Here is a 115343-nt window from a genome sequence, read left to right as displayed (position 1 = left end):
CGAGTCGTCGATGGCGGCCAGCACGTGCTTGCGGGACGAACCCCGGTCGTTCGGGCCCGGCCCCGTCGGGAAGTAGACCTTCGTGGCGAGGACGTAGTCGTCGCGGCGCGCGAAGAGCTTGGAGAGCAGCCGCCCGGTGATCTTCTCGCTCGCGCCGCCCGAGTACATGTCGGCGGTGTCGAAGAACGTCACCCCGGCCTCGACCGCGCGCCGCACGATCGGCTCGGCCGCGTCCTCGCGCAGCATCCATTCCCGGTTCCGGGGGTCGCCGTAACTCATCATGCCCAGGCAGATGCGGGAGATCCGCAGCCCCGACGAGCCCAGTTTCACGTATCGCATTCGATTTCGCCTTCCTTCGGGAGTGTGGCCGTCGCCGCGGCCGGGGAAGCCGCAGGCTCGCGGTGCAGGGCGACCGAGAGCACCACGAACCCGACCCCGGCGGCCTCGGCGAACGAGGGGAACTGCCGGAGCACCGCGATGCCGATCACCGTCGCCGTGGCCGGAAGCAGCGCCACCAGCAGCGCGTACGTGGAGCGGGCCATGCGCGCCATGGCGAGTTGGTCGCACACGTACGGGATCACCGACGAGCAGATCCCCACCCCGATCCCGGCGGCGAGGGTCACCGGGTCGATCACCGCGGGAGCGGCCTGCCAGACGCCCACCGGGGCGACGAACGCGCAGGCGAGGAGCATGGCGGCGGCCAGCCCGTCGATGCCGCCGACGCCGCGCAGACGCCGTGCCGTGCGGTGGGCCAGCACGATGTAGGCGGCGAACAGCACCGCGTTGGCGAAGGCGAACATCAGCCCCACCGGTTCCCCGGCCAGCCGGACGCCGGTCAGCACGTAGACGCCGCCGACGGCCGCCACGAGCGCCACGAGGTTGCGTGCCGTCCGGGCGCCGAGCGCGGCCAGCACGATGACCGGCAGGAACTCGATCGCGGCGACGGTCCCGAGGGGCACGCGGGCGATCGCCAGGTAGAAACAGACGTTCATGGCCGCGAGCACGGCACTCCAGGCGATGATCGTACGACGCCCTTCGGCGTCGAGCCGGGCGGGGATCCGCCAGGGGCGACGCCAGATCGCGAAGACCAGCGCGGCGCTCCAGATCCGCAGCGCCGCCACCCCGAGCGGGGAGAGCCTGGTGAACAAGAGCACGGCGAAGGCCGGCCCGAGGTAGTGGAAGACGGCGCTCCCGAGGAAATAGGTCCATGGAGGCGCCGCGGCGAGAACGGCGCGAGGACCGGTGCGCGGCATGACGCCATCGTCGACCGGCCCGTAATTTAGGAGAATGGCGAATCGAAGGATCAGGCCGGAGCGGGCGTACGAACCCAGGGAAATGGACGCCCTCGACCTTCGCATTCTCGCCGAGCTGCAGATCGACGCCAGAGTGAGCTTCGCCGAGCTGGGGCGCCGGGTCGCCCTGTCGGCCCCCTCGGTGGCCGACCGGGTGCAGCGGCTCGAGGAGGCCGGGGTGATCACCGGCTATCACGCCGAGGTCGACCCGCGGGCCCTGGGCTTTCCGATCACGGTGATGGTGCGCATCCGTCCGGCGATCCGCGAGCTGCAGCGCATCTCCAAGATCGCCAGGGACGTTCCCCAGATCGTCGAGTGCTACAGGATGACCGGCGACGACTGCTTCTACTTCACGATGCACCTGCGGGCGGTCGGCGAACTCGAACCGATCCTCGACCTGTTCACCCCGTACGGCCACACGACCACGTCTCTCATCCACGCCGCGCCCGTGCCCCGCAGGCCCCTGCCCCTGGACTGAGGCTCTCCGCCCGGCCCGCGAACCGGGCCGTCGTCCCGGCGATCCACGCCGGCGTCCTCATAAATTCTTGCTTCAGACTTTCTCGACTCATACGATCTCGGCATGTCACCTCTCGCCAGGCCCGCCCCCTGGACGCGACCACTGCCCGAGGCTCACCCGCCCGTGGGCATGGCCATCTACCACCTGCCCACCGGCACGTACGAGACCCGCGCGGCCCTCGCCTTCCGCGGCGGGTCGTTCCGCGACAAGCGCCACTTCGCCGCGTCCGCGGTCCTGGTGCGGCACCCGGAAGGCGATCTGCTGATCGACGCGGGCTTCGGCGCAGGCGTCGCGGCGCACGTCGCGATGCTCCTCAGGTTCGTGCGCGCCCCCTACCAGGTGGGCCGGACGGTCGGCGAGCAACTCGACGCCGCCGGCTACGACCGCGGCGGCCTGCTGGGCGTGCTGCTGACCCACTCGCACTGGGACCACGCGAGCGGCCTCGACAGCCTGCGGGGCACGCCGGTCTGGATGAACGCGAACGAGCGGCGGTACGCCGCCGAGGACCCGGACGGGAAGGTCTTCCGCCACGTTTCCCCAGGGCACCCGACACACGAGTACGGATTCGACGGCGCGCCCTACCTCGGGTTCCCGTCGAGCCACGACGTGTACGGCGACGGCTCGGTGGTCGTCGTCCTCGCGGGAGGCCACACGGCCGGCTCGGTGATCGTCTTCGTGACCGTGCCGCCCGGCGAGCGGTACGCCTTCATCGGCGACCTGACCTGGCAGATCGACGGCATCCGCCGGCGGGTCGAACGGCCGTGGCTGCTGAGCAGACTCGCCGACGGCGATCCCGGCCGGCTGCGCCAGGACCTGCTCCGCGTGATCGCTCTGGACGGTCTGATGCGGATCGTCCCCGCGCATGACCTCGGCTCCTACGACGGCATCCCCCGGTTGACGCCCGAGGCCGCGGCGCGGTCCCGCTGAGGACGTACGGTTCTCGAATGCGAAGCCTGCCATCGCCGGCGCCAGAGGTCGCCGGCCCGCGCCCCTCCGTCGACTCCGAGATCACCTGGCTGCTGCACCGGGCGGCTCAGCGCATGCGCGGCGCGACCGGTGAGGTGGCCGAGCAGCACGGACTCTCGCTGCGCGACTACATCGTGCTGAGCGCCCTCGACAAGACCCCCGGCCTCACCCAGGGCGAACTCGGCAAATCCCTCGGGCTGGACAAGACCACGTTGATGAGCCAGCTGGACCGGCTCGAGCGCAGGGGCCTCGTCGTGCGCCACAGCGACCCCCGCGACCGCCGCCTGCGCATCCCCGTGATCACTGACGACGGCGAGGCCGTGCGCGCGAAGGTGGCCGGCGCCTGCGCCGCCGTCGAGGCCTCGGTCCTGAACGGCTTCGGCCAGGACCAGGTGCAGGCCCTGCGCCGCATGCTCTTCGCGGTCATCGGCGACGCCGAGGACCGGGGATCGTGCCTATGACGCACCGGCGCCAGACCACGTGCGCGCCGCGGCGTGCGGCATCGACCGCCGGTCGTGCCGGATTCCGCCGGAGCGTGCCGCCGCGTCAATAAGGTCGGCATTCAGGAATCCGGTCGTATTGGTGACGACGATTTGTAGTGCTATGAATATATGTCGCCTATGCGGCGGTCTGGCAGGATCCCTGCGATTCTGTGCCGGCCACGGCGTTGAATGTGCGATTTCACCGCGAGCGGCACGCCTGCCGGCCAGGTGGCCGGCTGTCGTGCAGGTGGAAGCGGCCTCCGTCGTTCCGGAACGCCCTCTGGAGGCCGTCCCCGGCCGCCTTTCCGGCCGTTGTTCCCGTCATGGCCGGTGATCTCGGATGGGTCGCCGGTAACGGTTCCGTGTCCGTGCGAGGGTGGCGTCAGCAGGGGGAGTCTCCTACGGTTGATGGCGTCCGCGAAGACCGCGTTGAAAGGGTCATCTCGCGACCTCGAACCGTGCCAAGACATCGGTTCGGCGTATATCTGCTCTGACATCCATGGAGCCGCACTTCAGCTCATCGGCGGAAGGTCTCCACCACATGTCGCAGGTCTGGTTGATCACAGGGAGTTCTCGCGGCCTCGGCCGCGAACTCGCCGAGGCCGTGCTCGTCGCCGGCCACCGTCTCGTGGCCACCGCGCGCAGGCCCGAAGTCCTCGACGATCTCGTCCTCCGGCACGGCGACCGGGTCCGCGCGGTCGCGCTGGACGTCACCGACGCCGCGGCCGCTCGCGCGGCCGTCCGGACCGCGGTCGAGGAGTTCGGCTCCCTCGACGTGGTCGTGAACAACGCCGGGTACGGCGCCATCTCGGCCATCGAGGAGACCTCGGACGAGGACCTGCGCACGCAGATCGAGACGAACCTCTTCGGCGTCGTCAACGTCACCAAGGCCGCTCTGCCGGTGCTCAGGGGGCAGCGCTCCGGCCACGTCATCCAGATCGCGTCCGTCAGCGGCCGCGTCGCGGTCATGCCGGGCATCGGCGCCTACCAGATGGCGAAGTTCGCCGTCGCGGGCTTCTCCGAGTGCCTCAGCATGGAGATGAGACCCTTCGGGGTCAAGGTGACGATCGTCGAGCCCGGCGCGATGCGCACCGACTGGGTGGCCGCCTCCGCCAGGGCGGCACAGGCGACCGAGAACTACGACCAGACCGTCGGCGAGGCCGCTCGTCTCTTCGCCGCTTACAGCGGCAACGAGCTGGTGGACCCGGCCCGCGTGGCCAGGGCCGTCGTCGACCTCGCCTGCACCGATGAACCTCCCTTGCGTCTGCTGCTCGGTTCGGACGCGGTCGAGATCGCCGGGAACGCCGCCAAGGCTCGCGCGACCGAGGACGAGAAATGGTCGGATGTGAGCAGGTCCGTCGACTTCCGGCCGGCACCCTGAGAACCGACCAGGACGACACCGCCACCTGACCGGCGACCGGCGCGCGCCGCCGGCGGCCACTCGGGCGGCCAGGGGCGATGGCGGCCACTCCCGGTGTTCCTCGCGGTTCCTCGCGATTCCTCGCGGTTCCTCACGGGGAGGCCGTGGCCCCGTCCGCCGGAGTGAGAGGCGGTGAGACGTGGGGAACGGCGGAGCCGGGATCGACGCCCGCGAAGGCCAGTCCGATGACGAAACCGGCGGTCTCTTCGAGTTGGCGAGCCCGCTCCAGGGAACCGAGCACGGCCGGAACCCCGCCGACCTGGCGCACCAGCTCGCCGACCACGCGCAGGGCCGCCGGGTCGTCGCCGCACATCGCCACCGTCACCGGGGTGGTGTCCCCACCGGGACTCCCGGCCCACCGGCCGGCGGGGAACAGGTGGAAGGCCTTGACGACGTGCGCTCCCGGCGCCAGCGCGGAGATCCGCTGCGCCGCCGATTCGCCGCTCCCGGTCAGCAGCACGCCGACGCCGTGCTCGACGGCGTTCGTGGGATCGATCAGCGGCATCCCGTCCAGGCTCCCGTCGGCGGCGCCGGCGCTCCGCAGCATGTCCTCGACCCCGTCCCAGGACACCGCCAGCAGCACCGCGTCCCGTCCGGTCACCGCCTCGCGCGGCGTGACCGCTCGCGCTCCCCGGCCCAGCCCGTCGGCGAGCTTTCGCGCCTTCGCCTGCGATCGCCCGCCGATCACCACCTCGTGACCCGCGCCCACCCATCCCGTGCCCAGCCCTTCGGCCAGGTTTCCCGTCCCCAATATGCCGATTCGCATCGTCGCTCCCTCTCGGTCATCGCCGGTCGTTCGACGCCCACGGTAGGGAAGGCGTCGCGCACCGATCGGTGCGCGACGGGAGTGTGATGATGGGAGGCGAGATGAGCGAGCGCGATGACCACTGCTACGAGCAGGTCGCCGACTGCCGGCTGCGCGCGGCCACCGACCTGTTCGCCCACACCTGGGATCCGGTCGTGCTGGCGGCCCTGCACCCGGGCCCCCGGCGGCGCCGCGAGTTGCGCGCGTCGATCGGCGGCATCAGCGACAAGGCTCTGACCGAGGCGCTGCACCGCCTGCTCGACAACGGCCTGATCAGTCGCCAGGCGTACGCCGAGGCCCCGCCTCGCGTCGAGTACGGACTGACCGGTCTGGGACAGAGCTTCGCCGACGGCCCGATGAGAGCGCTCGGACGGTGGATCGCCGAACACGGCGACGAACTCCTCGACGCACAGGAGAGCGCGGCGCGGACGCTGCGGCCGCACGGATGAGCACGACCGGCGGCGCGCGTCGCCGGCGGGGGAGGAACGCGGGGCGGCGCGCGAGTGGGAGGAGCGCCGGGCGGCGCGCGAGTAGGGTGCCGGTGACACCGTTGCGTTGGGCGAGTCGACCGGAGCCACGTGATGACCTCGGAGCTTGAAGATCCGGCGCCGACCCGGCCCGCCGCCGGGACGGGTGTCCCTTCCGTCCGGACATCACTCGCGGGAATGTGCGTGGTCGCCCTTGGGGCGTGTGCGGTCCTGCCGATCCGCCCGGAGGCGCCGGCGCGTACGGCGATCGCCGGCGCCGCGGCGGTCATGCTGATCGTCGGCGCCGTCGCTCTGCGGTCGGCCGCGGCGATCCGCACGGCGGTGTTCATCGGCCCCCTCCTCGGCTGCTTCGCGGCGGGGATCCTCTCCGGCTGGCCACCTGCGATCACCACGGTCCTGGTGTGCGCGCTCCCCTTGGGGTGCCTGCTGCTGTGCGGCCGCAGCGCAGCGCTGCGCCCGGCGACTCCCTGGCTGACACGGGGATCGCTGACGCCCGAGGCGCCATGGCTGGGGCTGGCCACCGTCGTGGTCAGCGGAGCGGCACTCACGGGCTGGGCGCTCGTCGTGCGGCCCGAGCCGGCTGAATACCTGCGTGAGCTGCAACGACTCCCACTCTGGCTGGCCATCGCGGGCATCGTGGCGTTCGCTCTCGTCAATCCGGTGTGGGAGGAGATGCTCTTCCGGGGGGTGCTGCTGACCGAACTCGCCTCGGTCTGGGGCGCCAAGACCGCCGTCGCACTGCAAGCCGTGCTCTTCGGAGCCGCGCACTTCGCCGGCTTTCCGTCCGGCGTCGCCGGCATGATCATGGCGGGCGCCTGGGGGTTCGCCCTGGGCGTCATGCGCCTGCGCAGTGGCGGCATTCTGATCCCCTATCTGGTTCACGTGACCGCCAACGCCGTCATCGGGACGGTCGCGGTGATGGTCCTGCGCTGAACCCGGCGAAACCCGCCCCCTCGAGATGCCCCGGCGGGCCCGGCTTCACCTGTCGCATTCTGTCGGTGTCGAGGAAAGGCCGGCCGGGATGACTCACCATTGGTGACGCCTCGGCTTTCGCCGGCGACGTGCGGGCCGTGGGTTTTTCGGAGCCGCCCGTCCGCCACACCGAGCGCGGCGGCGCGCGGTTCGGCGGCGGGGTCCGCCGCGATGGCCGCCGGGAGCTGTGGTACTGGCGCCTGCGCGAGCGAACCGGCGCCCAGGGGGCGAGGCTCGCCGACGCGGTGGGCTGGAACCTCGGCCAGGAGGACGCGTCATTCAGCAGCGGCGGCTATGACGCCACCGTCGGCGTGGCCGGCGCCCTCGGGAGATCGTCCGACACCGCGGTGCGCTTCGCCGGGACGTCGGGTTCGAGTTCCCACGCCTGGTTGCCGACGGCGGCGATCAGCGGTCGGGGCGCGTTCCTGACCGTCGAGGCGTGGTTCAAGACGACCGGCAAGGGGGTCGTGCTCGGCCACAGCGACACCACGGACTCGACCCCGTCGGAGTTCACGCCCGTGGTGTACGTGGGCGCCGACGGTAAGCTGCGCGGCCAGTACTGGAACGGGTCGGTCAACCCGATCACCTCCGCCGCGGCGGTCAACAACGGGCAGTGGCACCACGCGGCCCTCACGGGCGATGGCACCAGCCAGACGCTGTACCTGGACGGTCAGCCGATCGGCACCCGTAACGGGACCATCGACCACCGGGAACAGTTCTACACGCGTCTCGGCTCCGGCTTCGCCTCCAGCAGCTGGCCGTCGTCGGTCGCGGGCACGCAGTTGTTCCCCTTCAAGGGCGACCTCGACGAGGTGGCGATCTACGGTCGTTCTCTGCCCGCGGCCGAGATCCGGGAGCACTACCTGGCGGGTACGGCGGGGCCGCAGCTGACCAAGGCCACCCTGCCGTCGGGCCGGGTGGCGGCGCAGAACGTCTACGCCGCCGACGGCGGGCGCCTGCAGAACCACACCGACGTCAACGGCGGCCTGTGGAAGATCGGCGCGTTGCAGTACGGCCAGGATCCTGAGGGCGATCCGCAGGCCACGGTCGTCGTCACCGACCCGCACAACGGCACGCTGACCTCGGTGCACGACGCGCTCCGCGGGCTCAGGACCATCAGCGAGCGGGACCAGCTCACGTACAAGACGACATACGAGTACGACACCGGCGGCTATCCCGCGAAGTTCACCGACCGTAACGCCAACACGGTGCAACTCACGCACGACGAGCGCGGCAACCAGCTCAGCGTCACGCGATGCCGGGAGGCCGGCGACTGCCAGACCTCCTATGCCGCCTATCACCTCAACGGCTCGGACGACTTCGACCCGCGCAACGACCAGATGGTCGTCTACCGGGACGCGCGGTCGGCGAGCAGCACCAGCGACACCTACGCCACCAAGATCGAGTACACCCCGTTCGTGGAGCAGGCCAACCACACCGGCGACCACGGACTTCCCCGCCGGCCGCGCGACGAACGCCGCCGACCGGGTGAAGACGATGGCCGACCCGGTGACGGCGACCACGCTCACCTACGGATACGACGACGCCGACCGGCTCACCGGCATCGACTACGGCTCCGGCAGAGCCAAGCGGACCTACGCCTACGACCCGATGGACCGCCTCACCGGCGACACCCTCAAGACTTCGGCGGGCGCGGCCATCGGCTCCATCACCTACGGCTACGACCGCGACGACAACCTGACGGCCAAGACCACCGCCGGAACCGCCGGAGCGGGCGTCAACACCTACGACCACAGCAACCGGCTCACCTCCTGGACCGCCCCCGGCGGCGCCGTCACCGACTACGCCTGGGACGACTCCGGCAACCGCGTCCGGGCCGGCTCCAAGACCTACGCCTACGACGAGCGCAACCGCCTGACCTCCGGCGACGGCGCCACCTACGCCTACACCGCGCGCGGCACCACCGCGAGCGAGACCAAGGGCGGCGTCTCCAAGACGCTCGCCTTCGACGCCTAGTATTTGGAAAGAACATGACGGAAGCAGAGGCGAGAGAGCTCCTCATCAACGACGACGTGTGGGGCATCAAGCTGGCCGCCGCGTACATGAAGGAGCTCAAGGAGCAACTCAACATCGGCGACTCAAGTGCCTTCATAGCTTATGCAACCGGCCCTGAGACCTGGAAGAACCTGCAATCCATCGGATGGTACCCCGCAGCTTGCTCCAGGTATCCGAAGGCGTACGAGAGAAGAGATCTGGAAAGGCGATACGCTCTTCTGGGTCGCAAGTACTGGCAGTATGTGGAGCAATACTTTGACTAGAGAAGTGGCGACGCGTTCGCGTAGAGGATTATGGCTCTCGCTCGGCGCCGTCCTGGTCGCCCTGCTCATCGTCCTGGTCCTGATCCTGATGTTGGGGGAAGGAGCCCCGGTGACGGTTGACGACTCCGTCCGTCAGCGGCTCGCCGGCCAGGTGAAGATCGTGGCGGTGGTGAAGGAGTTGTCCAACACCGGCAACCCCCTTTACGAGTCCCAGTACGTCGTCCTCCGGCCTGGAAGCGCGAATGTAGCGGAAGCCATCGACGCGCAGGCCTCCTATATCCGTTCGCTGGGCTGGGATGACGGTTCTCGAGCCTCCGGCGTGCAGACGGCTCTGTTCTCGACCGGCGACAGGACCAACGCGTACCTCCGGCCCCTCGACTCCTTTCTGCAGCAATATGGCGGCGGAGCCGAGATATTCCCCGAACAGCGTGCGGCGCTGAAAGTGGAGTCCACGGTCAAAGACCCGACGGGACTGGTGTTGATGGTCTTGACCCCCTTCGAGTAGTCGTTCGTCGTCGATTGAATGGAAGATCGACCCCATGCGAGTCGGCCCCCGATTCGTTGGACGAACTTCGGCCAGTACGAACAGGATGGCCACGGTGGCCCCGGCGTTGGTTCCGGCGTGTTCGTAATGCGTCTCGCTCACTTTCATCATGGCAGCCCTGGGGTGGCCGCTGAAAACCACGCTGCTGGCTCCGAAGGCGTATAGCTTGTTCAATGGTGCCAACGACTACGGGGATGATCTCTCGACGAGGTACGGGTGGGACCTCTACGGCCGCGAGTCCAGGGGAGGCCCGGCGCAGGAGATGTACTTCAGGCCCGTCCTGCAGGACATCAACGGGTACCTCTTCGACCTGTTCATCGTCAACGACGTCACACAACTGAAGGACGTGAAATGAGGAGACGAGGGCGCCGGCGAGTCGGATCACCACTGCGCGTCCGGGCCGCGCTTCTCGTCGCCGCGTTCCTCGCCGCCGCGTGCGGCCCGGCCGGCTCTCAGACGGTGGCCATGGACTCGCGCGGCGTCGCCGGCGAGCGTTCCGTCCCCGTCGAGCGGCTCCTCGTCGATCAGAAGGACGTTCCGGCGGCGATCATCGATGGCTACGCATTGGCGATCAGGAAGCCGGACGTCTCGCAGCCGCCGTTTCCTCAGGAGTGGTACGGAATGGAGGGCTATGGGCAGCGGACGTGGAGTGATCAGCGTCAGTGGTTGCTCAGTCAGCGGGCCTACCGTTTCATGACCCCGTCCGATGCCGGCAAGGAGTACCAGGCGTCACCATACGGAAGGACATTCCATCTGGCCGATGGAATGGAGGTGACGACGATCCCGTTCTCCGGGGCCGGTCAGGGCGCCGACGAGGCGGTGGTCTTCTGCGCTGGACGCCAGAAGGCCGCCCGGCCCGTCGAGCAGTGCCCGCAGTGGGGATTTCGAGGACGATATGGCCGCTACATCGTCGACCTGGCCTTCAGGGCGGACACGGACATGGGCCATCCCCAGCTGAAGGCGGCCGATTTCACGGAGCTGGTGAGGGCGGTCGACGCTCATGCGCGCGAGGTCCTTCACGGCTGAGACCGGCATCGCCCGGCCTCCCGCCGACGAGGCGCCGACGAGGCGCCGACGCGTGAGGAGCGTAAGATCACCGGGCTCACTCTTGTCACGGGGGATGGTGCGCAATAAGAGTGCTGGTGAGGTGGGCACGTTTGGCAAGTCCTTACCATGTGGACGGCCCGTGACTGGTCTAATGTGCCCGCAACAAGCCACAACGGCAGTTACGGTACGACGCCGCGGAGGTCCGCCTGCGGGGTGGCCACCGACCGCCCGGCCCGGTCAGTGAAGGGGCTCTCATGGCCTTCGGTTGGAGAATGCACGGGGACGGGCGCGGCCTGACCCCAGGTGAGGTGGTCAAGCCGGACGAGCGGCTGAGCTGGCCCCGCATGGTGGGGTTCGGCGCTCAGCACGTCATCGCCATGTTCGGCGCGACGTTCGTCTTCCCTTTGATCATGGGTCTGAACGCCAACGTTGCGATCATGATGTCGGGTGTCGCGACGATCCTGTTCCTGCTGATCGTGCAGGGCAAGATCCCCAGCTATCTGGGCACGTCGGCCTCGTTCGTCGGCGGAGTGGTGGCGATCCGCGCGGCGGGAGGCGACAGCGGCACGGTCACCGGCGCCATCCTGGTCGCCGGCGTCGTGCTGGCGCTGTGCGGCGTGGCCGTCCACTACCTCGGCGTGGGCGCCATCAACCGCATCTTCCCGCCGGTGGTGACCGGCGCGGTCGTCATGCTCATCGGGTTCGGCCTGGCCTACGTGGTCGCCGACGTCTACTGGCCGCAGGACCCGTGGATCGCCCTGATCACCATGATCGTCACAGGCGTGATCCTCGTGGCGTTCAAGGGGTTCGCCGGCCGCATCGGCATCCTGCTCGGCCTGGTCGCCGGATTCGTGCTCTCCTGGGTCGCCGACAAGGTGTTCGGGAACATCACGGCCTTCAACGCGGGCGCCGGCAAGGTCGACACCCACCCGCGCGTGAGCTTCCAGGGGGTCCAGGACGCCACGTGGTTCGGGTGGCCCGATCTGCACGCGCCGAGCTTCACCGTCTCGGCCATCGTGCTGGTGCTGCCGGCGGTGATCGCGCTGATCGCCGAGAACATCGGGCACGTCAAGGCCGTCGGCGAGATGACCGGCACGGACGTCGACCCGTACATGGGCCGCGCGGTCTTCGCCGACGGCGTCGGCACCGCGCTGGCCAGCGCCGTCGGCGGCTCGCCCACCACCACCTACGCCGAGAACATCGGCGTCATGGCGGCGACCCGCGTCTACTCCACGGCCGCCTACTACATCGCCGCCGTCGTGGCGATCCTGTTCGGGTTCATGCCGAAGTTCGGCGCGCTGGTGGCGGCGACGCCGGGCGGCGTGCTGGGTGGCATCACCGTCATCCTGTACGGCATGATCGGCCTGCTGGGCGCGAAGATCTGGATCGAGAACCGCGTGGACTTCGCCGACCCGGTGAACATGGTGCCGATCGGAGCGGGCATCATCCTGGCGATCGGCCCGGTGGCACACCAGATCACCGGCACCTTCTCGCTGGCCGGCATCGCGCTCGGCACGATCGTGGTGCTCGGCGGGTACCACCTGCTGCGTGCCATCTCCTGGCGGCGGCGGCCCGGCTCCGGCGAGGCCGCGGCCGTGGCCGAAGGGAGCGAGACCAGAGCGTGAAGCCTCCGGCGTTCGACTACCATGCCCCCCGCGACCTCGGCGAGGCCCTCGCCGTCCTCGCCGAGACGCGGGAGCATGGCAAGGTGCTGGCGGGCGGGCAGAGCCTGATACCGCTGCTGAACATGCGGCTGGCCTCGCCGTCGCACCTGGTCGACATCAACCGCGTCGCCGAGCTGGACACCATCGCGGTGCGCGGCGGCGGCGTGCGCGTCGGCGCGCTGGCGAGGCACGCCGCCGTCGAGCGCTCGCAGGCCGCCGCGCGGGCTCAGCCGCTGCTGCGGGCCGCGCTCAGGCAGGTGGCGCACCCGGTGATCCGCAACCGCGGCACCGTCGTCGGCAGCCTGGTCCACGCCGACCCCTCCGCCGAACTGCCCGCCGTGCTGGCCGTTCTCGAGGGGACGGTGCGGCTGGCGCGGCAGGGGGGCGGCGTGCGCGACGTGCCGGCGGCACATTTCTTCATCGGTCCTCTGGAGTCGGCCGTCCAGCCCGGCGAGCTGGCCGTCTCGGCGTTCTTCCCCTCGCTGCCGTCCCGCGCGGGCGGCGCCTTCTGCGAGGTGGCGCGCAGGCACGGTGACTACGCCGTCGCCGGGGCCGCCGCCGTGGTCGTCCTGGACGAGGACCTGCGCATCTCCTCGGCCCGGGTGGCGTGCGTGAGCATCGGCCCGGTGCCGGTGCTGCTGGACGTGTCGGAGGTGTGCGCCCGCCGCCCCGCCGCCTCGGCCGACTGGGCCGCCGTCGCGGCGGCCGTGCGCGACCGCGTCGATCCCGAAGGGGACATCCACGCGACCGCCGGCTACCGGCGGCAGCTGACCGGCGTACTGGCAGAGAGGGCGTTGCGCGTCGCCGCCCAGCAGGCCGCGGGCCAGGAGACGGGGGAGTTCGCCCATGAGTGAGGCGCTGCACGAGATCGCGCTGACGGTCAACGGGGTGGTGCGCCGGACGGCGGTGCCGGCCCGGCGGCTGCTGTCGGACTGCCTGCGCCAGAACCTCGGCCTGACCGGCACCCACGTCGGCTGCGAGCACGGGGTCTGCGGGTGCTGCACGGTGCTGATGGACGGCGAGCCCGTGCGCTCGTGCCTGACGTTCGCCGTGACGGCGGCCGGGCACGAGATCACCACCGTGGAGGGGCTGGCCGGCCCGGACGGGTCGCTGTCGCCGGTGCAGCGGGCGTTCTCGGAATGCCACGCGCTGCAGTGCGGCTTCTGCACCCCCGGGTTCCTGTGCACGGTCACCGCGCTGCTGCGCGAGACGCCCGCGCCGACCGACGAACAGGTGGTCGAGGGCATCTCGGGCAACCTGTGCCGGTGCACCGGCTACCAGAACATCGTCAAGGCGGTCCACCGCGCGGCCGAGCTCATCGCCGACGAGGACGGGACGCCGGCTCCTGCGGGTGGTGAGGCGTGACGACCAGGCTTTTCGGCGAGCGGGTCCAGCGCAGGGAGGACCTGCGGCTGATCACCGGGCAGGGCCGCTACCTGGACGACCTCGGGCGCGACGCGCTCGCCGCCGCGTTCGTCCGTTCGCCGCACGCGCACGCCCTCATCCGCGACATCGACGTGTCGGCCGCGCTGGACGTGGACGGCCTGGTCGCCATCTACACCTGGGAGGACCTGCCCGAGCGGGTCCGTGACCCGCTGCCGCTGCTGATCCCGCACCCGGCGCTGACCCACGGCCGCACGGCCTACCCGCTGGCCAGGGACGTCGTCCGCCACGTCGGCGAGCCGGTCGTCATGGTCGTGGCGCGCGACCGCTACATCGCCGAGGACGCCGCCGCGCTCATCGAGGTCGACTACGAGTTCCGCAAGCCGGTCGTCGGCATCGAGGAGGCCGCCCACGGCGTCCACCTGGTGCACGAGGACGTCCCCGGCAACGTCGGCGCGCACCTGGTCCAGGAGGTGCCGTCCCCCGCCGGCCAGAGCGCGCGCGAGGCCGTCGAGGCGGCGCCGCACACGCTGTCGTTCCGCCTGGACTTCGAGCGCAGCGCCTCCATGCCGCTGGAGGGGCGCGGGGTGTACGCCCGGTGGGACGCCGACGACCGGTCGCTGCGGGTCTACAGCTCGACGCAGACCTCCACCAGCGTGCGCATGGCGATCGCGGCCAAGCTCGGCCTGCCGCTGCCGTCGGTCGAGGTGATCGCCCCGGACGTGGGCGGCGGGTTCGGCGTCAAGATCGTTCACCCCTGGCCGGAGGAGGTCCTCGTCCCCTGGGCGGCGATGCTGCTCGGCCGGGAGGTCAAGTGGGCCGAGGACCGCCGCGAGCACTTCATCTCCTCGGCCCACGAGCGCGGGCAGGTGCAGCACGTGCGGGTCGGCTTCGACGACGAGGGCCACGTCCTCGGCCTGGACGTGACCATCCTGCACGACCACGGCGCCTACACCCCGTACGGCATCATCGTGCCGATCATCACCTCCACCCAGCTGCTCGGCCCGTACCGCATCGGCGCCTACCGCGTCGAGTTCTCCTCCATCTACACCAACACCGTGCAGGTCACCCCGTACCGGGGCGCGGGACGCCCGCAGGGGGTGTTCTGCATGGAGCGCACCATGGACCGCATCGCGGCCCATCTCGGCCTGGACCGGGCGGCGGTGCGCGCCGCCAACTTCATCCAGCCCGGCGAGTTCCCCTACGACCAGGGCCTGATCTTCCAGGACGGCCGCCCGCTGATCTACGACAGCGGCGACTACCCCGAGTCGCTGCGGATGCTCAAGGAGCTGATCGGCTGGGACGGCTTCCCTGCCATGAAGGCCGAGGCGGCGGCGCGGGGCCGGCGGCTCGGCATCGGGCTGGGCTGCTACGTCGAGGGCACCGGCGTGGGCCCGTACGAGGGCGGCCACGTGCAGGTGACCTCCGACGGGCGGGTGCACGTCTCCACCGGCCTCACCTCCCAAGGGCAGGGGCACGAGACGGTGTTCGCGCAGATCGCGGCCACCGAGCTGGGCGTGCCGCTCTCGAGCGTCTCGGTGGTCACCGGAGACACCCGGCGTTTCGGCTACGCCGTCGGCACGTTCGCCTCGCGGGCCGCCGTGATGAGCGGCAACGCGATCGCCCTGGCCTGCCGCAAGGTCCGCGACAAGGCCCTGCGCATCGCCGCCGAGGCGCTGGAGGCCGACCCGCGCGACCTGGAGATCGAGGACGGGGTCGTGCGCGTCGTCGGCAACCCGGAGGCCTCGCTGCCGCTGGCGACGGTGGCGGTGCTGTCCAACCCCCTGCGGTACGCCTTCGACGAGGAGGCCGCGCGGGCGACGCAGTTCTCCGGCGCGGCCCCGATGGACCGGCCGCCGGTCCAGGAGGGCGAGGAGCCGGGCCTGGAAGGGCGCGACTACTACTCGCCGGTCCGCTCGACCTTCGCCTCCGGCATGCACGCCGCCATCGTCGAGACCGATCCCGACACCGCCGAGATCCGCATCCTGCGCTACGCCGTCGTGCACGACTGCGGCAGGCTGATCAACCCCATGATCGTCGAGGGGCAGATCCACGGTGGCGTGGCACAGGGGGTCGGCGGGGCGCTGTACGAGCGCATGGTCTACGACGGCCACGGTCAGCTGCTCAACGCCTCCTTCATGGACTTCCTGATGCCCTACGCGACGGAGGTGCCGGCCATCGAGACCGCCCATCTGGAGACGCCCTCGCCGCTCAACCCGCTCGGCATCAAGGGCGCGGGGGAGGCGGGGGTGATCCCGGTGTCCGCGGTGATCGCCTCGGCGATCGAGGACGCCGAGGGCCTCTCGATCGACCGGATGCCGATCTCGCCGTCGGAGTTGTACGAACTGCGCCGCGCCGCAACCGGCTGAGCCCCGCGCAGCCGGTTGCGGCGCGGCGCCTCAGGCCGCGACGCGCCTGCGGAAGACCCAGTAGGTCCACGCCTGGTAGGCCAGCACGAACGGCAGGGCGACCAGCCCGATCCAGGTCAGCATGCTCAGCGTGTACGGGGCGGAGGCCGCCTCGGCCACGGTCAGGCCGGGCAGCGGCGCCCGCCACAACGTCCCGAACAGCGCCGCGGTGGCCAGCACGATCGAGGCCGCGGTCGCGGTGAACGCCCAGCCCTCGCGGCGGCGCCAGACCAGCGCGACGGCGGAGGCCAGGGCGGCCATCGCGGCCAGGGCCGCGAGCCACAGCAGCGGACGCGCGGTCCAGCCGGCGCCGCCCGCCCCGGACGACGGGATCGCCGGGAGCGCGACGACGGCGACGGGCAGCGCGACCGCCGCGGCGGCCAGCGCCGCGCGGCGGGCCCGCGCCCGCAGCGGCCCGCTCGTCTTCAGCGCGACGAACACCGCGCCGTGCACGATGGCCAGGGTCAGCGACAGCGCGCCGCCGAGCATGGTCGCCACCGCCGTGCCGTACAGCAGGTGGCCGAAGATCGCGCCCCACAGGAACGCGGTCAGCACGCTGCCGGCCACGATGCCCGCGTCGCACAGGGCACGCTCCCGGGCGGTCACCTTGCCGCGCCACTCCAGGGCCACCCCGCGCACGATCAGCCCGGCCAGCACCATGACCAGCGGCAGGTAGAAGCCGCTGAGCAGGCCGGCGTACCAGGCGGGGAAGGCCGCGAACATGGCGCCGACGGCGGTGATCAGCCACACCTCGTTGCCGTCCCACACCGGGCCGATCGTCTGGAGCATCTGCTTGCGCTCGGCCTCGCCGCGGCCAAGGACCGGCAGCAGCGCGCCGACGCCGAAGTCGAAGCCCTCCAGCACGAAGTAGCCGGTCCACAGGAAGGCGATGACCAGGAACCAGAAGGTGGTGAGTTCCATCGGGATCTCCTAGTACATGAGGGTCGGCGTGAGGTGGGCGGCGTCGGCGTCGGCGTCACCGGGCAGGCCCGGGGACGGGGACGCGGGGACGGGGTCGGGCCCGGCCTTGACGTGCCGCACGAGCAGCCGCACCTCGGCGACCGCGAGCGCGCCGTACAGGAGCGTGAAGACGGTCAGGGAGATGGCCACCTCGCCGAGGGAGACGCCGGGGGACACACTGGCCGCGGTGAGCAGCTCGCCCTGGACGGTCCACGGCTGCCGGCCGATCTCGCTGAGCAGCCAGCCGGCGATCACCGCGAGGATCGGCAGCGGGAGCGCGAACAGGCAGGCGCGGGCGAACCAGGCGGGAGCCGGGCGGCGGCGCCGGGTCAGCCAGAGGCCGAGCAGTGACAGGCCCACCGCCGAGAGCCCGAAGCCGATCATGACGCGGAACGACCAGTACACGACGGGGATGTTCGGACGGTAGTCGGCCGGCCCGAACTCGGCCTGGTAGCGCCGCTGGATGTCCTCCACGCCCTCGATGCGGGCGCCGGGGTCGTGCGCGGCCAGCAGGCTCAGCAGGTTCGGCACCTCGACGCCGGGAACCAGGGAGTACGGCGCTCCTGTGGTGTCGTGCCGCAGCCCTTCTGCGGAGGCCAGCTTCATGGGCTGCTGCTCGCGCATGTACTGCGCGGACAGGTCGCCGGTGCCGGCGACGACCACTCCGGCGATGGCGGTCATGACAAGGGCGGCGCGCAGGCTGCCGCGCCACATGGCGGCGTCGCCGGGGACGCGGGCGGCCGCCCGGCCGCGCGTCTGCCGGGCGAGGGGGACGGCGGCGTCCTCGCCGAGGCCGGCGGCGGCGTTCCCGCCGAGGGGGGCGGTGGTGTTCTCGCCGGCGGCCGGGCGCCGCTCACGGGTGATCCGGTAGCCGCTCACCGCGATGACGAAGCCGCCGGCGACGACGAACGAGGCCGCGACCACGTGAGGCACCTGGGCCAGCGCCGTCGGGTTGGTCAGGACGGCCCACAGGTCGGTCATGCGCGCCCGGCCGCCGACCACCTGGTAGCCCACCGGGTGCTTCATCCAGGCGTTCGCGGCGAGGATGAAGTACGCCGAGATGTTGGACCCGATCGCGGCGGCCCAGATGCACGCCAGGTGCACCCGCTTGGGCAGCCTCTCCCAGCCGAAGATCCACAGTCCGAGGAACGTCGACTCCAGGAAGAAGGCGAGCAGCGCCTCCAGGGCGAGCGGCGCGCCGAACACGTCGCCGACGAAGGTGGAGTACTCGCTCCAGTTCATCCCGAACTGGAACTCCTGCACGATGCCGGTGACCACGCCCATAGCGAAGTTGATCAGGAACAGCTTGCCGAAGAACCTGGTCAGCCGGAGGTGGTGCTCCTTGCCCGTGCGATGCCAGGCGGTCTGCAATCCGGCGACGAAGATCCCGAGGCCGATCGTCAGGGGTACGAACAGAAAGTGGTAGACGGTGGTGACCCCGAACTGCCACCGAGCCAGATCCAATGCGTCCATGCGCCCCTCACCGGGTCCTCAGCTCTACGCCTTGTAGTTCTACTTTCAGTAGTACTACAGCTTGTAGAGTAAATGTGGTGCGGAGGTCATGCCGTCCTGTGCGATCTTCGTCACACCCCCGCCGCCCGCCCTCGATCCCCCGGGCGAGGAGTCAATGGTGGGCCACCGCGCCCGCCCGGGGCGTCACCCCACCGGCTGATCCGCCCGTACACCGCTCGAGGGAGCGGGAAGGCGGACCCCGGCCTCCCTGAGGTAGGCGGGAAGGTTCCCCAGCTCGAAGCCCCGCCGCTCGATCTTGTCGAGCAGGACGCGGAAATCCCTGGCCAGATGGGCGCGGAAGTGCAACAGCAGGATGTCGCCGGGGTGCAGCCGCTTGTCCGGCGCCTGGTAGGAGATCTTCCCGCCCGGCTGCACGGTCGCCGTCCACAGCAGTACGGCCCGCAGGCCGCACGCCTTGGCGACCCGCAGCGTGGTGCCGGTGTAGTTGCCGAACGGCGGCCGGAACAGCACGGGCCCGCGCCCGACCTCCCGGGCGACGACCTTGGCCGAGCCGCAGATCTCCTCCCGCTGCGCCGCGCTTCCGAGGTTCCACAGATTCGGGTGGGTGAGAGTGTGGGCCTCGATCGGCACGCCCAGATCGCGCAACTCGCGGAAATACGACCACTTGCCCGCGCCGACGTACCGTCCGCCCGCCGCCCCCGGATCGGGCACGCCCCTGGCCTCCACCGCGTCGCGCGTCGCGAACACCGTGATGGGAACGGCGCGCTCCCTGACCAGCCGCACGAACCCCGGGTCCTGCTCCCAGCCGTCGTCGATGGTCAGGAAGACGACCTTGCGCGCGGTCGGGATCGAGCTGACCACCGGCACCGCCTCGCCCGCCCGCGCCCGGACGCGGCCGACCTCGCCCGGCCGTGGCGACGCCCCCACCGGCCCCGCCGTGACAGGTTCCGCCGACGGCCCGGGTGTGGCCGGCGCCGGAGGCGTGGCGAGATCGCCCGGCGAGGACGCGGTGAGACCTCCGGGTGAAGCCGAGGGCGCCGCGGGCGACGGGAGCCCCGCAGCGGGGGAGACCACGGGCGGCGAGGGAAGCGCCGGGTCCGAGCCGGAGGCGGTGCCGCCGGCCGAGCAGATCACCAGAAGTCCCAGCCCCGCCGCCGCGCGCGACGCCTTCCGTCCCCAGATCATGACGGGCAATCTTGCCATCACGGTGGTCCCTTGCCGAAAGCGCGCGATACGCCCGGCCGTCGCCGTCACCCTGCCGCAAGCTCTCTGCAAGGTGGCGGGCGGAGAGTTGGGGCAGCGAAAGGGATCGGCCGCTCCGCGGGCCGCCCTCGGCGCGGGAAGCCATCGGGAACGGCCGGTGGCCGCACGCGGCTCCGGGCGGGACACCGCAGGAACGCGGCCGGCGATCGCGCGGCGGCAAGGCACGGGTGGGGGCCCGGGCACGGATCTCCGGCTCTGAGACGGCCGGCGTCAGTTGGGAGGAGCGCCATGACCGGCCCCGCACCCAGACGGCCCTGCGTGATCCGCAACGTGGGCCAATGGCCACGGCGCGGCCTGCTCGGCGGCCTCACGGCGGAGGCCAGGGACGAACTGCTGGCGCTGGGGAGGCCCTGGCAGTACGCGGCGGGGACGGCGCTGGTCACCCAGGGAGAATGGTCCGACGAAGCGATCCTCCTCCTGGACGGCTGCGTCAAACTCACCATCACTCCCCCCGCCCCCGGCCCAGCCCCCGCCCCCGGCCTCGGCCCAGCCACCGGCACCCGCCCCACAGGCACCACTGGCACCCTCAGCACCGGCCGCAACGGCACTGGCCCCGGCCCTGCCATTGGTTCCGGCCCGGCTGCCGGCGCCGGTGTGCCGGCGCTGGCCGGCATCCGCGTCGGGGGCGACCTCGTGGGTGAGGTCGCGGTACTGGCCGGGCAGCGTCAGGAGGCCACCGCCACCGCGGCGGACGCCTGCCTGGCACGGCTCATCCCGCCGCGGGAACTGGCGCGGCTGGCCGTGCGGTTCCCGGATTTCGCCCGCGCCCTGTACGGCGCGGCCGCCGGGCACAATGCGTCCGCCCGCTGGTACCCGGCCGGCGCGGACACGGCGATGGGCCGCCTGGTCCGCGTCCTCGTCGAGCTGGGGCGGTCCTACGGGGAGCCGGTTCCCGAAGGCGTCATGATCGGCGTCTCGCTGACCCGGCCGGAGCTGGCTGGGCTCGTGGACGCGCCCGAGCCGGCGGTGTACCGGGCGCTCACCGTGCTGCGCAGGACGGGCGTCCTCGGCACCGGCTACCGGCGCATCGTCGTCCACGACATCCGCGGGCTGCGCGCCTTCGTCGCGTCGGGCGACGTCCCGCCCGGCGACGAGCGGGCCCATGAGTACCCCGTTGAACACCTGCTGAACCAGGGGCGCGATCCTCTGCACACCGAGGACGCCCCGGCGGGGCCCCCGCGCGGTCCGCTCGTCGGTGGCGGCCTGGTGGGGGAGAGACGCGGCCCGGCGGGCGCAGGGGGCGGTCCGGTGGGGAATGGGCGCGGTCCGGTGGTCGCTGGGGGCGGTCCCGTGGGGGAGGGGCATGGTCCGGTGGTCGCTGGGGGCGGTCCGGAGGGGGAGGGGCGTGGTCTGGCGGACAGGGAGGGTCCGGTGGATGACGGGCGCGGCCCGGGGGATGACGGGGCACGGAGATGATCAGAGTGGGGATGCGGCGGTGATCGGGGCGCCGCCGGTTCACGGGCACGACCGGATGGGAGGGAGAACACTGGTGAACGATCTGGGGGGAGAGGTACGCCGGCTGTGCGTCGCCGTCGCGATAGAGGCGGAGACGGGCGGGCGGCGAGCCGGCGCGCGGCACAGGGAGATGCGGCGCCGGCTCGCCGAGGTGATCGAGGAGGCCGCCGGAGAGGCAGGACTCGACCGCCTGTATGTCGTCGAGTCCGGCGGGCCGGCGCCGTCGCACGTGGAGTCCGAGGTCTCCGGTCCGGTGCGGCCCGGTACCGGCACGGGGGCGGGTCCCGGGCTGCTCCTGATCCTGCCGCCGGGTGTGAACGAGGCACGGGTGATCGCCGGACTGGTCGGTGAGCTGCGCGTCGCCCTGCGGCGGCGCAATCAGCGGCCGGGCAAGGACGCCCCTTCGCGGCTGCGGCTGCGGCTGCGCGCGGCGTTCCATCAGGGGCCGACCCGGATCGTGGACGGCGGGTTCGCCGGCAGGGCGGTGACCACGGTGTGCGCCATGCGCGACGGCGACGAGCTGCGTGCGGCGCTGCGGGAACGCCCGGGCGCCGACCTGGCCGTCGCGATCTCGGCGCCGCTGTTCGAGGAGGTCGTCGAGCACGCCCATCGCGATCTGGTGCGGGACATGTTCCACCCCGTGACGCCCCGGTCGGCGGACGTCGCGACGCGGGTCTGGATCAGCGCGCCGGACGCCGTCCAGAAGTCCTGCGTCGCACGACGCGCGAAGATGCCCCTGACCGCCGGCTGACCCGGGGCACCCCCTCAAGTCGTCCGGACGGGGCACTGCCCGGACGGAGCACCGTCCGGACGGGGCACTGTCCGGACGGCGTGCCGTCCGGCGGCGCGTCCGCCGTCCGGAGGCCGGCGCGTCGCTCGGCGGTGGCGCGCCGTTCGGTGGCGGATGCCGGGTCGTCGGGGCCGGGGATGCGCCGTCGCTTGGACAGGCCGGGTATCGGGAGGTCTGGGGAGAGCCTTCCCGGTACCCGGCCGCTGTGGAGACCGCCGATGCGCTGCCGCCCGGCCTCTCGTGGAGATGCCGCCAAGCGCGGCGGAACGCGCCAAGCATGACGAACACGCCGAGCGCGACCAACGTGCCGAGCGCGATGAATACGACGAACCTCTGAATCGCGACGATCTCGCGATGTCGCTCCCGAGACTGCCGCCGGCGCGGTGTTACCGTGACCTTGACGTGGGACGAGTGCTGAGGGCGGCGGCGAAACATGACGACTCCCGGCGGGCCTTGCGGGCAGATGTCGCCCTTATGCGTGCCCGTGGCCCGTCCCTAGTCTCTCGGCATCGGAGGTGTCCATGAAGGTCGTCGGCAGTGCCGTCGTCGGGGTCGACCGCAACCGCGTGTGGGCCGCGCTGCAAGATCCGGCCGTCCTGGTCCGCACGATCCCGGGCTGCGAGCGGCTGGAGGCCACGGGCGCCGACACCTACCGCATGACGGTCAGCGCGGGCGTCGCCTCCATCAAGGGCGTCTACCAAGGAGAGGTCGCCCTGTCCGACCCTTTGGAGCCCGAGCGGTTCACCCTGCGCGCACGCGGCGCCGGCGCGCCCGGCACGGTCGACGCGACCGTGCTCATCCGGCTCAGCGAGGTCGACGGCGGGTCGACCCGGGTCGACTACGACGCCGAGGCGGTCGTCGGCGGGATGATCGGCGGCGTCGGCCAGCGGATGCTGGGCTCGGTCGCCAAGAGGACGGCCGGCGAGTTCTTCAGCGCCGTCGAGCAGCACCTCCAGGTCGCCGCCCACGCGGGGCCGAGCATGGCCGGAGTGGCGGGAGTGGCGGGCGTGGCGGTCGCCGCAGGGCAGAACGGCGGTCAGGTGGAGCCCATGCCATCGGCGTCCTCCGCCGCGGCCCCGCTTCCGGCAGTGCCGGGCGGGGCAGCCGGGGATGCCGTGCCCGTCGAGGGACGGCCGGTCGCCGTCGCCGGCCAGGTGTTCGAGCGCCCGCGCGCCGACGCGGGGCAGGCGGACGGACGCTCCCGCACCGGCACGCCGGTCTGGCCGGTGCTGACGGCGTTCGGCATGGGCGCGGGCATCGCGCTCGGCAGTGCGGTCATCGGCTGGTTGCTCGGCCGCGGCGGCCGAGGGCGCTGATCCGGCTTTCCGTACGTCTTCCCAGGTCAGACGGCATATCCTTGTTTCGTCATATTCCGGGAACGTTACAGCATCTCGCGGAAGAGGATCTCCAGGCGTAACGTGGTGATATGCGAGAGTTCCGTGCAGAGGACGCTCGATCGGAGGCCCGGCGGCTCATCCACGACCTGCTGGGTGAGCGGCATCCTGCGGCCGTGTCGCTGCTGGACGACGCCGCGACCGTGCTCGGCGGCGAGCGCACGGCCCGCTGCGCGGAGCTGGCGCAGGGAGCCGCGCTGACCAGGCGCTCCTCAGAGCTCGCGGCGATCGCCGGCCTGCTCGTCGGCACCAGGATGCTCGGCGCGGGCTGGTGGACCTCCGGCCGCGAAGGCAAGATCCCCGCGCCGGACGAGGTGCTGGCCGCGAACACGGCCATCGAGCCGTGGACCGACCTCACCGTCCTTGAGATGCTCGCCGCGTGGATCGCCGACGACGGCGCCGACGTCGCCTGGGGTCCCGCGATCGCGTCCGTGGACCTCAACTCATGGCAGGCGGAGGACCGCATAGAGCTGCCCGCGGACGCCGTCCCAGGCGGCCGCCTGGTCGTGGCCTTCGACGCCGGAGGGCGGCTGGACGCCGTGGTGGTCGAGCGGCCGGACGGCGAGATCGGGTCCAACCTCGACTTCGCCTCGCTGCGCTACTCGCGTGCCGCCGAGGCCCAGTGGAGCTGGGGCGTGGCCGCCGGGCTCGGCCCGCATCCCCTGCCCGGCGAGGATCCCGACCCCTACGCCGACACCGTCGACCAGCAGGCGGCCGAGTACCTCCGCCAGTGGGCGCTGCGCCACGGCGCCACCGGCGAGCAGGTCGGGTCGCGGTGGCAGGCCAAGGGCGACGTCATCTCCGCCGTCGAACGCGTCGACTGGATGTGGCGCAGCGGCGAGTGGTTCGCCTGGTGGCGGGCGACGTCGGCGCTGCTGGGCGGCGACCCGGTGCAACTCGCCTCCCGCATGGACGACATCGCCTCCGCCCCCTGATCCGCCTCCGCCCCCTGATCCGCCTCCGCCCCCTGATCCGCCTTCGCCCGCTGATCCGCCTCGGCCTCTGTCCTTGACCCGTTTCCGCCTTGACGGTCGCTCGGTCAGCCGGAGACGTCCGGGGTGGCCCAGCTGTCGCGGAAGGCGTAGCGGGCCGGTGCGCTCGCGTACCGCAGGAACGCGGTGGCGCCGGTGCCGGCGACGCCGACGGGGGTGGTCGTGTGGTGCGTACGGCACCCCTCGTAGATCATCTTCCCGTTCGTGAGCGACGTGCCGGCGCCGTTGACCTGGTGGAAACCGGCCAGCGTGCAGTCCTGGTAGCGGACGATCGGGATCCGGTTCGAGGTGGGGGTGTACAGGTGGAAGTTGTAGGGGGCGCCGTCCGACCCCGACACCGACGCGATGTCGGAGCAGGAGGTGAACGTCACCGACCCGAGGCCCCAGGCGCACTCGATGATCTTCTGGTTGGCGCCCTTCTTCGGCTCGAACCGGACGCCGTTGACGTTCAGCCTCGACGCGGTCGCGTCACCGTTGCCGGACGGCATGTAGAAGTACCGCGCGTCCGCCGTGCTGGTCATCGACCACGAGCCGCCGAAGACGTTGATCGAACCGCCCCGGTCGAAGCGGAAGAAGTTGCCCGCTTGGAGCGCGAAGTTGCACGAGAGCATGAAGTAGTTGAGGAACTGGTTCTGCTGGCTGTTTCCTGACGGGTTCGTGATTCCGCAGTGCAGGAAGGCGTCGGTGTACTTCGACACCGTGTCGGTCGAGCACATGATGAAGTGGTGCTCGCTGTTGTTGTTGGCCTGGGAGTCGCCGTCGACGCCGATGACCCGGTCCCAGGTTCCCCGCCACTCGACGTTGCGGTAGACGAAGTACTGGTTCTGCCCGGCCCCGTACTGCGGGTACACCGAGGCGCCGTCGACCTGGTCCACCGACCAGTAGTACGCGAAGCGGTTGGCGCCGTTGGTCGAGCGGAAGCTCATGTCCTCGAAGTAGGTGTACCGCAGGCGCACGGCCGCGGTGATGAGATTGTTCTCGCGCGGGTCGGCGCTGGCGGCGAAGTCGGTGACGAAGTCGATGTTGGTCACCCGCGGGCCGGCGCCGCGGAAGCGCAGGCCGAAGATCTGGTCGGCCGAGCCGGAGGCCGGCGACCACATCAGGGTGTCCTTCTTGGTCACCTTGTAGTTGCCCGGCGGGAAGAAGACGTCCTTCTTGACGATGCCGGACGAGCGGCCGGAGATGGCGGCCGCCACCGCGGCGCGGATCGCGTCGGAGTCGTCGGTGACGCCGTCGCCCTTGGCGCCGTAGTCCTTGACGTCCACGGTGAAGACCGACGGGTCGGTGTTGGCGGACGCCGGCTGCGCCGCCAGGAGCTCGAAGGCTCCCGCGCCCGTCGCGGCCAGGCCGCCCGCCGCGCCGAGGGCGAACGCCCTGCGGCTCACCATGCTGGGCCGGCCGTCATGGCTGTCATGTGCAGACATGCTGTGGTGCTCATTTCGGCTCTTGATCATCGGGGGGATGATCAAGGTACCGCAGTCGTCCGGCGGCGCGCGAGAGTTTTCGATCAAGCACTGGAGGCGGCGAGCGGGGCGGAACGCGACTCGCCGAGGTCGCCGCTGCGATAGTGGCGGCGGCACAGCACGCGATAGTGCACCTGCGCGCCGTCGGTGTCGGCGATCATGACCTGCTCCCCGGTGCGGGCCATGACCCCGTCCACCACGCGGGCGTTCAGCCTGCCCTGGCGCCCGCACCAGCACAGCACCTCCACCTGCAGCCGCGACACCTCGTCCGCGAGTTCGAACAGGCGCTGGGCGGCGGGGAACATCTGCGAGCGGAAGTCCGAGGCCAGGCCGAAGGCGTAGACGTCCACGCCGTGCCCGTCCACCAGGTCGGCGAGCTGCTCGATCTGCGCCACTGTGTAGAAGCACGCCTCGTCGCAGATGAGGTAGTCGACCTGGGCGTGCGCCAGAACCAGCTCGACCAGGTCGAGGCCGTCGACGACCTCGACCGCCTCGAGGCCGAGCCCGATGCGGCTGGTGACGCGCGGGCCGCCCGAGCGGTCGTGCTTGGTCAGCACCAGCCCGCGCCTGCCCTGGCGGCCGTGGTTGTAGTTCATCTGCAACGCCAGCGTGGACTTGCCGCAGTCCATCGGGCCGTGGAAGAACCTCAGCACGGCGTCGCGGTGAGGGGGCGCGGGGACAGCGGACAAGGCGGACGTTTCACTCACGGGGCGTCAGCATACAGTTCCCTCGCACGGCAGGGGCCAAGGTCAACGGCCCGTACGGTTCCCTCGCGCCGCAGGGGCAAGGTCAACGGCCCGTGCGGGAGTCACGCGGAGGGCGCCGCGTGACGGAGGAGCGAGAGACCCGGCAGGGACACGTTGCCGATCGGCTGTCCGTCGCCGCGCAGGCCATCCCGGCCGTCGAAGCGCAGGACGCCGTCGGTCACGCCCACGTAGACGCCGTCGCCCTCTGGCGTCACCACGACGCCGCGCGCCGGCGAGGGCAGGCGCCACGAGCCCCGCACCACGAGCGAGTGCGGATCGACGGCCCGCAAGGACGGCCCGGCGGCGAGGTAGAGCAGGCCGCTCTGCGTCACGGACGACGAGGCGGCCGCGTTTCCGGCGGCGGGCGAGGTGCCGATCGACGCGGTGGCAAGGATGGTCAGGGACTCGGTGCTCGCCCGCGCGAGCGTCCCCCGGCCGTCCTCGTACACGTACACGGAGCCGCCGGTGGCGGCGATCGTGTGCGCCGCCGCCGGGGCCCTGCCGAACGGCTCCGGCAGGTCCAGGCAGTAGGCCCACCGCTGGTTCAGCTCCAGCACGTGCACGAACGCGTGCACCCCGGTCTTGCGCCCGGCCACCAGGTCGCGGGTGTGCAGGTGGCCGGGCTGGTGGGTGTAGAGGGTGTAGAGCTGCTGGCGGGCGGGGCCGAGCACGGAGGCGCGTCCGTCGCCGCGCATGGTCTCCTCCGCGCCTTCGGGAACCGGCTTCTTCTCCCGGGTGGACAGGGGCCAGAGAGCCTTCTGCTCCAGGTCGTAGATCTTGACCTTGTAGCTCTCCGGCGCGGTCGCCGGCAGGTACTGCAGGACGAACAGGCCGTCGCCGACGCCGGTGAGGGCGTCCGGCTGGAAGTTGCCGGCCAGGCGCACGGTCCGCGGCGAGGCCCGCCCGTCCGGCGCGACGACGACCACGGTCGTGCTGGTGCGCCCCGGCCCGCCGTAGGGGGAGGCCGGGGGAGGGGCGGCCAGGGCCACCACGTTCTCCACAGAGGACACCGCACGCGGGATCACGCCCGGTGGAACGATGGCACGGGCCTTCACCTCGCCGGTCAGGGCGTCCAGCGTCAGCAGCTCGCCCGACGGCGAGATGGTGTACAGCCGCTCCCAGCCCGCCGAGGGCAGCGGCCGGTCGGCGGTGAACAGCGTGGTCCCGGTCCCGGCGTCGACGGCGGCCAGGCGCGCCGAGACGTCGGCGTAGACGATGTGCCTCGCCGGCGCGGGCGTGGCCGGGGCCGCCGGTCCGGGAGCGGAACGGGGGGAGGCGGGTGTGCGGGCCGGGCCGTCCGTGCAGGACGTGAGCAGGCCCGCGCCGGCGAGGCCGCCGGCGAACCTGAGGAAGTGGCGTCGTTCCATGCCCTGCATACCGCCGTGGCCGCCCCCGGGTTCCGCAATGGGTTCCGCGACAGGTTCCGCGCCGGGCGCCGCGGGCGGAAGGTGCCGACGGATGTCCGATTTCTTGGCGGATCTCGCTGGTTCCGGAGCAAGGAGCGGTTCAGTAGACACTGAAGGCATGCGCAGTGTCCGTATCGGCGTCGACACCGGGGGCACGTTCACCGACGTGGTCATGGTGGACGAGCAGACCGGTGAGATCTCCACGACCAAGACCCCGTCGACGCCGGGCGACCCGGCGGACGGGTTCATGAACGGCGTGCACAAGATCCTCGCCGGCCGCGGCCTGGCCGACGTCGCCGGCATCGTGCACGGCACGACCGTGGCGACCAACCAGCTGCTGGAGGACCGCCCCGTCGACCTCGGCTTCGTCACCACCGAGGGCTTCGAGTTCATCCTGGAGATCGCCCGGCAGAGCGTCCCGGACGGGTACGGCAACTCCTACTTCTGGGTCAAGCCGCCGCGCATCGTGCCGGTGCACCGCGTCAAGACCGTCGCCGGACGCCTGGACCACCTCGGCCAGGAGGTGCGGCCGTTCGACGAGGCACAGGCCGCCGAGGTGGCACGGTGGTTCCGCGACCAGGGGATCACCGCCGTCGGGGTGTGCTTCCTGCACTCCTACGCCAACCCGGCGCACGAGCGGGCCATGCGGGCCGTGCTGGAGCGCGAGCACCCCGGCGCGGTCGTGTCCCTGTCGAGCGACGTCCTGCGCGAGTACCGCGAGTACGAGCGCTCGGTGACGACCCTGGTCGACGCCGCCGTCAAGCCCATCATGCGCCGCTACATCGCGGGCCTGTCCGCGCGCCTCGGCATGCCGTTCTCGGTGATGAAGAGCAACGGCGGGGTGCTGTCGGCGGCCGAGGTGGTCGACCAGCCGATCACCACGGTGCTGTCCGGCCCCGCCGCGGGCGCGCTCGGCGCCGCGCTCATCGCCGGCACCGCCGGCCGCGGGTCGGCCATCACGCTCGACGGCGGCGGCACCTCGACCGACGTCGCCGTCGTCGTGGACGGCGAGCCGTCGCTGACCACCGAGGGCTCCGTCGGCCGGTACCCGTGCAAGATCCCGATGATCGACATCGTGACCGTCGGCGCGGGCGGCGGCTCCATCGCCTGGATCTCCCCGGAGGGCACGCTGAAGGTCGGGCCGAGGTCCGCCGGAGCCGACCCCGGCCCGATCTGCTACGGCAAGGGCGGCACCGAGGTGACCGTCACCGACGCCCACGTCCACCTCGGCCGCGTGCCACCCCACCTGCTCGGCGGCGAGATCCCGCTGGACGCCGCCGCGGCCGGCGCCGCCATCGAGACCCTGGCCGGCAAGCTCGGCCTGTCCCCGGAGCGCACCGCCACCGGCATCCTGGAGATCAGCGCCTTCAACCAGTCGAACGCCATCAGGCAGATCACGGTCAAGCGCGGCCTGGACGTGCGCGACTTCCCGATGGTCGCCTTCGGCGGCTCCGGGCCGCTGCTGGTGTGCCGCCTCATCGACATCCTGTCCCTGCCGGCCGTCATCGTGCCCGCCAACCCCGGCAACGTCTCGGCGTTCGGCCTGCTCACGGTGGACGTCAAGAACGACTACGTGCGCACCCACGTGACCCGCGAGCTGTCGCTCGCGACGGCGGCGGGCATCTTCGGCGACCTGGAGGAGCAGGCCGCCGTCGCTCTGCGCCGCGAGGGCTTCCCCGACGGGCGGCACGTCTACGCGCGCAGCGCCGACCTGCGCTACTACGGGCAGGCGTACGAGGTGCGGGTGCCCGCGCCGTCCGGCCCGCTGGACGAGGCGTGGCGGGCTGAGGTGCTCGACCGGTTCCACCAGGCCCACCACCGGCTCTACGGGTACGGCTACCGCGACGATCCCCGGCACGCCGTCGAGTGGGTCAACCTGCGCGTCTCCGGTATCGGCCCCATCACCCGCCCCGCCCTGCCCGAACTGCCCGAACCGCCCGAGCGGCCCGGGCCGGTGGGCGGGGCGCCGCCGCCCTCCGAGCGGCGCAGGGTCTACTTCGAGGAGGACCCGGCCTCGCCCGCGGGCGAGTGGTGGACGGCGCCGGTCCACCAGCGGGGCGACCTGCGCCGCGGCGACGTCGTCACCGGCCCCGCGGTGATCGAGGAGTACGGCTCCACGCTGCCGCTGCACCCCGGCTTCACCGCCGAGGTCGACGCCCACGGAAACCTCGTCGTGAAGGGAGCGGGCGCATGACGGCCGCGGACCCGGTGCTGGTCGAGATCGTCGAGGGCACGCTCGCCTCCGTCGAGATGGAGGTCGAGACGGCCATCGCCCGCACGGCCCGCTCGCCGATGATCCGCGACGCGCACGACTTCCGCGCGGGCATCCACGACGCGCGGTTGCGCAAGCTGACCGGCCGCTCCTACTCGGCGCTCGTCCAGCCCATCGTGCGCGACTTCCCGATGGCCGAGATGAACCCCGGGGACGTGTTCTTCCACAACGACGTCTACCTGTCCGAAGGCGGCATCGGTCATCTTCCGGACCTTTGCGTCACCGTCCCCGTCTTCCACGACGGCGAGGTGGTGGCGTTCGTGCAGGCGTTCGGCCACCACGACGACATCGGCGGAGCCGTCCCCGGGTCGATGCCGTCCCACGCGCGCAGCGCCTTCGAGGAGGGGCTGATGGTGCCGCCGATCAAACTGTGGGACCGCGGCGTGCCCAACCGGGCCGCCCTGACCATCATGACCCGCAACTCCCGCATGCCCGACTCCCTGGCCGGCGACCTGGACGCCGAGTGCTCGGCCTGCCTGATGGGGGCGCGCCGCCTCGCCGAGCTGTTCGCCCGGTACGGCAGGGCCGCCGTCGAGGCGTGCTTCGACGCGATCATCGCCAAGACCACCGAGACCTTCCGCCGCGAGCTGCTGGCCAAGATCCCCGAAGGCGTCCACGTCTGGGAGGACTACGCCGAGCACGACGGCGTGGACGAGCCGCGCCTGCACACCCAGCGCATCACGCTGACCGTCGACCACGCGGCGGAGAAGCCGCTGGTCATCGACTTCACCGGCACCTCGCCGCAGGCCAAGGGCCCGATCAACCACGCCGGCGACTACGCCGGCGGGGTCTTCCTGAAGAAGTGGCTGGCCCCCATCCTGCGCAACCTCGCCGACACCCCCGAGCGCATGGCCGAGCTGGACGTGAACGAGGGCGTCGTGCCGCTGATCGAGATGAGGTTCCCCGGCAAGGGCACGCTGCTCACGCCGGTCTTCCCCGCGCCCACCAACGCCCGCACGTTCGTCATCCTGCGCCTGCTCGGCGTGCTCGCGGGCGTGCTGGCCAAGGCCACCGGCGGGCGCATGCCCGCCGACCAGGAGACCATCCGCTACACCGGTGTGTACGGGGAGGACGACGAGGGCCGGCCGTACCTGATGCGCGAGGTGCTCGGCGGCGGGTCGGGCGGGCGCTGGTACGCCGACGGCGAGGACACCATCCACGTCGTCCCCGACTCGCGCAACATCCCCGTCGAGTTCGCCGAGGCGCGCTGGCCGTTCCGCGTCGAGCGGCTCGGACTGGCCCGCGACTCCGGCGGGCCCGGCCTGTACCGGGGCGGCCTCGGGTACGACAAGCACGTCCGGATGCTGCGCGACGCCTCCTTCATGTCCATCGCCGACCGGTCCATCCTGGCCTGCTGGGGCGTCAACGGCGGCAGGGCCGGGCGCCCGTTCCTCGTCACCGTGGGCGGCAAGGAGATGGAGGGGCTCGTGGACGACTTCCCGGTCAAGGCCGGCGAGATCGTCAGGGTCCGCACCACCGGGGGCGGCGGCTGGGGCTCGCCCTACGACCGCGACGCCGAACTGGTGGCCGCCGACGTCCGCGACGGCAAGGTCTCGCCCGAGGGCGCGCGCGACGACTACGGTGTCATCCTGCACGGCCCGGCGGACGATCCGGTGGTGGACGCCGCCGCCACCGGAGAACTGCGCGCCGGGCTGCGCGCGGCCCCTCCGGCGCCCTTCTTCGACCGCGGCCCCGGCTACCCCGGCCTGTCCGGTGGCAAGCCGCACGCCGACGTCGACCTCCTCGACGGCACCGCGTGAGGGAGCGGCGGCCCTACGGCTGACGACGTCCGGACGGCCGTCCGCGAAGTGCCCGCCGTGCCCCGGCATTGGGGTCGCCGCATCCGGCGAATCGCCTCGGCGTGGAGACCCGGCCCTTGTCCGTATCGTCCCGCCCGGGATGCGGCCGGCCGGGTCCCGTGGCGATGTACGTTTCATGAGGCCGGTGGCGGGCCTCGCCGGAAGGCTTTCGCATCGTCCATGGTCAGGACGGAAGAAAGTGGCGATAGCGGCCTCCTGTCGCCTCCCGGGACCTGAGTCGCGGTAGCGGGCCTGGTTGTGACGGCGGCCGAGCCGATACCGTCCGGTCGGGCGCATCAGCGTGGAACCTGTTCGGTCGGCGTCGTACTTCGGTCGTCCGGGCCGAAATGCGACCGGGTCGGGCGTGTTGCGAGCGCGGACGCGCTCCGGACACCGCCGAAGCCTGTCTCTGGAGCCCGACATGTCAGGAAATCGCTGGGCAAACCGTGTGTTGCTCGCTCTGTCCCTGCCACTGCTCGCCCCCGTCATCGCACTCACCCCACCGGCCGCCGCGACGACATCCCCGTCCGTCCCGGCCTCGTCCGTCGCGAACAGTGGCGCGCCGGCACCGAAGGCCGCCAATGTGCCGCTGGAAGAGATCAACGTGACCACCACCCAGGTCGCCTTCGGGTTGCGGCGTCCCGTCGCCATCGCCGCCCCCGACGACGGGACGAACCGGCTGTTCATCGTCGAGAAGCGCGGCACCGTGCGCGTGTACCACCCGGACACCGGTCTCGCGCAGAACCCGATCATCGACATCACGGCGTCGGTGGACGAATCCGGCAACGAGCGGGGACTGCTCGCCATCGCCCTCGCGCCCGACTTCGCCCGCAGCCACGTTCTGTACCTGGCGTACACCGCGCTGCCGGACGGTGCGGTGACCCTGGCCCGATACCGGCTGGACGAGGCGCGCCTGGAGCCGCTGCTCTCCCAGGCGCACGCCGAGTACGACAACCACAACGGCGGCCAGCTGATCTTCGGCACGGACGGCTACCTGTACTGGAGCATCGGCGACGGCGGCGGCGCCGGAGATCCCTTCGACACCGGGCAGCGGCTGGACACCCTGCTGGGCAAGATCCTGCGCGTCGACGTGAGCCGGAAATGCGGCTCCCTGGCCTACTGCATCCCTTCGGACAACCCGTTCGTCGGCCGCGCGGGCGCGCGCGGGGAGATCTGGATGTACGGCGGGCGCAACCCCTGGCGCTTCTCCATCGACCGCGCGGACGGCTCGATGTGGATCGGCGACGTCGGCCAGGGCAGGTGGGAGGAGATCGACCACGTCAAGGCCGGGCGGCAGGCCGGCGCGAACCTCGGCTGGTCCTGCTACGAAGGACTCGAGGTGTTCGACCAGGCCCAGTGCCGGTCCGGAGTCGAGTACACCAAGCCGGTCTTCACCTACTCGCCGTACACCGGCGGCTGCGCCGTCGTCGGCGGACTGGTGTACCGCGGTGAGCAGTACGCCGACCTGGTCGGTGGCACCTACATCGCCACCGACTACTGCTCCTCCGCCGCGTGGGCGCTGCGCGAGGACGGCCGGGGCGGCTACCTCAAAGCCGAGATCGGCGAGATGCCCACGCAGGTCACCGCGTTCGGCGCCACCCCGAAGGGCGAGTTCTACGTCGTCAACGACCTGCCCGGCGGGCTGCACCGGGTGTCGTTCGAACGGGCCGCGCCGACCTGCCGGATCAAGCTGACCACGCGGGCCTGGGGCACCGGCATGACCGTCGACCTCACCATCACCAACACCGGCACCGCGCCGATCGACGGCTGGAGACTGGTGTTCCCCCTGGCGCTCGGCCAGACCGTCATCTCGGACTGGAACACCGACCTCACCCAGGGCAGCAACGTCGTCACCGCGACGAACGCCGCGTACAACGGCACCATCGCCCCCGGCCGCAGCGTCACCATGGGCTACCTGGCCAGCCACACGGGCGACGCCTCCCCGCCGAGCCGCTTCACCCTCAACCGAGACACCTGCGCCATAGACACCTGACCCGCACCGCCGGCCCGACACCACCGGGCCGGCGCGACGGAATTCGATCCCACGGCCCCTTCGTCCCGAACTACCGGCACAACCGTGGTGACGACCTTGTCGCGCAGCTCAGAGGCCAGATGCTGGCCGCTCTTGCGCGGTGAGGTAAGACGGCGTTGCTGCACTCCCGTGCTGTACAGCACGGGAGTGTGACGAGGTGGATCTCCGATTACCCTGGCGGGAGATGAGGAGACGCGCGTGAACCCGGCAGAGTGGGCCTTGCTCCGATCGCGGCTCGTGCTCGGGCAGGCCTTGCAAGGGACTGTCCTTCCGATCCCATGGCCGGCCGGAGTGACCGGGATCTTCGTGGACCTCGGCCTCCCCGTGATCGGCTTCGTGGACGTTCTCCTCCTACCAGATGACCCCGACTGCTGGCCGACCACAGGAACGGTCACAGACTTCGAGATCTGGTGGATCGATGAACGACCCCAGATCCGCCTCAAGCCCGTCGACGCCGCCTACCTGCGCGACGACTATGACGCCTGGGCCACAAAGATTCCGCGGCGACGCGTGACGCCCGCTTTAGTCTCCAATCTCCCCCTGGCGGAGGAGGCCGTTCGGGCCTGGAAATCGGGGTGGTAGCCAGCTGGCGTCGTCTCTCCTTGGTCGTTGGGGCCGTGCTCTAGTCGGACGCCGGGAGCCGCGCCTGCGGGCCTTTCACTGTTGCTTCGAGCACGCGGATCAGATTCGTCACCGTCCCCTTGCGGCTCTCGCGGGCAACCACCCAGCCCTCCATGGCGGTAAGGAGGCCCGATGCTCGCTCAAAGCCACGACACGGAAGAGATCGTCGAAAGGGTCGCCGCGCTCGACGTCGGCAAGGCCACCTTGGTGTGCTGCGCTCGCGTCCCCCGACGACAAGAAACCAACCAGGCGGCTGCAGGAGGTGCAGACCTACACCACGATGACGCGCTCGCTGCTGGCGATGAGCGATCGGTTGCGTTGCCTGGGCGTCACCCGGGTGGTGATGGAGGCCACCTCCGACTACTGGAAACCGGTGTTCTATCTGCTGGAGGCCGCCGGGTTCGAGGTGTGGCTGGTCAACGCCCGCGACGTCAAGCACCTGCCCGGCCGTCCCAAGACTGACAAGCTGGACGCGGTCTGGCTGGCCAAGGTCGCCGAGCGTCAAATGCTACGTCCCAGCTTCGTACCGCCCCCGGCGATCCGGCTGCTACGCGACCTGACCCGCTACCGGGTGGACCTGGTCCAAGCCCGCACCGCCGAGAAACAAGGGGTGGAAAAGCTACTGGAGGACGCGATCAAGCTGGGCGTGGTGGCCTCCGACATCTTCGGCGTCTCCGGCCGGGCGATGATGGCCGCCCAGATCCGCGGGGAACGCAGCCCCAAGACGCTGGCGTAACTGGCCCGCTCCAGCCTGCGCGGCAAGATCGCCGCACTGGAGGAGGCCTTCACCGGCCGGTTTTCCGACCATCACGCGTTCCTGCTGACCACCATGCTGGCCCGGATCGACGGCATCACCGCCGACATCGCCGCCCTGGATCAGCAGATCACCCGGCAGGTCGCCCCGTTCGCCGCAACCGTCGAGCGCCTGGATGAGATTCCCGGCATCGGCCTGACCGCCGCTCACACGATCACCGCCGAGATCGGCCTGGATATGAGCCGCTTCCCTACAGCCGCGCACCTGATCTCCTGGGCGCGGTTCGCCCCCCACGGTCAAGAAGTCCGCCGGCAAGCGCATGGGAAAACGCCACCGGGCACGGCAATCGCTACCTGGCCCGCACCCTCGGCGAAGCCGCGGTCGTTGTCGGCCGCACCGACACCTTCCTGGGTGAGCGCTACCGGCGGATCGTCCGACGCAAAGGCAAGAAGCCGATCGGCTGCGACCTGCTCGCCTGGTTCCGCATGCCGTGCTTGGACGGCGAACTGGCCGCTGAGAACCCTCCAGCTTGCGGTACGCACTGCTGCATACCAGTGCCCGCCTGGTCCGCGGCCAGCGTCGACGCACCATCAAGATCCCAGAAACCTGGCTCTGGGCCCGTCAGCTTCAACGCGCAATCTCAACAGTGCCGGCTCTGCCCGCGCCCGTCTGACCTCATCCCCCTGCCCGACGTCCCAACCAGCCAGCAACGTGACCGGCCCGTGGAACCGGCACCACCGGCGTGACCACCGCCCCGGCACCCTGCCCCGAAACCCCATCGAACACCGGACAACAACCTCTGCCGTCACGCCGGGCGAAGCCACCCAAACACACGAATCATCGGGGGTGAGATTTCTCACATTGCCACAATATTCGGTGCAATGTTCTGATCAGTTGATCGTTACACCCCCTACTGATCAGGAGTTCAGTGAACCTGTCAAAAAGATTCGCCCCCCCACAGCGAGGCGGGCGCTTACGTCCGCAGATAGCGCTTCTCACGGTGCCGATGATGGCGACCTCGCTGTTGGTTGGCGCAGTTTCATCCCCTGCTTCTGCTACCCCCTCCTCGTCGCCCAATTCCCCCATTACCGCCGAGGCAACGAACCCGGTGGAGTTGGCAAAACAGGAGGCCAAGAAGCAGAGTAAACGTGTCGAGATCACGTCCTACCGCTCAGAGTTCTCCACCATGTTCGCCAATCCGGACGGCAAGACCCTGCGCATGGAGATGTCGACCTCACCGGTGCGAGTCAAGCGGGACGACGCCTGGGAGCCTATCGACACGACGTTGGTTGTTCAAAACGACGTGGTCAAGCCGCGGGTAGCAAAGTCGGACCTGGTCCTGTCCCATGGCGGGAAGCCCGACGTGCTGACAGCGAGCGCGGGTCCGGCTGACCCTGCCGCGAAGGATGACAAGGTTCAGGTCTTCGCCCCGCGAAATCTCCCCACCCCACGTTTGTCGGGCAACCGGGCGGAATTCGCTTCCGTATACGGCAACGGTTTGGACCTGGTCATCACTGCCACGCCGACCGGGTTTCGGCAGCAGATCGTCATTCGGCAACGTCCAACGAAGCCGCTGAGGCTGCGCGTCCCGGTCGATCTGCCCGAAGGATTCGCCTTCGAAAATGCCTCGGACAGAACTGTTCTAGTCAAGGACATCGGTAAGGGCAAGCGGGAGCAGATCCTCGACCTTTCCACCACGATGATGTTGGACGCGGTGGCCGCTGATGGTAGCGGCGGACCGGATGAGGGCAAGGTAGGCAGGGCCACCACGAGCCTGGAGAGGACCGCAGACGGCTCCACCTTAGTGTTGTCCCCAAATGCAGTCTTCCTGGCTGATCCGACGGTCACCTATCCGGTCACGGTGGCCGCCGCTGCCTCCGACTGGTGGGAACCTTCGCCGAACAACACCATCGACACCTTCGTCAACAACGATGCCTACCCCGACAGCCGCGATAACCAGCTCTTGGACCGGATCCTGGTCGGCAAGTCCAACGACGGCGCAGTCCGCTGGCGCAGCTATATTAAATTCCAGGACATTCCCGCGGACTCTCTGCTGCGTGGCGGCAGGGTCCAGAACGCGGATCTGGTGTTGTGGAACCACCTGTCCAACGCGTGCGGGACTAGCGTCGGATCCGGCATCACCGCTCGCCAGATCACCAGCAGCTGGACCCCTGGATCGCTGACCTGGACTAACCAGCCATCGGTAACCTCGACTGGTGCGAACACCGAATACGGCGCCTATACTCCTACCACCGCCTGCACGAGCGAATGGGCCAAGAAAGAGTGGGACCTGGTCCACTCGGTCAACACCATCGTCCAAGCCTGGGCCAATGGCCAGTCCAATTACGGCTTCCAACTCGCCGCCGGCAACGAGTCCGACCTCACCAACTGGCGTCGCTATCGGACTACCGAATACACCATCTGCAACAACGGCACGGCCTGCGAGGGACACGTTCACCAGCCCTTGCTTTTCGTTGACTTCGAGCCAGCGGCGGAGCCGATACAGGCCTTGTACGTGCGACCGCGCAGCAGTTCCGCCCCCACCTCCGATGAGGTTCTAGCTCACCTCGACGACTCAGTGGACTTCGAGCCGGCCGACCCTGTCGCGGTTACCCCTGCGCAGCTCGAGGTTGATGCCGCAGCATCGACGGACGTCGTCGGTTCCTTACTCAAGGACGCGGCCCTACCTGATGGCATGACGCCAGAAGAGGTTGGGCGGTGGAGCAACCCAAACATCGGCGAGGACCCGATGCAGCCCCCAACGCCGAAGTCAGCCGTGGCTCACTGGCTGTTCGATGAGGCATCCGGCGCTACGGCCGCTGATTCAAGGGTGAGCGACAACCAGGTGGCGCTGAAGACGGGTACGAGGTGGGTCCCGGGTAGAACCGGCACGGCACTATCGAACACTCCCGCCACCTCTCAGTCACCGAGCAGTGGGGCCGCTGAAGCGAGGCGGGCCGCCGCGTTGAAGGCGGTAAAACACGGCAAGCGAGTGGAGGTGCCTGGGGAGACATCGCCGACCAGCATCACATTTGCCATGCCGGACGGCCGCACGTTCACCACAGAGGTGACCGCAGGCCTAGTGCGAACCAGGCGCGGAAGCTCGTGGGTCCCCATCGATACCTCCCTCGTCGAGCAGGGCGGGGCGATCAAGCCGAAGGCGATCGACTCAGAGGTTGACGTGGAATTTTCCACCGGAGGCACGGACGCATTCGCGAGAATGACTGCCGACGGGCGGCGGTACGCGCTGCGCTGGCCGACGGCGCTTGCCAGGCCCACCGTCAAGGGCAGTGTTGCCACGTATACCAATGCCGCTGGGGCCGGAGCCGACCTTGTGGTGACGGCACTACCGAGCGGGTTCCGGCACGACGTGGTGTTGCGTGAACGACCTGCCAAGCCGCTGGAGATCCACATTGGAGTAGAGGAGGGTGATCTCACCCTGTCGAAGGGCAAGGGAGGGCGACTACTCCTAAGAGGAAAGGATAAAAAGCTCCTCGCTTCGGTGCCGCAGCCGATGATGTGGGACGCCGCCGCGAAGGGCCGTCCCCTTCCTGCTGCCAAGCATGCGAAGATTTCCACTGAGGTAGTGACTAAGGACGGCCATACCGAATTGGTGCTGAAGCCGGACCACGACTTCTTGTCTGATCCGGCGACGAAGTACCCGGTGCGGGTGGATCCAACGATTACGCTGCCGACCAACGGTGATGTGGACGTCTACTCAGACAACGACGCGAGTTGGCCTGCCGACCCGACCGGTGAGTACCTTATGGCTGGGCGGATGGTGGACGCGGTGTACCGGACGCATCTTCGATTCGACACTGCGGGGCTGTCCGGTCAGACGGTGACCGATGCAAAGTTGTCACTGCTGAACTTCGACGCGCCGGTCTGTGGCAGTCTGGTGGGCGCAGGAATTCAGGTGCGCCGACTAACCGGAGCCTGGGATGTCAACAACCTGCACTGGGGCAACAAGCCAGCATCCACCACCGAGGACGCGCAAATCAACCGGGCAGCGATCAACCCGGACTGCGCGAATTGGCCGGGGCCGATGCTGTGGAACGTCACGGGCATCGCCCAGGACTGGGCGGCGGGTGCGGTCAATCATGGCTTGGTGTTGATGCACCCGAACGAATCGAATACCGCTGACAACTGGCGGATGTTCACCTCCGCGGAGACCCTCGAGTTCAACACGCCGCCGACGTTGACCGTGACCACCACCGGGCCATCCTCAGTACCGGCGGTCGCCGATTTGAGCATCACTCCGGCGCAGGACGTCAATGGCACGATCACCGCCACGTCGCTGACCCCGCAGTTGGCGGCCACGGTGTCCGACACCGCCGGTGGCTCCCTGACCGGCCAGTTCGAGGTTGAGCACGACCCGACCGCGACCGGGCAGGGCACCGGCCAGATCTGGGCGGGCGCCTCCGCCGCGGTGCCGTCTGGAGGGCAGTCCGTTGTCACTGTCCCTGTTGGCAAGCTGACTGACGGATGGAAGGTACGCTGGCGCGTCAGAGCTGCAAATGCCGCCGCGGCGACCACGTCGAACTGGTCGGGATGGCAACTGGCCACCCTCGACGTGCCCAATTCGCCCTCCGGGCCATCCGTGAGCGGTCTACAGGTTATTCCCTCGACTCTGGTCGACGATAAGACCACCACGTTCAGCGTTACCCCTGAACTGCAGGCGCAGGTGCACGACCCGACTGGCGGCATGCTAAGGGCTGACTTCGAGATCGAGCACGAGCCGGCCGCACCAGAGGGCCAAGGTAGTGGGCAGATCTGGATCGGCAGCGCCGAAAATGTGATGGCTGGAGCGCGGGCTACGGTGACGGTCCCGGCTGGGAAGCTGGCCGACGGATGGCTAGTACGCTGGCGTGCCCGGGCTACTTCGGCCACTGCGACCTCGCCATGGTCGGACTGGCAACTTCTAATGGTCGATTCAGCGAATGCGGGTTATGAACCACTCGCGACTGCGGCCACGCCGATCATTCGCACAGACGAAAGTTTCGCGATCGCCGGCTGGGTTCGCCTCGACGACCGGACCGGACCCTATGCGGTCGCCGATCAGAAGGGCACCAACGCTGCGCCCTTCCACCTTGGTGTCGATCCGGTTCACGGGCTAGTATTCACCATGAAGGAATCGGACTCTGCGACCAGCTCCGAAGAAGGTGTCGTCTCCGAGACAACCCCTCCAGTGGGCGAGTGGTTTCACCTGGCCGGTTCTTATGACGAGCCTTCCAGATCCCTGTCCCTATACCTCAACGGAAATCTGGTAAAAACGCAGGCGATCAGCTTCCATCCCTGGCATGCAGATGGCCCGTTCACCATAGGTACAGCCATTAAGGGCGGCATCGACGACCTTTGGGTTTACCCTCGAACGCTCTCTGCGGCCGAGGTGGGTGAGCTTAACGCGCACCCGGGACAGACGGAGAGCCCAATCGCTGCGCTCAGCAACTCACGCTCGCCTCTCACCTCCCGTGATTCCAGAGAGGCGAAGGGCGCCACTCCCTTGGCAACGGACCCTTTGCCGTGGCCTACAGGGAAGGCACAACCGGTTCGGTACACCACCTGGCAGGATTGCGACGCCGACGTGGCCAGAGCGGGCTCGGTGAAGTTCACCAGCTTCCGCAGCCGGTTTTCCGGATGCTATTCCGGGCAACTGGTCGCAGTGAACGCGGAAAAGGTAAACAATGTCCTGACGGTAAAGGGAACGGTCACTGGTGATATTACTCTTCTGATAGATGTCGACCAGAGTAAGCGCGCTGTGGTGATTCAGGCTAAATTAGATAACGTTAAGGGTGGCGGAACGCTTACGACCACCTCGGTGGGGCTCAAACTCAAGACGAAGGGCTATCCGGACAGTACGCACTGCCAGCCGAAACAGACCTCGCCATTCGGTCCGAACCTCCGGGAGAAATCCCAGGCATCCTGGAATTCCAGCCCGGTGGAGAACTGGGGAATGAGCTCGAGTGCAGTCGGCGCAGAGGGTAAGGACCTGAAATCGACCTGCCGCTTCTCCCTCCTTGTCAAGGTGACGCCAATCGGAAGTAAGACGAAGTACGTCAACCTCTGGACGAAGGCAGGGGTCAGCGATAAGGAGTTCCAGGTCCGTTGCGATTCTGCGGCGTACGTCTATACAGCTGCAGGCGGTTGCGTGTTTACCTATCGTAAGCCCTATATGGAGATGAAACGGAACGACGTCAACGACAAGGGTGAGACATGGGAAGAGCAGTATGATCACATCAAGAAGGCTCTAACAGACCCGAACACTCCCCCCACCTATCCGGCTCTCGGCGGGCCCTCTTATCCCGATTCTGCCGGTCGAAAGAAGGACATGCCCGGAGGGTCTCCGCAGAGACCGATTCACCGCGTCGTAAGTAGCCCCGTCTACGACTTCAATGCAGCGCAACGAGAAAAGTCCGAGGCGGTGTGCCGCAAGGAGATCAAAAAGACGTGGATCAGCAATGTGCTGTTGTATCCGCAACTGGCCGAGAACTGTGACGAGTACCCCTTCGCTTCGACAGAAGAGGGGTCTCTTGGGGCTAATCCCGACTTCAACTTCTCGGTCCTACTGATCAAAGCAACTCATAACCAGGCTCACGGCCACGTCCTGGGCGCCTGGTACGGAAACAATCGCATTCTCAAGGGCGATGCCTTCTGGATCAAGCTATCCTAGGGTGACCTGAGGGGTGTGGGGCGGTTACGTCCCGCACCCCTCGTTCCCATCGAAGATCGAGATGAACCAGGAGTGTTAAGAGTGGAAATTACGTACGCCGACGTGGACTGGCTTGCCCATGGGTGGGAGTTGGGCGACGTATGGTGCCTGACCTTTGTGCGAGGCATCGAGGAAGCGGAGGCGTTGCGGCGGTTGGGTGCGCGTGAGGAAAGTATCCGGCTGCTGAGTTACAGAGAGCTAACGGACGAGGGGTTGTTCCCTCACACGGTTCTAGCTGGGCGCCTTGACGCTTGGGTCGTGATCATCGAACGGAACGGTAGCGCAGCGATGCAGCTCAATGTCTTGCAAGCGCTGTCGGCAGGAACGGAGCTCGTATGCGTGTTCCGGCACGACTACGCGAACGACCTGTTCGTATATGCCATAGATGGGGAGATCTTGACTTCCTTTGATCCCAGGAAACCCGGATGGCGAGATGGCAGTGATCCCGATCGCCTCCTGGACACGATGAGGGAAGTCGGCATCGATCCCGCACACGTCCCGGGGAATTACGTCCAGCACGACGACGAGAACGAGGAGTTCAACATCAGGCGCCCGGCAGTGGACGGAGCGCTAATGCTTGCCGCCCGGCTGACTGGCGTCGTGTTGTCCCAGAGCGTGCTGAACGGACCGCTGTTGGGTGGTGTGGTCGGCCCTATGCGCTGATTATATGAGCTTTTCGGGTACAGCATGGAGAAAGAAGGTTGGGCAGCTAACCGCCGTGTGAGGATGAGAATCTTCCTCACATGACCATCACCCTCGTTTGTATGCACGGATGAGCCGGCGGAGTCGATATGCGTCGGCGGTGCCAGACAAGGTAGCTGGCGCCTCGGTGCTGACGGTGAGACTGTACGGCGTGATACCTCCTCGCCCTCCTCAATCGGCAGAAGACGACCGGCGCGGTGTGATCACGTAAGGCGCGTTGTTGTACCCGCTGCTGTACACAGCACCCGGCCGACGACCAGCCTAAGTTATTCGGTGGCAGGCGGATCCGGAGCGCAGGGCCGCCAGGGCTGAGCATCGGAAGCGGTGCGGCGTGCGCCCCTAGATGATTATTCAGTCCATGGGATGGCCTGCGGACATGGGGCGAGGGCGTTCAAGATCAGTTTGTGACGACCGACTTGAACACCCTCGCAACGGCACTCTATGTGAAGATCGACGACGCGGTGAAGGCTTCGCCGGACCTCGCGCCTTGGCGTCCGAAGGTCGGCATCTCTCCTACGCTGAGTGATGCCGAGCTGGTCACGTTGACGGTGATGTCGGCGTTGCTGGGCTTCGCCTCCGAACGCCGATGGATGCGTTACGCCCATGCTGAGCTGAGAGGGATGTTCCCGTATCTGCCCGGCCAATCCGGTTACGGCAAGCGGCTGCGCAAGTCATACGGCCTGGTCTTGAACATGATCCGGATTCTCGCGGCGGACACCTCGCTGTGGAACGACGATGTGTGGGTCATCGACTCCACGCCGGTGGAGTGCGGCCGTTCACGGGAGACGGCCCGGCGCAGTGCCCTGGCCGGGTGGGCCGAGTACGGCTACTGCGCCAGTCACTCACGGTATTTCTGGGGGTTGCGGCTCCACCTGTTGTGCGCCCTGGGCGGGCTGCCGGTCGCGTTCGCGCTGACCGGCGTCAAGGCCGGCGAACGCGACACCTTGCTGGGAATGCTCGACCACGCCCCCCGGAGTTGATGGCCGGCCATCCCGATCAGACTCTCATCGGTGACCGCAACTACTACGGCCGCGCGTTCGAGCAGGGCCTCACTGAACGTGATCTGACCTTGTTGCGCCCGGCGCGCAAGGGGGAACCCGAACGCGCCGGGGCGCATCTGTTCAAACCACTGCGGCAGACCATCGAGTCGATCAACCAGACGTTCAAGGGGCAACTCGACCTGGAACGACGCGGCGGCCGTACCCTCGCCGGAGTCGTCATCCGGATCCTTTCACGGATCCTCGCACTGACCGCAGCGATCTGGCACAACGACAAGACCGGCCAGCCCATCAAGCGCTCCCTGACCGCCTACGATCACTGACAGCGAACACTCGGCCACATAGTTCAGCGTTGAACGCGACAAATCGATTGCAGCACGATAGAACAGTATCCGAGCCCCCTGGTTGTGACGGATGGATTGTGGTGATCAATCCGCCTACCAGGGGTTTCTCTATGTCGTCAGGTGAACGCCGTGCCTGCGATCATGCTGTGACCAGCAGGCGGCCCTCAGAGGATGAAAAAGGGTCAATGCACGTCTACACGGAAGCCACATCGGAGGCGACGCGGAAGGCGCTCAAGCGGCTTGGCAAGACGCTCGACTGTTCGTCAGCAGCCATTGCTGTACTTCGCTGCTGTACGGGGGTCAAAAAGGCCACTTGCGGTGATCGCAAGTGGCCTTTGAGCTGGATCGGGGGGACCAATTGAACCCACGGCCTCTTTATTTCGAACTGGGCGCGGTCGGTCGAGGGACGGCTTGCTCTGGGGGGAGGTCAGCGGGGGCAGGGGTTTTTGTAGGGGAGGCTGGGGAGGTGGCGGCTCCATTCGGCGGGGGTGAGGGTGCGGCCGGCCCGCGCGCACACCGCGGCGGCGGTCGCCTCGGCGCCGGTGGGCAGCCGGTAGAGGGTGCCGCTCTGGTCGGCGACCGTCAGGGCCGAGCCGTCGGGGTCGAACGCCAGGCCCATGACCGCGTCGCCGAACAGCTCGACAGGGGGGCCGATCCGGCGTTTGGCGCGCACGTCCCACAACTGGACGGTGCCCCACTCGCCGGCCGTGGCCAGCAGGTCGCCGGCGGGAGAGAAGGCCATGGCGGCGATGGGCTGGGTCACCCCGTGGAGCACCGGCGGGACCGGGGCCGCCGCGCGGGTGTCCCACAGCGAGACGCGTCCCTCGCCTCCGGTCACGGCGAGCAGCCCGCCCGCCTGGACGATTCCCGGGCTGCCCGCCCGGCCGCCTCCCGAGCCGCTCACCTGGCTGCTTTTCGGACCGCCCCCCGGCCCGCTTCCCGGGCCGCTTTCCGGGCCGCTCGCCTGGCCGCTTTCCGGGTCGGCCCCCGGCCCGCTTCCCGGGCCGCTCGCCTGGCCGCTTTCCGGGTCGGCCCCCGGACCGCTTCCCGGTCCGATCTCCGGGCCGCTTTCCGGGTCGGCCCCTGGGCCGCTTCCCGGTCCGATCTCCGGGCCGCTTTCCGGGTCGGCCCCTGGGCCGCTTTCCGGGTCGGCCTCCGGGCGGGCCCCAGGGTTGCTTCCTGGGGCGAGTGCCGGGCCGAGGGCGATCACGTCGCCGTAGGAGGAGCTGTTGAAGGCCGGGCCGACCTGCTTGCCGGAGGCGGCGTCGAGGAAGCGGCCCGCGGTCGTGGCGATCGTCCGGCCGTCGGGCGCGAACGCGATCAGGCCCGGGTCGGCGGCGGGCCGCAGCGTCCTGATCAGCCGCCCGGTCCGGGCGTCCCATTCGAGCAGGCGCACCTCCGGCGGCCCGATCGCGCGGGTCAGGGTCGCCGCGACGGTCGCGCCGTCCGGCGTGAACGCCATGCCGCCCACGTCGAACCCGGCGGGGACCTGGTACTCCCACATCCGGCGCAGCGAGCCGGTGTCCCACAGGCGCAGCCTGCGGCCGGTGACGGTCACCATGGTCAGGCCCCGGGCGTCGAACACGGCCGGCACCCCGGAGTCGGCCGTGCCGGGAAGTGACCCGGCGAAGCGGCCGCGTCGCACGTCCCACAGCCGGATCGGGGTGGAGTCGGTCCGCTCGGCCGACATCCATCGGGCGTCCGGACTCAGCCCGACCTTGAACACGTTCTTCCCGACGCCGGTCGCGGCGAGGCGGGGACGCGTGTCCAGACTGACCACCGCGTCGTCCAGCAGGTAGCGCACCGTGCGCCCGTCGGCGTCGAAGCGCGCGTCCGTCACCTCGCCGGCCGCGCGATAGGCGAAGACCTGCCGCTGGTCGGCGACCCGCCACACGGTGAGGCTCCGGCCGGCGAAGCCGAGCAGCGACCGGCCGTCGGCGCTGAACCGCAGGCCGATGCCGCCGCCGGAGGCGAGCACGCCGCCGCCCTCGGGCCAGGGCCAGTCCTCGTCGTCGTGGAGGGGGAGCGCCGTGCCCGTGCCCGCGGCGACCAGCCGGATCGTCCGCCCGGCGCACGCCAGCGTCCCGCCGTCCGGGCTGAAGGCCGCCACGCCGGCGTCCTTCGGGCAGGCGGCGCGGAAGCGCGGGTCCTCGCCGCCGCCGGGAAGCCGGTACGCCCTGAGCCCGCCTTCCACGCGGGTCAGCGCCGCGAGGCCACCCGTGGCGGACACGACGGGAGCCGCGCCCGTCCAGCGGTGGCGGCCGTAGGTGCGGCCCGTCGTGAAGTTCCAGACGTAGGGCTCGTTGTCGTCGTCCACGACGGCGAGAGTGGACTCGTCGTCCCCGAACCGCGACCGCGTCCACACCGACTCGCCCGGCACCCGCAGCCGCCCGCGCCGCAGGCCGGTCCGCAGGTCCCACACGGTGAGCTCGCCGTTCGTGGAGACCGCGGCCAGCCGCCCGCTCGGGCTCAGGGCGGCGTCCCGCACCTCCGTCCGCGGCGTGGCCGGCATGCTCAGGCGCTTGGCCAGGCGCCGCTCCCGCACGTCGTACAGGCGGATCTCGCTCCGGGACGCGCTGACGAGCAGCCGCCCGTCCCGGCTCAGCGCCCGGTAGGCGACCTCCCGCACGGGCGGCTCGGTGAAGACCGAGGTCTCCGGCTGGTAGAGGGAGGACATGAGGCTGGAGCGCGCCTCCACGCCGCCGGACAGCCGCCACGCGGCGAGGCTCAGCAGCATCGCGGTGACCGGTTCGGTCGTGCGCAGGCCGCCCGCGAGGAAGGCCAGCTCGCGGCCCTCGGCCCGGTCGCGCTGCGCGGTGATCTCGTCGCGCTGGTCGGCGATCCGGCCGCCCTGGTAGGCCGCCAGGCCGCCGCCCGCCAGCGACACGGCGAGCAGGGCGGCGAGTACCACGGTGAGCAGGCGGCGGCGGCGCGCGCGGCGCCGGGTCAGCGCGGCCGACGCGGCAAGGAAGTCCCGTTCCAGCGGGTTGAGGGTGAGGTGCCGGCGTCCGGTGGCGGCCCATGTCACGGCGGCGTCGAGGCGGCTGCCCTGCAGCACGTCACCGTCGCGGCGGCCGTGCTCGTCCCACTGCCGGGCCTGCGCGCGCATGCCGGCGTGGACGGGGAGGCCGTCGCGTTCGTCGGCCACCCAGGCGCGCAGCCTCGGCCAGGCGCCCAGCAGCGCCGGGCGGGCGAGCCGCACTTCGCCGCCCTGGCGGGACAGCAGGTAGGAGAACACCCGCAGCACTTCTTCGGCTCCGGAGGGGAGTTCCTCCTCGGGAACAGGACGGCCGGTCGGCTCCCCGTCCGGGCCGATCGCGACCATGCGCAGGAAGACCGCGGGCGCCAGCTCGCGCCCGGCGGGCGAGAGCATGCCGTAGGCGTCCTCGGCCAGCGTCCCGAGGGCGGGGTCGCCGGCCACGGCCGGGCCCACCCGTGCCGCCGCCGCGCTGCCCCGCTCCAGCAGCCGGGACGTGCCGGCGCCCTCTCCGCCGCTGAGCAGGGCCAGCAGCAGGTCCACGGCGGTGGGACGGTCCCGCGGATCCTTGCGCAGGGCCGCGGCGACCAGCGGCCGCAAAGACAGCGGCAGGACGTCCAGATCGGGGTCCACCGACAGCACCCGGTGCATCACCCCGCCGAGGCTCTCGGCGTTGAACGGATCCTCCCCGGTGGCGGCGAACAGCATGACGCCGCCCCAGGCGAACACGTCCGCGGGCGGCCCAGCGCGCTCCCCGGTGAACAGTTCCGGCGCCATGTACGTCGGCGTGCCCGTCACCAGGCCGGTGGACGTCAGCGACATCTCCAGCGTCCGTGCTATGCCGAAGTCGATGACCCGCGGCCCGTCCGGGCCGAGCAGCACGTTGTCCGGTTTCAGGTCGCGGTGCACCACCCCCGCCTCGTGGACGGCCGCCAGCGCCGTGGCGATCGCCGTGCCGAGCCGGTGCAGGTCGTCGCCCGCGAACGCGCGCCCCTCCCGCACCGCGCGCCGCAGGTTCGGTCCCTCCACGTACTCGCTCACGATGAACGGCCGGTCGCCGCCGAGCTCGGCGGCGATGACGCGGGCGGTGCAGAAGGAGGCGACGCGGCGCGCCGCCGCCGCCTCCTTGCCGAACCGGTTCCTCTGCTCGGGGTCGCTCGCCGCGCCGCCGTGCACCACCTTGATCGCGACGCGGCGTCCCTCGCCGTCGTAGGCCTCGTAGACCACGCCCTGGCCACCGGCTCCCAGCCGCCCCGCCAGCCAGTACCCGCCCAGGCGCTCAGGATCGTCCGGGCTGAGCCTTCCCGACATGCGCGCCCCCTGTCTCGGTGTCGTGCCGTCGGCACGACACGACATTAGATGCGCGTCAGGGGCGCGGAGTTCGCCGGCGGCGCGGCTTCTCGGAGGCGGCCGGGTAGATCACGACGGCCCATCGCGCGCCGCCTCCCTGCGCCTGGCGCCTGGCGCCCGGATCGGGACGGGACGTGGAGGCCGGGCCATGGCCGGTGACCGCCTAGGGCCCGGCGGAAGGGGCGAGGTGGTGGTCGATCTGCTGGAGGAGGCGGTCGGGCGGGGCGCAGGCGTCGCAGTTCCACACGCGCACCGTCCCGTCGTCGTGTGTGGTGAGCATGCGCCGCCCGTCGCGCGCGAACGAGACGCTCTCGACGCTCGCGCCGAAGCCCGCGAAGGTCAGCGGCTGGCCGGCGGCGTCGGCGCGCCACACGCGCACCGTGGCGTCGTGCCCGGCCGAGGCCACCCAGCGGCCGTCGGCGCTGAAGGCCACGTACCAGACCATGCCCTGGTGGGCGCGGTGGACCAGCGGCGCGCCCCGCCCGTCCACCGGCCAGACGCGGACGGTGCCGTCGCTGCCGGCGCTGGCCACCCGCCGGCCGTCCGGGCTGAACGCCACCGCCCAGACCAGCCCCTGGTGGCCGCGCAGGACCACCGGCGGGGCGACGCCGCCCGTGTCCCACACACGCACTGTGCCGTCCGCCCCGCCTGTGGCGATGTGGAGCCCGTCGGGGGAGAAGGCCGCGAACCTGATCTGGTCCTCGTCCGCCTTGCGGACCAGGGCGGTGCCGGAGCCGTCGGCGGGCCAGACGCGCAGCGTGCCGTCGATGCCCGCGGTGGCGACGCGGCGCATGTCCGGGCTGAAGGACGCCGTCCAGACGACGCCGCTGTGCCCGCGCAGGACCACCGGGGGCTTCGTCCCGTTCAGATCCCATATGCGCACGGTGCCGTCCCGTCCGGCGCTCGCCACGTGACGGCCGTCGGGAGCGGCGGTGACGCCGAGCACCTCGCCGCGGTGGCCGCGCAGCAGCCGCCGCCGCCCGGTGTCCAGGTCCCAGACGCTGACGACGCCGTCCATCCCGCCGCTGACGATCCGCCGCTCGCCGGGCAGGAAGCCGGCCGACCACACCGCGTCGCGGTGGCCGCGCAAGAGGGTGGAGCCGTCGCGCACGGACCACAGGCGCACGGTGCCGTCCTCGCCGGCGGTGACCAGCCGCGACCCGTCCGGGCTGAACGCCGCGCTCCACACCACCCGCTGGTGGCCGCGCAGCACCAGCGGGTGCCCGGCCCCGGTCGGGCTCCACACCCGCACGGTGGAGTCGTCGCTGGTGGTCGCGAGCCAGTGCCCGTCCCGGCTGAAGTCCAGGCCCTCGACGGTCCCGTCGTGGCCGCGCAGCACGACCGGGTCGCCGTGCCCGCCGGCCGGCCAGACGCGCGCGGTGCCGTCGACGCCGGCGCCGGCGCTGGCCACCCTGGTCCCGTCCGGGCTGAACCGCACGGTCTTGACCGCGCCGTCGTGGCCGCGCAGCACCGCCGCGGTCTTTCCCGTGCGAAGGTCCCACAGGCGCACGGTGCCGTCGTGGCCGCCGCTGGCGAGCCGGCGCCCGTCGGGGCTGAAGGCCACGCCGACCACCGGCCCGTCGTGCCCGCGCAGGACCTTCGGCCGGCCCTTCCCGCCGGCGTCCCTGACGCGCACGGTGCCGTCGTCGCCGGTGCTGGCGAGGCGCCGTCCGTCCGGGCTGAAGGCCACGTTCCACACCGTTCCCCGATGGCCGGTGAGCACCAGCGGCGCGGCGCCGCCGTCCAGCGACCACACCCGCACGGCGCCGTCCGTGCCCGCCGTGGCGAGCCGGCGTCCGTCCGGGCTGAACGCCGGGCTGTACACGGCGCCCTGGTGCCCGATGAGCACGAGCGGAGCTCCGGACGGCAGGCCGGTCGCGTCCCGCGCCCAGACCCGCACGGTGCCGTCCGAGGCGCTCGCCGCCACCCGCGTCCCGTCCGCGCTCCAGGCCACCCCCAGCTGCCTGCCGGTGAGGCCCGGCATCGACGCGAGCATCCGGTGGTCGATCAGCGCCTGCCGCAGCGCGGTCTCGGCCTCGCCGGTGGGCCGGACGGCGTACGCCTGCCGCGCCTGCCGCAGCGCGCGCTCGGGGTCGAACTGCGACTGGCTCCGCGACTCGGCCGCGAGCTGGCGCGACACCGCGACGTCGCGCTGGTCGCGGATCTCCCCGGCCTGCACGAGCGCCATGGCCGCGAGCACGCTCACCGCGATCACCGCGCAGGTCAGGCCGCCCAGCGCGAGGACGACCCGCCGCCGTACCGCTCCGCGCTCCCTGGACTGCTGCACCCGGCCCGCCGCGAGGAAGTCGCGCTCCAGGTCGTTGAGCCCTTCCAGCGGATGGCCCTCCCAGTGCGCCAGCCGCGCTCCCCGGTACAGGAAGGCGGCGTCGCGCCCGTGCTGTTCCCACTCGGCGGCCGCCTCGGTCAGCTTGCGGTGGGCGCGCAGCAGCTCGCGGTCCTCCGCCAGCCAGGAGCGCAGCCGGGGCCAGGTGCGGATCAGAGCCTCGTGGGCGATGGTCACGCTGTCCTGGTCGGCGGTCACCAGCCGCCCCTCGATCAGCCTGTCCAGGACGGCCGTCACCGCGGCGCTGTCCGGACCGCTCACCAGCTCCGCGCGGCGCGCCCGCCGCCGGGTGTCCTCGGTGCCGTCGCCCGGCGCGATCAGGCGCAGCACCACCCGCCGCACCAGGTGCCGCCGCTCCTCGGGCAGCTCGCCGTAGAGCCGCTCGGCCGTCATGGCGATCGCGCCACGCACGCCTCCCGCCGCCCGGTATCCGGCCACGGTGAGCGAGGCGCCGCGCCGGCGCTGCCAGGTCTCCAGCAGCGTGTGCGAGATCAGGGGCAGCGCGCCGGACTGCTCGCCCGCCTCGGTGACCATGATGTCGACCAGCTCGGGGGCCACCTTGCACCCCACCCGCTCCGCGGGCCCCGAGATGGCCAGCCGCAGGTCCTCCTCGTCCATCGGGCCGACCAGCACCTGACGGTCCCGCAGGGCGGCGACCAGGTCGGCGTGGCCGGCGCAGTGGGCGTAGAAGTCGGCCCGCACGCCCAGCACCACCCGCACCCTCGGCTCGCCGCCCATGGCGACGAGCAGCGAGACGAACTCCGCGCGCTCCCGCTCGTCCCGGCACAGGGTGAAGACCTCTTCGAACTGGTCGACCACCACCAGCAGCCGCGCGCCGCCCGGCCGGTCGCAGAGCACCCGCGCGACGGCGAGGCGGACGGCGGCGGGGGTCGCGCTCTCGGCCGCGAGGCGAAGGCGCAGCGCCTCCAGCGGGTGCTCGCCCGGCGTCAGGACGACGACCGGCCAGTGCTCGCCGCCGGCCACCGCCCCCGCCGCGACGGCCGGCAGCAGGCCCGCGCGCAGCACCGACGACTTGCCGGCCCCCGAGGCGCCGAAGACGGCCAGCAGCGGTGCTGCGCCGAGCCTGGCGCACAGGTCGGCCACCAGCCGTTCGCGGCCGAAGAACAGGTCGGCGTGCTCGGGGCCGAACGTCGCGAGGCCGCGGTAGGGGGCGTCGCCGGCGGGCCCGGCGGGCTCGTCGCCGTCCTGCCGGGCCAGCTCGTCGGCGAGCTTGCGCCAGCGGTCCTCCCACTCGCGGACGTCGCCGCCGCACGCCCGCACGTACGCGAGGGTGACGGGCAGGCTCGGCAGGACGGTGCCGCCCGCCGCCTCGGACAGGGCGGTCACCGAGAAGTTGGCCTCGGCGGACAGCCGCCGGTAGCTCGGCCGGCCCGCGGCCTCCCGTAATCGCCGCAGGCCGAAGGCGAAGGCGTGGAGGAGGTCTTTGTCCGGATCCAGCTCACGTTCCGGGCGTCCCATACCAGCTCTCCCCGTGGACGTTGTTTGTCCAGTGGGACAAACCCTCGCTGGACAACCCATTGGCGACTATACCCATAGCCATGCCGCCTGCTGCGAGTAATCGCATGCAGTGCTGGATTCCACACGAACCGGAATGGAGGGCGAGAAGACCATCATGCGAATGAGGGGAATTGTCGCTTTCATGTCCGGTTTCACCGTGGTGTTCGCGGCTTGTTCCGCCGGGGCCGGCGAGGTCGCCGCCGGCCGTCACTCGTGCCGCGCCCGCGACACGGCCTGCCCTCCGCCTCGGGCCGGGCCAAGATGCGCGATCCCGAGGAGACACCAACGGCACCGGCCACGCCCACAGCCGGGCGCGGCATGACATGTTCCACTCCAGCTCACGGCGCGAGGGCGGGATCCGTCCCCGGCGACTCTCGCGCAAGGGGCCCGTGTGCCGGACGCCGTGCCACCGCAGGGCACGGCGGTGGAACAAGGTGCCGCGGCGGCCGCACCTAGAGCGGGACATCCACCGAAAGCAACCCCTCCAGGTGCCGCACCGCGGGCAATCCCCTCCTGCCCGTCGGTGTGAGCCGACGGACGGAAAGGCGCGGCGCGCCCGCCTCACCCCCGGACGGAACCGGGGCTTCCCACGGGGCGGTCCACCGGTCGTTTCCGTCCGGCTTCATATGGTCTCGCCTTCGGTCTCAACCCCCCCAAGAACCGGGGGCGAGACCATATGAGGATCTCCTTCGGGATATCGCGATCTCCGGTGCAAAAAGACGGCACAGGAGCGGCAACGACGACGAATACTCCGCGGAACCGCGACCGCGCGGCGAAGACGCCCTGACGGCGCGCCCGCCGGGGCGGACACCCGCGAACAGGCATGTCCGCTCGGACACCGGGCTCACGCGCTGCCAAGATGGCTGGTCATGAGGACGCTCTATCCACCGCTCGAGCCCTACGACTCGGGCATGCTCGACGTCGGCCATGGCGATCACGTCTACTGGGAGGTCTGCGGCAACCCCGCCGGCAAGCCCGTGGTCATGGTGCACGGAGGGCCGGGCGGCGGCTGCACTCCCGTCCACCGCCGCCAGTTCGACCCCGAGGCCTACCGCATCGTGCTGTTCGACCAGCGCAACTGCGGGCGCAGCGTGCCGCACGCCAGCGACCCGGCCGTCTCGCTGAAGCACAACACGACATGGAACCTGGTCGCCGACATGGAGCGCCTGCGCGAGCACCTCGGCATCGACCGCTGGCAGGTCTTCGGCGGATCGTGGGGGAGCGCGCTGTCGCTCGCGTACGCCCAGACCCACCCCGGAAGGGTCACCGAGCTCGTCCTGCGCGGCATCTTCACGCTCCGCCGCCTGGAACTGCGGTGGTTCTACCAGGAAGGCGCGTCACTGGTCTATCCCGACCTGTGGGAGGCCTACGTCGCGCCGATCCCCGAGGACGAGCGCACCGACCTCATCGCCGCCTTCCACGCCCGCCTGAACGACCTCGACCCGGCGGTCCGGGTGCCCGCGGCCCGGGCGTGGAGCGTCTGGGAAGGCTCCACGATCACCCTGCGTCCCGACCCTGCGATCATCACCGCGCACTCCGACGACGACTACGCCGTCGCGTTCTCGCGCATCGAATGCCACTACTTCGTCAACAACGGCTTCTTCTACGACGACCAGCAGCTGCTGCGGGACGTCGACAAGATCAGGCACATTCCGTGCGTCATCGTCCAGGGCCGGTACGACATGTGCACCCCCGCCAGGACCGCCTGGGACCTGCACCGTGCCTGGCCCGAGGCCGAGTTCCACATGGTCGGCGACGCCGGCCACGCCTACTCCGAGCCCGGCATCCTCGACCGCCTCATCACCGCCACCGACGGCTTCGCCCGCCGCCCTCACTGACCGGGACGCGGGCGGGACCGCGAACGCGCCGTCCGGCCCCGCCCGCTCCCAGGTCGCCCGAAGATCTTCCGAAGCTGTTCCGAAGCGTTTTCGAAGCGGCCCGCGCCACCCTTGCCGGGAAGGTTCCGCCACCCGAACACCGGAGGATTCCAATGACGCATGGGCAGACGACCGGCAAGCGGAGCTCCGAGACGCAGATCCTGCGGGACGCGCTGACGCTCCCCATCCGCATGAGCATCGTCTGGAGCGCCCCCCGCAGCTCGGACGAGCTGATCTTCGTGAGCACCGAGCCGGCCTGATCCGAGGGCTCGCGCCTCCGGAGCCCCAAGGCCCCGGGGCGCGGGTCTCCCCCCACGACCTCCTTACCGTCCCGGGGCGCCTCGACGGCGCCAGGCCGCACCCCCGGCGTCGGCGCGCGGCCCCTTGTGAAGACTCCGCAGCGTTTTCGAAGAGCCTCGCGGCGCCCTCGGACGGGAAGGTCTCAGCACCCGAAGGTCTCTCCGCCATGACGTCCTTCTCGTTCCGCGCCTGCTTCGACGGCGTCGTGCCCCCGACGGCCGCCGACCCCTCGGTGCTCGGCACGCCGCCCTTCCGGGCGGTCTCGTACTGCGAGCCGTTCCGCGCGGCCTCCGGCTTCGGGTGGTACCTGTACCCGCCGGTGGACTGCTACATCAAGTGGGACGGCACCGCCTTCCACTGGCTCATGGAGAGCGCCGGCGACTGGATGCCGCTGACCAACGTCGCCGCGCGGACGCTGATCCGGCTGCTCGGCGGCGAACCCGCCGACGACGCCTTCCTCGGGCTTCCCGTCTTCGCCACCCCTCCCGAACCCGGCCTGCTGCAGATCTGGACGGGCCTTGTCGCGGTCACCCCGCCGGAGTGGAGCCTGCTGGTGCGCGGCGTGCCCAACATGCCGGGCAGCATCACCTACGAGGTCCAGGACGGCATGCTCGAGACCGGCTGGTGGCACGGCCCCCTGATGGGCAACCTGCGCTTCCGGCGCTCCGACGAGGTCGTCCAGCTGTCGCGCAGGATGCCGCTGTTCGCGGTGCAGCCGGTGCCCCGCGAGGCGTACCAGAGCAAGCTGCTCCGCCGTACGGAGTTCGTGCCCGCGAACGCCGAGAGCCGCGCGCGGACCGCCGAGATGATCTCGGACGCCTTCTCGGTCCGCAGCGACGAGAGCCCGGGCGGCTACCGGCGGGAGGTGTCACGCCGGCGCCGCGCATGATCCGGAACTCCCCAGTAGCCTTGGCGCAGCCGAAGGAGGGGACTCACCGGGTGCGTTTCCGTTATCAGCTGCTGGGTCCGGTCACTGTGGCCGGCGGGGACGGGCCGGCGCGCCTCGGCGGTCCCAAACAGCGGGCGGTGCTGGCCGCCCTGTTGCTGGGCGCGAACCGCGTGGTGTCCGAGGAACAGCTGTTCGACCGGGTGTGGGGCGAGGCCGCCCCGGCCAGCGTCCGCGGGCAGCTCCACGTCCACATATCCGACCTGCGCAAGATCATCGGCCGCGACGCGATCGACCGGCGCCGCCCCGGCTACCTCCTCGAGGTGCGCCCGGGCGAGCTCGACCTGGACGCCTTCAACGGCGCCGTCGCGCAGGCCCACGCCGAACTGGCCGCGGGCACGGCCGACTCCGCCGCGCACCGCCTGCGCGCCGCGCTCGCCATGTGGCAGGGGCCCGCGCTCGGCGGCGTGACCGAGCCGCTCCTGGCCCTGGAGGGCCCGGCCCTCCAAGAGCGGCGGCTCAGCGCGCTGGAGGACTACTTCCACGCCCAGCTCGAAGCCGGGTGGCACATCCACGCCGTCGGCGAACTGCGCAGGGCCGCCGAGGAGAACCCGTTCCGTGAACGGCTCCAGTCGCTGCTGATGCTGGCGCTGCACCGGTGCGGCCGCACCCCCGAGGCCCTTGAGCTGTACGCGGGCGCCCGCGACCGGCTCGCGTCCGAGCTCGGCATCGAGCCGGGCTCGCTGCTCCGTGAGACCCACCTGCGGCTGCTGCGCCACCGCCACCGCGAGGACGACGCCGGCCCGCCGGGCTCCGTCGGCGCCGCCATCACGCCCAGGCAACTGCCGGCCGACGTCACCTCCTTCGTCGGCCGGGCCGACCAGCTCGCCCGCCTGGACGCGCTGCTGCCCCCCGCCGGCGCGCCGTCCTTCGCCGCGCAGTCCTCCACCGCGCCTTCCTCTGCCGTGCCGTCCTCGACCGTGCCTTCCTCTGCCGTGCCGCCCGCCGGAGCGCCGTCCTTCGCCGCGGTCGCCACGATCGGCGGCGGCGCCGGGGTGGGGAAGACCTCCCTCGCCGTCCACTGGGGCCACCGCGTCCGCGACCGCTTCCCCGACGGGCAGCTCTACGTGAACCTGCGCGGCTTCGACCCCGACGGCTCGATGATGAGCCCGGCCGAGGCGGTCTGCGGGTTCCTGGAGGCGTTCGGGGTGTCCGGGCAGCGCATACCGGCCGGAGAGGCCGCGCAGTTCAGCCTGTACCGCAGCCTGCTCGCCGGCAAGCGCGTGCTCATCCTGCTGGACAACGCGCGCGACGCCGACCAGGTACGGCCGCTGCTGCCCGGCGACCCCGCCTGCCTCACGGTGGTCACCAGCCGCGACCAGATGGCCGGGCTGGTCGCCGTCGAGGGCGCGCGGCCGATCAGCCTCGACCTGCTGTCCGCCGCCGAGTCCCGCGAACTGATGGCCCGCCGCCTCGGCGCCGGCCGGGTCGCCGCCGAGGCCCGGGCGGTGGACCAGATCGGCGCCCTGTGCGCGCGGCTGCCGCTCGCCCTCGCCATCGTCGCCGCCCGCGCCGCCACCAACCCCGGCTTCCCGCTCACCGCCCTGGCCGAGGAGCTTCGGGAGGCCCACGGCGATCTGGACGCGTTCGACGGCGGCGACCCCGCGAGCAACGTGCGGGCGGCGTTCTCCTGGTCGTACCACACCCTCAGCCCGGACGCGGCCCGGCTGTTCCGGCTGCTCGGCCTGCACCCCGGCCGGTACGTCACGGCGAGCGTCACCGCGAGCCTGGCCGGCCTGCCGGCGCGGCGCACCCGCCTGCTGCTGGCCGAGCTGACCCGCGCGCAACTCGTCACCGAGTACAGCCCCGGGCGGTACACCCTTCACGACCTGCTCCGCACCTACGCCGCCGAACTGGCCCACACCAACGACTCCGAGGCCGACCGGCGCGCCGCCACGCACCGCATGCTCGACCACTACCTGCACACGGCCCAGTCGGCGGGCCGCCGCTTCTCCTCCCAGCCGCCCATCACGCTGAATCCCACCCTGGACGGCGTAGTCCCCGAAACCCTCACAGAACAGCAGGCCGTCGACTGGTTCGCCGCCGAGTACCCCGTCATCCTCGCGGCCATCGACCAGGCCGTCGACGCCGGGTTCCACACGCACGCCTGGCGGCTCGTCTGCGCCCTCACCACCACCTTCTTCCACCAGCGCGGCGGCTGGCTCAACGAGGCGATGACGACCTACTACAGGGTGCTGGACGCCGCCGAGCGCCGTGGCGACCAGACCGGCCAGGCCCACAGCCACCGGGGCCTGGCACTCCTCCACGCCGGGCTCGGGCACATCGACCAGGCCGACACCCACCTGCGGCGGGCTCTGGACCTCTTCGAGCGGCTCGGCGACCTCGCCTACGAGGCCGACGCGAACCAGGGCCTCACCTGGGTGAGCGACCTGAAGGGCCGGTACGACCAGGTGCTCTTCCACGCCGAGCGGGCCCTCGCGCTGTTCACCGCCGCCGGCCACCGTCCCGGTGAGGTCGTCGCGCTCAACAACGTCGGCTGGGCCCACGCCCGCCTCGGCGACCACGAGCGTGCCCTGACCTACTGCCAGAAAGCCCTCGAACTGTGCGAGGAGTTCCCCGACCAGATCGGCGAGGCCACCATCTGGGACAGCCTCGGCTACGCCCACCACCACCTCGGCCACCACGAGGAGGCCATCGCCCGCTACCAGCAGGCCCTCGAGCTGTACCGGCGGACGGGCAGCCTGTACTTCGAGACCCGCACCCTCAGCCGGCTCGGCGACACCTACCAGGCCATCGGCGACCAGGACGCCGCCCACCGCGCCTGGCGCCTCGGCCTGCACATCCTCGACGAGCTCCGCCACCCCGACGCCGCCCTCATCCGCGCCAAGCTCGCCGGCCCGACCCTGTGAGCGCACGGTCCTGATGTCCGCCTCCGCGGTGACGGCTGTCGCCGACATGTCGGACGCGACGGTCACCTTGCCCATGCGCCGTAGGGGCCACCCGAGCATGATCTCTCCTGCGCGACGATATATAGGTGCATTGCGAGACAGTTTCAAGGTGAGATTATATCGGGTGGCAGTAGAGTGTGCGCATGCTCCAAGATCTGCTCGAGCGCTTCCTGACCGGTGACGGCGGCCCCGCCGCCGGCCAGGTGGGGCTCGGCATGCTGCTGGCCGAGGTGCACAACCGGAGCCGGGAGCGGCTGAACCAGGCGCTGCGCCCGCTGGGCCTCAACGTCCGCGGATTCGCCGTACTGATCGCGCTGCCGATGTACGGCCCGGTCAGCCAGCGGGAGCTGATGGACCGCACGGGCATGGACAAATCCGCGATGGTCCGGCTCATCGACGAACTGGAGGAAGGCGGGCTGGTCTCCCGCCGGCGGGCGCCGCAGGACCGGCGCGCGTACTGCATCGTCCTGACACCTCATGGCGAGCGAACTCTGGCGGAGGCGCGGCAGGCCGCTGAACAGGTGGGGGAGCACATCTTCGGCTGGCTCGCCGAGCCCGAGCGCCGACACCTCGTCGATCTGCTGCGCGGCGTGGCCGAACGCGCCGCCCCGCTCCAGCCCGAGGCTTCCACGGCAGACGAATCCCACTGATCCCACCCCCGTACAGGCCCTGCAGGTCCCTTCGGTCCGTTCAGTCCGTTCGGTCCTACGGCCGGCTCGCCCGGGACGAGGGGCACTTCGGGCCGCTCACCTCCACAAGGGCGCGGAAGGCGAACCAGACGACGCACCGCGGTCGTTCCTCGGTGAACCCCCACTGGTCGGCGAGCGTCCGGAGCAGGCGGATGCCCCGTCCCGACTCGGCGAGCTCGCCGAGCTCGCCGAGCTCGCCGAGCTCGCCGGCGGCGGCGTGCCGGCACACGCACGGCGAGGTCGCCGCGCCCTCGTCGACCACCTCGATCTGCAGGCCGTCGCCGTCCTCGACCAGCAGCACGACTCCGACCGCCGCCGACCGGGTGTGCAGCACCGCGTTGGTGACCGTCTCCGACAGCAGGAGCAGGGCGTCGTCCAGCCGCGGGTGACCGTCGAGCAGCTTCGCCGCCCACCGCCTGGCCTCCGGCACGGAAGCCTCGGTGGAGGGGAACGCCGCCCTCTCGAGCAGCCGGACAACGGGCGAGCCGGCGTCATCGCGCATGTGTATCGGTGTCCTTAAGGGAGGAAGGTTCGCATCGCGCCCCCGGCGTCCGGCGGCACACCGCGCAGAGCGGCTCGCACTGGCCCGCTCAGCGCGTCCGGTTGCCGAACCGGCGCGCGCACTGTCCAGCGAACGGACCGATGCGCCGACCCGGCCAGCACCGCCGGGGAACTACGGGCCGCCACTCTGGCGCCCGGGTAAAAGCCAAGACCTCCGGCTTGGCCGTCGGCAGCCCGCCGGCACCCCGTTCGCGGGCTCACTCCTGTCGGCCGGGCGTCACGGATGTGTCGTCCGCGCCCGTCGGCGCCCGTCCGCGACGCCACCTGGCCAGGAGACGCGGCGCGGGTCGCCCGCGCGGCAGGATCACGGCCACGACCATGGCCGCGGCGAGTGCGAGCACCACCACCGTCACCACCTGGCCCGGGAGCGTCCGCACCTCGACGGCGTCCGGGGCGCGCTCAAGACCGTGCACCGCGCGGGCGAGCCACCACAGCGACGCCGACGTCAGGCAGACCGACAGCAACACCCAGCAGCCGACGAAACGATCAGGTTCGCTCGCGACCAGCAGGAGGAGCAGAAAGGACACCATCAGCAGGGACAGAGCCGTCTCGGCGGCCGGGGTCACGCTCGCACCGGCGGACGAGCCGGCCAGATCCCACAGCGACAGGTACCTGAACACGTCCTCGCCATTCTCGCGACCGTGCCGGAGACGCACCCAGGGGAGCGTGCTCCCGATGACGAGCAGCAAGGACACCGTCCCGCCCCGCGCCGCGTGCCCGAGCCTGCGGCCGATCTCGGCGGACCAGGGAGATGCCGGCCGCCGTTCTCCGGCGGGCACCGCCGCCCGCCGGACGGCGTCACGCTCGTCGGCGGAGTCGAGCAGGGCGAGCAGGCCCAGTCCCAGTACGAGGGCGAGCGTCTCGGCGAGGGCGGCCGCCACGCCGGGCGCGGCGCTGAACGAGGCCGGGATGCCCGCCGGGCGGCCGCGGCCCTCGGCGAGCGCCTGGTGCAGCCACATGATGTTCAAGAAGCTCAGGACGGCCGCGAGCAGCGCGCCGAGCACCATGGGGCGCGCCGGGTGCAGCGCGGTGAGCAGGGTGAGGGAGACGGCGAGCAGCAGCATGCCGAGCGCGCTGACGCCGTGCTCGCTCACCGCGCGGACGCCGGAGTCCGGCAGCTCCCACAGCGACAGCACCGCGCCCGCGGACCAGGGGGACGACTGGCGCAGCCACGGCAGGGCGCTCGTGATCAGCAGACCGAGAGACAGGCCGACGCACCACACCGTGTACCGGATGCGCTGGACGGCCGCGAAGGGCTCGAGGGGAGCCGGAGAGCTGGACATATAAGTCAGATGTCGCCTTCAGATCGGTAGCGGAACGCACCACGAACCCCCAGGCCCCCGCCCCGCGACGCCGCACCGACAACGACTCCCGCCGTCCTCCGGCACCCCGGCACCCATCCGAGCAACGACGCTCTCCCAGCCGAGCGCGATGCTCGTCCCGGTACGACGTCCGGCCAGCCGAACGCGGCATTCGTCACCCGGCAGAGGAGAGACGTTGCCGTCCACGGATGACCGAATGACCTGCGGTCGGGTGGGGGCCCATGGCGGTTCGCGGTGCGTTTTCGCCCGGGACGCTACGGCCCCGGTCCGGCCCGCGAGTCCGCCCGCTCGTGTCGACGACGGGCTTCGTACCGCCGCCGATGTGTCGTGCCGGTGTCCTGTCTCCACAACCCAGAAAAGTGGCTGTCCTCGACCTCGGTCATGACCTAGCGTGTCAAAGACATTACTTTCCGTGAAAGATTCGATCCTCTGAGGCGGTGTTCCCATGCCTGGCCGGCAGACGTTGCTGAAGGTGTTGTTGTCGAGGCGTCATCAGGAGACGCATCGGGCGTTCTGTCTGGAGTACGACAAGGTGGCACGGGGCATCGACCGGCGTCTGATCGGGTCTTCGCCGAGCAGGGAGGCGTTCGGCCGCTGGCTGAAGGGTCACCTGAAGACCAAGCCGCATGCCGATCACTGCCGAGTCCTGGAACGGATGTTCCCCGGCCACACCGTTGCGGAACTGCTCGCGCCGTACGACCCTGAGGGTAAAGGCACCGGCGACGCCCCGGCGCGCCCCGACCCCCGGGAGGCGGCCACGAACCGGCGAGAAGTCTTCCACCTCGGCGCCACCACCATGGCCCTCGGCCTAACCGACCCCCTCTGGCGCGGCCCCGACCTCCTCGAACAGGTTCTCGATGCCACCTCCGTAGGAGAGGACCGCATCGTATTCCTAGAAGCCGAGGCCGATCGACTGGGGCAGCGCATCGAAAAGGTGATGCCTGTCACGCTTCTAGCGGAAACCTTGATGCATCTGACCAGCGTGCGCGAATTGCTGGGCCGAAGGCAGCCGATCGAAGCGCAACGACGTCTTGCGCGAGTCGGAGCTCGGCTCTCGATCGTCGTCGGAGAAGTTCTGTTCAATCTCAACCATTTCCCTCTGGCTCGCCGCTGGTACGCAGCGGCTGGGAGGGCGGCCGATGAGGCCGGTGACAGGTACATTTCCGATCTCGCCCTGGCCAGCACCACGTTGATCCCGACCTACTCCGGGAACCCTCGAGATGCGTTGGCCCTGGTGAGCCCCCGTCTCGAGCAGGCCACCGGAGCAACTCCCGCGATCGCGTGGATGTGGGGCTTCGCCGCTCTGGCGCACGCGTCTCTCGGAGACCGTGCCGCCTTTGAGCGGGCGATAAACCGGAGCCGGAACGCGCTGGACCGATGCCCATCTGACCTGGTGCGACCGGGAATTCTTTCCTTCCAGCCTGAGCGACAAGCCTTCTACGAGGCGCGCGGCTGGGCAGATCTGGGCAACGTCGATGGCACTGCGAGTGCGACAGATCGGGCACTCGCAGCTTACGATCCGACTGTCTCAAGTGATCCGGCGCTGGTGCGCTTCGCGCATGCGACCGCGCTCGCGAAATCCGGTGAGGTTGAGGAAGCGTGTCGCCTTGCCACCCTTGCGCTCCGGGATCCCAATACCCTACCGATCATCAGCATCGTGGTGCGCGCTTATGAGTTCGATGCCCTGCTGGGTGCCCTCGGCTCGACAACCGCTGACTGGCGAGAAGCACTGGCCGACGTCCACCCTCCCGACCCCTCCACGCTTACCTACCCTGGACACAGCAGGGCATAGACAGGCAATGATCAAGGGTCAGGCGACGCAGCGGACAACTATCCCCAACCGCTCATGCTTCCGGCCGCTGTGCGCGACACCCTGCTAGGAGTTGTGCGCAGCTCTTCCTCAAGTTCGGCGAGGACGTGCTGTGCAGCCGTCTTGATCCGAGCCCGCCGGCCATTCAACTCTTCACCGAACGCGCGTGCTGTCGGCCCCACCCACACGGCTTGACCACCGAAGGTGGCACACGCGGGGTCGAGGACTCTCTCCAGCACCTGGACGTGCGCCCGCACGACGTCCAGCGCCGCCTCCAGGTCCCGATGCCGGGGATTCGGAACCAAATCGTCGTCGATGGGCAACGTCTGACTCCTACCGCGATGAAAGTCTGAATGAGGAAGTGGATACTAGGTGGCACAGCGGCTCTGACTGAGATTATGTGGGATCCGTCTGGATCACGGCCAGCCCTGGAGGCGAAGATGATGCAACAGTCCAGTCCTCTGGATTTTCACCGGAAGGTTGTGGCCATCGCTTTGCTCGCCATGCTGATACTAACCGGATGCACACCCGACAAAGGCCCGAGTGTCTCTAAAGCGGGCCAAACACTGAAAAGCGACATCCTTCGGTTGCTAGAAGAGAGAAATGCGGAAAATGTCGCCATAACGGACCCTGGGGGCAAGGATATCCCCTGCGGCGAAGGTAAGGCTAAGCGGACCTTTGCGGCGACAGGAAGAGATCTTCCAAAGCGTAAGCCCGATGCGCTTGTTGATGCTTTGTTGGGGGCAGTTAAGAGGGTTGGGGCGTATGAGATTGTTTCGACAGGCGATCCCGGCCAGCCTATTCGTGTGGAGAATAAGGCGGCGCATACTATTCTAATCCTTGATGCGCCGGGAGACGGTCAGTATGCTGTTAGTGGTGAGACGGGATGTCTCGATGCTCGATAGCTAGTTATCAAATACGTGTGCTCGATCTCTTGCGTAGTCTTTGCGGCCATCGAAGCGGTCAGCCAGAAAGCGAGTCGTTTCGCCTAGAGAGTTTTTGTCTTTGCCCATATCGTTCTCAAGAAACCATCGATCTAGGGAGTCAAGTCCATCATTCCCCAGCTTAAGGATGTCGGCGAACGGGCGTAGATTGCCGGCGTCGTCGGCGATGGGAACAGCATTCGGATGCGCATTTTGGTAGTCTGTGGGAGATACCTCGGGCTTGAGGCCAGCGCTTATCAGTGATTGAGCAATTGCGTGTTGACGGCCTAGAGTTTCGCGCTCGTCGGCCGTGCGGACTTTTTCGAGCTCTTTCTCGTCTGATCTAACATAGGTGTCGTATCCAGACCAGGCTGTGCTGATGGCTGTCCACGTCTTTGGAACTCGTTCGAGCACCCCGCCCAGACCTGCGATGCCGAATACCGTTCCAATCAGCATGCTTTCGTTATTCCTGTACTCCTCCGCTGCGTCGTCTATGGCTTTTCCGAGCTTCTCGCGGGCTGCTAGCTGTAGGCCGCGGAGATTTCCGAGGACGGCGAAGGTATCGTCTAGGCGGGTTGAGTCTCTGGTTATCGTCATGTCTGATACTGCGTCGCCGATTAGTCGAGTGGTAAGGATGTCCATGCCGGCTTGGAATGGCGCCTGGTTGTGTAGATTATTGGCGAAGGTCTTGATGAACTTGTAGGTGTCTTCAGGGCTTAGTTGGAAGCTGGGCTTCAGGCCTGGGATTTGAGATTCCACTGCGCCGAAGGCGCTAGGGAGTACGTGATTGGCGTCACCGAGATCGGCTCCTTCGGCGATTTCGGTGATATAGGAGCCGGCCATCTGGGAGAGGTAAACTCTTGTGGGTTCGGCGAGATTGAAGGCGGATGCGGTGGTGATGACGGTGAAGGCGAAACGGGCTGCTGCGTCGCTGTGGTGGCCGTCTTGTTCGTCGTAGACGCCTGAGGCTGCGGCCAAGAGGCGGCCGAAGGAATCGGCTGAAGTGTCATGCGCGCTGGCTCGATCGTTAAGATTCTTCAGAAAGGCTGCCAGGTCGGGGCGTTGGTCTTCCGGGTGTGACCGCAGCGATGGCGCCAGACTCGCGAAGGGATCTTTGGGTAGTGGACTGTCACTGGTGGCTACACTGATCGCCAGGCGAGCCGCGCCGGGGTCCTTGGCGAGCGCTTGGAGGTAAGGGGCCAGCACCTTGCCCCTGCTCTTGTCACCGGGGACGAAGATTTGGGTGACGACGACTTCGGCGAGCCACTCGGTCGGGAATCGGCCGGCGGATAGCAGTTCTCCGATCGCTCGCTGTTCGTCGTAGTTGGAGGCTTTCTTTTTCATGCCGTTGCTGATGGCAGCGAAACCGGCGACCGCAGCGCCGCCCGCGGTGACGGCCGTCCCGAGGGCCTGGCTGACAGTGTCGACCGCTGCCTGGTCGCTCTCCTGCAGGTTGCGTCGCAGCAGTTCGGGGAGCCGTAAGGTGCGATTCAGGCCAAGACCGGCGAAGAAGGCGGCGGTGAACTGCGGGTCGTGAACGTTGGCTTCAAGGACGTTTACGATCTTCTGGTACTTCTCGTCCAGTCCCGGATCGAACAAGACGTCGGGGTTGATCGCCTTGTACTCGGCAGCCAGGTCTGTGCCGAGCCGCTGCGCTTCGGCTGCCGGGAGCGCATTCGTCTCCTTGTAGGGCACCAGCCCGCGGCCCGCGCCTGGGGACCAGTCTGGGAGTTTTGCGGTGTTCTTGGCTATCTGTACTCGACGGCGGAGGTCGGGGAGGTGGTGGTCTATCCAGTGCTCTACCTCGGTGATGGGGGCGAGGGAAGTTGCTGGGATGCCGTTGGTGGTGAAGATGCGGCGGATGGCTTCGGTGTGCTCGCCGATGGTGCCTCGGGCGTGGTCGATCTCGGTGATGAAACCGTCCATGAGGTTCGGGTCGATGCCTGTGAAATCGGGTGACAGGGGTCCGGTCCCGGGTGGCACGGATCCTGGTTCCTGTGTCACGGTCTCGGCCCTCCGACGTTCCGGCAACCCCCGGTCACCAAAAGTAACGCAGCGGCAGGTCGTGGAGGAGTGATCGGTGGGAAGTGGTCTACGAGCGCGGGCCTGAGAATGGCTGGTTCGACGGCACGGGCGTCACCTGTATGTACTGCCTCGACGGGTAGGGCACGGGCATGGCGTTTGGCTGTACCGCCTTGGTGGGTTGGGTGTGGGTGTGGGGCGGTTCGAGCGTTGGGGGGTTCAGTGGGGGAGTTGGTGGAGGGGGAGGTCGGGGAGGTTGCGGTCGCTGAGGTCGGCGAGGCGTCCCGCTTCGCGGCCGGTGTGGTAGCCGGCGGCGTCGAGTGTGGTGGCGCGGGCGCGTCTCAGGCCGGGGAAGCGGCGCTGGAACTCGGCCTGGACGAGTGCTGAGCGGTCGAGGAGCACGAGTTCTGCGCCGGTGCCCTTCACCTGGTCGGCTATTTCGGCGACTCGGGCCAGGAGTTTGGCCGAGACGCCCGCGCCGAAGCCGACGTAGAAGGCGCGGCGGAAGTCGGACGTCGCACGGGCGCGCCGGTCCTTGCCGGCGACGGCTTCCAGTTCACGCGCGGTGAAGCGCCGCAGTGCGGGTCTGACCTGGTTCTCCATCTGCAGGGTGATGGAGGGGAGCAGCACGCGCAGGCTGTCGAGCACGGGTTCGGGGCCGACGACGGTCATGGTGACGTGGCGTGCGCCGCGGATGCCGCGTCCTCGCACGCCGGTCCAGTGCTGTGCACCCTTGCAGCCGAGGGCGTCGCAGATCAGGTGGAGCGCCCAACAGCGTTCCCGGGCGTGGCCGCCGCGGTTGGAGACCTCGAACTGGATGCCGTCGATCTTCTCGGAGCGTCCGGTGGCGCCTCGCCGCACGGCGCTGGCGTCGAGCCCGTGCCGCAGCATGAGGGAGGCCGCGTGGGCGGAGGCGAGCGCCGCCTCCTCTTCGCCGGTGTTGGGGTGTTCCGCGAGGTCCAGCAGCCGCCGGACCCGTTCCATGATCTTCGCCTTGGACGTCGCGTCGGTGGCCGTCAGCGGGGTGCCTCCCTTCGAACGCGCGTTTCGTGCGCCTCGTCCGGCGGCGCGACGCCTGCGACGGTGCGGCGGGGCACCAACCTAACGCACGTCGTGAGACCGGAACGGGGGGACCCGCGCGGCGACCGGCCGGCCGATCGGTTCCCTGGTTGAGCGTCAAATCGGCAGCTCGCGGGTGCTATGTCCGACCAATGTGGAGTTGGTCATGCGAGGTTGGCCGGCCGGTCGCGGTTGTACCCCGCAATCGTCATCCCTTGTCCTGTTTTTCCGGCTTGCGAGCGCTATGCGTGATTGGCGGGGGATGTCGAGGGTAGCCGTTCGGTGGAAACGGCGATCGATAGACGGTGGTGAAAACGATGGCTTCCATGATGGACCGCATCAGGGATTATCTGCGCAGCCCGAAGGGGCAGGAGCACGTCGAGAAGGTCAAGACGATGGCGAAGGATCCGCGGCATCAGCGCAAGATTCGTGATTACGTGGACCGGTGGCGCGCTCGCAGGACCCACCACTGAACACTGCTCGCGCTGTGTCACCTGGGTGAACGCGGCATGACCGGCCGGGGAAGGCCCCTCCCGGCCGGCGTGCGGCGGGGATGCAAGCCCGTCAGGCGGGAGGCCCACGCACCCGCCGACGACATCCGGCCCACCCGCAAGGCAGGGATCGAGCACCCTGGCGGGGGAGCCGGGGAGCATGGCAGAGGGTACGGGGAGCGGGCGGCCACGGTCCGATGATCGGGCGCCCACGGTCCGGTGATCGGGCGCCCACGGTCCGGTGATCGGGCGGCCACGGTCCGGTGATATGGACCGCGGGGTAAATAGGGTCGGTTCGGGGCGCCGCCCGGGTGTCGGGATGCCGGTGTCACCTGGCAGGCTTGCCTGTGGATCGGAACCCGTTCTCCCCAGATCCCCGTGGAGGCTGACCTTGCAGGGACCGCTCAGTGACATCGTGGTCCTCGACCTGTCCCGGGCGCTCGCCGGGCCGCACGGAGCGCAGATGCTCGGTGACCTCGGCGCCTTGGTGATCAAAGTGGAGCATCCCGACGGCGGCGACGAGTCGCGCGGCTGGGGGCCGCCCTTCGTCGGGCCCTCGGGGGACATCTCAACGTATTTCCTGGCGGCCAACCGGAACAAACGGTCTATCACTCTCGACCTCAAGTCCGAGGAAGGCGCCGCCCTGCTCACCCGGCTCGTGCGGCAGAGCGACGTCCTGATCGAGAACTTCCGCACGGGCGTGCTGGACCGGCTCGGCTTCCCCGTGGAGCGCCTGCACGAGCTGAATCCCCGCCTGGTCGTCCTGTCGATCACCGGTTTCGGCCATGACGGCCCCGAAGGCGGCAGGCCCGGGTACGACCAGATCGCCCAGGGGGAGGCGGGCTTGATGAGCCTCACCGGGCCCTCGCCCGACGAGCCGTACCGCGTGGGCTCCTCGATCGCCGACCTGCTCGCCGGCATCCACGGCGCGTACGGCGTGCTGGCGGCGCTGTACGAGAGACAGCGCACCGGCAAGGGGAAGGTGGTGCGCACCTCGCTGCTGGCGTCGGTGGTCGGCGTTCACTCCTACCACGGGACGGCGTGGACGGTCGGCGGCAAGGTGCCGCTGGCCGGTGGCAACCATCACGCCTCGATCGCGCCGTACGGGGCGTTCCGCTGCGCCGACGGCATGATCCAGATCGCCGTCGCGAACGACGTCCAGTGGCGCAGGTTCGCCCCGATCGTCGGCATCGACCCGCAGAACCCGAAGTACGTGGTCAACAGGGAACGTTTCGCTCACCGCGACGAGTTGATCGCCGACATGGAGAAGGGCCTGGGCGTCCGCGACCGGGCCCACTGGCTCGCCGCGCTGGCGGAGGCCGGCATCCCGGCCGGGGCGATCCGCACCCTCGACGAGGTCTACGCGTGGGAGCAGACGCGCTCGCAGGAGATGGTCGTCACCGTCGACCATCCGGTGCTCGGCGCCATCGAGCTGCCGGGGTCGCCCTTGCGGTTCGACGGCGCGCCCGAGGCCGAGCACCTGGCGCCTCCCGCCCTCGGCCAGGACAACGACGTCGTCCTCGACTGGCTGGCGAAGCGGGAAGCGTGACCGGCCCCGTGAGCAGAGGGAAAGGCGCGAGCGCCCCGCCGTGCGCGCTCGAGGGCGGGGAGGGTCGGGCAAGGGCCCTCAGGTCCGGACGGTCCGGACGGTCCCGACGGTCTGGACGAGTCGCACAGGTCGGACGGCGCGGCGCGGGTGGGCGGCGATGAGCGCCGCCGCCCGGCCGGACGCGTACACGCTGATCCGCACCGTTCTGGACCCTGGGTCGTGGAAGTCGTGGGACGAGCCGACCGTGGATCCCGCGGCCCCCGGCTCGCCGTACGCCGAGGAACTGGCGGCGGCGCGGTCGAGGACGCCCTACGACGAGTCGGTGGTGACCGGTGAGGGGCTGCTGGGCGGCCGCCGGGTGGCGGTCATGGCCTGCGAGTTCTCCTTCCTGGCCGGCTCGATCGGGGTGGCCGCCGCCGAGCGGCTGGTGCGCGCCGTGGAGCGGGCGACGGCGGAAGGGCTGCCGCTGCTGGCCGCGCCCGCGTCGGGCGGCACCCGCATGCAGGAGGGCGCGCTCGCCTTCGTCCAGATGATCAAGATCAGCGCCGCCGTATCGGCCCACCGCGCCGCCGGCCTGCCGTACATCGTGTACCTGCGCCACCCCACCACCGGCGGGGTGTTCGCCTCGTGGGGGTCGCTCGGGCACGTCACCGCGGCCGAGCCGGGCGCGCTGATCGGGTTCCTCGGGCCCAGGATCTTCGAGTCCCTGCACGGCTACCCGTTCCCCGAGGGCGTGCAGGTCGCCGAGAACCTCTTCAAGCACGGCCTCGTCGACGCCGTGGTGTCCGCCGACAAGGCCCGCGAGGTGGCGATCCGCGCGCTCGCGGTCCTCTGCGCGCCGATGGACCTCAAGAACGCGGCGGCGGGCGGACTGGAGAGCGCCGGCCGTCCGTCGCACGACGATGCCGCGGAGACGGGGGAAACCGGGAAAACCCGAGAAACCGAGGCAGGGGAGACCGAGACGAGGGAGGCCCGGGAGACCGAGACGGGTGAGGCCGGGGAGACCGAGACGAGGGAGGCCGCGAAGGGCGGGGAAGGGCTCGCCTGGCGCCTGGAGCCGGAGGAGCGGGCCGCCGAGGTCGGCGCCTGGGAGGCGATCAGCCGCTCACGGCGCGACGACCGGCCGGGCGTCAAGGCGCTGCTCAAGCTCGGCGCCTCGGACGTGACCCCGCTGAACGGCACCGGCGCGGGAGAGAACGATCCCGGCCTGCTGCTCGCCCTGGCCAGGTTCGGCCGGGCGCCCGCCGTCGTGCTCGGCCAGGACCGCAGGCAGAGCGCCGGCCGTCACCTCGGCCCCGCCGGGCTGCGGGTGGCCCGCCGGGGCATGCACCTGGCCGCCGAACTCGGCCTGCCGCTCGTCACGGTGATCGACACGGCCGGGGCGGCGCTGTCCAGGACGGCCGAGGAGGGCGGGCTGGCCGCGGAGATCGCCCGCGCGCTCGCCACCCTGGTGACGCTGGACGCGCCGACCGTGTGCCTGATCCTCGGCGAGGGCGCGGGCGGCGCCGCCCTGGCCCTGCTGCCGGCCGACCGGGTGCTGTGCGCCCAGCACGGCTGGCTGTCGCCGCTGTCGCCCGAGGGCGCGTCGGCGATCCTGTACCGGACCATCGACTTCGCGCCCGAGATCGCCAAGGCGCAAGGCGTGCAGGCCCGGGACCTGCGGCGGGACGGCATCGTCGACCGTGTCATCCCCGAGTTCCCTGACGCCGCCTACGAGCCGCAGGCCTTCTGCGAGCGGGTCGCCGCCACGATCGAGCACGAGATTCTCGCCCTGATGGAGCGCCCGCCCGAGGACCGCCTGACGACCCGCCTGGCCCGCTACCGCCACCTCGGCACTCCGCACTGAGCTCCCGCCCGCACCGGATCGGCCGCCGGTCGTTCATCGGCGTGCCCGGCCGGCGGCCGGTCGCCTTCGTGCTCGGACCACCGCCGGCCGCCGTTCACCGTGCGGGCGTGGACAGGGGGACGCCGGTCCACTGGGGCGGATGGGGAGGCTCCTTCACCCGCCAGATCTCCTTGCCGCCGGCGTCGAAGCCGACGATCGTGTACCCCTTGACGTAGAGGTCGCGCTCGGACCCGCAGGGGGCCGAGAACAGGGCGAGACCGCGTTTCCAGGGGTCGTGCCTCGTGGCGGTCCGGATGGTCTTCGTACCCGCGATCAGCTCGACCCTCGCCGTCCTCGCGCTCGCGATGCCGAACCAGCGGCCGGACATCAGGTACCAGGTGAAGATCCTCGCCTCGGCGGCGGCCGTCTCGCCGGGGGTCATGATCTCCGTCGCGGCGACCATGGCTCCGCCTCGCAGCCAGGCGGCCGTCCCGTCCGCGTACATGCGCGCGGTGAGCCCTCCGGGCAGGTCGAGGGCGGGTTTCAGGAGCTTGGCGTTCGTCGGGAAGCGCAGGTCCTCAGGAAGCGTCTTCCGGCCGAGGACCTTGCCCTCGGTGTCGCCGAACTCGAAGGCGCGCACCCGTGCCCGCGCCGGGTAGGTCACCGCCCACACCGCCGCGGGGGCGCCCTTCGGCCGGTAGATCACGCCAGGCAGCCGCGTGCCGTCCGCGGCGACGGCCGACACCTTCCCCACCTGGGAGCGGGCGACGCCATAGGAGATGATCGTCTCCCCGCGTGACCAGTCCTCCTCCGTGCCGCCGACGTGCCAGGCGTACTCGCCCGAGTGGCGGGGATCGGCGTCTATGGGGCAGTTCGCCAACGTCCCGCCGCGCAGGCCGTCCTGCGTGGCCCAGCAGAGGACGACGTACGTGGGCGGGTTGGGCGGCGCCGGCTGGTCGAGGCCCCGTTCCTGCGGCCTCCTGCTGAACCAGAGACGCATGCGCCGGCCGTCGGCCGGGTTGGCCAGCGTCACCGTGTCCCCGATGGGAGGACTTTCCCGAGTCTGGCGCTCGAAGGCGTCCTCGCGATCGTCGGACGGGACCGCGGTGGCGGTCGCGTGGGTGGTGGGGGTGCGGTCGGACCCGGTGCCCGAGAGCACCGTCGGCACGCCCGCGGCCAGCGCGGCCACCGACAGCGAAGCGGCCGCCAGGGCCGCGAACCTGCGGCGCCGGGCCGTGCCGAGGCGCCGCTGGACGCCGATCCACGCGTGCGGGCTGGTCCGGTAGGTCGAGGCGCGGGCGCGCAGGGCCTCGCGGAGGTCGTCGTCAATCATCGCTGCTCTCCTGGAGTGCACGACCGAGGGCCGCGATGGCGCGGCTGGTGTGGCTCTTCACGGAGCCGGGGGACACGCCCATGGCGTCGGCGATCTCGCGCTCGGACAGGTCGAGCCAGTAGCGCAGGACCAGGGCCTCGCGCTGGCGGCGCGGCAGCCGGTCCACGGCGGCCAGCAGGTCCCGATGCCGTTCGGCGACCAGGTACGCCTCCTCGCCGCCGCCTTGGGCGGGCGGAGGCTCGGACCTCCGCAGGCGTACCAGCCGGAGATGGCGTAACCGGTTGCGGGTCAGGTTGCAGACGATCGCCCGGAGGTACGGCAGCGCCGCCGTCTCATCGCGCAGGCGCGCCAGCCGCGGGTGCAGCCGCGCGAACGCCTCCTGAGCGATGTCCTCGGGGTCGTCCGCGCCGAGCAGGCCCGCCAGCCGCACCATCGCCGGATAGTGCGCGGCGAAGATCTCGGCGAACGACGGCCGGCCCGCCGACAGGAGGGAGGTTTCGGTCACACCCCAGAGACACTCAGGCCCTGCGTCGGTTGACACGGGATGGGCACGCGTTCGACGCGGATGGAGTGGACCTCCTCGTGCGGGACGACGACCTCGTAGGCCCCGTGGTCGACCATCCAGTAGCCGAGCGTCTCGGCCTTCAGGCCGCTGTGCCCGGTGTAGGCGATGTGCAGGCCGTCGTCGTCCTCGTCCAGGACCACGCACGGCTCGCCGCCGAACGCGCCGATCGTGCGCAGCAGGACCAGCCACTGGAGGTCTTCGCGGCGGACCTGCCGCCGCCAGTAGCCGCCCACCCGCTGGAAGCCCTCGCGGGGCTCCTCGCTGAACAGGATCACGTCGTCGGGGCCGGGGCCGAGTGCCGCGGCGTACGTCTGGTCGTGCTGGTGGGCGATGAAGCCGAGGCCGACGGGTTCGATGTCGCTCATGCGGCCGGCTGCCAGGTCAGGCCGTCGTAGTCGGCGAAGCGCCGCTCGCCGCGGGTGGACAGGTGGCGGATCTCGGCTCCGGCGGGGATGGGCATCGGCGGGGTGTGGAACTGGGGCACCACGTGCTGGCGGGAGGTGGTGAACCCGTTGCCCGCGAAGGGGGGCGAATCGTTCCAATCTCCGCCCATGTGGGGGCCGTAAGGGACGACGTAGGAGTCGGTGTCGCGCACCTGCCATCGCAGTATGTACAGCTCGGGGACCGAGGGCGTGAGCTCGGACCCCTCGAAGACCAGGTCGAGGGCGGACACGAGCTGCTCGGGGCTGGTCAGCCGCGAGCAGTCTTGGACGCGGTAGACGTAGCCGGAGATGATCGTGCGCTGGCCCGCGAGGTAGGGCACCAGCAGCCGAGGGGGGATGACCTTTTGCATCTGAGTGCTTGGTGCCGGCTCGCTCACATCCCGCATTTTACGATCTGCCGACCTCGGCGTTCGGCAGGGAGCGATAAATATCTGGACGCCGGTGGGAAAGGCAGGGCAGCGTGGCGCGCACCCGCTCGGTCTCGGCCGGGTCGATCTCGACGACCTGGACCGCGCCATGGGGCCCCAGATCGGCACGGACCACGCCCAACGGGTCGACGAGCATGCTGCGGCCCACGCCGAAGCCGTCCCTGGCGTCCGGGTCGGGGGCCTGGCCGACGGCGATCGTCCACGTGGTGTTCTCGATGGCGCGTGCCCTGACCAGGGTGGCCCAGTGCTCCTCCTTCATCGGGCCCGACCCCCAGGCGGCGATCACGGCGAAGGTGTCGGCGCCCTGGTCGACCAGGGCGCGCGCCAGCTCGGGGAAACGCACGTCGTAGCAGGTGATCAGGCCGAGGCGCAGGCCTTCGAGCTCCACGACCACCGGCGTGCCGCCGGGGGCGACGAGGTCGGACTCGCGGGCGCCGAAGGAGTCGAACAGGTGGATCTTGCGGTACGCGGCCCGCAGGCGGCCGCGCCGGTCGAGGGCGATGGCAGTGTTGTACACCCGGGAGCCCTCGGCCCGGTCACCGTCGGCGGGTTCGAAGGTGCCGAGGACGACGGCGATCTCGTGGGCCCGCGCGGCGTCGGCCACGGCGGTCACGAACGGGCCGTCGAGCGGCTCGGCGGACTCGGCGATGCCCTTGCCGAAGCGGGTCAGCGTCGCCTCGGGGAACACGGCGAGCGTCGCGCCGCGCGAGGCGGCGCGGCCGAGGGCGTCGCGCACGCGTTCGAGGTTGGTCTTGGGGTCGGCGGAGACCGGGATCTGGCACAGGGCGATGCGGGTCACCGCACCAGCCTAGAGGCCGGGACCCCCGGCTGCCGAGGCTCGCGGGCGGCGGTTGGGCACCGGTTCCCACCAGGTGACGCACCGCCAGGCCCATTCCAGCGGGCCGTACCTGTACCGGGCCGTCCACCAGCGGGCGAAGGCGGCCAGCGCGACGATCGCGGCCAAGGCGACGGCGAGCACACCGGCGCGGCTGCCGTCCCTGACGAGCAGCGGCAGGGCCGCGAGGGTGACCAGTGTGCCGGTGACGTACGCGGTGAGGGCGATGCGGCCGAGCGGTTCGAGCACGGCCATGAGCCGGGGCGCGCGGTCCAGCACCAGCAGCAGGCCGGTGCAGTACGCCGTGGCCGCGGCCAGGCCGGCCAGCGGGTACACGCTCACCGTGAAGGGGAAGCGGAAGGTCTCCTGGTGCGCCCACAGGTATGTCCAGGCCCCGGTGAGCGCCACGGCGAGCGGGGCGCTCACGAGGAAGGCCGCCCGCAGCGCGCGGGTCCCGGGGGCGTACTCGATCACGGCCATGCCGAGCAGGAACAGCCCGGGGATCAGCCAGACGCCCCCGGCGTGGAACAGGACCGCCCACAGCGAGGCGGCGATCCCCGCGGCCAGCACCGCCCACCGGCGCAAATACGAGGCCGGCAGCAGGACCAGGGCGCCGGTGAGGGCGTAGGGGACCAGCACCTCGCCGGGGCTGAGCAGCCGGTGCAGCAGCCCGAGCGCGGCGAGGGCCGCGAGCCTGCGCAGCAGCACGAGCCGGGGGTGGGCCGTGCGGCGGGCCGCGGAGCGCAGGAACAGGACGAAACCGATGCCGAACAGGAACGAGAAGATCGGGAAGAAGCGGCTCTGCAGGAGGTTCTCGGCCAGCCAGTCGGTGGGCGTGGTGGTGTGCCGGTGGACGGCGTCGGAGGTGTGCTGCCAGGTGTTGACGATCGTGATGCCGCAGACGGCGAAGCCGCGCACCGCGTCCAGTTCCCGGATCCGGGTCGGGGCCGGTTCGCGACGTTCTTCGTAACTGCGGACAAACCTGGCAACCACCCCAAAAGGCTAACGCGGTGGGATCGTAGATGTCACCCTGGGCCGGATGGCTGCCTCTTATAACACTTATTCGGACGCATGCGTACGCTACGGATCTACGTTGTAAAGGCGTCCGAACGGAGAGTCAGGGGCCGAGGGGGCGAACAGCGTCGACAGCCGCGATCGGCCGGGAATGCCGATGTTCATTCGACGTCGTGGAAGACGAATGTGAATCAGGGGTGACGGAAATCCGGGGACCTGTCCTCTTCCGCTGCGCCATCGAGAAGTCCGTCCTCGTCGAAGCGCGATATGACACCCGATTTCGGCCACCTGCCACCACGTTCGATCCCACACGTGCGGCTGTATTTCCGGCAGCCCTCGCCCTGGTCACGCGATGTCGCGAGCAGGTCATTCCCGTGGCGACCCGCCCAGGGGCATGAGCACGCAAGGCTCACGTGCCGGGATGTCGTCAATGCTCCGCGTCAGGACAGGGCGAGGACGCAGAACTCGTGGCCCTCCGGGTCGGTCAGGCACGTCCATGGGACGTCACCCTGGCCGAGGTCCAGGTCGTTGGCGCCGAGGGCCCGCAGCCGGGCCACCTCCGCGGCTTTGTCGTCGCCGGGGTACGGCAGCAGGTCAAGATGGACGCGGTCCGGCACGGTCTTCACGCCGGGCGTGCGGAGGAACTCGAGATACGGGCCGGCGCCCTTGGCGGAGCGCAGCACCGCATGATCGTCGGTCACCTCGAGCAGGGTCCAGTCCATCGCCTCACCCCAGAACCGGGCCATGGCCCGAGGATCCTCGCAGTCGACCACCACGGCGGCCAGCGGCCCGGTGTCCCGGTAGACCTCCCGAGGCTCCAGCACGCAGAACTCGTTGCCCTCCGGGTCGGCCAGGACCGTCCACGGCACGTCGCCCTGGCCCACGTCGACGGGCGTCGCGCCGAGACCCTCAAGCCGTGCGACCAGCTCCGCCTGATGGGCCGCAGAAGTGGTGGCGAGATCGAGGTGCGTGCGGTTCTTCGTCGTCGTCTTGGGTTCCGGGACGGTGACGACGTCGACGCAGACGGTCACCGGGTCCGGCCAGGCGAAGTCGCCGGCGGGGCCGACGTAGGTGGTCACGCCGAGTCTCTCGCTGAGAACACTCCAGCCGAGCGCCTCCGCCCAGAACCGGCCGACCGCCGAGGCGTCAACGGCCTTGATGTTCACCTGCACGGGGCGCAACGTCATGCCGGCGATCTTATGCGCCGCTTCGCGAACTCGCTGGGCCGGAAGGCGGTCCCCCTGGACAGGGCGCGCGCGCCTGAACACTGGTGGGCCGGCGGCGAGGCGGCTGGATAGGCTTGCCCGCGTGAACGAACCACTGGTCGCCCGCATGCGAGAGTTCGGCACGACGATCTTCTCCGAGATGACGGCGCTCGCCGTGCGCACGGGGTCGATCAACCTGGGACAGGGCTTCCCCGACACCGACGGGCCCGCCGCCATGCTCGAAAGCGCCGTCGCGGCGATCAGGGCCGGCGTGAACCAGTACCCGCCCGGGCCCGGCCTGCCCGAGTTGCGGCAGGCCGTCGCCGAGCACCACAAGCAGCACTACGGCCTGCTGTACGAGCCGGACGGCGAGATCTTGGTCACCGTGGGCGCGACCGAGGCGCTGGCGGCGTCGATCCTCGCACTGTGCGAGGCCGGCGACGAGGTGATCCTGTTCGAGCCGTACTACGACTCCTACGCCGCCGCCGTCGCGCTCGCCGGGGCGGTGCGCCGTCCGGTGGCCCTGCGCCCGGTGGAGGGCCGGTTCACCTTCGACCCCGGCGAGCTTCGCGCGGCCGTGGGCCCGCGCACCAGGGCGATCCTGGTCAACTCCCCGCACAATCCCACCGGCACCGTGTTCACTCGCGACGAGCTGTCGCTGATCGCCGCCCTCTGCCAGGAACACGACCTCCTCGCGATCACCGACGAGGTGTACGAGCACCTGACCTTCGACGGCGTGGAGCACGTCCCGATGGCGACGCTGCCGGGAATGCGCGAGCGCACCGTCATGATCTCCTCGGCGGGCAAGACCTTCTCGGTCACCGGATGGAAGACCGGCTGGGTGTGCGCCCCCGCCCCGCTGGTCTCGGCCGTCCAGTCGGTCAAGCAGTTCGTCACCTTCACCTCGGGCGGCCCGTGGCAGATCGCGGTCGCGCACGCCCTGCGCGAAGAGCTCGACTGGGTCGCCGGGCTGCGCGACTCGCTCGCGGTCAAGCGCGACCGGCTCATGACGGGGTTGTCGGCGGCCGGGTTCGGCGTCTACCGGCCGGCGGGCACGTACTTCGTGCAGACCGACATCCGGCCGCTCGGCTTCACCGACGGCGCCGAGCTCGCCCGGCGGCTGCCCGAGCTGGCCGGCGTCGTGGCCGTCCCGACCCAGGTGTTCTACGACCGCACGGCGCTGGGCAGGCACTTCCTCCGATTCGCCTTCTGCAAGAAGGACGAGATCATCGACGAGGCCGTCGCGCGGCTGGCCCGCCTGCGACCGTCCTGAAAAGAACGACCTGACAACTTGCTGTAAATGGACATACACTCACCGTGTCCGACCATCGTCCTGATACCGGATGCCTACCGTGGAGGTATGGCCATGACGCTTCGCCTCAGTGACGAGCAGACCGAGGCCCTGCGCCGGCGCGCCGAGAAGGAAGGACGCAGCGTCCAGCAGGTGGTGCAGGCGGCCGTCGACGAGTACATCGCCCGGCACGACGCCGACGAGGAGGTCCGGCGCCTCGGCGTCATGGCGGTGGACCGCTGGCGCCCCGTCCTCGGCCGGCTGGGCGAGTGATCGGGGCGGGCGCGTGACCCGCTATTTGACCATCGAACAGGTGGTGGGGCTCGCGGGCGCGACGCTCGGCGCCCCGCCCCGGCTGCGTGACGCCGGACTCCTCGACTCGGCCGTGCACCGTCCGCAAGCGTCCATGTTCGGTCACGAGGCCTACCCCCACGTGCTGGTCAAGGCGGCGGCCCTGCTGCACTCCCTGGTGATCCACCGCCCCTTCGAGCGCGGTGGCAAGCAGATCGCCTGGGTCTGCACGGTGGTCTTCCTCGCCTGCAACGGCATCGAGGTCGACGCCGTCGACGACTCGGTCGACGGCCTCGTCACCTCCATCGCCTCGGGCGAACTCGCCGAGGTCGACGAGATCGCCCAGGTGCTCTGGGGTTTCGTCGCCCCGATATAGGCGGTGCGCAGGAGGCGAAGCGCCGGGCCGGGGGCCGTGGTTCGGCGAGCGGGGGTCAGGGCCGTGGATCCGCGGCGGACGGGACGGGCCGTGCGCGGGCGCCGCGGGTCAGCCTGACCAGCGCGAAGGCCAGCACGGGGGTCAGCATCCACAGCAGGGGCACCACCCCGGCCATGACCCAGGCGAGGACCGCCGTGAGCGCCCAGAAGGCCCCGAGGCCCCAGTAGACGATCGCGTGGACGCGCAGGCGCGCCGGGTCGGCGGCCGGCGTGTACAGCCGCTGCTTGACCACCAGCGTCATGAGTGTCGCCAGGCACAGCATGAGGATCGCCTCGGTGCCCGCGAACATGCTGATGGCGATCGGCTCGCCGGCGGCCTCGCCGAAGATGCCGGTGGGATAGGGCAGGAAGGCGGCGAACAGCAACAGCGGCAGGTGCACCGCGACGACCTGTCGCGACACCCGGTCGATCTGGTCGAACAGCGTGTGGTGCGCCCGCCAGGCCGCCCAGAGCATCGCGAAGGCGATCACGAAGGCCGTGAAGGCTCCCCCTTGCTCGCCGATGAAGGCGGCAAGGTGCTCGAGGTCGTGCTCGTCGGGCCGCTTGATGTCGATGACCAGCAGCGTGATGGCGATGGCGAAGACGGCGTCGGTGAACATGCCGACGCGCTCATGGGAGTAGCCGGGCGGGGGTGCGGCGGCGGGGGGCGGCGCGGAGGGCACGGTCGATCTCCGTTCGAGTGGGGGGAGATCAGCATCCCAGGTCGGCCGCCCTCCGTGCGCGCCAGGTCAGCCCCCGCGGCGACCGGTGATCTTGCTGAGCGCGTAGCCCAGGTTGACCGCGGCGATGAGCGCGAAGACGAGAAGCAGCGGAACGGTGGATCCCGGCTGGCGGACCACGAGCGCCGTCAGGGGGATCGACATCGCCAGCGATCCCAGGCCGAGGGACATCTGCGCCCAGTCGGGCCCATGACGCCGGGCCGGGGACTGGGCGAGCCTCGCGTCGATCACCGCGTTGACGCGGTCGACGAGCGACTCGGCGACTTCCAGTTCGTATTGCGAGCCGAGCTCGCGGCGGGCGGCCATGGCCGCGGCGACTTCGTCTCGCTCTAATCTCTCGGATTCCACGCCATGATTCTGCCCTGTATGCCCCACTCGTGGTGATGTTCGCGGACGGCGGTGTGCGCCTGTTCGGCGAGAAGGTCGGCGCGCCCCACGGCGTCGGCCGTACCCGGATGCGGGTCACCGGGATTCGGTCCGCAGGACAGTCGAAATCAGCGTATGTATCCGAAGAAACCGCTGTTCGTGGGCAAACATCGCCAATGAGAAGAAGTGGGGCCCTGGATAGCTTCAGGCTGTGGGTGAACGCGTACTGATCGCTCTCGGCGGCAACGCGATGACCGCGCCGGACGGAAGCGCCTCCCCGCTCGACCAGCGCCGGGCCGTCGAGCGAGCCATGACGCACGTCGCCGCGCTCATCTCCCAAGGCCACCAGGTCGTCCTGACGCACGGCAACGGCCCCCAGGTCGGCAACCTCCTGCTGAAGAACCAGCTCGCCGCCGAGGTCGTGCCCCCCGTGCCGCTCGACTGGTGCGGCGCCCAGACCCAGGCCACGGTCGGCGTTCTGATCCTCAACGCCCTCGGCGACCGGGCGGCCGTCGTGGTGACCCGGACCCTGGTGGACCTCGCCGACCCGGCGTTCGCCGACCCGGTCAAGCCGATCGGCAGGTACTTCTCCGAGGCCGAGGCGCGCAGGTTCGAGCAGCTCGGGCAGACCTGGCGCGCGTTCCCCGGCAAGGGGTTCCGGCGCGTCGTGGCCTCCCCCGAGCCGCTGGAGATCCTCGACGCGCCCGCCGCGATCGCCCTGATGGAGGCCGGGTACACCGTCGTCGCGGCCGGAGGCGGCGGGGTTCCCGTCGCCCGCCGGGCCGACGGCTCGCTCACGGGCGTCGAGGCCGTGATCGACAAAGACGCGGCGGCCGTGGTCCTCGCGGACGCCGTACGGGCGACGGTGCTCGTCGTCGCGACCGACGTGCCCGCCGCCGTCGCCGGGTACGGCACCGGCCAGGCCCGTCCGATCGGCCGGACCACCGTCGCCGAACTGCGCGAGCTGCAGGCGGCCGGGCACTTCGCGAGCGGGAGCATGGGACCCAAGGTGCAGGCCGCGCTGCGGTTCGCCGAGGGCGGCGGCCGGGCCGTGATCACCTCGCTGGAGCACCTCGGCGACGCGATCGGCGGCGGCGCGGGCACGGTGGTCGGCCGGTGAACGAGGCCGGTTGACCCGGTGCGCCCCCCGCGACATGCCCCGGCGGGAACGGCGCGTGGCGCTCCACGCGCCGGGCACGGCCGATGGGCACGATGAACCGACGTAGCGGAAACGACCGAAGGGTAGGAGATATGCCGGATCCGATCGAGGTGCGCAAGGTCACCATCGAGAGCGTCACCGATGCCTCCGGGCTCGGGAAACTCATCGACGACGGGGTGATCGAGGCCGACCGGGTTCTCGCCGTGATCGGCAAGACCGAGGGAAACGGCGGCGTCAACGACTACACCCGCATCCTCGCCGACCGCGCGTTCCGCGAGGTGCTGGTCGCCAAGGGCACGCGGACGCCCGAAGAGGTCGCGCAGGTGCCCCTGGTGTGGTCCGGCGGCACCGACGGCGTGCTCAGCCCGCACGCCACGATCTTCGCGTCACTGGACCCGTCCCAGGTGGAGCCGTCGGACGAGCCGCGCGTCTCCGTCGGGGTGGCGATGAGCGAGGTCATCCTCCCCGAGGACATCGGCCGCCCGGCGATGGTGGAGAAGGTCGCCGCCGGCGTGCGCGAGGCCATGAAGATCGCGGGCATCGAGGATCCGGCCGACGTCCACTACGTGCAGACCAAGACCCCGCTGCTCACCCTCGCCACGATCACCGAGGCCAAGTCGCGCGGCCAGGAGGTCGTCATCGAGGACACCGGGCCCTCCATGGACATCTCCAACTCCACCACCGCCCTCGGCATCGCCGTCGCCCTCGGTGAGATCGAGACGCCCGCCGCCGGCCAGATCCACAAGGACCTCTCGCTGTACTCCAGCGTCGCCTCCTGCTCCTCCGGCGTCGAACTCGACCGCGCGCAGATCGTCGTGGTCGGCAACGTGCGCGGCATCGGCGGCCGCTACCGCATCGGGCACAGCGTCATGAAGGACGCCCTGGACGCCGACGGCATCTGGGAGGCCATCCGCGACAGCGGCATCGACCTTCCCGCCCGCCCGCACCCGAGCGACCTCGGAGACCGGCTCGTCAACGTGTTCATGAAGTGCGAGGCCGACCCCAGCGGGCGGGTGCGCGGGCGCAGGAACATCATGCTCGACGACTCCGACGTGCACTGGCACCGGCAGATCAAGGCCACGGTCGGCGGGGTGGCGGCGAGCGTCACCGGCGACCCGGCCGTCTTCGTGTCCGTCGCCGCCGTCCACCAGGGCCCCTCGGGCGGCGGCCCCGTAGCGGCCATCGCCGACCTCGGCTGAGGTGAGCGCCTCCCGGTGAGGGGGGACTCGTCGTCCGACCGGCCCACGCCGCCTCGACGGAGGCGGCGGTGGGTAGGCTCGTTGGTCGTGCCGAGCATTCCGCAGCCCCTGGTCCCCGACGACGACGGCGGCGCCGACGCGTCCGTGGCGGCGGCGCTGTCCGCCTTCGCCGCCGGCACGGCCGACGCGTCCGTCGTGGCGTCGGCGCTGAGCACCGCGCGCCTGCTGGTGCCCGTGGTGGCGCTGCTGACCGAGGCGGAGGTCGGCGAAAACGGGCTCAAGCATGAGAAAGAGAGCGAGATGGCGCTGCCGGTGCTGGTCGGCGCCGACGGCAGGAAGGCCGTCCCCGCCTTCACCGGCGTCGAGTCGCTCAAGCTGTGGCGCGCCGACGCGCGCCCCATCCAGGCGGTGACCCCCCAGGTCTGCCGGGCCGCGCTCGGCGAGGGCGCCGCCGCGGTCATGGTCGACGTGGCCGGGCCGGTGCCGTTCGCCGTCCAGGGCGGCATGCTCCACGCCCTGGCGTCCATCGGCCGGGTGCGGGCCCAGGACGACGGCCTCGGCGCGCTGCTGCGCGAGCTGTCCGAACACGCCGAGGTGACGGTCGCCCGCGTCCCCGAGCGCAAACGCGGCCTCCTCACCCGCCTGCGCCGCCCCTGGGGATGACCGGCGCCTGAGCGCGCGGGCGCACTAGGGTCGGCGGGTGAGCCTCATCGTCGCCGGAGCCGCGCTCGCGGGCCTGCTCGCCGGAGCCTATGTCCGCGCGCTGGCCGGCGGCTTCCACCCCGACCCCGACGGCTCGGCCGATGCGACCGAGCACTCGGCCGAAGACGCCAGGAGCTCGAGTGAGGGCGCCAGGGGTTCAGATGGGAGCGCCGCAGGCCTGGGCGGGGCTGCCGAGGGCTCGGGGGAGAGGGCCGGCGGGGCGCGGGAGGACGCGGGGGCGCTGCGGCGGGTGTACCGGGCCGAGGCCCGGGAGGCGTTCCGCCGGGTGTCGCGAGCCGTGCCCCTGCCCGCGTGGCCGCCGTCGATCGAGGTGCTGGTCGCGGCCGTGTCCGGGCTGGTGGCGTGGAAGCTCGCGGGGACGGGCCTGCTCGCGGCCTGGCTGTACATGGCCTTGACCGGGTGCGCGCTCGCGGTGATCGACTGGCGGACCCGGCGGCTGCCCGACGCCTTGACCCTGCCTTCGTACCCGATCGTCGCAGCACTGCTGATCCCCACGGGAAGGGCGGCGGACGCGCTGCTCGGCGGCCTGGCCCTGGCGGGCGCGTACGCGGTCCTGTGGTTCGCCCGTCCCACGGGGCTCGGGCTCGGCGACGTGAAGCTCGCCGGCCTGGTGGGGATGCTGACCGGCGCTCTCGGCTGGGACGCCTGGCTCGTCGGCGCGCTCGCCGGGCAGTTCCTCGGAGCCCTGTACGCCGTCTGCCTGCTCGCCGCGCGCCGCGGCACGCTCAAGAGCGAGTTCCCTTTGGGCCCCTTCATCCTTCTCGGCACCTTCACGGCCCTCCTGAGCTGGCCCCCCTCGTGACGAAGGGCGCCGCCGGCGGGCACCGGTGGTTCCGGGAATCGTTCCACGACCACCGTTCCGAATCTGGTGGCCGATGCCTGGTCTGTCGTCGTGGTGTTCGGGCTCGGGCGTGGTCCGCTGCGGTACACCGAGCTGCGCCGCCGGATCGGCGGGATCAGCAACAAGATGCCGACCCAGACGCTGCGCAAGCTGGAGCGCGGCAACCTGGTGGAGCGGCGGACCCTGCCTACCGCGCCCGCGGGTGTGGAGTACCGGCTGACCGCCCTGGGCGAGAGCCTCCTTGGGCCGGTGTCGGTGCTCGCCCGGTGGGCCGAGGAACACGCCGCCGAACTCGCGGACGCCGACGGCGGTTGACCTCCGCAGGGAACCAGATGGTTCCCTGCGGACCTTTAGCGTTGCCGCCATGAGGATCGGAAACAGTGATCTGGAGGTGTCACCGCTGTGCCTGGGCGGCAATCCCTTCGGCTGGACGGCGGACGAGGAGACCTCGTTCGCCGTGCTGGATGCCTTCGCCCAGGCGGGTGGCAACTTCTTCGACACCGCGGACAGGTACACCTTCCACGTGCCCGGCAACAGCGGTGGTGAGTCCGAGACGATCATCGGCCGCTGGCTGAAGACCCGCGGCGACCGAGACCAGATGGTGATCGCCACGAAGGTGGGTGCGCTCCCTGGGCTGGACAACTTGAGGCCGGAGACGATCCGGCAGGCCGCCGAGGACTCACTGCGGCGGCTTGGGCTTGATCACATCGACCTGTACTACGCGCATGTGGACGACCCCGGCACCCCGCTGGCCGAGACCCTCGGGGCGTTCGACGAGCTGGTCCGGTCCGGCAAGGTACGGCACATCGCGGCGTCCAACTACACAGCGGCGCGGCTGTCGGCGGCACTGGAGACCTCGGACCGGGAAGGGCTCGCCGCGTACGTCGCCTTGCAGGCCGAATACAACCTGGTACAGCGCGAGAACTACGAACGGGATCTCGCGCCTGCCGTCACCCGGACCGGACTGGTCTGCCTGCCCTACGTCGCGCTGGCACGTGGTTTCCTCACCGGCAAGTACCGCCCCGACGGCCCCAGGGTGGACAGCCCCCGCGCCGATCAGGCCCGCGCCCACCTGGACGGCAAAGGCCCGGCCGTACTGGCCACCCTGGAAGAGGTCGCCGCGGCGCATCACACCACGATGGCCGCGGTCGCGCTGGCCTGGCTCGCCGTCCAGCCCACCGTTGCCACCCCCCTTGCCGGAGCCCGCAACCCGGCCCAGCTCGCCGACCTGCTGCCGTACCTGACCCTGCGGCTCGCCGACGACGAGATCGCCCTGCTGGACCAGGTCAGCGCCTGGACACAGTGAGAACTCAGGAAGAGGCTCTCCTTGGGCTCGGTGTGGGGTCTGGGTGGTCGGTTGGTTGCGTGGGGCGGGCGCGGGGTGGGCTGGGTGGGGGGGATCGGGGTGGGGATGGTGGGGTGAGGCAGTGGGTGGTGCATGGAAGACTTGTCACCATGTTGCGATGGTTGACCGCAGGTGAGTCCCACGGCCCCGAACTCGTCGCGATCCTGGAGGGAATGCCCGCCGGGGTGGCGGTCACGACCGCCGACGTCGAGCAGGCTCTGGCGAGGCGCCGGCTGGGGTACGGCCGCGGGGCGCGCATGAAGTTCGAGCAGGACGAGGTGACCATCGTCGGGGGCGTGCGCCACGGCCGCACGCAGGGCAGCCCCGTGGCGATCAGGGTCGGCAACACCGAGTGGCCCAAGTGGGAGACGGTGATGGCGGCCGACCCGGTCGACGCCGACCTGCTGGCGGCCCAGGCCCGCAACGCGCCGCTGTCGCGCCCCCGCCCCGGCCACGCCGACCTTTCCGGCATGCAGAAGTACGGGTTCGACGACGCCCGCCCCATCCTCGACCGGGCCAGCGCCCGCGAGACGGCGGCCCGCGTCGCCCTCGGCCAGGTCGCGCGCAACTTCCTCAAACAGGCGCTCGGCGTCGACGTCCTCAGCCACGTGGTGGCCATCGGCACGGCCGAGGCGCCGGCCGGGGTCATCCCCGGGCCCGGCGACCTGGCGGCCGTCGACGAGCATCCGGCGCGCTGCCTCGACGCCGCCGCGGGCGAGGCGATGATCGCCGAGATCGACACGGCCAAGAGGGAGGGCGACACCCTCGGCGGCGTCGTCGAGGTGGTCGTCTACGGGCTCCCGCCGGGCCTCGGCAGCTACGTCCACTGGGACCGCCGCCTGGACTCGCGTCTGGCGGCGGCGCTCATGGGCATCCAGGCGATCAAGGGTGTGGCGGTCGGCGACGGCTTCGAGACCGCGCGCCGCCGGGGCTCGCAGGCTCACGACGAGATCGAGAACACCCCCGAGGGGGTGCGCCGCGTCACCAACCGGGCCGGCGGCGTCGAGGGCGGCATGACCAACGGCGAGCCGCTGCGGGTGCGCGCCGCGATGAAGCCGATCTCCACGGTGCCCCGCGCGCTGTCCACGGTGGACGTGCTCACCGGCGAGCCCGCCAAGGCCATCAACCAGCGGTCCGACGTGTGCGCGGTCCCCGCCGCCGGTATCGTCGCTGAGGCGATGGTCGCGCTGGTGCTCGCCGACGCGGCCGTCGAGAAGTTCGGCGGCGACTCCGTGGAGGAGGTCGCCCGCAACCTTTCCGGCTACCTGTCGTCGATGGTGATCAAGTGACCTCTCCCAGAGTTGTGCTGATCGGCCCGCCCGGGTCGGGCAAGTCCACCATCGGCCGCCTGCTGGCCGGTCGCCTGGGCACGGGCTTCCGCGACACCGACGAGGACGTGGAGGCCGTGGCGGGCAAGCCGGTCTCCGACGTCTTCGTCGACGACGGCGAAGAGCGGTTCCGCGAGCTGGAGGCCGAGGCCGTCCGCCTGGCGCTGGCCGAGCACGACGGGGTGCTGTCGCTCGGCGGCGGCGCCGTCCTGCGCGAGGCGACCCAGGAGCTTCTGGCCGGTCACACGGTCGTCTACCTCCAGGTCGGCCTGGCCGACGCCGTGCAGCGCGTCGGCCTCGCCCAGGCGCGCCCGCTGCTGGTGCTCAACCCGCGCAGCCGGCTCAAGCGGCTGATGGAGGAGCGCCGGCCCGTCTACGAGCGGCTCGCCTCGCTCATCGTCGCCACCGACGGCCGCGCGCCGGAGGAGATCGCCGACGAGATCGTCAAGGGGCTGCCGGCATGACGAGCACCCGCATCACGGTCAAGGGCGAGCACCCCTACGACGTCGTCGTCGGCGCGGGCGTGCTCGCCGAACTGCCCGGCCTGGTGGGCGAGGGCGCCCGCACGGTCGCGGTGGTGCACCCGGCCGGCCTGCCCGAGATCGCCCGGCCCGTCTGCGGCGCCCTGTCGTCCGCCGGATACTCGGTCGTGGCGCTGCCCGTCCCCGACGGCGAGCATGCCAAGTCGGTGGAGGTCGCCGCCGAACTGTGGTCGGCGTTCGGCCGGCACGGCGTGACCCGCTCGGACGTCGTCGTCGGCGTCGGCGGGGGAGCGACCACCGACCTGGCCGGGTTCGTGGCGGCCACCTGGCTTCGCGGTGTCAAGGTCGTGCAGGTGCCGACCACGCTGCTCGGCATGGTGGACGCCGCGGTGGGCGGCAAGACCGGCATCAACACCCCCGAGGGGAAGAACCTCGTCGGCTCCTTCCACCCGCCGGCCGGGGTGCTGTGCGATCTGGCCACCCTGGTGTCGGTGCCCCGGGACGACTACGTCGCCGGCCTGGCCGAGATCATCAAGGGCGGCTTCATCGCCGACCCGGCGATCCTGACCCTGATCGAGGACGACCCCGAGGGCGCGCGGGCGCCCGACGGCCGGCACACCCGCGAGCTGATCGAGCGCAAGGTCCAGATCAAGGCCGACGTCGTCGGGGCCGACCTCCGCGAGTCGGGGGTGCGCGAGATCCTCAACTACGGCCACACGCTCGCCCACGCCATCGAGCGCGTCGAGGACTACCACATGCGCCACGGCGAGGCGGTGGCCATCGGCATGGTGTACGCCGCCGAGCTGTCGCGGCTGGCCGGCCACGCGGGGGCCGGCCTGGTCGAGCGCACCCGGTCGATCCTCACCTCGGTGGGGTTGCCGACGGCCTACCGCTCCGAGGTGTGGTCCCAGTTGCGCGACCACATGCGCGTCGACAAGAAGAACCGCGGCGCCCGCCAGCGGTTCGTCATCCTGGACGACGTCGCCGAGGTCGTCCGCCTGGAGGACCCGCCGGAGGAACTGCTCGAGGCCGCCTACCGCGAGATCGCGCGATGACGGCGGGCACGGGCGAGGCGCCCGGAGCGCCCTGCCGCCGCGGCGGCGTTCCTGTGAACCCGCGGGCGGTGAGGGTGAGAGACCGTTGAGCGGCGCAGGTGGGGAACCGCGGGCGGCGAGAGTGAGAGATCGATGGGCGGCGCAGGTGGCGAGCCTGCGGGCGGCGAGGGTGAGATGAGAACGGTCTACGTGTTCAACGGTCCCAACCTGTCGCGCCTCGGCACGCGCGAGCCCGACGTCTACGGGGCCGACACCTTCGACGACCTGGCCGCGCTGTGCCGCCAGACCGGCAGGGAGCTCGGGCTGACGGTGGACGTCCGGCAGACCGACGACGAGGCCGAGCTGGTGTCGTGGATCCACGAGGCCGCCGACGGGGCGATCCCCGTGGTGCTGAACCCCGCCGCCTTCACCCACTACTCCTACGCCCTGCGCGACGCGATCGCCCAGCGCACCGCGCCGCTGATCGAGGTGCACATCTCCAACCCCGCGTCCCGTGAGGAGTTCCGCCACACCTCGGTGGTCGCCAGCGTGGCCACGGGCACGATCGCCGGCTTCGGGCTGCGCTCGTACGAACTGGCGCTGCGCGCGATCGCGGAGGACGGCCAGTGAAGACGTACGAGTCGTATGTCGCGATCGGCGACAGCTTCACCGAAGGGCTCAACGACCCCGGCCCCGACGGGCACTTCCGGGGATGGGCCGACCGGGTGGCCGAGCGGCTCGCCGCGCTGCAGCCCGGCTTCCGGTACGCCAACCTCGCGGTGCGGGGCAGGCTGCTGGACCAGATCGTGGAGCAGCAGGTGCCGGCGGCCATCGAGCTCAAGCCCGACCTGGTCAGCCTCTGCGCCGGCGGCAACGACCTGCTGCGGCCGGGCGCCGACCCCGACAGCATGGCCAAGACCTTCGCGCGGGCCGTGCGCGACCTGCGCGGCGCCGGCGCCGACGTCGTGCTGTTCACCGGCGTGGACCCCCGCGACACGCCCTTGATGCGCCAGGTCCGCGGCCGGTGCGCCGTGTTCTACCTGCACATCAGGTCCATCGCCGACCTGTACGGCTGCCATGTGATCGACCAGTGGTCGATGCAGTCGCTGCGCGACTGGCGGGCGTGGAGCGAGGACCGCCTGCACATGAACGCCGAAGGCCACCGGTTCGTCGCCGCGAAGGTGTGCGAGGTTCTCGGCGTGCCGTCGGAGGACGACTGGCGCCACACCTGGCCGCCCCGTGAGCGGGTGGACCGCAAGGCCAAGCTCCGCGAGGACCGCCTGTGGGTGCGCGAGCACCTGCTCCCCTGGGTGGGCCGCCGCCTCCGCGGCACCTCCTCGGGCGACACGGTCACCCCCAAACGCCCCGGCCTCGAACCGTACGCCTGACGGCCGGACGGCACGCCTGCCGTCCGGTCCGCCCACGCGCCGCCGGGCGCCGTGATCAGGACACCGGTGCCGCCGGCCTCCTTCCCGCCACCGCGGCGCCCCTTGGTGGGGCTGCCCCTCGCCTTCCGCTGCCGGCCCCGGCAGGAGTGTCCGCGTGGCGGTGGTGGACACCGATCGGCGGATCGGAGGTTATGAAGGGGCGGCGGTGAGGCGGCGCAGGGCGGCGCGCACCTTCTGAGGGTCGGTGGTGGTCCAGAACGGCGGAAGCGAGTCGCGCAGGAAGCCGGCGTAGCGGGCGGTCGCCAGCCTGGGGTCCAGGACGGCGACCACGCCCTTGTCGTCCTGGCCGCGCAGCAGCCGCCCCGTTCCCTGGGCCAGCAGCAGTGCGGCGTGGGTGGCCGCGACGGTCATGAACCCGTTGCCGCCCCGCGCGGCGACGTGCCGCTGCCGGGCGGAGGCCAGCGGGTCGTCCGGCCGGGGGAACGGGATGCGGTCGATGATCACCAGGCTGAGCGAGGGACCGGGCACGTCGACTCCCTGCCACAGCGACAGGGTGCCGAACAGGCAGGTGGCGGGGTCCTCGGCGAACTGCTTGACCAGCAGTGAGGTGGAGTCGTCGCCCTGGCACAGCAGGGGCGTGCCGAGCCGTTCGCGCAGCGCCTCGGTGGCGGCCTTGGCGGCCCGCATGGAGGAGAACAGCCCGAGCGTGCGCCCGCCCGCGGCCTCGATCAGCTCGGCGATCTCGTCGAGGTACTCCTTGGGCAGGCCGTCGCGGCCGGGCTGGGGCAGGTGCTTGGCGATGTAGAGGATGCCGCTGCGGGCGTGGTCGAACGGGGAGCCGACGTCCAGCCCGGTCCACGCCTTGCGCTTGCGCTCCGCCCCCTGATCGGCCTCCGTCCGCAGCCCGTCCGCGACGCGGCGGTCGCCGTCGTCCTGCCCAGGGTCGCGTCCGGCCCCCTGGCGCTCAGCGGGCCGCGGGGCAGTCGCGTCCTGCCCAGAGGGCCGGTCGGCGCTCTGGCCGGTCGTCTCGTCGCTGCCGGGGGTGGTCTCGCCCGCGGGGGCGTGCGGGCGGGCGGGGCCGAGGCCCCACTGGCGGGCCATGCCTTCGAAGGTGCCGCCGAGGGCCAGCGTGGCGCTGGTGAGGATGACGGTGCGGTCGGCGAACAGCTTGTCGCGGAGCATCCCGCCGACGCTGAGCGGCGCGACCTTCAGCATGGCGGGACGGCGGTCGGTGGCGCCCTCCAGCCAGACGACCTCGGCCCGGTCGACCTCGGAGTCGCCGCCGAAGGCCTCAAGGATGCGCACGGCCGTGTCGTGGATCTCGTCCAGCGCGTGGAACGCCGCCTTGCGCTGCCCGGCGGCCTCGGGATCGTCCTTGTCGCGGCCGCCGCCCCAGCCGTCGCCGCCGCGCGACCCCATCGCGGTGAGGCAGACGAAGGCGGCGTCTCGCAGGACCGACAGCGTCACGCCGAGGACCTGCGGCAGCTGGTCGAGGCGCCCGGGCGGCGCGGCGGCGAGCAGCGCCTTGAGATCTTCACCCGCCTCCTGGAGGCGGTCGGCGACCCCCTGCTCGATGAGCCGCCCGACGCGGCGCACGGCGGAGGCGACGGTGGCCTCGGACAGCTCGTCGGTGACGACGCTCGTGACCCGGTCGACGAGCTCGTGCGCCTCGTCGACCACGACGACGTCGTGCTCGGGCAGGACGGCGAACTCCTCCATGGCGTCGATGGCGAGCAGAGCGTGGTTGGTGACCACGACGTCGACCTGGCCCGCCCGTTCTCTCGCCTGCTCGGCGAAGCACTCGGCGCCGCTCGGGCAGCGCTGGGCGCCGAGGCATTCCTTGGCGCTGACCGAGAACTGCCGCCACGCCTGCTCGTTGACGCCCGGGACGAGCTCGTCGCGGTCGCCGGTCTCGGTCTCCTCGGCCCACTCTTGGATGCGCTGGACCATGCGGCCGGTGGCGCCGACCTCGCGGGGGTCGAAGAGCTGGTCGCCCTCCTCCTCGGGCCAGGCCGCCGTCACCTTGTAACGGCAGAGATAGTTTCTTCTTCCCTTGAGGATCGCGAACTGTGGCTCATGGGGAAGATGGTCGGCGAGCGAGGTGGCCAGCCGGGGCAGATCGCGGTCCACGAGCTGGCGCTGGAGGGCGATGGTGGCGGTGGAGATGACGACCGAGCTGTCGGATTCGATGGCGTGCCTGATCGCGGGAACCAGATAGGCGAGGGACTTGCCGGTGCCGGTGCCCGCCTGCACGGCGACGTGCTCGTCGTTGTCGATGGCGTGCCGTACGGCCCGGGCCATGGCGACCTGGCCCGGCCTCTCGGCGCCCCCCACGCCCGTGACCGCGGCCCGCAGGAGATCCTCCACGGGCGGCAGGTCGTCGTCCTCCTCGAACTCCTCCTCGAAGTCGTCCCCGTCGAAGGACTCGTCCTGCGAGCCCTCGTCCGCGGAGACGTCGAGGTCATGGGGGTCGTCCGCGCCGGGGCCCTCTTCGCCGGAGCCCGCCGCGGCGCCCCGCTCGCGGTCGGTGACGTGGCCGGCTTCGTGAACGCGGCCGGTGACGTCTTCGGGGACGCCGTCGATGGCGCTGAGGGAGTCGTCGAGCACGGCATGCAACGCTACCGGCCTCGCGGGGGTCACCGTGCCGGGAGCGCCCATCGGCGCGCGGTGCGTTCCGGGTGCATCTCGGCATTCCGGAACCCCGGCGGCGGAGGGCGTGGCAGACTGGCGAAGCCGGGTCCGCGGGGGTCAAGGACGATCCGCCGTTCGCCTGCCCGCTCACGGGGCCATTGCGCGAGATGTTACCGACGGGGTCTGCGATGACGGCGACATGTACGGTTCGGTAGGGTTTATCGAGGTTGAGTGGACGAATAAAGGCTGGTCATAGCACGATGTCTGCCATGTCGGAAGTTGTCCCACTGCCGTCGTTCGGTGAGGTGTTCTTCGACGCCCGTGGCCAGGAGCGCGTTCTCCGGGTCACCTGGCACGAAGGCACACTCGTCCTCAGCCTCTGGCGAGGGGAGATGTGCACCGCCAGTTTCCGTATGCCGATGGAGGACGTGGGCCGTCTCCTCGACACCCTCGACGTGGGGTACGCGGAGGCGGGCGGCGAGTACGCCGAAGGCGAGGAGGACTACGGCGACGAGGCAGAGCACGCCGAATATCCGGAATATCCGGGCACCGGGCAGTACGCCCGGCCGACCGGCGTGCCCGAGGACGGCTACCCCGCCGAGGAGGGGTACGCCGACGACCACGCCTACCCCGACGAGCACGGCTACGGCGAGGCCCAGCCCTATCCGGACGAGCACCCCGACCACGCTCACGGCGCCGGGTACCCGCGTGAGGACACCGCGGCCCTCCCGCTGGGGGCGCACGGCCCCAAGGACGTGCTCGTGGCACGCGGCACGGCGCCCGTCCCCGACAAGCTGGTCGCACCGCGCCCACGCCGCGGCGGGGACGACGCGCGCGGCGCCGGCCGATCTCCGCGTCCGGTCCCGAGGGCCGCGCGGCAGGAAGAGTACGCCGAGCAAGGGGCCCAGGTGGACTACCCCACCCAGGGGCTCGACCGCCCAGATCAGGGCCCCCAGGCCGACTACGCGGCCCAAGGCTCGCAAGGCGACTACGCGGCCCCGGGTTCACAGGGTGACCACCCCGGTCAGGGCCCGCAGGGCGACTATCCGGCACGTCCCGATTACCCCTCGCGACCCGATTACCCCGTTCAGCCCGATTATCCGGTCCAGCCCGACTACGCGGCGCAGCCTGGGTACACGCCGCAGCCTGAGTACGCGGCGCAGCCCGACTACGCGCCGCAGCCCGACTACGCGCCGCAGGGCGAGTACACCGCTCCGGCGGACTACGCCGCGTCCCCCGACCACCCCGCCCGCTCCGGCCGTGCGCCGCGGGGCGAGCGTCCGGGCCGCGGGAGCGCCTACCCCGCGCACCCGCAGCCGCCGCTCGGCGCGATCTCGTCCCAGATCCCGTCTCAGGCGCCTCAGCAGGGCTACCCGCCGCCCGGCCACCTTGCTTCGGCGACCGGGCCGAGCACGGGCCCGCAGCAGGTTCCGCCCGCCGGAGGGGACTACGGCGCCCACCCCGACTACACGCCTCCCGCCGGCTTCCCGACCTACCAGGACGACTACGCGCCGCCCGCGGGCGACGCCCCGCGCGCGGACTACGGTGCGCCCGGCGAGTACGGCCTGACCGGTGAGTACGGCGCGCGGCCCGGCTACGCCGCCGATGCCGGGCCGGGCGCCCGCGGCGACCTCGGCCACCGTGGCGGCGCGGAGGAGTACGGGGCCGGCACCCAGTACGGCGTCGCCGCCGAGTACGGAGGCGCGGCGGGGTACGGGCCCGCCGCCGAGTACGGGGCCAAGCCCGAATACGGGGCCGTCCCTGGGTACGGCGCCGGTCCTGAGTACGGTGCCAACCCGGAGTTCGGCGCCGGTCCTGAGTCCGTTCCCGAGTACGGCGCCAACCCCGAGTACGGCTCCCCGCCCGACTACGCCAAGCCCGAATACGGCTCCGCCCCCGACTACGGGGTCACCTCCGACTACGGACGCCCGCCCGGCTACGCCACCCCGCCGCTCGACTACTCGGCCACGCCCGGCTACGGGTCCGCGGCGGAGTACCCGCCGCCCGCGGAGTACGGAGGGTCCCGCTACGGAGCCGGCGACGTGGACGCCGTGCCGAGGGAGAACCTCATCGTCAACGACTCCCTGCCGTTCGGGCAGGCGCCCGCCGGACGGCCGGACGGGCCGTACCGGCCCGCGGGGGAGGCCCCCGGCTACGGCGAGGTCCCGCCGGCGGCCGTCGATCCGTCCGACCCGCTGGGCCTCGGGGCCATGGGGCAGCGCCCGGCCGACTCCACCGACCCCGAGCTGCCTCGCCCGTACGTGAACGAGAACATGTACGCCACGGGTGAGCGAGTCCGGCCCGACGGGCGGCCGCACGCCGACGAGACGGGTCGTCCCTATCCGCCCGGGAGCGGTCGCGACTGGTAGCGCCTCCGGTATGCCGCTCGGCATATCCTTGTGATCAATGAACATCACGACCGCGCTCCAGCTTGTGCTCCTCCCGGCCGGCGCGTTGGTGGTCGCGGCGATCGCGCGGTGGCGGGGCTGGTCCACCCCCTTGCTGCTGGTGCTCGCCGGGCTGCTCGCGGGCCTGGTCGCGTCCCGCTTCCAGGGCGTGCCCGAATACCGTCTCGACCCCGACATCGTGCTGCTGGTCTTCCTGCCGCCGCTGCTGTACTCGGCCGCGCTGGACAGCTCCTACCTGCGCCTGCGCGCCGTCCGGCGGCCCGTCGGGCTGCTGTCGGTGGGCCTGGTGCTCTTCACCGCGATCGTGGTGGGCCTGCTGGCGCACGCCATGATCCCCGGGCTGCCTCTGGCGGCGGCGTTCGCGCTCGGCGCCATCGTGGCCCCGCCGGACGCCGTGGCGGCCGTCGCGGTGGCCCGCAGGCTCGGCCTGCCCCGCAAGATCATCACCATTCTCGTCGGCGAGAGCCTGTTCAACGACGCCACCGCGCTCACGGCCTATCGCGTGGCGGTCGCCGCCGCCGTCGGCGTTGGCGCCGGCCCGTTCGAGGCCCTCGGCCAGTTCGCCTACGCGGCCGGCTGCGGGCTGGCCATCGGGCTGGTTCTCGCGTTCTGCGTCGCCCGCCTCTTCGACCTCCTGCGCGACCCGCTGATCACCAACACGGTCTCGCTGCTGGTGCCGTTCGCGGCCTACCTCGGCGCCGAGGCGGTGCACGCTTCGGGGGTGCTGTCGGTCGTGGTGGTCGGCGTCCTGCTCGGCCACCGCATGAACCGCACCAGCTACGGCACGCGGCTGGTCTCGCACTCGATGTGGAAGGTGCTCGACTTCGTCCTTGAGATCGTGGTCTTCCTGCTCATCGGGCTGCAGCTTCCGCTCATCCTGCAGGGGCTGCGCGGGCAGAATCCCTGGCACATCGCGGGGTACGCGGCCGCGGTCCTCGCCGCGGTGGTGCTCACCCGCGTCGTGTGGGTCATCCCCACCACCTATCTGCCGCGCGTCCTGTTCCGCAAGATCCGCGAGCGGGAGCCGCGGCCGCGCGCCTCGTCGGTGGCGGTGATCGGCTGGGCGGGCATGCGGGGGGTGGTGTCGCTGGCCGCGGCCTTCGCCCTGCCGTCCGAGTTCCCGGCCCGCGACCTGGTGCTGTTCCTGACGTTCGTCGTCGTCATCGGCACCCTGCTGGTTCAGGGCCTGTCGTTCCCGATGCTGATCAGAAGGCTCGGCGTCTCCAGCGATCAGGAGGTCTACCAGGACAACCTGTCGGAGGCGGCGGCCCAGCAGGCGGCGGCCGGCGCGGCGCTGGCCCGGCTGGACGAGCTGACCAAGGACGGCGTCCTCGAGACCCACGCCGAGGTGGTCGACCGCCTGCGCGTCCAGGCCGAGCGCCGCGCGATGGGCGCCTGGGAGCGACTGGGCGGCGGCGTCGGCCCTGAGGGCGAGGAGACGCCGAGCGCCATCTACCGCAGGCTGCGCCGCGAGATGCTGGAGGCCGAGAGGTCGGTGCTGGTGCGCCTGCGCGACGAGCGCCGCATCGACGACGAGGTGCTGCGCCGGGTCACCATGGAACTCGACTACGAGGAGGCGTCCCTGTCGCGAGGATGACGCGGCCGAGCGGCGCCGCCCGCCGGCGCCGCCCGCCGGCGCCGGTCACCGGGGCCGGGAGCCGGTCATCGGGCCCCAGGGCGGCCGGTCATCGGGCCAGGCGGGACATGCTCACCGTCTCGTGGACGAAGCACCACAGCCACTCTTCGCCGTCCTGGAACGAGCGCATCACCGGATGGCCGGTCTGCTGGAAGTGCCGGGTCGCGTGGCGGCCCGGCGAGGAGTCGCAGCAGCCGATGTGCCCGCACTCGACGCATTTGCGCAGGTGGACGTAGCGCCTGCCCTCGGCGAGGCACTCTTCACACCCCTCGGGAGTGCGCGGCGCGGCCTCCGCCTCGATCTTCATGTCTTCGCAGTCACCCATGTGCTTCCCCCATGGACCCGATGTTAGTGCAGGCCGGCGGGCGTGGGCCGTGGGCGGCGCCACCTGCCGATGCGCACCGCGACGCCGGGGGAGGCGTGCAGGAGCGGTTCGTGGCCGGGGGCGGGAAGGCCCGCCGCCCGCACGAGATCCTCGTCCAGGCGGGTCAGAGCGGCATGGTGCAGCGGCCAGGGCGGGTGCTCGACCTCCGCGTGGACCAGCCGGCCGGCGACGACGGTGAACAGCCGGTAGCGATCGGTCAGGAAGCTCGTCCGCTCGTCCCGCTCGTCCGGCGTCAGCGGCGGTCCCAGTTCGACGTCCGCGTCGCCCCGGGCGCCGGCGGGCCCCGGCATACGGCGCTCGCAGCGGTAGGCGTACCGCCCGCCGTCCACGCGGACCGACATGCGCGACCAGTAGTAGGGGAGCCGGTACCCGGCGCGGGCGGCGATCACGGCGGGCAGGCGCTCGGCGTCCAGCGAGAAGAACCACAGTCCGCTGCGCCCGCCGGCGTCGCGGACGTAGGTGCGGACGTTGGTCTCGGGGAAGCGCGACAGCCATGGCAGCGCCGGCACGCCCGGGGGCCGCACCCCCTCCATCAGGAAGGGCACCAGGCCGACGTAGGCCGCGTCGTCGAAGGTCTCCACGGTGAGGCCCGGCGGCAGCAGGCGCTGCACCTCACCGGGCGGGTAGCGCCAATGGATGAAGGTCAGCGCCGTCCACCGCTGGTACATCACCGGCACGGCGACCCTCGGTGACCACGATGTCCGCATAGCCCCCTTCTACCCGGAGAACCGGCCCCATGTGCGGCCGGCGATCGTGTGCTCGAGCGATCGACGGCGGTGGTCTGGTCGCCGTCCGTGCTTCCGGGCGGGAGCCGCGAGGCGGAAAAGCGCGCGCGCCGGGCTCCGAGGAGTTGGATAGGGTCCGAATCATGCGACTCTTCCCCCTCGCCGCAGCGGCCGCGACCGGATTCATATTGATCACCACGGGGTGCAGCACCGTCGACAAGGCGCAGGCGTGCATCGAGGCCAACCAGGTCATCGCCGAGACCGGTGCGAAGATCACCGGCTTGGCCAACGACCCGAAGGCGATGGACAAGGCCCTGGAGGACGGGGCCGCGAAGTTGCAGGACGTGGCGGACAAGGCCGGCAACACCACCTTGAACCAGGCGCTGGGCGACCTCGCCGACACCTTCAAGGACCTCAACGTCAAGGACGCCAACGACGCGGTGGACAGCGCCCAGAAGGTGGCGACGGACACGGCGGCGACCCTGAAGGAGATCGCTCAGGAGTGCACCTGACGAGCGGGAAAACCCGAGATCTCTAGGGGAAATGGAGCTGAATTAGCCTTTCCTCATGCCTGCTGAGGGAGAGGACCCGGACCCCCGGTTCACGCTCGCCAACGAGCGGACGTTTCTCACCTGGCTCAGCACGTCGCTCGCGCTGAGCGCCGGAGGCGTGGCCATGGCGGTCGTGCCGCGCGAGATCTTCGTGCCATGGATCCGCACGGCGCTCGCCGTCGTGCTGGTCCTGCTGTCGGCCCTCGCGGCGCTCCTGGCCTATCCCCGGTGGCGGCACGTGCAGCGGGCGCTCCGGCTGAAGGCTCCGCTCCCGCCGCTCGCCCTCGCCCCGGTGTTCGGCTACGGCGTCGCGGCGGTGGCCGTCCTGGCGCTGGTCCTCATCCTCATCGCCGGATGACCCGGTGACCGGCCCGCAGGACGCCGGAGCCGCCGAGCCGGGGGAGGCCGGCCTGCACAGTGAGCGGACGCTGCTGGCGTGGGTCCGCACCGCGACCGCGCTGGCGGCCGGAGGGCTCGGCGCGGCGGGCATCGCGGGCCGCCACACGGGGAGCGGCCTGGCCGCCGCCCCCTTCGTCCTCGCCGCGCTGTTCGGGGCGGTGCTGCTGGCCAGGACGCGCGCGCGGCACCGGCGCGTCGAACGGGCGATCCGCGAGGGACTGCCCCTGGACGACGGCGCCGACGCCGTGCTCGCCTGGCTCGGCGCGCTGGCCCTGGCCTCCGGCGCGGTCGCGTTCGTCCTCACCGCCTTGTGAGAGGACGGCTCGCCCTCCCGGCAGGAGGCGCCCGGCGGCGGCAGGATCAGTCGGCGGCGCCGAGGGCCATGGTGCCGGCGATCTCCTGGGCGCGCTCGGCCTCCTCGGCGGCGAAGCGCTCCTCGTCGAGGCGGTCGGCGATGTCCTCGTCCTGCCTCATCAGCGCGTCCAGGTTCTGCCCGGCCATCTCCAGCACGCCCATGTCGGCGTACGCCTTCTGCAGGCGCTCGCTCCACAGGCCGATGTCCTTGACGCAGGGCACGATGCGGCTGAACAGCAGGGAGCGGAAGAGCTGGAGGTACTGCGACTCGTCGGTGGCCCGCATGGCCTCCTGGACCTCCGAGGGGGACAGGCCGAGGTTCTCCCACTGCTCGACCCCGCGCAGGCGGTCGCGCATGAGATAGCAGCCCTCGATGACGAAGTCCTCGCGCTCGCGCAGCTCGGCCTCCGACAGCTGGGCGTAGTAGTCGCGCAGGGCCATCCTGCCGAAGGCGACGTGCCGGGCCTCGTCCTGCATGACGTAGGCGAGGATCTGCTTGGGCAGCGGCTTGGTCGTCATGTCGCGCATCACGCCGAACGCGGCCAGCGCCAGCCCTTCGATGAGCACCTGCATGCCGAGGTAGGGCATGTCCCAGCGCGAGTCGCCGAGGGTGTCGTCCAGGAGGGACTTGAGGTACTTGTTGATCGGGTAGGCGATGCCGACCTTCTCCTGCAGGAACCGGGCGTAGGTCTCGGCGTGGCGGGCCTCGTCCATCGTCTGCGTGGCGGCGTAGAACTTGGAGTCCAGGTCGGGCACCGACTCGACGATGCGGGCCGAGCAGATCATCGCGCCCTGCTCGCCGTGGAGGAACTGCGAGAACTGCCAGGCGGCGCCGTGCCGCCTGACCTCTTTGCGCGTCTTGGCGTCCATGCGGTGCCACAGCGGGGTGTCGTAGATCGCGATGGACTGGTCGGGGATGCCGAGCACGTCGTAGGGGTCGACCTCGAGGCCCCAGTCGATGCGCTTGACCGAGTCCCACTGTTTGTCCTTGCCCTTCTGGTACAGGGCGAGCATGCGGTCACGGCCCTCGTCGTACTCCCAGGTGAAGCGGGCTGACCCCTTCATCTCCACATCCCAGGTGGAGAGTTCGGCGGGGATGGTGTAGAGCTCGTGGGTCGACACAGGAGCCTCCAGGGGGGCGTACACCGTACGTATCTGGAGCGTGGCACGTACGCTGTACGTACGTCAATGCGAGCGGTAAGAATGCTCACATGCCGTCTCTCACCCGTGCCCGCATCGTCGCCGCCGCCACCGACCTGATCGAGCGGGAGGGCGCCGACGCCGTCTCGATGCGGCGCATCGCGGCCGATCTGGGTGTGGGCGTCATGTCGCTGTACAACCATGTCCCGAGCAAGGCGGCGCTGCTGGACGCGGTGGCCGAGACGGTGCTGTCGCAGATCTCCTTCACCGACGACCCCGAGGCCGGGTGGACGGAACGGGTGCGGGTCCAGGCGCGCGCGTTCCTGCAGATCGCCCACGACTACCCGCGCTCCACCATGCTGGTGATGAGCCGCCCGCTGCGGTCGCCCGCGGGGCTGTTCCCCCTGGAACGGGCGCTGGCCACGCTGCGCGAGGCCGGCTTCGGCGGCGAGGACGCCGTCCAGATCGTGCGCACGTTCATCGCCTACATCGTCGGCTCGCTGATGCGCGAGGTCGGCGTCACCCCGGCGTTCGCGCCGGTGCACCGCGCGGACGCGCACCTTTCCGGGGTGGACGCCACGCTCTTCCCCGAGGTGGGCACCCTTGCGCCGCTGCTGGTCGTGCGCGACCACGAGGAGGCGTTCGAGTACGGGCTGGACCTGCTGATCAAGGCGGCCGCCCTGAAACTTCAGGACGCCACGCCCTCGAAAGAGGGAAGCGCCCGGGGGTGAGCCACCCCCCGGGCGTGGAGTGCGCCCTTCCCCAGGGCACTCCGGTCGGCTCAGTACCAGTTGTGCGACCGGAAGTGACCCCAGGCGCCGCACGGCGAGCCGTAGCGGCCCTTGATGTACTTCAGCCCCCATCTGATCTGGGTGGCGGGGTTGACCCGCCAGTCGTGCCCGATGCCGACCATCTTGCGGCCCGGCAGTGCCTGCGGGATGCCGTAGGCCCCTGACGAGGGGTTCTGCGCCCGGTGGTTCCAGTTGCTCTCTCTGGTCCACAGGCTGTCCAGGCAGCGGAACTGGTTCACCGGCCAGGCTCGCTGGGTGAGGAGCCGATAGGCGATCGCCTTGTTCCTGCCCTTGGGAGTCGTGGGCGCCCACACGCGCGTGTTCGGCCGCGCCGAGGTCCGCCACGTCCCGCGGTGCACGACCGCGCCCTTGCGCGCCGTGCCGCTCGCGGCCCTCACGGCCCGCGCGGTGCTCGCGGCGCGCTCCGCCGTCCCGGCCTCCTTGGCCGATGGCGCCCGCTTGTGCGCCTTGGCGGCCTTCACGGCCTTCCTCGTCTGGGTGATCTCGCGCGTCCGGGCGGCGTCGAACGCGCCGGCGACCGTCGCGGCCAGTCCCGCCCTGGTCCAGACGGGGACCCGCGACCGGGCCGCGGACCACAGAGTGTCCCCGGACCACACGGCGGTGGCCGTGTTCCGCGGACGGATGCCCCCGTGCGCCGTCGAGGCCGGTTCGGCCGCTTCGGTCAGCGGGGTGGACTGCTCCGCCGTTTCGGTCAGCGGGGTGGACTGCTCCGCCGTTTCGGTCAGCGGGGTGGACTGCTCCGCCGTGTCGGCGGTGGGGGAGCCGGATGCCGCCTCCGGCTCCGCGATGGCCTGGGCCGCTGCGGCCGTCCCGTTCAGGACGGCGGCGGCGATGACGGCCGCGACTGCGCCACGAAAAGCGCGGTTACTGTCCAACTCGGTCCTATTCATCGGGTCGCGTGCGGAAGGCGGCCACACGCGGCGGCAGCCGTCGTCCTTCCGCCTGTGGCTCGGGCGGTGGACGTCCGCGTGGCCGTTCCGGAATCGGTTGAGACACACGAGGTGTCCCCGGAAGGCGCCGCGACGGGTTCTACGGCGGTTTCTAGTAGCCGCCGCGCCCGCCACCCGCGATCCGCGACACGCCACGGACGGTTGTTTGCGATCAGAACGGCACATCTCTGCCGTCTCGCGGGTCCCCGTTGGCCGGTGCCGCGCCCGACGTGATCACCGGGTGGCCCAGATATGCCGCACATTTGAGGTTTCGCACGGCACCACTCGTGAATATGGGACTACCGCGACATCCCGCCCGGCGAGCCGCGCTAGGCGTCACTGCCCGTTTCTGCGGGCTTTGGCGTGATCGGTGGTGGTACGGCCGATGGCGATCGCCGAGGTGGAGGACCCGGCCGGCGTCCTCGGCGGGACGTCCCCGGCGTGGGTCCGCGGTGGGTCAGCGGCGGGGGCCGCAGCTGGCGCGGACGATCAGCTCGGTGGGCAGCGTCACCGTGCGGGAGCGGCGGCCCTCGCGCAGGACGAGCTCGGCGGCGCGGTATCCCATGTCCTGCGCGGGCTGGGAGATGACGGTGAGCGGCGGATGGCACAGCTCCGCCCACGGCACGTCGTCGAACATGATCAACGACACGTCGCGCGGAATCCTCACGTCCAGCTCGCGTGCCGCCAGCACGGCCGCCTCGCCCAGCAGGTTGCCCCCCGCCAGGACGGCGGTGACGTCGGAGCGGTGCTGCAGGAGCCCGGCGGCGGCGGCGTACGCCGAGTCGCGGGTCGCGTGCGCGTACACGATCAGCTCCTCGTCGACCGGCACCGCCCGCGCGGTCAGCGCCTCGCGGAACGCGCGCACGCGCTGGGCCTGGCCGTGCCGGGCGAGGAAGGCGATGCGCCGGTGCCCGAGCCCGGCGAGGTACTCGACCGCCGTGCGGACTCCCGTGCGGTCGTCGGTGACCACCGAGGGGACGTGCTCCGCGCCGCGCACCGGGCGCTCGGCGAAGACCACGCCGAGCCCCGAGCGCAGGGCCGGCCCCCACATCTCGCCGTCGCCGGACGGCACGGCGATCACCCGCTCGACGCTCTCTTCGATGAGGGTGCCGATCAGGTGGGCCTCGCGCTCGGGGTCGTCGCCGGTGGTGCCGACCATCACCGGCTCGCCCGCCGACCGGGCACAGGACAGGACGCCGTCGGCGAGCCGTCCATAGAAGATGTCGGTTATATCGGGAATGAGAAGTCCGATGCCGCCCGTGCGCCGCCGGCGCAGGTTGCGCCCGAGCGCGCTCGGGCGGTAGTCGAGCCTGGCCGCGGCGGCCAGGACCTTCTCCCTGGTCCCGGGGCTCGCCGACCCGCTGCCCGACAGCACGCGCGACACCGTGGCGACCCCCACCTCGGCCGCCTCGGCCACGTCCTTGATGGTGGTGCGGCGCTGCCCGGTCGGTCTCATGGAAACGATTCCATCATGAGTTCCACCGGAAAGCCAAGCGTGGAGGCCTACTCGAAGAGTGTGAGAAGCGACTATTCCGCAGGGGCTTGACAGAGATGTCCGGTTCCGATGAGATTCATGAAAACGTATCCACATCCGGCGGCACCCGGACGCACGAAGGAACGCCATGGCATCAATCGTTCTGCGCAACGTCGACAAGATCTACGCCGGCGGCGTGAAGGCCGTCAACGGCCTCAACCTAGAGATCCGCGACGGCGAGTTCATGGTCCTCGTCGGCCCGTCCGGTTGTGGCAAGTCCACCGCCCTGCGCATGATCGCGGGGCTGGAGGACATCAGCGGCGGTGAGATCGCCATCGGTGAGCGGGTGGTCAACCACCTGCCGCCGAAGGACCGCGACATCGCGATGGTCTTCCAGAACTACGCGCTCTACCCGCACATGACGGTCGAGGAGAACCTCGCCTTCGGCCTCAAGCTTCGCAAGATGCCCAAGGCCGAGATCGCCAAGCGGGTGCAGGAAGCCGCCAAGATGCTCGGCCTCGAGCAGTACCTCAAGCGCAAGCCCGCCGCCCTGTCCGGTGGCCAGCGCCAGCGCGTCGCCATGGGCCGCGCCATCGTCCGCGAGCCCCAGGCCTTCCTGATGGACGAGCCGCTGTCCAACCTGGACGCCAAGCTCCGCGTCTCGATGCGCGCCTCGCTGAACCAGATGCACGAGCGTCTCGGCGTCACCACGGTCTACGTCACCCACGACCAGGTCGAGGCCATGACCCTCGGCGACCGGGTCTGCGTGCTGCGCGACGGCATCCTGCAGCAGGTCGACACCCCGCAGAACCTCTTCGAGAGCCCGGTCAACCTCTTCGTCGCAGGGTTCATGGGCTCCCCGTCGATGAACTTCGTCAACGCCGAACTGGTGCGCGACGACAGCGGCGCCGCGGTCTCCTTCGCCGGTTACAAGCTCCCGGTGCCCGACTCGACCTTCGCCGAGAAGCCGGGCCTGGACCAGTACCTGGGCAAGAAGCTGATCCTCGGCATCCGCCCCTCCGACTTCGAGGACGCCGCCTCCGCGTCGGGCCACTCCGAGGGCTGGGCCCACATCCCGAGCCGCGCCGAGGTCACCGAGGAACTGGGCAGCGAGATCAACGTCCTGTTCCTCATCGACGCCCCGCCGGTCGAGCACCGCGACACCGTGGCCGCCCAGGACACCGGTGACGACGAAGAGGCCGTGCTTCCCCTGATCGGCGACAAGTCGCTGTGGACGGCCCGCGTCAACGCCCGCAGCCACGTCCGCCCCGGCCAGAACATCGAGCTCGTGGTGGACACCCACAACTTCCACTACTTCGACACCGACAGCGGTCTGGCCATCGGCCACCCCGCCAACGTCGGCCGCTGAGCCCGCCGATCCGGCCCTCCGCGGGGGGCCGGATCGCCCGGCGGGCCGCCCGCCCGAAGCGGCCCGGCCCGGGAGACCGGGATGAACGAACACCTCCCCGACAGGAACGACCCCCGCCGTGTACCCCTCCCACGGCGGGGGTTTTTCCTGTGCGGCAAAGGTACGGAATGCCGATCGCGATGTTTCGGTAACAGGCGTGCGGCGGCATACGGCCATTCGGCTCAAGTGGATACAACGGGATGCGTCGACATGCCGCCCGGCTCATGGGCGATGTCTCTGTGGCCCGAATCATTGTCCATCGGGGAGTCCTGAATGGCTGGGAAATATACGGTACCTATTCTTTTGGCGGCGGTGCTCACTGGTGGGGCGGCGACGGGATCGGCCGCGCTCGCGGCCGTCGGCACGCACTCGCCCGCGCTGAAGACGGCGGCGTACGCGGTCGACACCCAGCCCCCGACCGCGCCGACCAACCTGCGGCTCACCGAGCCCAGTCCGGGGGTCGTCGTCCTGAACTGGGACCCCTCCACCGACCTTCCCCTCTATCCGCCGTCCAGCGTGGTGGCGTACGACATCTATGCGAGCGCGTCGCCGTTCCGGCTCATCGCGAGTGTGCCGGGCACCGTGACCACCTTCACCGACCATCGCGGGCCGTGCGAGAAGGTGCTCTATTTCGTCCGGGCCAGGGACGCCGCGGGAAACGTCTCGGCGCCGAGTAATATCGTCGTCCGCCACCCCTCGAAGCGGTGTGAGCACAAGCACGGAGAACATTGGCATGGCACGGGTGACGGCGATTCGGAATGGCCGTCACATTCCATCGACGAGGTCGATGATTCGCACCACACCGACGACGACCACGACGAGATCGTCAAGGCCGACAGGCTCTTCCACGTCGAGGGCGCGGACGGCCACGGCGGCGGCGGGCACAACCGTCACGACCGCGACTCCTACGGCGGCCACGACTTCGGCGGGCCCGGTGACCAGGGCGCCGAGTCCGAGGCGGGCGGCGACCACGGCGGAGGCCCGCGGCACGACAGCGCGCAGCCGGCCGGCCACAGCCTGCCCCTCACCGGCGCCCCCGTGGCCGCGGTGGCCGGGGTGGGCGCCCTCCTGCTCGTCGCAGGGTCCGCCGGTGTGGTGATCTCCAAGCGGCGCCGCCGAACCGCTGGTGCGCGCTAGCCGGCGACGCCGGCTCATCCTCGCCGGCTCCCTCTCGTCCGCGCTCGTCCTCGTCGCGTCGGCGGGATGGGCGGCGCACCTGGGACTCGGCGTCCGCGACCACCTGCAGGCGACCAGGGACGCGCTGGTGCATCTCCGCGCGGTGATGAGCGCCCGCGACCTCGACCGGATCGCCGTGACGCTGGCCGACGCCCGCCGTCACGCGACCGAGGCGCGGCGCCTCACCAGCGGGCCCGACTGGACGCTGCTCACCCACCTTCCTGTGGTGGGTGACGGCGCCACGACGGTGCGGGGACTGGCGGAGAGCGCCGTCGAGATCACCGAGGTGCTGGGCGGGGTCCAGCGGACCGGCAAGGCGTTCTTCACGGCCGGGCCGGGCTCCACGGACGACATGCGCCAGCTCCTGGACGGGTTCACGGCGGCGGCGCCGGTGCTCGACGGCGCCGCCGCCCGGCTCGCGCGGGCGCGGGGCCGCCTGGCCGCCACCCCGGAGCGCACGGGGTCCGCGGTGCTGGACCAGGCGCGCGGCACCGGCCTGTTCGAGCTGGACAGGCTGCGCCGCTGGATCGGCGGCGCGGCCGACGCGGCCGCGCTGATCCCGCCGATGCTGGGCAACGACGGGCGGCGCGACTACTTCCTCGCCTTCCAGACCAACGCCGAGTCGCGGGGGACCGGCGGCCTCGTCGGCGCCTTCGGCATCCTGTCCGCCGACCACGGACGCACGCGCGTCACCCGGCTGTCCGCCGACACCGGCGTGAGCGGCGGCCTCCGCCCCGTCACCGACCATGGCCGGGCCTTCCGCACCAGGTACGGCGAGGGCCCGCTGGAGCTGCTTTCGATCTCCAACCTCTCCCCGCACTTCCCCTACGCCGCCGAGACCTGGACCGCGATGTGGGAGCGCCGGACCGGCCGGCGGCTGGACGGCGCCATCGCCATCGACCCGGTCGGCCTGTCCTACATCCTCGGCCTCATCGGGCCGGTCACCCTGCCGGGCGGCGAGAAGGTGACCGCCTCCAACGTCGTCGACCTGACCGAGCGCGCGGCCTACGCCCGCTATCCCGACCCGCGGGAACGCAAGCGGTTCCTCATCTCGATCGCCAGGGCCGTCGGCGAGGCACTGCCGGGATCGTTCGCCGAGCCCGCGCAGATGCTCCCCGTGATCAAGCCCATGGTCGAGGACCGCAGGATCCAGATCTGGAGCCGCCACGACGCCGAGCAGCGCCGCCTGTCGTCCACCGCCCTCGGCGGCGTGCTGCCGCGGCGGCCGGGGCCGTACGCGGCGCTGGTGGTCAACAACTCGGCCGGCGGCAAGCTCGACTACTACCTCAACCGCTCCCTCGATTACGAGCTCGGCCCGTGCCGGGGCGGGCGGCGGGCCACCAGCGTGCGGATCAGGCTCACCAACGACGTGCCGGCCGTGACGCTGCCCTCCTACGTCACCGATCGGCTGGACGGCATGCCACATCCCGGCCCGCCCGGCTCCAACCTGCTGTGGGTGTCGCTGTACGCGGGGGTCGGGGCCGAGCTCAAGGCCGCCTCCGTCGACGGCGCCGCGGCCTCGGTCACCACCGACGTCGAGCGGTCGCATCCGGTGTACTCGACCCTGCTGGAGCTCGGTCCCCGCACGTCCAAGACGCTGCGCTTCGACCTGGTGGAACCGGCCTCGGCGGAGCCGCCGCTGACCCCGGTGCAGCCGCTCGCCCGCCCCCAGCGGACCCGGGTCGCCGCGACCTCCACAGGCTGCGCCCCGTAGCCCGATCCGTCGCGGCGCGGGGTGGTTCCCTGCAGGGCCGGGACGGCGCGGTGATCACGTAAAGGACCAAGGACGGCGCGTCACGGGCCGTCGCGCCGTCCACACGATCTACCGTCCCCTCATGGGGCGTTCAACGGCGATCGGCGGAGACGAGTGGGCGGGGCAGGGAGTCCCGCCCGGGCGCGAGGGGTGCGGCCGGCGGTGCTGGCGGGACCCCGGCGCGGCGCCCGGGACGCACGGCGTGCCGGGGTTCCGCATCCTGTTCGTGTGCACGGGGAACATCTGCCGGTCGCCGATGGCCGAGCGGCTCACCCGGGCGGCGCTCGGGCCGTGCCCGGCGCTGGAGGTGGCGAGCGCGGGCACCCACGCCCTTGCCGATGAGCCGATGTCGCGGCACGCCTCGGCGGTGCTGGCGGAGCTCGGCGGCGATCCCGGCGGGTTCCGCGCCCGCGCGCTGTCCGCCGAGCTGATCGAGCGGGCCGATCTGGTGCTGGCCGCCGCCGTCGAGCACCGGGCCCACGCGGTGGCGATGTACCCGGCCGCCGCCGGGCGGGTCTTCACGATCGCCGAGTTCGGCACGCTCGCCCAAGCCGTGCCGGCCGCGTCGCTGCCCGGCCACGGGGGCCATGGGAGCCTCGCGCCGCGGGCACGCGCGCTGGTCGCCGAGGTCGCGGCGCTGCGCGGGCTCGTCCGGGTGGACCGGCTGGAGATCGGCGACCCGTACGGGAGGCCCGCGCGCGCCTACCGGGCGGCGGGGCGGCGGATCGCCGCGTCGCTCGCCGTCCCGTTCGGGCTCCTCACACGTTGACCGGCGTGATGACCTCGGTGGTGCTCTGCTCGGCGCCCGCCCCGTAGCCGTACCCGCCGTACCCGCCGTACCCGTATTTGTGCTCGCCCTTGCTGGGCGCGAAGTTCAGGATGGTCCCGAGCAGGCGGGCGTTGACGGACTCCAGCGTCTCCGCGGCACGGACGACGTGCTCGCGGCGGGTCTTGCCGTACCGGGCGACGAGCAGCGTGCCGTCGCATACGGCGGCGAGGGCGGCGGCGTCGGCGATGGGCAGCAGCGGCGGAGCGTCGATGATCACCAGGTCGTAGTCCGCCGTGAGCTCGGCGAGCACCGTGCGCATCCCCTTGGAGCCGAGCAACTCGCTGGGGTTGGGCGGGATCGGGCCGCCCGGGAGCACCGACATGCTCGGCCGGCCCCAGGTCTGGATGACGTCCTTCAGGGCCGCCCGGTCGATCAGCACGTCCGTGAGCCCGGCCGAGCCCTCGATGCCGAGATAATGGGGGATGCGCGGGCTGCGCAGGTCGCCCTCCACCAGGATCACCCGCCAGCCGGCATGGGCGAGGGTGATTGCCAGGTTGGCGGAGGTGGAGGACTTGCCCTCGTTGGGCAGGCAGCTCGTGACGACCAGCGACTTGGGCCGGCGGTCGAAGCTGATGAACTGGAGGTTGGTGCGCAGCGAGCGGAACGCCTCCGACCGCCTCGACCGGCGGCCCTCCCAGACGACCAGCGGCTGGCGCCGCGCGTCCTTGTCGTACCCGATGACGCCGAGCACCGAGCTCTTGGAGGTCTCCCGCAGCACTTCCGGCGACTTCACCGTGGTGTCCAGGCGGTCGCGCAGGATCAGCGTGCTGAACGCGACGAGCAGCCCGGCCAGCAGGCCGAGCGCGACGTTGGCCAGCGGGTGGTGGCTGACCGGCGCCGAGGGGACCTCCGCCGTGTCCACCACCGTCACCTTCACGGCGGGCCGGCTGTTGCGGGTCGGCCGCTCGATCTGGTCGATCATCCGGGTGAACTTGTCCCCCAGCGTGTTGGCCAGGTGCGCGGCGCGGCCGGGATCACGGTCGGTGACGGACGCGCGCAGCAGCATGGTGGCGGGGATGACCTCCGCCTTGATGCTGTTCTGCAGCCGCTGGACGTCCTCGTCCTCGGTGATCTGGCTGACGACCCGGCGGCTGCTGACAAGGTTGGCGTACGACTGCACCCGCTGTGTCGAGAGCATGCCGGCCTGGTAGGCGGTGGTCAGGCTGCCCACCTTGTCGTAACCGGAGACCATCATGGTGATCGTGGCGACGTACTTCGGCGGCGTCCTCGCGGTCAGGACGAGCGCCGCGGTCGCCGAAAGGACGAGCGACAGCACGAGCAGCATCCAGCCCTTGCGTGCAAGTCGTACGAAGTAGAGCAGATCCACCTGGTCATCGCCGCCTTTCGGAGGTTTCTGGGAGGTTGGCAACAGGAAGAGCCGGCGCGTAGGCATGCGCGCCCTGCAGCAGGGCGATCAGGACGACGGCGGCGCCGCCCGCGACGATCGCGGCGGCGATCGGCGGGATCCAGCCCACGGCGATCGCCAGGCACAGCGCGCCCGGCACCGCCGCGATCGCGCCGAGGGCGGTGGGCACCGCCCGGGCGCCGAGGCCCATCCGCCGCAGCCGGTGGGACACGTGGTCGGTGCCGCCGGACAGCGGGGACCGGCCCGCGCGGATCCGGGACACCAGCACGACGCCGGTGTCGACGACGGCGACGAACGTCCACAGCAGCAGCCCGGCGACCGTCGGGCCGGCGGCCTGACCGGTCCCGACGGCGACCGACGAGCACGTCAGCACGAACCCGATGAACAGGGACCCCGAGTCGCCCATGAAGATCCTCGCGGGCGGCCAGTTGTGCGCGAGGAACCCCAGGCACGCGAGCGCCAGCGCGCCCAGCAGCACCGCGAACGCCGGCCGGTCGCTCATGACGGCGGCCCCGGCCAGGAGGATCGCGGTGACCGCGGTCACGGTCCCGAGAGCGCCGTCCATGTTGTCCAGCAGGTTGAAGGAGTTGGTCATCACGACGATCCACATCACCGTGATGAGCCCGTCCAGCCACTGCCCGGTCACGGTGACGTGAACGCCGGACAGGACGACCCCGCCCGCGGCCACCGACTCCACGGTCAGCCGGGTCACGACGGGCAGCGAGGCGATGTCGTCGATCAGGCCGAGCGCGGCGATCGCCGTCGCGGCCAGCACGATCGCGACGATCCGCAGGTCGGCCAGGCCGAGCGCCGCGGCCGTCGGCACGACGGTGCCGAGGACGATCGCGGGCCCGCCCAGGTAGGGGGTCGGCTGGTCGTGGGACTTGTGGCCGCCCGGACGGTCGGTCAGGCTCCACCGCAGTGCCAGGCGCCGCAGCGCCGGCGTGGCCGCCGCGCTGAGCAGGCAGGCGCCGGCCATGGAGACCAAGGCGATCGCGACGTTCACCGCACGGGCACCGCGAGGTCCTCGCGGGCCTCGGCGACGATCTCGTCCAGGATCCCGTCCAGGACGCGGCGCGGCCGCCAGCCGGTGAGCTCGCGGAGCTTGGTGGTGTCGGGGACCCTGCGCGTCATGTCCTCGAAGCCCTGCTCGTAGGCCTCGTGGTAGGGGATCAGGTCGACTCCCGACGTCGAGCCGACGCGCTGGATGATCAGCTTGGCCAGTTCGAGCATGCTGATCTCGTATGCGGAGCCGACGTTGAAGGTCTGCCCGATCGCGGCCTCGTTGTCCAGCAGCCGCATCAGCGCGTCCACGGCGTCCGCGACGTGCGCGAAGCATCGCGTCTGGGTGCCGTCACCGTAGACGGTGAGCGGGTCGCCGTTGATCGCCTGCCGCACGAGACGGGGGATGACCATGCCGTAGGCCGGGCTCTGCCGGGGACCCACGGTGTTGAACAGCCGCACGATGATCGTCGGCAGGCCGCGTTCCTTGTGGTAGGCGTTGGCGAGGATCTCGTCGACGGCCTTGGCGGTGCTGTAGGCCCACCTGACCACGGCCGGGCTGCCGAGGATGCGGTCGGAGTCCTCCCGCAGCGGCCCGTAGGAGTTCTTGCCGTAGATCTCGCTCGTGCTGGTGACCAGGATCTTGCGCCGGTAGCGGTGCGCGGCCTCGATGACGATCTCCGAACCGCGGATGTTGGTCGTCAGCGACCGCAGCGGCTGCTCGACGATCAGCTTGACGCCGACCGCGGCCGCCAGGTGGACCACGATGTCGCACTGGTGGACCAGTTCGTCGACCACGAGCTCGTCCAGGACCGAACCCTGGACGAAACGCAGGTTCGGATGCGGGCGCAGGTTCGCCAGCCGTCCGGTGGAAAGGTTGTCCAAGATCACGACGTGGTCACCGCGAGACAGGAGCGCGTCGGTCAGATGCGAGCCGACGAAACCGCTGCCTCCGGTGATCAAGTAGGTGTTCCTTGCTGGGGTGCTCACCGACTTCTCCCATTACATGTGAGACGCTGATTGGGTTCTCATGGTCTGTTCGAACCAGGTCACGGTCATGCGGAGCCCGTCGGCCAGGGACATGGGACGCACACCTGGGAACAGGTCGCGAAGCAGGCGGGGAGAGGCCTGCGACTCGCGGATGTCGCCCGCCCGCGACGGCAGGAACGCCGTCTCGACGGGCTCGCCGAGCACCACGGCCAGGATGTCGCGCAGCTCCAGCAGCGAGACCCTCGTGCCGAAGGCGAGGTTCACCGGCGTGGCGCTGGTGACGCGGTTCCTGGCGGCCTGGACGATGACGTCGGTCACCGACCCGACATAGGTGAAGTCGCGCGCCTGACGGCCGTCGCCGTGCACGGGCACCGCCCGCCCGCTGAGCACCGCCGACACGAACGTGGGGATCACCGCCGCGTAGGCGTGGTCGGCCCCCTGCAGGGGCCCGTACACGTTGAAGAAGCGGAACGGCAGCACCGGCAGGCCGAAACACCGCGCGTACGCCAGCGCGTACGCCTCGGTGGCGAGCTTGCTCGCGCCGTACGGGCTGAGCGGGCGGGTGGGCAGGTCCTCGTGCTTGCGCGGTTCAGGGCAGTCGCCGTAGACCGAGGAGGAGGAAGCCAGGATCACGTGCGGCCTGCCCGCCCGGCACGCCTCGAGCACGTGCAGCGTCCCGGTCGCGTTCACGGTGTGCGAGGCCAGCGGATCCTCCAGCGACCGCGGCACCGAGGGGCGCGCGGCCAGGTGGATCACGGTGGTGGCGTCGCCGGCCAGGGTGGCCAGCAGCTCGGCGTCCAGGATGCTGCCGTGGACGAAGTCCACGTCCAGGCCGTCGAGGTTGCGCGCGTGGCCGCTGCTGAGGTCGTCCAGCACCGTGACCCGCCGGACCTCGGGCATGGCGGCGAGCGCGCGGCAGAGGTTGGCGCCGATGAACCCGGCGCCGCCGGTGACAAGGATTCTCATGGGGTGCTCGTCTCGGGGGTCGAGCGGCGGTGGGCGGACGCGCCGTGCAGCGATCGGTAGAGGTTCTCGGTGTCGGCGACGAGCCGCTCCAGGCCGAACGCGGAGGTCGTCCACTCCTGGGCGGCCCGGCCCATGCGGCGGGCCAGCGCGGGGTCCGACAGCAGCCGGACGATGTGCGCCGCCAGTTCCCCGGCGACCGGGGCGGCCAGCAGGCCGGTGCGCCCGTCCCGGACGACCTCGGCGACGCTGCCGACCCGCGTCGCGACGACGGGTCTGCCCGCCATGCCCGCCTCGATCAGGCTCAGCGGCGTGCCCTCGCTGTCGGAGGTCAGCAGGACCACGTCGGCGGCGGCGTAGACCGTCTCGACGTCGGCGCGCCAGCCGAGCAGGTCGAAGGCGCCGGGCAGGGACCGGGCGTCGTGCTCGACCTGCTCACGCAGGTCGCCGCCTCCGCAGATCACGAACCGGCAGCCGGGCACGTGGCCGAGCACCTCGCGGGCGACCGTGACCAGCCGGTCGGGCCGCTTGATCTGCGTCAGCCGGCCGACGTAGGCCACCACGGGCGCGCCGGGCGGCAGGCCGAGGGACCGGCGCGCCGCCGCGCGGTCCGGCACCGGGCGAAGGCCCACGCCGGGCGGGATGACCACGTACTGCTCCGGCCGCCCGATGTGGTTGCGCAGCAGGTCGTCCCTGACGCGCGTCCCGACCGTCACCAGCCGGTCGGACAGGGTGGCGAGGAGGCGTTCGGCGTTCACGTAGACCGCGCGCTTCGGCGGGGAGAAGTAGCCGTCGAGGAGGTGACCGTGGAACACGTGCACCCGCGCGGCGCCGACCCCCGACAGCGACACCGCGAGCCGCCCGAGGGCGCCTGCCTTGGCCGTACGGGTGTGCACGATGTGCGGCCGGAACGAGCGCATCGTCCCGGCGAGCCGGTACAGGGCGCGCACGTCGCCCGCGGGGTTGACCGACCGGCCGAGGCCGGGCACGCGGTGGACGGGCAGGTCGGTGTCGCCGAAGTCCAGGCGGTCACTCTCGCCTTCGCCGACGTGACCGGTGTACAGGCGGTGGTCGAACTCCTCTGCGTCGAGTAGCTTGCACAGCCCCGACACCTGTGTGGCGGGGCCGCCCACGTTCATCCGGGCGATGATCTCCATGACGCGTATCCGACTGGTCACCTCCGAGAAGCTAGCTGGCCGTTTGATCCGTTCGCCGACACCGTCATGGTGGTGGCGAAATGTTTTCCCGATCCCTACCTGCGCATGATCGATCGGCATTCGCCGCCGCGCGGCGGAACCGCGCGGGCGGATTCCGGTGAGCCAAAAGAGTCCGCAAACCCAGGTAATGGTCGAACTGTGCACGGCCGCCGAGAGCGCCGTGCCCTGTTCGCGGCGGCTAGCGTCGCCTCGCGGAGCCCGTGCCAAGCGCCCGTCATGAGCGGCGACCGGACGGCCGCGGCCTGTTTCCCGAGGCGAACTGAGGGTGCCCTTCCATGGAATATGTCATCGTCGCCATCGTCGCGATGCTGCTCGTCGGCACGGTCCACCTGACCGTCGAGGCAGAGGCGGTCGGCCGGGTGCTGCCCGTGCTCCTCGTGGCGTTCGCGGTCCGCCTCGCGGTCCAGCTCCTGGTGATGCAGAACCACGTCATCACCTACGGCGGCGACAACATGACCTACGAGGCCAGGGCCATGGAGGTCATGGCCTTCTGGAAGAGCGAAGGGTTCAGGTTCGTCACCTCCGAGGACATCCCCTCGCTCTACGCCGCGGCCATCCCGTGCAACGCCTTCGCGCTGGTGCTCTACCTGTGCGGCGGCCCGGCCCCGCTGGGCTGCACCGCGCTCGTCGCGTTCCTCGCCTGCGCGCTGTGCCTGGTCATCTACCGCTTCGCCATCCTGGTGGGCGCCGACCGCGCATCGTCGCTCCGGCTGATGACACTGACCGCGTTCATGCCCGCCTTCCTCCTGCACACCTCCGACATGTTCAAGGACGGCTTCAACGCCTTCCTCGTCGTCGCCTGCCTCGCCCTCGGCCTGTCCAACCTGCGACGGTTCGACCTGCGCAAGGTCGCGCTGCTGGCGGTGACGATGTGGGCGCTGTGGTACGTGCGGCCCTACATGGTGTTCATGTGCGCGATGCCCGTAGCGCTCGGGTTCGCGGGCCTGAAGCGGGCGTTCTCGGTGCGCGCCCTGCTCGTCGTCGCCGCGCTGATCGCCGTGCTGCCGTTCGCCGACCTCGGCGAGGCGCCGCCGGTCGAGGCCATGCAGGAGCAGCTCGACTACGGGCAGTCCGAGCTGGTCCGCCGGGGCAACGCCATCGGCGGCTCGGGAGTGACCTTCGACGACGGCGGCAACCCCTGGAACCAGCTCGGGCCGAAGCTGATGTACACGCTGTTCTCGCCGTTCCCCTGGACGGGCGGCAGCCTGGCGCTGCAACTCGGCAAGATCGAGGTGCTCGTCTGGTACTTCCTGCTCTTCTGCGCGGTGCGCGGGGCCGTCCGGCTGTGGCGCGAGGACCGGATGACGGCCTGTTTCCTGCTGCTGTTCGTCATCCCCGGCACCGTCGTGTACGCCACGACGATGGCCAACGTGGGCCTCATCTTCCGCCAGCGCATGCCGATCGTCATGATCACCAGCCTGCTCGCCGCGGTCGCCTGGTGCCGGCAGGTCCCGGACGAGCCGAGCGAACGACCGCGGCCGGAGTCGGAGCCGGACCCGGAACCGGCGCTGGAGCCGGACACGGAACCGGCGCTGGCGGCGGACACGGAACCGGCGCTGGAGGCGGACACGGAAGGGCGCCCGCCGCTGCCCGAAGGGGCGCTGCGATGACCGGGCGGCGGGCGCCGGGCGGCCTGCGCGTGTGCGAGGTCGTCAAGACCCTGGACATGGGCGGCGTCGAGACGCTCCTGGTCGAGCGGCTCCGGCGTGTCGCGAACAAGGACACCGGCTACACGGTCGTCTGCCTGCGGGCCTCGACCGACGAGCTGATCGGGCAGTTGCGCGGCCTCGGCGTGACCGTGGTCGACCTCGGGCACGGCCCGCGCCCGCTGGCCCCCGCCCGGCTGGTCGCGACCGTGC

At 71.0% G+C, this 115343-nt stretch carries 99 protein-coding genes and 3 pseudogenes (2 of these 102 cut by a window edge); 65 read left to right on the top strand and 37 right to left on the bottom strand.

Annotated features, from left to right (window positions below; translation table 11 throughout):
* Positions 1–339, bottom strand: the 5' portion of a protein-coding gene (locus tag ACFO60_RS13545; RefSeq protein WP_380840468.1) for an aldo/keto reductase. 642 nt of this gene lie to the left of the window's left edge; 339 of the gene's 981 nt are visible here — the first part of the coding sequence; the start codon lies at positions 337–339; the stop codon falls past the left edge of the window.
* A complete protein-coding gene (locus ACFO60_RS13540) occupies positions 327–1253 on the bottom strand; it encodes an EamA family transporter (protein WP_380840467.1) in 927 nt (308 codons plus the stop codon). Before ACFO60_RS13540 ends, ACFO60_RS13545 begins: the two co-directional genes overlap by 13 nt.
* Before the next feature lie 34 nt (positions 1254–1287).
* On the opposite strand from ACFO60_RS13540, the gene ACFO60_RS13535 reads away from it, so the two are divergent.
* The 4 genes from ACFO60_RS13535 (at position 1288) to ACFO60_RS13520 (ending at position 4638) form a co-directional block, all read left to right on the top strand.
* Positions 1288–1770: an Lrp/AsnC family transcriptional regulator gene (locus ACFO60_RS13535; protein WP_380840466.1), complete on the top strand. Its 483-nt coding sequence runs from the start codon at positions 1288–1290 to the stop codon at positions 1768–1770.
* A gap of 102 nt (positions 1771–1872) precedes the next feature.
* Positions 1873–2736, top strand: a complete 864-nt coding sequence (locus tag ACFO60_RS13530; protein ID WP_380840465.1) for an MBL fold metallo-hydrolase — start codon at positions 1873–1875, stop codon at positions 2734–2736.
* Between the two features lie 17 nt (positions 2737–2753).
* The gene (locus ACFO60_RS13525) at positions 2754–3236 is read left to right on the top strand and encodes a MarR family winged helix-turn-helix transcriptional regulator (protein ID WP_380840464.1); all 483 of its coding nucleotides are present in this window, start codon (positions 2754–2756) and stop codon (positions 3234–3236) included.
* 562 nt (positions 3237–3798) lie between these two features.
* Complete coding sequence (locus ACFO60_RS13520) at positions 3799–4638, top strand: oxidoreductase (protein ID WP_380840463.1); 840 nt, start codon at positions 3799–3801, stop codon at positions 4636–4638.
* A 130-nt stretch (positions 4639–4768) separates the two neighbouring features.
* Here the strand turns inward: ACFO60_RS13520 and ACFO60_RS13515 are convergent, their stop codons facing one another.
* On the bottom strand, positions 4769–5443 hold the full coding sequence (locus tag ACFO60_RS13515; protein ID WP_380840462.1) for an NADPH-dependent F420 reductase: 675 nt from the start codon (positions 5441–5443) through the stop codon (positions 4769–4771).
* Between the two features lie 101 nt (positions 5444–5544).
* Between ACFO60_RS13515 and ACFO60_RS13510 the strand changes: the two genes are divergently transcribed.
* The 3 genes and pseudogenes from ACFO60_RS13510 to ACFO60_RS13500 all read left to right on the top strand — a co-directional run.
* Positions 5545–5931, top strand: coding sequence for a winged helix-turn-helix transcriptional regulator (locus tag ACFO60_RS13510; protein WP_380840461.1), 387 nt, complete (start codon positions 5545–5547; stop codon positions 5929–5931).
* Positions 5932–6153: 222 nt separating this feature from the next.
* On the top strand, positions 6154–6903 hold the full coding sequence (locus ACFO60_RS13505) for a CPBP family intramembrane glutamic endopeptidase (RefSeq protein WP_380840460.1): 750 nt from the start codon (positions 6154–6156) through the stop codon (positions 6901–6903).
* A gap of 128 nt (positions 6904–7031) precedes the next feature.
* Positions 7032–7733, top strand: a pseudogene (locus ACFO60_RS13500) (LamG-like jellyroll fold domain-containing protein); the annotation flags it as partial.
* A 143-nt stretch (positions 7734–7876) separates the two neighbouring features.
* Here the strand turns inward: ACFO60_RS13500 and ACFO60_RS13495 are convergent.
* Positions 7877–8107 carry a hypothetical protein gene (locus ACFO60_RS13495; RefSeq protein WP_380840459.1) on the bottom strand — a complete coding sequence of 77 codons (231 nt, stop codon included), beginning with the start codon at positions 8105–8107 and terminating at the stop codon, positions 7877–7879.
* Positions 8108–8439: 332 nt separating this feature from the next.
* Between ACFO60_RS13495 and ACFO60_RS13490 the strand changes: the two genes are divergently transcribed.
* From ACFO60_RS13490 to cutA, 9 genes are all read left to right on the top strand, one after another.
* On the top strand, positions 8440–8919 hold the full coding sequence (locus ACFO60_RS13490; RefSeq protein WP_380840458.1) for a hypothetical protein: 480 nt from the start codon (positions 8440–8442) through the stop codon (positions 8917–8919).
* A 14-nt stretch (positions 8920–8933) separates the two neighbouring features.
* A complete protein-coding gene (locus tag ACFO60_RS13485) occupies positions 8934–9221 on the top strand; it encodes a hypothetical protein (protein WP_380840616.1) in 288 nt (95 codons plus the stop codon).
* Between the two features lie 109 nt (positions 9222–9330).
* A complete protein-coding gene (locus tag ACFO60_RS13480) occupies positions 9331–9726 on the top strand; it encodes a hypothetical protein (RefSeq protein ID WP_380840457.1) in 396 nt (131 codons plus the stop codon).
* A gap of 148 nt (positions 9727–9874) precedes the next feature.
* Positions 9875–10120 (top strand): hypothetical protein, encoded by a 246-nt coding sequence (locus tag ACFO60_RS13475; RefSeq protein WP_380840456.1) that lies wholly within the window; start codon positions 9875–9877, stop codon positions 10118–10120.
* Between the two features lie 110 nt (positions 10121–10230).
* Positions 10231–10791 (top strand): hypothetical protein, encoded by a 561-nt coding sequence (locus tag ACFO60_RS13470; protein ID WP_380840455.1) that lies wholly within the window; start codon positions 10231–10233, stop codon positions 10789–10791.
* A 275-nt stretch (positions 10792–11066) separates the two neighbouring features.
* Positions 11067–12437, top strand: coding sequence for a uracil-xanthine permease family protein (locus ACFO60_RS13465; RefSeq protein WP_380840453.1), 1371 nt, complete (start codon positions 11067–11069; stop codon positions 12435–12437).
* Positions 12434–13330 (top strand): FAD binding domain-containing protein, encoded by an 897-nt coding sequence (locus tag ACFO60_RS13460; protein WP_380840452.1) that lies wholly within the window; start codon positions 12434–12436, stop codon positions 13328–13330. Before ACFO60_RS13465 ends, ACFO60_RS13460 begins: the two co-directional genes overlap by 4 nt.
* Positions 13323–13841: a (2Fe-2S)-binding protein gene (locus ACFO60_RS13455; RefSeq protein WP_380840451.1), complete on the top strand. Its 519-nt coding sequence runs from the start codon at positions 13323–13325 to the stop codon at positions 13839–13841. Before ACFO60_RS13460 ends, ACFO60_RS13455 begins: the two co-directional genes overlap by 8 nt.
* Positions 13838–16228, top strand: a complete 2391-nt coding sequence (gene cutA / locus ACFO60_RS13450; protein WP_380840450.1) for an aerobic carbon-monoxide dehydrogenase large subunit — start codon at positions 13838–13840, stop codon at positions 16226–16228. Before ACFO60_RS13455 ends, cutA begins: the two co-directional genes overlap by 4 nt.
* A 30-nt stretch (positions 16229–16258) precedes the next feature.
* Here cutA and cydB read toward each other — a convergent pair whose 3' ends face one another.
* The 3 genes from cydB to ACFO60_RS13435 all read right to left on the bottom strand — a co-directional run bounded on the left by cydB (position 16259) and on the right by ACFO60_RS13435 (position 19885).
* On the bottom strand, positions 16259–17188 hold the full coding sequence (cydB, locus tag ACFO60_RS13445; protein WP_380840449.1) for a cytochrome d ubiquinol oxidase subunit II: 930 nt from the start codon (positions 17186–17188) through the stop codon (positions 16259–16261).
* A 9-nt stretch (positions 17189–17197) separates the two neighbouring features.
* Positions 17198–18700: a cytochrome ubiquinol oxidase subunit I gene (locus ACFO60_RS13440; RefSeq protein ID WP_380840448.1), complete on the bottom strand. Its 1503-nt coding sequence runs from the start codon at positions 18698–18700 to the stop codon at positions 17198–17200.
* Positions 18701–18883: 183 nt separating this feature from the next.
* Complete coding sequence (locus tag ACFO60_RS13435; protein ID WP_380840447.1) at positions 18884–19885, bottom strand: polysaccharide deacetylase family protein; 1002 nt, start codon at positions 19883–19885, stop codon at positions 18884–18886.
* A 306-nt stretch (positions 19886–20191) separates the two neighbouring features.
* Between ACFO60_RS13435 and ACFO60_RS13430 the strand changes: the two genes are divergently transcribed.
* The 4 genes from ACFO60_RS13430 to ACFO60_RS13415 all read left to right on the top strand — a co-directional run bounded on the left by ACFO60_RS13430 (position 20192) and on the right by ACFO60_RS13415 (position 24537).
* On the top strand, positions 20192–21379 hold the full coding sequence (locus tag ACFO60_RS13430) for a Crp/Fnr family transcriptional regulator (protein WP_380840446.1): 1188 nt from the start codon (positions 20192–20194) through the stop codon (positions 21377–21379).
* Positions 21380–21452: 73 nt separating this feature from the next.
* Positions 21453–22169 (top strand): hypothetical protein, encoded by a 717-nt coding sequence (locus tag ACFO60_RS13425; protein WP_380840445.1) that lies wholly within the window; start codon positions 21453–21455, stop codon positions 22167–22169.
* Between the two features lie 560 nt (positions 22170–22729).
* Positions 22730–23524, top strand: a complete 795-nt coding sequence (locus ACFO60_RS13420) for an SRPBCC family protein (RefSeq protein ID WP_380840444.1) — start codon at positions 22730–22732, stop codon at positions 23522–23524.
* Positions 23525–23634: 110 nt separating this feature from the next.
* Complete coding sequence (locus tag ACFO60_RS13415; protein WP_380840443.1) at positions 23635–24537, top strand: hypothetical protein; 903 nt, start codon at positions 23635–23637, stop codon at positions 24535–24537.
* A 104-nt stretch (positions 24538–24641) separates the two neighbouring features.
* Here ACFO60_RS13415 and ACFO60_RS13410 read toward each other — a convergent pair whose 3' ends face one another.
* The 3 genes from ACFO60_RS13410 to ACFO60_RS13400 all read right to left on the bottom strand — a co-directional run bounded on the left by ACFO60_RS13410 (position 24642) and on the right by ACFO60_RS13400 (position 28170).
* Positions 24642–26018, bottom strand: coding sequence for a glycosyl hydrolase family 28-related protein (locus ACFO60_RS13410; RefSeq protein WP_380840441.1), 1377 nt, complete (start codon positions 26016–26018; stop codon positions 24642–24644).
* A gap of 83 nt (positions 26019–26101) precedes the next feature.
* Complete coding sequence (locus tag ACFO60_RS13405; RefSeq protein ID WP_380840440.1) at positions 26102–26764, bottom strand: thymidine kinase; 663 nt, start codon at positions 26762–26764, stop codon at positions 26102–26104.
* Positions 26765–26865: 101 nt separating this feature from the next.
* Positions 26866–28170 carry a PQQ-binding-like beta-propeller repeat protein gene (locus ACFO60_RS13400; RefSeq protein ID WP_380840439.1) on the bottom strand — a complete coding sequence of 435 codons (1305 nt, stop codon included), beginning with the start codon at positions 28168–28170 and terminating at the stop codon, positions 26866–26868.
* 157 nt (positions 28171–28327) lie between these two features.
* Here ACFO60_RS13400 and ACFO60_RS13395 point away from each other — a divergent pair, with 157 nt between their 5' ends.
* The 9 genes and pseudogenes from ACFO60_RS13395 (at position 28328) to ACFO60_RS40875 (ending at position 44419) form a co-directional block, all read left to right on the top strand.
* Complete coding sequence (locus ACFO60_RS13395) at positions 28328–30403, top strand: hydantoinase/oxoprolinase family protein (RefSeq protein WP_380840438.1); 2076 nt, start codon at positions 28328–28330, stop codon at positions 30401–30403.
* Positions 30400–32241 carry a hydantoinase B/oxoprolinase family protein gene (locus ACFO60_RS13390; protein WP_380840436.1) on the top strand — a complete coding sequence of 614 codons (1842 nt, stop codon included), beginning with the start codon at positions 30400–30402 and terminating at the stop codon, positions 32239–32241. Before ACFO60_RS13395 ends, ACFO60_RS13390 begins: the two co-directional genes overlap by 4 nt.
* Positions 32242–32863: 622 nt before the next feature.
* Complete coding sequence (locus tag ACFO60_RS13385; RefSeq protein WP_380840435.1) at positions 32864–34273, top strand: PQQ-dependent sugar dehydrogenase; 1410 nt, start codon at positions 32864–32866, stop codon at positions 34271–34273.
* A gap of 237 nt (positions 34274–34510) precedes the next feature.
* Positions 34511–34894, top strand: coding sequence for a hypothetical protein (locus ACFO60_RS13380; protein ID WP_380840433.1), 384 nt, complete (start codon positions 34511–34513; stop codon positions 34892–34894).
* A 301-nt stretch (positions 34895–35195) separates the two neighbouring features.
* The gene (locus ACFO60_RS13375; protein WP_380840432.1) at positions 35196–35669 is read left to right on the top strand and encodes an IS110 family transposase; all 474 of its coding nucleotides are present in this window, start codon (positions 35196–35198) and stop codon (positions 35667–35669) included.
* Between the two features lie 93 nt (positions 35670–35762).
* Positions 35763–35969 (top strand): annotated as a pseudogene (locus ACFO60_RS13370) (transposase); the annotation flags it as partial.
* Positions 35970–36696: 727 nt separating this feature from the next.
* Complete coding sequence (locus tag ACFO60_RS13365; RefSeq protein ID WP_380840430.1) at positions 36697–42357, top strand: DNRLRE domain-containing protein; 5661 nt, start codon at positions 36697–36699, stop codon at positions 42355–42357.
* 81 nt (positions 42358–42438) lie between these two features.
* Positions 42439–43059, top strand: a complete 621-nt coding sequence (locus ACFO60_RS13360) for a DUF6461 domain-containing protein (RefSeq protein WP_380840429.1) — start codon at positions 42439–42441, stop codon at positions 43057–43059.
* A 443-nt stretch (positions 43060–43502) separates the two neighbouring features.
* Positions 43503–44419, top strand: a pseudogene (locus ACFO60_RS40875) (IS982 family transposase).
* 448 nt (positions 44420–44867) lie between these two features.
* On the opposite strand, the gene ACFO60_RS13345 reads toward ACFO60_RS40875, so the two are convergent.
* Both ACFO60_RS13345 and ACFO60_RS13340 read right to left on the bottom strand, forming a co-directional pair.
* Positions 44868–48728, bottom strand: a complete 3861-nt coding sequence (locus ACFO60_RS13345; protein WP_380840425.1) for a protein kinase domain-containing protein — start codon at positions 48726–48728, stop codon at positions 44868–44870.
* A 202-nt stretch (positions 48729–48930) separates the two neighbouring features.
* Positions 48931–52590 carry an nSTAND1 domain-containing NTPase gene (locus tag ACFO60_RS13340; protein ID WP_380840424.1) on the bottom strand — a complete coding sequence of 1220 codons (3660 nt, stop codon included), beginning with the start codon at positions 52588–52590 and terminating at the stop codon, positions 48931–48933.
* Between the two features lie 908 nt (positions 52591–53498).
* Between ACFO60_RS13340 and pip the strand changes: the two genes are divergently transcribed.
* From pip to ACFO60_RS13315, 5 genes are all read left to right on the top strand, one after another.
* Positions 53499–54467: a prolyl aminopeptidase gene (gene pip / locus ACFO60_RS13335; protein ID WP_380840423.1), complete on the top strand. Its 969-nt coding sequence runs from the start codon at positions 53499–53501 to the stop codon at positions 54465–54467.
* 152 nt (positions 54468–54619) lie between these two features.
* Positions 54620–54766, top strand: a complete 147-nt coding sequence (locus ACFO60_RS13330) for a hypothetical protein (protein WP_380840422.1) — start codon at positions 54620–54622, stop codon at positions 54764–54766.
* A gap of 206 nt (positions 54767–54972) precedes the next feature.
* Positions 54973–55695 carry a DUF6065 family protein gene (locus tag ACFO60_RS13325; protein WP_380840420.1) on the top strand — a complete coding sequence of 241 codons (723 nt, stop codon included), beginning with the start codon at positions 54973–54975 and terminating at the stop codon, positions 55693–55695.
* 50 nt (positions 55696–55745) lie between these two features.
* The gene (locus ACFO60_RS13320) at positions 55746–58622 is read left to right on the top strand and encodes an AfsR/SARP family transcriptional regulator (RefSeq protein ID WP_380840419.1); all 2877 of its coding nucleotides are present in this window, start codon (positions 55746–55748) and stop codon (positions 58620–58622) included.
* A 182-nt stretch (positions 58623–58804) separates the two neighbouring features.
* Positions 58805–59311 carry a MarR family winged helix-turn-helix transcriptional regulator gene (locus tag ACFO60_RS13315; protein ID WP_380840418.1) on the top strand — a complete coding sequence of 169 codons (507 nt, stop codon included), beginning with the start codon at positions 58805–58807 and terminating at the stop codon, positions 59309–59311.
* 55 nt (positions 59312–59366) lie between these two features.
* On the opposite strand, the gene ACFO60_RS13310 is transcribed toward ACFO60_RS13315, so the two are convergent.
* Positions 59367–59852 (bottom strand): ATP-binding protein, encoded by a 486-nt coding sequence (locus ACFO60_RS13310; protein WP_380840417.1) that lies wholly within the window; start codon positions 59850–59852, stop codon positions 59367–59369.
* Between the two features lie 256 nt (positions 59853–60108).
* Positions 60109–61194, bottom strand: coding sequence for a hypothetical protein (locus ACFO60_RS13305; protein WP_380840416.1), 1086 nt, complete (start codon positions 61192–61194; stop codon positions 60109–60111).
* A 484-nt stretch (positions 61195–61678) separates the two neighbouring features.
* Here ACFO60_RS13305 and ACFO60_RS13300 point away from each other — a divergent pair, with 484 nt between their 5' ends.
* On the top strand, positions 61679–63025 hold the full coding sequence (locus tag ACFO60_RS13300) for a hypothetical protein (RefSeq protein ID WP_380840415.1): 1347 nt from the start codon (positions 61679–61681) through the stop codon (positions 63023–63025).
* Between the two features lie 38 nt (positions 63026–63063).
* On the opposite strand, the gene ACFO60_RS13295 is transcribed toward ACFO60_RS13300, so the two are convergent.
* Positions 63064–63366, bottom strand: coding sequence for a hypothetical protein (locus ACFO60_RS13295; protein WP_380840414.1), 303 nt, complete (start codon positions 63364–63366; stop codon positions 63064–63066).
* 117 nt (positions 63367–63483) lie between these two features.
* Here ACFO60_RS13295 and ACFO60_RS13290 point away from each other — a divergent pair, with 117 nt between their 5' ends.
* Positions 63484–63948 (top strand): hypothetical protein, encoded by a 465-nt coding sequence (locus ACFO60_RS13290; RefSeq protein WP_380840413.1) that lies wholly within the window; start codon positions 63484–63486, stop codon positions 63946–63948.
* On the opposite strand, the gene ACFO60_RS13285 is transcribed toward ACFO60_RS13290, so the two are convergent.
* Positions 63949–65892, bottom strand: coding sequence for a hypothetical protein (locus tag ACFO60_RS13285; RefSeq protein WP_380840412.1), 1944 nt, complete (start codon positions 65890–65892; stop codon positions 63949–63951).
* A gap of 315 nt (positions 65893–66207) precedes the next feature.
* On the bottom strand, positions 66208–66972 hold the full coding sequence (locus ACFO60_RS13280) for a DUF2786 domain-containing protein (protein ID WP_380840411.1): 765 nt from the start codon (positions 66970–66972) through the stop codon (positions 66208–66210).
* A 392-nt stretch (positions 66973–67364) separates the two neighbouring features.
* On the opposite strand from ACFO60_RS13280, the gene ACFO60_RS13275 reads away from it, so the two are divergent.
* The 3 genes from ACFO60_RS13275 to ACFO60_RS13265 all read left to right on the top strand — a co-directional run bounded on the left by ACFO60_RS13275 (position 67365) and on the right by ACFO60_RS13265 (position 70933).
* On the top strand, positions 67365–67520 hold the full coding sequence (locus ACFO60_RS13275; protein ID WP_380840410.1) for a hypothetical protein: 156 nt from the start codon (positions 67365–67367) through the stop codon (positions 67518–67520).
* A gap of 409 nt (positions 67521–67929) precedes the next feature.
* Positions 67930–69087, top strand: a complete 1158-nt coding sequence (locus ACFO60_RS13270; RefSeq protein ID WP_380840409.1) for a CaiB/BaiF CoA transferase family protein — start codon at positions 67930–67932, stop codon at positions 69085–69087.
* Between the two features lie 157 nt (positions 69088–69244).
* Positions 69245–70933, top strand: a complete 1689-nt coding sequence (locus ACFO60_RS13265; protein ID WP_380840408.1) for a carboxyl transferase domain-containing protein — start codon at positions 69245–69247, stop codon at positions 70931–70933.
* A 94-nt stretch (positions 70934–71027) separates the two neighbouring features.
* Here ACFO60_RS13265 and ACFO60_RS13260 read toward each other — a convergent pair whose 3' ends face one another.
* The 7 genes from ACFO60_RS13260 to ACFO60_RS13230 all read right to left on the bottom strand — a co-directional run bounded on the left by ACFO60_RS13260 (position 71028) and on the right by ACFO60_RS13230 (position 76717).
* Complete coding sequence (locus ACFO60_RS13260; RefSeq protein WP_380840407.1) at positions 71028–72245, bottom strand: hypothetical protein; 1218 nt, start codon at positions 72243–72245, stop codon at positions 71028–71030.
* Positions 72238–72750 carry a SigE family RNA polymerase sigma factor gene (locus tag ACFO60_RS13255; RefSeq protein ID WP_380840405.1) on the bottom strand — a complete coding sequence of 171 codons (513 nt, stop codon included), beginning with the start codon at positions 72748–72750 and terminating at the stop codon, positions 72238–72240. Before ACFO60_RS13255 ends, ACFO60_RS13260 begins: the two co-directional genes overlap by 8 nt.
* On the bottom strand, positions 72747–73175 hold the full coding sequence (locus tag ACFO60_RS13250) for a hypothetical protein (RefSeq protein WP_380840404.1): 429 nt from the start codon (positions 73173–73175) through the stop codon (positions 72747–72749). Before ACFO60_RS13250 ends, ACFO60_RS13255 begins: the two co-directional genes overlap by 4 nt.
* Positions 73172–73603, bottom strand: a complete 432-nt coding sequence (locus ACFO60_RS13245) for a hypothetical protein (RefSeq protein ID WP_380840403.1) — start codon at positions 73601–73603, stop codon at positions 73172–73174. The genes ACFO60_RS13250 and ACFO60_RS13245 overlap by 4 nt, the downstream gene beginning before the upstream one ends.
* Positions 73604–73640: 37 nt before the next feature.
* Entirely contained in the window at positions 73641–74480 is an 840-nt protein-coding gene (locus ACFO60_RS13240; protein WP_380840402.1) for a carbon-nitrogen hydrolase family protein, read from the bottom strand.
* Between the two features lie 9 nt (positions 74481–74489).
* A complete protein-coding gene (locus tag ACFO60_RS13235; RefSeq protein WP_380840401.1) occupies positions 74490–75509 on the bottom strand; it encodes a DUF418 domain-containing protein in 1020 nt (339 codons plus the stop codon).
* 461 nt (positions 75510–75970) lie between these two features.
* A complete protein-coding gene (locus tag ACFO60_RS13230; RefSeq protein ID WP_380840399.1) occupies positions 75971–76717 on the bottom strand; it encodes a VOC family protein in 747 nt (248 codons plus the stop codon).
* A gap of 121 nt (positions 76718–76838) precedes the next feature.
* Here ACFO60_RS13230 and ACFO60_RS13225 point away from each other — a divergent pair, with 121 nt between their 5' ends.
* The 3 genes from ACFO60_RS13225 (at position 76839) to ACFO60_RS13215 (ending at position 78693) form a co-directional block, all read left to right on the top strand.
* Positions 76839–78008, top strand: coding sequence for a pyridoxal phosphate-dependent aminotransferase (locus ACFO60_RS13225; RefSeq protein WP_380840397.1), 1170 nt, complete (start codon positions 76839–76841; stop codon positions 78006–78008).
* Between the two features lie 87 nt (positions 78009–78095).
* Complete coding sequence (locus tag ACFO60_RS13220; protein ID WP_380840396.1) at positions 78096–78299, top strand: ribbon-helix-helix protein, CopG family; 204 nt, start codon at positions 78096–78098, stop codon at positions 78297–78299.
* 13 nt (positions 78300–78312) lie between these two features.
* Entirely contained in the window at positions 78313–78693 is a 381-nt protein-coding gene (locus ACFO60_RS13215; protein WP_380840395.1) for a type II toxin-antitoxin system death-on-curing family toxin, read from the top strand.
* Between the two features lie 55 nt (positions 78694–78748).
* Here ACFO60_RS13215 and ACFO60_RS13210 read toward each other — a convergent pair whose 3' ends face one another.
* Positions 78749–79414, bottom strand: a complete 666-nt coding sequence (locus ACFO60_RS13210) for a TMEM175 family protein (protein ID WP_380840394.1) — start codon at positions 79412–79414, stop codon at positions 78749–78751.
* Positions 79415–79480: 66 nt separating this feature from the next.
* Positions 79481–79819 (bottom strand): hypothetical protein, encoded by a 339-nt coding sequence (locus ACFO60_RS13205; protein WP_380840393.1) that lies wholly within the window; start codon positions 79817–79819, stop codon positions 79481–79483.
* A 229-nt stretch (positions 79820–80048) separates the two neighbouring features.
* On the opposite strand from ACFO60_RS13205, the gene ACFO60_RS13200 reads away from it, so the two are divergent.
* From ACFO60_RS13200 to ACFO60_RS13150, 11 genes are all read left to right on the top strand, one after another.
* Positions 80049–80957 carry a carbamate kinase gene (locus tag ACFO60_RS13200; RefSeq protein ID WP_380840392.1) on the top strand — a complete coding sequence of 303 codons (909 nt, stop codon included), beginning with the start codon at positions 80049–80051 and terminating at the stop codon, positions 80955–80957.
* Positions 80958–81088: 131 nt separating this feature from the next.
* Complete coding sequence (gene bar / locus ACFO60_RS13195) at positions 81089–82195, top strand: barbiturase (protein ID WP_380840391.1); 1107 nt, start codon at positions 81089–81091, stop codon at positions 82193–82195.
* A gap of 87 nt (positions 82196–82282) precedes the next feature.
* Complete coding sequence (locus tag ACFO60_RS13190) at positions 82283–82858, top strand: SseB family protein (RefSeq protein ID WP_380840389.1); 576 nt, start codon at positions 82283–82285, stop codon at positions 82856–82858.
* A 37-nt stretch (positions 82859–82895) separates the two neighbouring features.
* Positions 82896–83720 carry a prepilin peptidase gene (locus ACFO60_RS13185; protein WP_380840388.1) on the top strand — a complete coding sequence of 275 codons (825 nt, stop codon included), beginning with the start codon at positions 82896–82898 and terminating at the stop codon, positions 83718–83720.
* A 66-nt stretch (positions 83721–83786) separates the two neighbouring features.
* The gene (locus ACFO60_RS13180; protein WP_380840387.1) at positions 83787–84074 is read left to right on the top strand and encodes a winged helix-turn-helix transcriptional regulator; all 288 of its coding nucleotides are present in this window, start codon (positions 83787–83789) and stop codon (positions 84072–84074) included.
* A gap of 49 nt (positions 84075–84123) precedes the next feature.
* Positions 84124–85065 carry an aldo/keto reductase gene (locus tag ACFO60_RS13175; protein WP_380840386.1) on the top strand — a complete coding sequence of 314 codons (942 nt, stop codon included), beginning with the start codon at positions 84124–84126 and terminating at the stop codon, positions 85063–85065.
* Between the two features lie 149 nt (positions 85066–85214).
* Positions 85215–86393 (top strand): chorismate synthase, encoded by a 1179-nt coding sequence (gene aroC, locus ACFO60_RS13170; RefSeq protein ID WP_380840384.1) that lies wholly within the window; start codon positions 85215–85217, stop codon positions 86391–86393.
* On the top strand, positions 86390–86896 hold the full coding sequence (locus tag ACFO60_RS13165; protein WP_380840383.1) for a shikimate kinase: 507 nt from the start codon (positions 86390–86392) through the stop codon (positions 86894–86896). Before aroC ends, ACFO60_RS13165 begins: the two co-directional genes overlap by 4 nt.
* Positions 86893–87969 (top strand): 3-dehydroquinate synthase, encoded by a 1077-nt coding sequence (gene aroB / locus ACFO60_RS13160; RefSeq protein WP_380840382.1) that lies wholly within the window; start codon positions 86893–86895, stop codon positions 87967–87969. Before ACFO60_RS13165 ends, aroB begins: the two co-directional genes overlap by 4 nt.
* A 174-nt stretch (positions 87970–88143) precedes the next feature.
* On the top strand, positions 88144–88578 hold the full coding sequence (gene aroQ / locus ACFO60_RS13155; protein ID WP_380840607.1) for a type II 3-dehydroquinate dehydratase: 435 nt from the start codon (positions 88144–88146) through the stop codon (positions 88576–88578).
* Complete coding sequence (locus tag ACFO60_RS13150) at positions 88575–89336, top strand: SGNH/GDSL hydrolase family protein (protein WP_380840381.1); 762 nt, start codon at positions 88575–88577, stop codon at positions 89334–89336. The genes aroQ and ACFO60_RS13150 overlap by 4 nt, the downstream gene beginning before the upstream one ends.
* 189 nt (positions 89337–89525) lie before the next feature.
* Here ACFO60_RS13150 and ACFO60_RS13145 read toward each other — a convergent pair whose 3' ends face one another.
* Complete coding sequence (locus tag ACFO60_RS13145; protein ID WP_380840606.1) at positions 89526–91703, bottom strand: ATP-dependent DNA helicase; 2178 nt, start codon at positions 91701–91703, stop codon at positions 89526–89528.
* Between the two features lie 533 nt (positions 91704–92236).
* On the opposite strand from ACFO60_RS13145, the gene ACFO60_RS13140 reads away from it, so the two are divergent.
* Positions 92237–94336: a hypothetical protein gene (locus tag ACFO60_RS13140; RefSeq protein WP_380840380.1), complete on the top strand. Its 2100-nt coding sequence runs from the start codon at positions 92237–92239 to the stop codon at positions 94334–94336.
* 37 nt (positions 94337–94373) lie between these two features.
* Positions 94374–95972: a Na+/H+ antiporter gene (locus tag ACFO60_RS13135; protein WP_380840379.1), complete on the top strand. Its 1599-nt coding sequence runs from the start codon at positions 94374–94376 to the stop codon at positions 95970–95972.
* An 88-nt stretch (positions 95973–96060) separates the two neighbouring features.
* Here ACFO60_RS13135 and ACFO60_RS13130 read toward each other — a convergent pair whose 3' ends face one another.
* On the bottom strand, positions 96061–96336 hold the full coding sequence (locus ACFO60_RS13130; RefSeq protein WP_380840378.1) for a UBP-type zinc finger domain-containing protein: 276 nt from the start codon (positions 96334–96336) through the stop codon (positions 96061–96063).
* 23 nt (positions 96337–96359) lie between these two features.
* Positions 96360–97103 carry a YqjF family protein gene (locus ACFO60_RS13125; RefSeq protein ID WP_380840377.1) on the bottom strand — a complete coding sequence of 248 codons (744 nt, stop codon included), beginning with the start codon at positions 97101–97103 and terminating at the stop codon, positions 96360–96362.
* A 161-nt stretch (positions 97104–97264) separates the two neighbouring features.
* On the opposite strand from ACFO60_RS13125, the gene ACFO60_RS13120 reads away from it, so the two are divergent.
* Genes ACFO60_RS13120 through ACFO60_RS13110 form a run of 3 tightly spaced genes read left to right on the top strand, consistent with a single transcriptional unit; the run spans position 97265 to position 98385 of the window.
* Entirely contained in the window at positions 97265–97633 is a 369-nt protein-coding gene (locus ACFO60_RS13120; RefSeq protein ID WP_380840376.1) for a hypothetical protein, read from the top strand.
* Between the two features lie 55 nt (positions 97634–97688).
* Entirely contained in the window at positions 97689–98030 is a 342-nt protein-coding gene (locus tag ACFO60_RS13115; protein ID WP_380840375.1) for a YidH family protein, read from the top strand.
* Between the two features lie 4 nt (positions 98031–98034).
* On the top strand, positions 98035–98385 hold the full coding sequence (locus ACFO60_RS13110) for a DUF202 domain-containing protein (RefSeq protein WP_380840374.1): 351 nt from the start codon (positions 98035–98037) through the stop codon (positions 98383–98385).
* A 46-nt stretch (positions 98386–98431) separates the two neighbouring features.
* On the opposite strand, the gene ACFO60_RS13105 is transcribed toward ACFO60_RS13110, so the two are convergent.
* Positions 98432–99547 (bottom strand): ferritin-like domain-containing protein, encoded by a 1116-nt coding sequence (locus ACFO60_RS13105; protein WP_380840373.1) that lies wholly within the window; start codon positions 99545–99547, stop codon positions 98432–98434.
* A gap of 89 nt (positions 99548–99636) precedes the next feature.
* On the opposite strand from ACFO60_RS13105, the gene ACFO60_RS13100 reads away from it, so the two are divergent.
* On the top strand, positions 99637–100296 hold the full coding sequence (locus ACFO60_RS13100) for a TetR/AcrR family transcriptional regulator (RefSeq protein WP_380840372.1): 660 nt from the start codon (positions 99637–99639) through the stop codon (positions 100294–100296).
* A 50-nt stretch (positions 100297–100346) separates the two neighbouring features.
* Here the strand turns inward: ACFO60_RS13100 and ACFO60_RS13095 are convergent, their stop codons facing one another.
* Both ACFO60_RS13095 and ACFO60_RS13090 read right to left on the bottom strand, forming a co-directional pair.
* Positions 100347–101252: an aggregation-promoting factor C-terminal-like domain-containing protein gene (locus tag ACFO60_RS13095; RefSeq protein ID WP_380840370.1), complete on the bottom strand. Its 906-nt coding sequence runs from the start codon at positions 101250–101252 to the stop codon at positions 100347–100349.
* Positions 101253–101763: 511 nt separating this feature from the next.
* The gene (locus ACFO60_RS13090; protein WP_380840369.1) at positions 101764–102762 is read right to left on the bottom strand and encodes a LacI family DNA-binding transcriptional regulator; all 999 of its coding nucleotides are present in this window, start codon (positions 102760–102762) and stop codon (positions 101764–101766) included.
* 166 nt (positions 102763–102928) lie between these two features.
* On the opposite strand from ACFO60_RS13090, the gene ACFO60_RS13085 reads away from it, so the two are divergent.
* From ACFO60_RS13085 to ACFO60_RS13070, 4 genes are all read left to right on the top strand, one after another.
* A complete protein-coding gene (locus ACFO60_RS13085) occupies positions 102929–104149 on the top strand; it encodes an ABC transporter ATP-binding protein (RefSeq protein WP_380840368.1) in 1221 nt (406 codons plus the stop codon).
* Positions 104150–104500: 351 nt separating this feature from the next.
* Positions 104501–105325, top strand: a complete 825-nt coding sequence (locus tag ACFO60_RS13080; protein ID WP_380840366.1) for an LPXTG cell wall anchor domain-containing protein — start codon at positions 104501–104503, stop codon at positions 105323–105325.
* Positions 105315–107078, top strand: a complete 1764-nt coding sequence (locus ACFO60_RS13075; RefSeq protein WP_380840364.1) for a DUF4012 domain-containing protein — start codon at positions 105315–105317, stop codon at positions 107076–107078. The genes ACFO60_RS13080 and ACFO60_RS13075 overlap by 11 nt, the downstream gene beginning before the upstream one ends.
* 121 nt (positions 107079–107199) lie before the next feature.
* Positions 107200–107886 (top strand): arsenate reductase/protein-tyrosine-phosphatase family protein, encoded by a 687-nt coding sequence (locus tag ACFO60_RS13070; protein ID WP_380840363.1) that lies wholly within the window; start codon positions 107200–107202, stop codon positions 107884–107886.
* Here the strand turns inward: ACFO60_RS13070 and ACFO60_RS13065 are convergent.
* From ACFO60_RS13065 to ACFO60_RS13045, 5 genes are read right to left on the bottom strand one after another with little or no spacing between them, the layout of a single operon-like run.
* Entirely contained in the window at positions 107876–109273 is a 1398-nt protein-coding gene (locus ACFO60_RS13065) for a tyrosine-protein kinase domain-containing protein (protein ID WP_380840362.1), read from the bottom strand. The genes ACFO60_RS13070 and ACFO60_RS13065 overlap by 11 nt on opposite strands.
* 4 nt (positions 109274–109277) lie before the next feature.
* The gene (locus tag ACFO60_RS13060) at positions 109278–110318 is read right to left on the bottom strand and encodes a glycosyltransferase family 4 protein (protein ID WP_380840361.1); all 1041 of its coding nucleotides are present in this window, start codon (positions 110316–110318) and stop codon (positions 109278–109280) included.
* A complete protein-coding gene (locus ACFO60_RS13055; protein WP_380840360.1) occupies positions 110315–111304 on the bottom strand; it encodes an NAD-dependent epimerase/dehydratase family protein in 990 nt (329 codons plus the stop codon). The genes ACFO60_RS13060 and ACFO60_RS13055 overlap by 4 nt, the downstream gene beginning before the upstream one ends.
* Before the next feature lie 12 nt (positions 111305–111316).
* Positions 111317–112270 carry an NAD-dependent epimerase/dehydratase family protein gene (locus tag ACFO60_RS13050; RefSeq protein ID WP_380840359.1) on the bottom strand — a complete coding sequence of 318 codons (954 nt, stop codon included), beginning with the start codon at positions 112268–112270 and terminating at the stop codon, positions 111317–111319.
* Positions 112267–113445, bottom strand: a complete 1179-nt coding sequence (locus ACFO60_RS13045; RefSeq protein WP_380840358.1) for a glycosyltransferase — start codon at positions 113443–113445, stop codon at positions 112267–112269. The genes ACFO60_RS13050 and ACFO60_RS13045 overlap by 4 nt, the downstream gene beginning before the upstream one ends.
* Positions 113446–113759: 314 nt before the next feature.
* Here ACFO60_RS13045 and ACFO60_RS13040 point away from each other — a divergent pair, with 314 nt between their 5' ends.
* Together ACFO60_RS13040 and ACFO60_RS13035 are read left to right on the top strand one after the other, a co-directional pair.
* Positions 113760–115094 (top strand): hypothetical protein, encoded by a 1335-nt coding sequence (locus tag ACFO60_RS13040; RefSeq protein WP_380840357.1) that lies wholly within the window; start codon positions 113760–113762, stop codon positions 115092–115094.
* A protein-coding gene (locus ACFO60_RS13035) for a glycosyltransferase (protein WP_380840355.1) crosses the window boundary here: on the top strand, positions 115091–115343 show its beginning. The gene runs 905 nt beyond the window's last position; the window shows 253 of its 1158 coding nt (coding positions 1–253); it begins with the start codon at positions 115091–115093; the stop codon falls past the right edge of the window. Before ACFO60_RS13040 ends, ACFO60_RS13035 begins: the two co-directional genes overlap by 4 nt.

This window comes from Sphaerisporangium dianthi, assembly GCF_042654065.1.
GTDB lineage: Bacteria > Actinomycetota > Actinomycetes > Streptosporangiales > Streptosporangiaceae > Sphaerisporangium > Sphaerisporangium dianthi.
Note: the sequence above shows the minus strand (reverse complement) of the source record. Positions and strands in the feature narration are given on the sequence as shown.

Bases quoted from the DNA above. Each gene is read 5' to 3' on its own strand.
- ACFO60_RS13540 (WP_380840467.1), bottom strand. From the start codon at position 1,253: ATGCCGCGCACCGGTCCTCGCGCCGTTCTCGCCGCGGCGCCTCCATGG.
- ACFO60_RS13535 (WP_380840466.1), top strand. From the start codon at position 1,288: ATGGCGAATCGAAGGATCAGGCCGGAGCGGGCGTACGAACCCAGGGAA.
- ACFO60_RS13530 (WP_380840465.1), top strand. From the start codon at position 1,873: ATGTCACCTCTCGCCAGGCCCGCCCCCTGGACGCGACCACTGCCCGAG.
- ACFO60_RS13525 (WP_380840464.1), top strand. From the start codon at position 2,754: ATGCGAAGCCTGCCATCGCCGGCGCCAGAGGTCGCCGGCCCGCGCCCC.
- ACFO60_RS13520 (WP_380840463.1), top strand. From the start codon at position 3,799: ATGTCGCAGGTCTGGTTGATCACAGGGAGTTCTCGCGGCCTCGGCCGC.
- ACFO60_RS13515 (WP_380840462.1), bottom strand. From the start codon at position 5,443: ATGCGAATCGGCATATTGGGGACGGGAAACCTGGCCGAAGGGCTGGGC.
- ACFO60_RS13510 (WP_380840461.1), top strand. From the start codon at position 5,545: ATGAGCGAGCGCGATGACCACTGCTACGAGCAGGTCGCCGACTGCCGG.
- ACFO60_RS13490 (WP_380840458.1), top strand. From the start codon at position 8,440: ATGGCCGACCCGGTGACGGCGACCACGCTCACCTACGGATACGACGAC.
- ACFO60_RS13485 (WP_380840616.1), top strand. From the start codon at position 8,934: ATGACGGAAGCAGAGGCGAGAGAGCTCCTCATCAACGACGACGTGTGG.
- ACFO60_RS13475 (WP_380840456.1), top strand. From the start codon at position 9,875: ATGGCAGCCCTGGGGTGGCCGCTGAAAACCACGCTGCTGGCTCCGAAG.
- ACFO60_RS13470 (WP_380840455.1), top strand. From the start codon at position 10,231: ATGGACTCGCGCGGCGTCGCCGGCGAGCGTTCCGTCCCCGTCGAGCGG.
- ACFO60_RS13465 (WP_380840453.1), top strand. From the start codon at position 11,067: ATGGCCTTCGGTTGGAGAATGCACGGGGACGGGCGCGGCCTGACCCCA.
- ACFO60_RS13455 (WP_380840451.1), top strand. From the start codon at position 13,323: ATGAGTGAGGCGCTGCACGAGATCGCGCTGACGGTCAACGGGGTGGTG.
- cydB (WP_380840449.1), bottom strand. From the start codon at position 17,188: ATGGAACTCACCACCTTCTGGTTCCTGGTCATCGCCTTCCTGTGGACC.
- ACFO60_RS13440 (WP_380840448.1), bottom strand. From the start codon at position 18,700: ATGGACGCATTGGATCTGGCTCGGTGGCAGTTCGGGGTCACCACCGTC.
- ACFO60_RS13435 (WP_380840447.1), bottom strand. From the start codon at position 19,885: ATGATCTGGGGACGGAAGGCGTCGCGCGCGGCGGCGGGGCTGGGACTT.
- ACFO60_RS13430 (WP_380840446.1), top strand. From the start codon at position 20,192: ATGACCGGCCCCGCACCCAGACGGCCCTGCGTGATCCGCAACGTGGGC.
- ACFO60_RS13420 (WP_380840444.1), top strand. From the start codon at position 22,730: ATGAAGGTCGTCGGCAGTGCCGTCGTCGGGGTCGACCGCAACCGCGTG.
- ACFO60_RS13415 (WP_380840443.1), top strand. From the start codon at position 23,635: ATGCGAGAGTTCCGTGCAGAGGACGCTCGATCGGAGGCCCGGCGGCTC.
- ACFO60_RS13410 (WP_380840441.1), bottom strand. From the start codon at position 26,018: ATGTCTGCACATGACAGCCATGACGGCCGGCCCAGCATGGTGAGCCGC.
- ACFO60_RS13400 (WP_380840439.1), bottom strand. From the start codon at position 28,170: ATGGAACGACGCCACTTCCTCAGGTTCGCCGGCGGCCTCGCCGGCGCG.
- ACFO60_RS13395 (WP_380840438.1), top strand. From the start codon at position 28,328: ATGCGCAGTGTCCGTATCGGCGTCGACACCGGGGGCACGTTCACCGAC.
- ACFO60_RS13390 (WP_380840436.1), top strand. From the start codon at position 30,400: ATGACGGCCGCGGACCCGGTGCTGGTCGAGATCGTCGAGGGCACGCTC.
- ACFO60_RS13365 (WP_380840430.1), top strand. From the start codon at position 36,697: ATGGCGACCTCGCTGTTGGTTGGCGCAGTTTCATCCCCTGCTTCTGCT.
- ACFO60_RS13345 (WP_380840425.1), bottom strand. From the start codon at position 48,728: ATGTCGGGAAGGCTCAGCCCGGACGATCCTGAGCGCCTGGGCGGGTAC.
- ACFO60_RS13340 (WP_380840424.1), bottom strand. From the start codon at position 52,590: ATGGGACGCCCGGAACGTGAGCTGGATCCGGACAAAGACCTCCTCCAC.
- pip (WP_380840423.1), top strand. From the start codon at position 53,499: ATGAGGACGCTCTATCCACCGCTCGAGCCCTACGACTCGGGCATGCTC.
- ACFO60_RS13330 (WP_380840422.1), top strand. From the start codon at position 54,620: ATGACGCATGGGCAGACGACCGGCAAGCGGAGCTCCGAGACGCAGATC.
- ACFO60_RS13325 (WP_380840420.1), top strand. From the start codon at position 54,973: ATGACGTCCTTCTCGTTCCGCGCCTGCTTCGACGGCGTCGTGCCCCCG.
- ACFO60_RS13315 (WP_380840418.1), top strand. From the start codon at position 58,805: ATGCTCCAAGATCTGCTCGAGCGCTTCCTGACCGGTGACGGCGGCCCC.
- ACFO60_RS13310 (WP_380840417.1), bottom strand. From the start codon at position 59,852: ATGCGCGATGACGCCGGCTCGCCCGTTGTCCGGCTGCTCGAGAGGGCG.
- ACFO60_RS13305 (WP_380840416.1), bottom strand. From the start codon at position 61,194: ATGTCCAGCTCTCCGGCTCCCCTCGAGCCCTTCGCGGCCGTCCAGCGC.
- ACFO60_RS13300 (WP_380840415.1), top strand. From the start codon at position 61,679: ATGCCTGGCCGGCAGACGTTGCTGAAGGTGTTGTTGTCGAGGCGTCAT.
- ACFO60_RS13290 (WP_380840413.1), top strand. From the start codon at position 63,484: ATGATGCAACAGTCCAGTCCTCTGGATTTTCACCGGAAGGTTGTGGCC.
- ACFO60_RS13285 (WP_380840412.1), bottom strand. From the start codon at position 65,892: ATGGACGGTTTCATCACCGAGATCGACCACGCCCGAGGCACCATCGGC.
- ACFO60_RS13280 (WP_380840411.1), bottom strand. From the start codon at position 66,972: ATGGAACGGGTCCGGCGGCTGCTGGACCTCGCGGAACACCCCAACACC.
- ACFO60_RS13275 (WP_380840410.1), top strand. From the start codon at position 67,365: ATGGCTTCCATGATGGACCGCATCAGGGATTATCTGCGCAGCCCGAAG.
- ACFO60_RS13265 (WP_380840408.1), top strand. From the start codon at position 69,245: ATGAGCGCCGCCGCCCGGCCGGACGCGTACACGCTGATCCGCACCGTT.
- ACFO60_RS13260 (WP_380840407.1), bottom strand. From the start codon at position 72,245: ATGATTGACGACGACCTCCGCGAGGCCCTGCGCGCCCGCGCCTCGACC.
- ACFO60_RS13250 (WP_380840404.1), bottom strand. From the start codon at position 73,175: ATGAGCGACATCGAACCCGTCGGCCTCGGCTTCATCGCCCACCAGCAC.
- ACFO60_RS13245 (WP_380840403.1), bottom strand. From the start codon at position 73,603: ATGCAAAAGGTCATCCCCCCTCGGCTGCTGGTGCCCTACCTCGCGGGC.
- ACFO60_RS13230 (WP_380840399.1), bottom strand. From the start codon at position 76,717: ATGACGTTGCGCCCCGTGCAGGTGAACATCAAGGCCGTTGACGCCTCG.
- ACFO60_RS13220 (WP_380840396.1), top strand. From the start codon at position 78,096: ATGGCCATGACGCTTCGCCTCAGTGACGAGCAGACCGAGGCCCTGCGC.
- bar (WP_380840391.1), top strand. From the start codon at position 81,089: ATGCCGGATCCGATCGAGGTGCGCAAGGTCACCATCGAGAGCGTCACC.
- ACFO60_RS13175 (WP_380840386.1), top strand. From the start codon at position 84,124: ATGAGGATCGGAAACAGTGATCTGGAGGTGTCACCGCTGTGCCTGGGC.
- aroC (WP_380840384.1), top strand. From the start codon at position 85,215: ATGTTGCGATGGTTGACCGCAGGTGAGTCCCACGGCCCCGAACTCGTC.
- aroB (WP_380840382.1), top strand. From the start codon at position 86,893: ATGACGAGCACCCGCATCACGGTCAAGGGCGAGCACCCCTACGACGTC.
- aroQ (WP_380840607.1), top strand. From the start codon at position 88,144: ATGAGAACGGTCTACGTGTTCAACGGTCCCAACCTGTCGCGCCTCGGC.
- ACFO60_RS13140 (WP_380840380.1), top strand. From the start codon at position 92,237: ATGTCGGAAGTTGTCCCACTGCCGTCGTTCGGTGAGGTGTTCTTCGAC.
- ACFO60_RS13135 (WP_380840379.1), top strand. From the start codon at position 94,374: ATGAACATCACGACCGCGCTCCAGCTTGTGCTCCTCCCGGCCGGCGCG.
- ACFO60_RS13130 (WP_380840378.1), bottom strand. From the start codon at position 96,336: ATGGGTGACTGCGAAGACATGAAGATCGAGGCGGAGGCCGCGCCGCGC.
- ACFO60_RS13125 (WP_380840377.1), bottom strand. From the start codon at position 97,103: ATGCGGACATCGTGGTCACCGAGGGTCGCCGTGCCGGTGATGTACCAG.
- ACFO60_RS13120 (WP_380840376.1), top strand. From the start codon at position 97,265: ATGCGACTCTTCCCCCTCGCCGCAGCGGCCGCGACCGGATTCATATTG.
- ACFO60_RS13115 (WP_380840375.1), top strand. From the start codon at position 97,689: ATGCCTGCTGAGGGAGAGGACCCGGACCCCCGGTTCACGCTCGCCAAC.
- ACFO60_RS13100 (WP_380840372.1), top strand. From the start codon at position 99,637: ATGCCGTCTCTCACCCGTGCCCGCATCGTCGCCGCCGCCACCGACCTG.
- ACFO60_RS13090 (WP_380840369.1), bottom strand. From the start codon at position 102,762: ATGAGACCGACCGGGCAGCGCCGCACCACCATCAAGGACGTGGCCGAG.
- ACFO60_RS13085 (WP_380840368.1), top strand. From the start codon at position 102,929: ATGGCATCAATCGTTCTGCGCAACGTCGACAAGATCTACGCCGGCGGC.
- ACFO60_RS13070 (WP_380840363.1), top strand. From the start codon at position 107,200: ATGGGGCGTTCAACGGCGATCGGCGGAGACGAGTGGGCGGGGCAGGGA.
- ACFO60_RS13050 (WP_380840359.1), bottom strand. From the start codon at position 112,270: ATGAGAATCCTTGTCACCGGCGGCGCCGGGTTCATCGGCGCCAACCTC.
- ACFO60_RS13040 (WP_380840357.1), top strand. From the start codon at position 113,760: ATGGAATATGTCATCGTCGCCATCGTCGCGATGCTGCTCGTCGGCACG.